Raw genomic sequence first — 114,266 nt, forward strand, 5'->3', positions numbered from 1 at the left:
TCGCTGATCCGCCTCAGCACCGGATTGCCTTTTCCACGCCGCGACGACGCCAGCGCGTCCGCAAAGCTCGGTTGCCCCACCTGCCGATATGCCATTCCCATCCCCTCCAATCCGTCTAGGGAATCGCAGATTCGCGAATAATGCAAAGCTCTCGCTTGCGGGAGAGGTCGGCGCGAAGCGCCGGGTGAGGGCTTTCTCCTCTGGGGGGTTCTCGCTTGTGGAGACACCCTCTCCCCAGCCCTCCCCCGCAAGCGGGGGAGGGAGCGCAGCTACGTTGGAGTTGCAGCTTGCTCTCACAGCTCTAGCCTTGCTCGCCGGCTTTCGGTTTCCGCAGCAGATATGTGCCGTGCATCGGTGCATGGTAATCGGCCGAGACCAGCGTGAAGCCGACGTCGGTCAGCATCCGCTCCATCACCCAGCCGAAGGTGGAATATTCGTCGCGCATGTGCGTCACAACGCCCTCGCGCGAGAAATCGTGATTCTTGATCTGGAAGTCGGCCCATTGCTCGACGTCACGCTCGACGGCGTCAGGCATCGACGCGTAGACGATATCGCGCAAGTAAAAGCTCGCGCCCGGCTTCAGCGCGCGATAGATCCGCGACATCGCCACCGCCTTCCAGAAATCCGGCAGATGGTGCAGCGTGAACTCGCTGACGATCAGGTCATAGGACTCCGGCCGGTAGGCGAAGCTGAGCAGGCCGGCGGACTGGGTGCGAACCGGCGCCTTGCGGTCGCGGGCGTAGATCTCGGCGAGCGCCAGCATCGCCGGCGAGATGTCGATGGCGTCGACCTCGGCGCCCATCAGCGCGGCTTCCGTGGCGAGCACGCCGTTGCCGCAGCCGATATCGGCGATGCGCCAGCCGCGCTGCACACCGAGCATCTTCAGCGCGGCGCGCGCCCGCAGATCGGCATCGTCATGGTTGTCGTAGATCGACGCCACCGCGGGCTCGATCCCCATCCGGTTCCGCTCGTTATAGTACCAGTCGCGCGCCAGCATGGCTCACATCCCTTCAGGCCCACGGCCGATCGCGGCAACGCCGGTGCGCGACACCTCGACAAGGCCGAGCGGGCGCATCAAATCGATAAATTGATTGATCTTGTCGGTATTGCCTGTGATCTCGAACACAAAGCTCTCGGTGGTGGCGTCGATCACCCGGGCACGGAACGCGTCCGCCAGCCTGAGCGCCTCGACGCGGTGCTCGCCCTGTCCCCGCACCTTCACCATCGCCAGCTCGCGCTCGATCGAGCGCTTGGTCTGGGTCATGTCAACGACGCGGTAGACCGGGATCATGCGGTCGAGCTGGTGCTTGATCTGCTCGATCACCATCGGCGTGCCCGTGGTGACGATGGTGATGCGCGACAGATGCTTCTGGGCCTCGGTCTCCGAGACCGTGAGGCTCTCGATGTTGTAGCCACGCCCCGAGAACAGGCCGATGACGCGCGCGAGCACGCCCGGCTCGTTCTGCACGAGCACCGCGAGCGTATGCGTCTCGTTGGGATCGTGACGGTCCTCGATGAAATAGGCGGATGCGGGCTGGTTCATGTCGTCCCCTCTTGTCTCTCCGTCACGCCATCGCTGGCGCATCCGTCCCGGCCCAACGGCGGAACAGATCGAAATCAATGTTGCCCCCGGACAGCACGAGACCGACGCGCTTGCCCTTCAGCTTGCTCTTCTCTTGCAGCGCGGCGGCGAGCGCAGCTGCACCCGCGCCTTCGGCGAGATTGTGGGTGTCTGTCCAATAGGCACGGATCGCGGCGGCGACCTCGTCGTCGGTGACCTCTACGATGCGCGAGGCGCCCTTGCGAATGAGCGCGAACGCATCCTCGTCAGGGATACGCGTCGCCATGCCATCGGCGCGCGTGTTGCTGGTCTCGGTCGTCACGATCTTGCCGGCCGCGAATGACAGCGCGTAGGAAGGCGCTTCCGTCGACTGCACGCCGACGATCTCGGTCTTCAGGCCGAGCAGGTCGCGCGCCATGATGCAGCCGCAGATGCCGGAGCCCTGCCCAATCGGCACGTAGAGGATGTCGAGATCGGGCGCGGACCTGAACAACTCGAGCGCGTAGGTGGCGACGCCGAGCACGAGATCGGGATGGAACGACGGCACCATGTGCAGGCCGGTAAACTGGGCGCGCCGCTGGGCCTCTTCGGCCGCCGCCTGAAAGTCCTCGCCGTGCTCGACCAGCTCAGCGCCAAAGGCCCTCATCGCGCGGTTCTTCTCGACCGAGTTGCCGCGCGGCACATAGATCACCGCGGGCACGCCGTGGCGCCCCGCGGCAAAGGCCAGGCTCTGACCGTGGTTGCCGCGCGTCGCCGAGATGATGCCTGATGTGTTCGGCCGCTCGCGCTTCAGCCGTTCGAGATAGACGAGCCCGCCGCGCACCTTGAAGGCGCCGATCGGCGTGTGGTTCTCGTGCTTGACCACGACCTCGGTGCCGAGGCGCTCGGCGAGCAGCGGCCAGGCATGCGCCGGCGTTGCCGGCACCGCCTGCCCCACGATCGCATGTGCGCGCTCGAGCTCTCCGAGATCAAACATAGAGGCGCCCCTCGATCCGCGCGGACGGTGAGCTCCCTCGCCCCGCCCTTCGCGAGAAGAGGGTGGGGGTGAGGGGCTGCTTCCGCACAGACGGTGACAGTGAGACTCGCGATGGCTCTCCCTCACCCGGATTGCGCTCGCGCGCAATCCGGCCTCTCCCCGCGAGCGGGGAGAGGCAAAGGAAGATTGTTCGTCGCTGTTGTGCCATCCCACTCACACCAGCGCCTTGCCGGCGGCGAACGCCTTGGCCGTCGCTTCGTCGTTGGCCTGCTCCGGCAGCAGCATCTCGTTATGCGCCTTGCCGGAGGGGATCATCGGGAAGCAGTTTTCGAGTGCCGCGACGCGGCAGTCGAACAGCACCGGGCGCTTGACCGAGATCATCTCCTTGATGGCGCCATCGAGATCGCCCGGCTTGTGCACCTGGAGGCCAACGGCGCCATAGGCTTCGGCGAGCTTGACGAAGTCCGGCAGCGCTTCGGAGTAGGAATGCGACAGGCGGTTGCCATGCAGCAGCTGCTGCCACTGGCGCACCATGCCCATGTACTGGTTGTTGAGGATGAAGATCTTGATCGGCAGCTCGTACTGCACCGCCGTCGACATCTCCTGCATGGTCATCTGCACCGAGGCGTCGCCCGCAATGTCGATCACGAGGCTGTCTGGATGCGCCACCTGCACGCCGACCGCGGCCGGCAGGCCGTAGCCCATGGTGCCGAGCCCGCCCGACGTCATCCAGCGATGCGGCTCCTCGAAGCCGTAGAACTGCGCCGCCCACATCTGATGCTGGCCGACCTCGGTCGTGATGTACGTGTCCTTGCCGCGCGTCGCCTCGAACAGGCTCTGGATCGCGTGCTGCGGCAGGATGACGTCGTTGCTCTTCTTGTAGTAGAGCGAGTTGCGGGCGCGCCATTGCGCGATCTGCTGCCACCACGACTTGATGTCGGGCTTCTTCGCCTCCGACTTGAACACCTGGAGGATGTCGCCGAGGACGTTGCCGCAATCGCCGATGATCGGCACGTCGACCCGGATGTTCTTGTTGATCGAGGACGGATCGATGTCGATGTGGATCTTCTTCGAGCCGGGCGAGAATGCATCGACGCGGCCGGTGATGCGGTCGTCGAAGCGCGCGCCGACGCACAGCATGACGTCGCAGTCATGCATGGTCATGTTGGCCTCGTAGGTGCCGTGCATGCCGAGCATGCCGAGCCAGTTCTTGCCCGAGGCCGGATAGGCGCCGAGGCCCATCAGCGTGGAGGTGATCGGAAAACCGGTGACCTCGACCAGCTCGCGCAAGAGGTTGGTCGCCTCCGGGCCGGAATTGATCACGCCGCCGCCGCTGTAGATCACGGGACGCTTGGCGTTCGCGAGCAGCGAGACGGCCTTGCGGATCTGCGTCGCATCGCCCTTCACGCGCGGCGCGTAGGAGCGGTGCACGTCGGACTTGCGCGGCGGATGATAGGTGCCGGTCGCGAACTGCACGTCCTTGGGCACGTCGACCAGCACCGGGCCCGGCCGGCCCGAAGTCGCGACATAGAAGGCTTCGTGCAGCACTTTCGCTAGATCGTTGACGTCGCGCACCAGCCAATTGTGCTTGGTGCAGGGGCGCGTGATGCCGACGGTGTCGCATTCCTGGAAGGCATCGTTGCCGATCAGATGCGTCGGCACCTGGCCGGAGATGCAGACCAGCGGAATGGAGTCCATCAGCGCGTCGGTCAGCGGCGTCACCATGTTGGTGGCGCCGGGACCGGAGGTCACCAGCGCAACACCCGGCTTGCCGGTCGAACGCGCATAGCCCTCGGCGGCATGGCCCGCGCCCTGCTCGTGGCGGACCAGGATGTGCTGAACCTGGCTCTGCTGGAAGATTTCGTCATAGATCGGAAGCACCGCGCCGCCGGGATAGCCGAAAATGTCGGTCACGCCATGATCGATGAGCGCACGGACGATCATTGCGGCGCCGGTCATCTGGTTCGGATCGTGGCTCTTGTCGCTCATTGGCTTGCTCCGGATGCGCTGTTGTTAGCGGCTTCATTCGTGTCGGGTTCGGGAAATAAAAAAGGCCCCGAAGAGGGCCCGCGCACACCGCCTGTCTTGTGGATGGCAGCTAGCCACCCCCGGCGGTGTGCCTGGGTACGACGGCGATAAGGAGGATGGTAATAATGTTACGCATGGCAGGCGCTCGGCTTCCCAAAGGTTGCGCGAAACATAGCGGCCAAACCTTGGATGTCAAGGCAATGCGGCCGTTCCCGCGCGATTTCGGCAGTGTAGCGGTGTTCCCCGGGTTCGGCGAGAGGTAAATTCGGGAACCCGGGGCACAAAAGCGTGTCAGCCAGGGTCCTCAGTTGCGCTCACGATCGCGGCCAGCCACCCCCTCGCCTCGTCCGGCCTCATCCATTCGAAGTCCGGCAATTGGTGCCGGAACCAGGTGAACTGGCGCTTGGCATAATGGCGGGTATCGGCGCGGCCGATTCCGGCGGCCTCCTCCAGGCTCAGCTCGCCCCGCAGATGCCGGATCAAGGCCGGCACGCCATGGGCTTTCATCGCCGGCAGCAGCGGATCGAGGTGTCTGGCGGCGAGCCGCTCGACTTCCCTCAGCGCACCGGCACCCAGCATGGCATCGAAGCGGGCATCGATGCGGGCATACAGCTCGTCGCGCTCGGGGGCGAGAAACACCGCGCGAAAACTGTCCTTGGGCAGCAGCGGTGGCTGCCCCTCCCGGTGCCAGTCGAGCAGCGACCGCCCGGTTGCCTCCATCACCTCGAGTGCGCGCGCAATCCGGGTGCGGTCGCGCAGGTTCAATCGCTCGGCCGCGCGCGGATCGCGGCGCGCGAGTTCCGCGTGCAGCGCCTCGACGCCGTTCCGTTCCAACCGCGCGCGTACATCGTCGCGCACCTCGGCAGGGATCGGCGGCACCACGGAGAGGCCGGCCGTCAGCGCCTTGAAATAGAGCCCGGTGCCGCCGATGAAGATCGGCAGACGTCCCAGAGCCCTTGCTTCATCGAGCGCCCTCGCTGCGTCACTTACCCAGGCACCAGCCGAGAAGTTCACGGCAGCATCGACATGGCCATAGAGACGATGCGGCACGAGCGCCTCATCCGCCGCTGTCGGCCGCGCCGTGATAATGCGGAGGTCGCGGTAGACCTGCATGGAATCGGCATTGATGACGACACCGCCGGTGGCGAGCGCAAGCTCGAGCGCCAGCGCCGACTTGCCGCTGGCGGTCGGGCCTGCGATAAGCACGGCCTTGCTCGAATGCCCCTCGCTCACGAAAACCTCAAATGTCCCTCGTTGCCACGCTGATCTGCAACCCCGACAATCCCGCGCTCGACTCGACCATCGTCGACGGCGCCCGCGCCGTGCTGCCTCAGGCAGCTCCCGCGCACTGGCTGTTCGACGGGGTTGCGGTCGACATTCCCTTCGGCGCCGACAGTAACCTCGAAGGCGACCGCCACGCCATCGAGCGGCGGCTCCGCGAGCTCCGGGGCGACCTGCCGATCGACATCGTCGTGCAGCCAGTCGGCTTCCGGCGCAAGAAGCTTTTTCTCGCCGACATGGATTCCACCATGATCGGCCAGGAATGCATCGACGAGCTCGCCGATTTCGTCGGGGTGAAGGCGCATGTCGCTGCCATCACCGAGCGTGCGATGCGCGGCGAGATCGAGTTCGAGCCGGCGCTGCGCGAGCGCGTCGCGCTGCTCAAGGACCTGCCCGCGAGCGCGGTCGACGAGGTGCTGGCCAAGCGCATCACGCTGACGCCGGGCGGACGTGAACTGGTGGCGACCATGCGCGCCCACGGTGCCTACACCTGCCTCGTCTCCGGCGGCTTCACGCTGTTCACGCGTGCGGTCGCCGCCAAGCTCGGCTTCCAGGAGAACCGCGCCAACGAGCTCGTCGTGCGCGACGGCAAGTTCACCGGCGAGGTGAAGGAGCCGATCCTCGGCCGCGCCGCGAAGCTGGCGACGCTGGTGGATCTGATGGAGTCGTTCGATCTCGACGACATCGACTCGGTCGTGGTTGGCGACGGCGCCAATGATCTCGGGATGATCCAGGCGGCGGGGCTGGGTGTGGCCTATCACGCCAAGCCGGCCGTTGCGGCCGCCGCAGCAGCGCGGATCGACCACGGCGATCTCACCGCGTTGCTCTATGCGCAGGGGTATCGGCGCGACGAGTTCGTGGAGACGTAGCTTCCTCTCCGTCATTCCGGGGCGATGCGAAGCATCGAACCCGGAATCTCGAGATTCCGGGTCTGGTGCTTGCGCACCATCCCGGAATGACAGTGACTCCTACTGCACGCTCAGCGCCACAAACCGCAGCTCGCCATCGGCATTCGACACCAGCAGCAGCACCGACTTCTTGCCGTCCTTCTTGAGCTGGTCGACCCGCTTCTGGATGTCGGCACCGCTGGAGACGGCTTCCTGCGCCACCTCGACGATGACATCACCGGCGGACAGGCGCTTCTCGGCGGCGTCCGAATTGGCATCGACGTTGGTGACGACCACGCCCTTGACGCTGTCCTTGATCTTGTAGCGCGTGCGCAGATCCTTGTTCAGCGTTGCGAGATCAAGGCCGAGCGCCTTCTGCGTCACCGGCTTCTCCGGCGCCGGCTCCTCGGTCTTCACCGCAGCCTGCACCTTTTCCGGATCCTGCAGGCGGCCCAGCGTGACCTTCTTGGTTTCTTCCTGGCCCTTGCGGATGATGACGACGTCGACCTCCTTGCCGACCGCCGTATCGGCGACGACGCGAGACAGGTCCTTCGGGTCCTTGACGTCCTTGCCGTCGAACTTGACGACGACATCGCCGGGCTCGATGCCAGCGGGCTTGGCCGGGCCTTTGTCGTCGACGCCGGCGACCAGCGCACCGCGCGCGGGCTTGATGTTGAGACTCTCGGCGATCTCGTCGGTGACGCTCTGGATACGCACGCCAAGCCAGCCGCGGCGCAGCTCGCCGAACTGGCGGAGCTGGTCGACGACGCCCACCACCGTCTTCGACGGCACGGCGAAGCCGATGCCGATGGAGCCGCCGGAGGGGGAGATGATCAGCGTGTTGACGCCGATGACGTCGCCGTCGAGGTTGAACAACGGACCGCCGGAATTGCCGCGGTTGATGGAGGCGTCGGTCTGGATGTAGCTGTCGTATGGCCCGGAGGAGATGTCGCGGTTCTTGGCCGAGACGATGCCGGCGGTCACCGTGCCCCCGAGGCTGAAGGGGTTTCCGATCGCGACCACCCAGTCGCCGAGGCGCAGCTTGTCGGAGTCGCCGAACTTCACCGCGACCAGCGGCTTCGGCGGCTTGATCTTGAGCACGGCGAGATCGGTCTTCTTGTCGACGCCGACCAGCTCGGCCTTGATCTTGGTGCCGTCGTTGAGGATGACGTGGATCTCGTCGGCATCCGCAATGACGTGGTTGTTGGTGACAACGACGCCTGATGTGTCGATGATGAAGCCGCTTCCGAGCGAGTTGGTCTTGCGCGGCGGATTGTTGTCGCCGCGCTCGCCGCCCTTGCTGCCGCCACCGGGGCCCCGGCGGTTCTTGAAGAAGTCGTCGAAGAACTCCTCGAACGGCGAGCCGGGCGGCAGTTGCGGCATGGTGTTGCTGCCGCCGCCCTTGGCGTCGACGGTCTGCGAGGTCGAGATGTTCACGACCGCGTCGATCACCTTTTCGGCGACGTCGGCGATGCCATCCGGTCCGCGCGCATGAGCCGGCGTGCCGAACGCGCTGAAAGCAACGACGGCGAGCGCGGCCAGCCCAATTCGCACACCAAGTCGCACGCAACGGCGCGAGCGGGACGGGGCAGTGGTGGCAGCGGTCATTGTGATCTCCAGACAAAGGGATTCGGCGCCAGACTGCGCTCGAACGGGGGCACGGCGCAAGCGCGGAGCTTAACGGGCCTCAAGAGCCCGATAATAGGGCGAAAACCAGTCCGGCGCCTTCACTTTGGCGTTGGCCTGATACTTAAATCGGGCGCCGCATAACCCAGATCAGGACCAGGCCGGCCACGGCCGAGCCGATCCCGACCGCCCGCAGGATGTTGTCCGGCGTGGCGATGGCGCTCTTCATGGCTTTGCGCATCCAGTTGGGACTGGCCGCGAACATCAAGCCTTCCAGCACGAACAGGATGCCTAGGCCGATGAGGAAGTCGGCGAACGCAATGGACCTCATCGGAATGGAACCTCCCGTTATGCTGTTCTTGTCTGGGCAAAGGGCGGCCAGACCGGCCGCCCTTGTCTAGCTTACGGCTTCGCCGGCGTCTCGGTTGCCATCTTGCCGGACGGGTTACCGAAGTACCGGAAGAAATCCGAGTCCGGCCGCAGCAGGAAGCGGGTGTCGCTCGCACGCAGCCCGTTCTCATAGGCCGTCATAGAGCGGTAGAAGGCGAAGAAGTCGGCGTCCTTGCCGTAGGCCTCCGCAAACAGGCGGTTGCGCTCGGCATCGCCCGCGCCGCGGGTCTGCTCAGCCTGCGAATTGGCTTCCGCGATGATGACGGTCGCCTCGCGGTCGGCCTTGGACTTGATCTCCTGAGCCTTCTGTCCACCCTGCGCGCGGAACTCGGCCGCCTCGCGCTCACGCTCGGTCTTCATGCGCTGGTAGACCGCCTGGCTGTTCTGCTCCGGCAGGTCGGCGCGGCGGATCCGGACGTCGACGACCTGAATGCCGTAACCATCGGCCTCGCGGTCGAGCTGGTCGCGGATCCGCAGCATCAGCTTCTCGCGGTCGTCACGCACCACGTTGATGAAGGTGACCTCGCCGAGAACGCGGCGCAGCGCCGCGTTGAGGAGCGTGGTGAGCTGGATGTTGGCGGCCTGGATCGAGCCGACGCTCTGATAGAAGCGCAGCGCGTCCTTGATGCGGTAGCGCGCGAAGGCATCGACCACGAGCCGCTTCTGGTCGGATGCGATCGCTTCCTGCGACGGATTCTCCAGGTCGAGGATCCGCTTGTCGATGTTGATCACCGAATTCCACGGCGCCTTGAAGTGCATGCCGGGCGCGGTGACGACGTCGACGGGCCGGCCGAACTGGAGCACGATCGTCTGCTCGGTCTGCTGCACCGTGAACAGCGACATGTAGGCCACGATCAGGACCAGGAGCAGCCCGAGCAGCGTGACAAAACCTGTAACCGGAGACCTCATCGGCTGCCTCCGCTCGACTGCGGACCGGTCATAGGCGTCCGCTTGGGCGCGAGTTCGGGAAGCGGCAGATAGGGCACGACGCCTTGGCCTGAGGGGCCGCCGTCATAGACGAGCTTGTCGGCGCCGCCGAGCACGCGCTCCATCGTCTCCAGATAAATCCGTTCTCGCGTCACGTCGGGCGCCTTCTTGTATTCGTCGTACACTTTCAGGAAGCGCGCGCTCTGGCCCTTGGCCTCCGCGACCGCCTGCTCCTTGTAACCTTCGGCGTCCTGCAGGATCTTGGCCGCACGTCCACGCGCCTGCGGTACCACCTGGTTGGCGTAGGTCTGCGCTTCGTTCTGCAGCTGCTCGAGATTGGCGCGCGCAGCCTGCACGTCGCGGAAGGCGTCGATCACTTGCGCCGGCGGATCGACCTTCTGCATCTGCACCTGGGTGATCTGAATGCCCGCTCCGTAGCTGTCCAGCGTCTTCTGGATCAGCTCCTGCACGCCCTGTTCGGTGACATTGCGCGCCCCGGTCAGGATCGGCTGGATCTGCGAGCGGCCAATCACCTCGCGCATCGCGCTCTCGGCGACTGCCTTCACGGTGCCTTCCGGATTCTGGATGTTGAAGAGGAAGTCGCCGACGCCGTCCGGCTTGATGCGCCAGAGCACGGTGAAGTCGACGTCGACGATGTTTTCGTCGCCTGTCAGCATCAGGCTCTCTTCCGGGACGTCACGGATGGAGCGGCCGCGACGCGCCGGATCTTCGATCAGCGTCATGCCGATGGAGATGGTGTTGACGCGCAGCGCCTTGGGCAGCAGCACTGTCTCAATCGGATAAGGCAGATGATAGTTCAGGCCCGGCTGCACGGTGCGGACATGCTTGCCGAAGCGCAGCACGACGCCGAGCTCTTCGGACTGCACGCGGAAGAAGCCCGACAGCAGCCAGAATGCAACGATCAGCAGGATGATCAGCGTGATGCCGAGACCGGAGAAATAGCCACCCGGCATGATCTGCTGGAGGCGGTCCTGGCCGCGCCGCAGAAGATCCTCCAGATCCGGCGGCCTCGGCCCGACCGGTTGCGGGCCTGAGCCCCATGGTCCCTTTGGACCCGAGCCCCATGGGCCACCGCCCTGATTCTTCCACGGCATTCGACGCTCTCCTCGGCAGGGTGGAATTGCCCCCGCCCGCTTTGTCCGGTCCGGCTTTATAGGGGACAGGCAGGTCCCTTACAACGCAGCCTGGGCCATCTTCCGAGCTATGCTTGGGCACGAAAAAGTCAATGTAAACATTGACGAATGCGGTTAATGGCGGGGGCGCCGACGATATGTCACATAGGAGAAGTCGGCGCTGTCGTCGGGGCCGGCAGGATGGCGGATGCGTTCAACCTCGTCCCATTCCGCCTTGTCGATGTCGAAATGCGTGTCGCCTTGGGGGCGCGCGTGCACTTCGGTGATCTCGAGACGGTCGGCGCGACCGAGCCATTGCCGGAAGATCTCGGCGCCGCCGATCACCGCGACCTCAGTGACCGAACGCCGCAGGGCATCGCCACGCGCAACCGCGTCCGCATCCACCGCCGACGTGGTGACGATGGCACCTGCGGCGCGATAGGCCGCATCGCGCGTGATCACGATGTTGGTGCGGCCCGGCAGGGGACGGCGGGGCAGGGATTCGAAGGTCTTGCGGCCCATGATCACCGGCTTGCCGATCGTCAGCGCCTTGAAGCGCGCCATGTCGGACTTCAATCGCCACGGCATCGCATTGCCCGCGCCGATGACGCCGTTCTCCGCGATCGCGACGACGAAGACGATCTCCATCAGGCCGAGCTCCCGGCAAGTCGCGTCAGCGCAGGCCCGGTGACGCGGCACAGCGTCCAGTCGTCCATCATGATCGCGCCGAGCGATTTGTAGAACGCGATCGACGGTGCGTTCCAGTCCAGCACGGCCCATTGCAGGCGCGACCAGCCGTTCTCGACGCATTCCCTGGCGAGATACACCAGCAGCGCCTTGCCGAGGCCCCTGCCCCGATGCGACGGCCGCACGTAGAGATCTTCGAGATAGATGCCATGGCGGCCGCTGAAGGTGGAGAAATTCGCAAACCACACCGCGAAGCCGACCGGCTCGCCGTTCCACTCCGCGATCGCGCAATAGAGCTGCGGCCTCTCGCCGAACAGCGCATCGGCGATGTCAGCCTCGGTCGCCTCGACCTCGTGCGAAAGCTTTTCGTACTCGGCGAGCTCGCGAATGAAGGACAGAACGAGCCCGGCTTCTCCAGGCTGCGCACGGCGGACGTTGAGCGACATAGGGCGCTAGACCGCGACTTCCGCCTTGATGTGCGGATGCGGATCGTAGCCGACGAGCTCGAAGTCTTTGTAGCGGAAGGAGAAGATGTCCTTCACCTCAGGATTGATCCGCATCACCGGCAGCGCGCGCGGCGCGCGGGTGAGCTGGAGCCGCGCCTGCTCCAGATGGTTGGAGTAGAGATGAGTGTCGCCGAGCGAGTGCACGAAGTCGCCGGGCTTCAGGCCTGTGACCTGCGCGACCATCATGGTGAGCAGCGCGTAGGAGGCGATGTTGAAGGGCACGCCGAGAAAGACGTCGGCCGAGCGCTGATAGAGCTGGCACGACAGTTTGCCGTTCGCGACATAGAACTGGAACAGGAGGTGGCAGGGCGGCAGCGCCATCTTCTCGACGTCGGCCGGATTCCAGGCGGTGACGATCAGCCGGCGGGAATCGGGAGTGCGCTTGATCATGTCGATGACATTGGCGATCTGGTCGATGCTGCGCCCGTCGGCCGTGGGCCAGGAGCGCCATTGATGGCCGTACACCGGGCCGAGATCACCATTGGCATCCGCCCATTCGTCCCAAATGGTGACGCCGTTGTCGCGCAGATATTTGATGTTGGTGTCGCCCTTCAGGAACCAGAGCAGCTCGTGCACGATCGCCTTCAGCGGCAGCCGCTTGGTAGTCAGCATCGGGAAGCCGGCGGACAGATTGAAGCGCATCTGGTGGCCGAACACCGAGAGCGTGCCGGTGCCGGTCCGGTCGGTCTTCTCGGCGCCGTCTGAAAGAATCCGCTCGAGCAGGTCCTGATACTGGTGCATGTGCCAAAAACCTTAAGAAGACGGCAGCCTTTGGGGAGGCGGCGAACTTAACGGCCACCCCCGTGCTGCGACAGCGGCGATTCGCTGCTCCCATCGATTATACCCGGAAAAATGAGTGTCCCCGGCACAAACGACAAGGGCGGAACTGACGTCCCGCCCCTTCTGCCTATCAGCTTGATTGCATTGCCTAAGTCGCCGGCTTGAGCACCGGGGTCCACTTCCCGATCTCGTTCTTGACCAGGGTGGCCAGCGATTCCGGCGTCCGGTCGGCTGGGCCCGGAATGACGCTGCCGAGCTCGAGCAGGCGCTTGCGCACGGTCTCATCATCGAGCGCCTTGACGGCCGCTGCGTTCAGGGTCGCCACGATCGCAGGCGAGGTTCCCTTCGGGGCGAATATCGCGTTCCAGGCCTGGGCCTGGAACTTCGGCAAGCCGGCTTCCGCCGTCGTCGGCACGTTCGGCAGCGACGGATTGCGCTCCGGTGTTGCGATCGCATAGGCCTTGATCGTGCCGGCGTTGATCTGCGGCACGGCGTTGACGATCTGGTCACACATGTAATCGACCTGGCCCGCCACCAGCGCGTTCATCGCGGGGCCCGTGCCGTTGAAGGGCACGCCGACCGGCTTGATGTCGAGGATCGAGTGCAGGAGCTCGCAGGAGACGTGCGAGACCGAGCCGACGCCGGCATGCGCGGCATTCACCTTCTCGGCGTTCGCCTTCACATATGCGACGAACTCCGTCAGGTCTTTCGGTGGAAAGTCCTTGCGCGCGAGGATCAGGATCGGCGTACCCGCGAGCAGCGCGATCGGCTCGAAGTCCTTCTCGGGATGATATGCGAGCTTCGCATAGAGCGGCACCGATGCCGCATGCGTGCCCATGTGGCCGGTGATCAGCGTATAGCCGTCATTGGCCGCGCGCGCGGCGCGCGTGGTTGCGGTGGTGCCGCCGGCACCGACGACGTTCTCGATGATGATGCTTTGTCCCAGCGTCTGCGCCATGTGTGCGGTGACGATGCGCGCGACCACGTCGGTCGGGCCGCCGGCCGCAAACGGCACGATCATGGTGACGCTGCGCGTCGGATAGGTCTGCGCCTCAGCCGGCGCGATGAAGCTGCCCAGCGACGCGAGCGCTACGGCACATGCGCCCGTGAGCGCGCGAATGAAGGTCATGTCGATCCCCTTGGACACAAACAAAATGCCGGCCCAAAGGCCGGCATTTTCATTTCACGAAGCCGTCACACAAGTCGATTCGACTTCCGAATGCGGCGCGCCGACGCAGGGCGCGGCGCCGACGCAGGGCGCGGGCGACCTCAGTTCTCGGACTCGGTGAACACCTCGTCGCGCTTGGCGCGCAGCACCGGTAGCACCGTAAGGACAAGCAGGCTCGCCGCGACCGCAAGCAGCACCGCCGACAACGGACGCGTCAGGAACACGCTCCAGTCGCCGCGCGAGATCAGTAGCGCCCGACGCAGGTTCTCTTCCATCAGCGGTCCGAGCACCATGCCGAGCAGCAGCGGTGCCGGCTCGAAATCGTGCTTGATCAGCCAGTAGCCGACGAGGCCGAACACACCGGCGAGGATGACGTCGACCGGCGCGTTGTTCACCGAATAGATGCCGATCGCGCAGAAGATCACGATCGAGGGGAACATCAGCCGGTACGGCACGCGCAAGAGCCGCACCCAGATTCCGACCAGCGGCAGGTTGATGATGATCAGCATCAGATTGCCAATCCACATCGAGGCGATCATGCCCCAGACGAGATCCGGCTGCTTCTGCATCACCTGCGGACCAGGCACGATGCCATGGATGGTCATCGCACCTACCATCAGCGCCATCACCGCGTTCGGCGGGATGCCGAGGGTGAGCAGCGGGATGAACGAGGTCTGGGCCGCGGCATTGTTGGCACTCTCCGGCCCCGCCACGCCCTCGATCGCGCCGCGGCCGAACCGCGACGGATTCCTGGCGAGCTTCTTCTCGAGCGTATAGGCAGCGAACGACGCGATCACCGCGCCGCCGCCGGGCAGAATGCCGAGGATCGAGCCGAGCACGGTGCCGCGAAGGATCGGCGGCGTCGAGTCGGCGAGGTCCTTCCTGGTCGGCATCAGGCCGGTGATCTTCTGCTGCACGAGATCGCGGTTCATCTCGGCGCCATGGTCGAGATTGCGGATGATCTCGGCGAAACCGAACACGCCCATCGCCACCGTCGCGAAGCCGAGGCCGTCGGCGAGCTCCGGAATGTTGAAGGCCATGCGCGAGGCGCCGGTCTCGATGTCCGAGCCGACCATCGACAGCAAAAGGCCGAACACGATCATCGCGATCGCCTTCAGCACCGAGCCCTTGGCGAGCACGACCGCGAAGATCAGGCCGAGCACCATCAGCGAGAAATACTCGGCCGGGCCGAAGGCCAGCGCGAGTTTCGTGAGCGGCGCGCCGAGGATGGCAATCAAGACGGTCGCGACGCAGCCGGCGAAGAACGAGCCGATCGCGGCGATCGCCAGCGCCGGGCCGGCGCGGCCCTGCTTGGCCATCTGGTGACCGTCGATGGCGGTAACGACCGACGTCGCCTCACCGGGTATGTTGACCAGGATCGACGTGGTCGAGCCGCCATATTGGGCACCGTAATAAATGCCGGCGAGCATGATCAGCGCGCCGACCGGCGGCAGTCCGAACGTGATCGGCAGCAGCATCGCGACGGTCGCGATGGTGCCGATGCCCGGGAGAACGCCGACCAGCGTGCCGACGAGGGCGCCGATCAGGCACATCAGAAGGTTGATCGGGGAGAGCGCGACGGCGAAGCCGTGAGCGAGGTTGGCAAAGATATCCATCACGCCCTCACTGGTTCAGGAAACGCGGAAACATCGGCATCGGCAGCCCGAGCACGTAGGGGAACAGGATCGCGCAGCCGAGCGTCAGGCAGGCGCCGACGATGGCGGCCTCCAGCCAGCGCGTCTCGTGCGAGCCCGTCGCCGCGATCATGAAGCTGGCGAATGCCGTCACCACGAGGCCGAGCGGCCGGATCGCCAGCGCGAAGAAGAGGATCGCCGCCATCACGAACAGCGGTCCGCGCCAGGAATAATGGGCGAGCGCCGCTCCCTCCGTTATGAGGCCCGTCAGTGCGATGCCGGCAGACAGGGCAACCAGGAGCCCACCGAACATACGCGGCGCAGTGCCCGCGCCGAAGGAGAAGCCCCGCATGCCCTGCAAGTCGCTCCCTGCCCACAGCGCGAACAGGGCAACCGCCATCAGGACGACGCCTCCGACATAGTCCTGCGCCGACCGGATGGTCATGAACAGCGTGAGGATCGCCACCACGAGCAGCGGGTACGAATAGATCAGCGCGAGCAGCACCTCGGACGATGCCTTCTTGGTGCCTCCACCGAACGAACCGAATATGGCACTGGGCGCGCCGGCGAGCAGCGCCGTCGCGTGACTGGTGACGACCGCCGCCGGGCCGCGGCCGCTGCCCCAGCCGAAGATCGTTCCGATCGACCAGATCAATTCGAAAATCTGCGGCGCAATCGCCAGCAGACAAAAGCCGAGCGCCACCTGGGTGTTTCGGGTGGCTGTCGCTGAGTGGCCCATCGTGTCGGCCATGCCTGTCTCCTCCGCGACCCGTAAGTCACGAGCACTGTTGTTCTAAATCGGCTGGAAAGGGATCCCCCGCCCGGACCACTGCCTAGCGATTTTCATCACACAATGCCAGCAAAACCCAACACGCCTCCGGCGGGGAGGAGCGATCTGGTGCATCTCGGGCACCGCCGCCGCGGCTCCGCCGACGGCGAACAGCGACATCAGAGCGAAGGTGGAGATCAGCGCCGAGATCGGGCTGTGGCCGGTCATGCTGCTACTTTCCGCCGCAGGAAAAAAGCGGCGCCGATGCTGACTGGGATCGCGACCAGGACCCACCGAAACCGGCGAGCCGAAGACCAGAAACAGCGCGACCAGGCCGGGCGGCGCGGTGGCGAGAACCGGCTGTTGGAGCGCCGGTGCTGAATCCGAGGACATGTCAGGAGTTTAGAATAAGGGTGGCCGCCGCGGCCAAAACGGTCCGGAACCTATCCAAAGGGAACCACAGGATCGCGCTTCCAACCCTCTGTTTTTTGGGAGCTTTGCCCCCTATATTGGGGGTGCCGGTTCGCCGGCTATGGAAATAAACGGTCGTCGCAATAAACCATTCGGACCCGGGGGCGGTACCCGGCGCCTCCACCAAAGCCCACCATCGGGCAAGCCTGAAGCTGAGCTTTGGCGGGGGCGAAATAGGATCGACGAGGGCGTAAAGGGCGTACTTTTTCCCGGTATTGTTCCGCCGTTATCGGGCTACTGCAATAGTTGCCAACGACAACTTTGCTCCGGTTGCTCAGGCTGCGTAACGCAGTTTGAAAGACCATCTTAAAGTCCTAGCGGGTTAAGCTCCGCTAGGCGGGGTTCGGAGGCACCTGGCAACAGAAGCCTCCACTTTAACTCTTTGATTTCTTCCCGGGCGGGGACTCCTGCTCACCCGTCAGGCGCGGTACTATTGCGGCTTGGCGAGTCGGGCCGGCAGGGTCCGGCTTCGGGGATGCAACAGGACCACCATGGCGACCGATCATATCCGATACGATGTGCTGGCCCGCGATGCGCTGCGCGGCGTGCTGCGGAAGGTGCTGACCGATGCCGCGGCCCATGGCTTGCCGGGCGAGCACCATTTCTTCATCACCTTCGTATCGAAGGCCGAGGGCGTGAAGCTGTCGCCGCGGCTGCTGGCGCAATATCCGGACGAGATGACGATCATCCTCCAGCACCAGTTCTGGGACCTGACCGTGCTCGAGGACCGCTTCGAGGTCGGCCTGTCCTTTGGCGGCATTCCGGAGCGGCTGGTGGTGCCGTTCAGCGCCATCAAGAGTTTCCTCGATCCGTCCGTGAAATTCGGCCTCCAATTCGATACGTCCGATGTCGCTGAAGTGACGCCCGAGAATTTGCCGGCTGCGCCCGCGCCATCGGCCGTATCGGTCCCGGCACCTGCCACGGAAAAGGCAGAAGCTGCCGATGAACCGCCCCCACCGAGCCAGGGCGGCGCCGAAGTCGTACGGCTCGATCGTTTCCGGAAGAAATGATTAGGTTGGGCCCGAGCCCGTCGCACACGGCCAAACTGCCTATATAGAGAAGCACATGAAAAGGCCGTGCGGCGTTTCGCGCGGCGGAATGGATGTGCTCATGGCCAAAGCTTCCCGCTCGAAGACCGCCCGCCCCGCAGCCCGCACCGAGACCGACAGCTTTGGTCCCATCGAGGTCCCAGCCGACCGCTATTGGGGAGCCCAGACCGAGCGGTCGCGGCAGAATTTTCGCATTGGCACCGATCGCATGCCGATCTCGCTGGTGCATGCGCTCGGCATCGTCAAGCTCGCCGCCGCGCAGTCCAATCTCGAGCTCGGCCTGCTCGACCAGCGCCGTGCCAATGCCATCATCCGCGCCGCGCGCGAGGTGATCGAGGGCAAGCTGGACGACCATTTTCCGCTTGTCGTGTGGCAGACCGGCTCGGGCACGCAGAGCAACATGAACCTCAACGAGGTGATCGCCAACCGCGCCAATGAGCTGCTCGGCGGCGAGCTCGGCGCCAAGAAGCCGGTGCATCCCAACGACCAAGTCAACATGAGCCAGTCGTCGAACGACTCGTTTCCGACCGCGATGCACATCGCGGCGGCAAGCCGCATCAATGCCGATCTCGTCCCTGCCCTCGGCGAGTTGCTGCGCGCGCTGCGCAAGAAGGAGAAGGAGTTTTCGAAGATCGTGAAGATCGGCCGCACCCATACCCAGGATGCGACGCCGCTGACGCTGGGTCAGGAATTTTCCGGCTATGCCGCGCAGGTCGAAAGCGGCATCGCCCGCCTCAAGGTCGCGGTGAAGGACCTCTATCCGCTGGCGCAGGGCGGCACCGCGGTCGGCACCGGCCTCAACTCGAAGCCGCGCTTTGCAAAGCTGTTCGCCGAGCACGTTGCCGGAATCACCAAGCTCCCCTTCACCAGCGCCGCCAACAAATTCGAGGCACTGGCCTCGAACGACGCCTATGTGCTGGCGCACGGCGCCATCAATTCGGTCGCGACCGGCCTGTTCAAGATCGCCAATGACATCCGCCTGCTCGGATCGGGCCCCCGCTCGGGGCTCGGCGAATTGATCCTGCCGGAGAACGAGCCCGGCTCCTCGATCATGCCGGGCAAGGTCAATCCGACCCAATGCGAGGCGATGACCATGGTGTGCTGCCAGGTATTCGGCAATCACACCGCCATCACCGTCGCCGGCAGCCAGGGCCATTTCGAGCTCAACGTCTACAAGCCCGTGCTGGCCTACAACATGCTGCACTCGATCCGCCTGCTCGCGGATGCCGCCCGCTCCTTCACCGAGCATTGCGTCAGCGGCATCCGCGCCGACGAAAAGCGCATCAAGGAACTGATGGAGCGCTCCCTGATGCTGGTGACGGCGCTGGCCCCGAAGATCGGCTACGACAACGCTGCCAAGGTGGCCAAGACGGCGCATGCCAACGGCACCACGCTGAAGGAGGAGGCGCTGCGGCTCGGCTTCGTCTCGGCCGAGGAGTTCGACCGGCTGGTACGCCCCGAGAAGATGACCAGCCCGGGATAATTCCGAATTCCGATAGTCATCCGTAATGATACGGACGCTCGGCGCCCAAAAATATGCGGCTTTGCGGGCGGGATTTGATTACCGTCAATGTTGCGGTGGGGCGGCGTGTTACGCAGCCCCCTCTGCCCTCGAGCGGCGAAATCATCCTTTCATACCCCAAGGGGCCGATTGACGAGGACGAGCGAATGGCGATCAAGTCTTGTAGGGCGCAACGCGGCACCCTGTTTCTGAATGTTTCATCCTGCCTGAAGAGGAGCGGATGATGGAGACGCGGCATGGGGAACGTCATCAACCTGAATCGTTTCAGGAAGCGCGCCGAGCGGGAAGCCTCGGCGAAGCAGGCGGACGCCAACCGGGCGAAATTCGGGCGCACGAAGGCGGAACGGTCGGCGGAGGAGAAGCGGGCGGACCAGGCCAAGGAACATCTGGACCAGCACCGGATCGATCGCGAGGAGCAGCCATGAAGTCGCCGGTCGTGAAACGGTCGATCGTCGTCGCCGGTCACAAGACCAGCGTCAGCCTGGAAGAGGCGTTCTGGAACGGCATGAAGGAAATCTCCGGCCTGCGCAACATGACGTTGTCCGAGCTGGTCGGCGAGATCGACAACAACCGGCAGCAGGGCAATCTGTCGTCGGCGATCCGTCTCTTCGTCCTGGACTACTTCAAGAGCCGCGCCATGGCCGCCCAGCCGGACAAGGTCCCGGCCCAATAGCCACCGGGCGCCCTCGACGGAGCCCCGGCCCCTGCACTTTAAAATCACTCTAAGGTGCAGCTTCGACGGGCGCGTGCGCTTGACCTCAATGCCCTGCGTTGAAAATACAGGGCATGACCGACACCACTGACACGCGTTCGCACATGCCGCTGGGTCTGGCCCAGCGTGGCTATACCGGCGTCATCCAGCACCTTGCCGCCAAACAGGCGGGCTCGGCGCTCTCGGACGTCGAGCTCGAGAGCCGCCTGATCGAACTCGGCTTCGTCGAGGGCGCCCGGGTCGAGATCTTGCATGAGGGGCTGGTCGGGCGCGACCCGATCGCGGTGCGGGTCGACAACATCACCATCGCGGTGCGCCGTCGCGAAGCCATGGCCATCATCGTCGCCTAGATCGCGACGGGACGCCTCATTAAAGCTGTTTGCCGGGCCCTTGATCACATGGAATTACCCCTGCTGCATCTCGCCCTGGTGGGCACGCCAAACAGCGGCAAGACCTCGCTGTTCAACGCCCTGACCGGCAGCCGGCAGAAGGTCGCGAACTATCCCGGCGTCACCGTCGAGCGCAAGGAAGGCTTCTTCGTCACTCCCATGGGGCGCCAGGTCTCGGTGGTCGACCTGCCCGGCACCTACTCGCTGCGCGGCCGCAGCCCGGACGAGGAGATCACCCGCGACTTCGTGCTCGGCAAGGCCACCGGCGAGACGGTGCCCGATCTCGTGCTGTGCGTCGCCGATTCCACCAATCTGCGCCTGACCATCCGCCTGCTGCTCGAGCTCAAGCGCACCGGACGGCCGATGATCCTCGTGCTCAACATGTTCGACATCGCGAGCCGCCGCGGCATCACCGTCGACGTCGAGCGGCTCGCCAAGGAGCTCGGCGTGCCCGTGGTCACCTCGATCGCGGTGCGCAAGGGCGGCACGGCCGACCTGCTGGCGCTGACCGACGAGATCTCGGCCAAGCTTGCCACTGAGCCACAGGAGAACAGCTGGCGCGCGCTCAGCGTCAGCGAATTGCGCGCGACCCAGCGCGAGGCCGACCGCATCATCGCCGACTGCGTCAGCCTGCCTGCCAGCCCCGACACCTGGACCGCGCGGATCGACGCCGTGGTGCTGCATCCGGTCGGCGGCCTCATCGTGCTCACGCTGATCCTGTTCGTGATGTTCCAGGCGGTGTTCGCCTGGGCGCAGCCGGCGATGGAGCTGCTGAAGTCGGGCTTCGATGCGCTCGGCGAGCTGGTGCAGGCCACCCTGCCCGAAGGCTTGCTACAAAGCTTCCTGCAGAACGGCGTGATCTCCGGCGTCGGCAGTGTCATCGTGTTCCTGCCCCAGATCATCCTCATCTTCCTGTTCATCCTGCTCCTGGAAGATTTCGGCTACATGGCCCGCGCCGCGTTCCTGATGGACCGGATCATGGGCGGCGCAGGGCTGCACGGCCGCGCCTTCATTCCGCTCTTGTCGAGCTTTGCCTGCGCCATTCCCGGCATCATGGCGACGCGCGTGATTGACAACAAGCGCGACCGGCTGACCACGATCCTGATCGCGCCGCTGATGACCTGCTCGGCGCGCATTCCGGTCTACACGCTGATCATCTCCGCCTTTATCCCCGCGAAGGACGTCTGGGGCTTCATCAACCTCCAGGGCCTCGTGATGTTCGGCCTCTACGCCACCGGCATCGTCAGCGCGCTTGCCGTCTCCTTCGTGATCAAGTTCTTCATGATCCGCGACTATACGCCGGCGCCGTTCATGCTGGAGCTGCCGGACTACAAGATGCCGCGGCTGAAATCGATCGCGATCGGCATCTACACCCGCGCCAAGATGTTCTTGCAGCGCGCCGGCACCACGATCTTCTCGATGATGGTGCTGATCTGGTTCCTGGCCTCGTTCCCGCAGCCGCCGGCAGGCAGCACCGAGCCCGCCATCGATTTCAGCCTGGCGGCGATGATCGGTAAGGCGCTCGCGCCGCTGCTCGCGCCGGTTGGGTTCAACTGGCAGATCGCGGTCGCGCTGATCCCCGGCATGGCGGCCCGCGAGGTCGCGGTTGCAGCCCTCGGCACCGTCTATGCGATCGAAGGCGGCAAGGAAGCGGCCGAGCAGATCGGCCAGGTGCTGGCGACGAAATGGTCGCTCGCGACCGCGCTGTCGATGCTGGCCTGGTACATCTTCGCCCCGCAATGCGCCTCCACGCTCGCCGTGATCCGGCGCGAGACCGGAAGCTGGGGATGGATGGGCGTGACCTTCACCTACATGCTGGTGCTGGCTTATGCGGCGAGCCTCCTGACGTACAACGTCGCGGTCGCGCTGGGCGCGGGATAGCGCCCTCTCAAAACGAAAACTGCGAAAACAACCCCATGCACAGTAGGCGGGGGCTGTGAAATCAATCGGTTACGGATTATCCTAAGCCCGCTTGCTCCGTCGGGCAAAACAGTGGCATCATGGCATCGTCGAGGATGGGCAAGGCTCATGCCTTGGCGGACACCGGATTGGTTCCCAGCGGAAGGATTCTGGATTGCTTCGCTTCGCTCGCAATGAGGGTGTTGATGCGGTCGTGAGGGACGAGCCCTACCTGAAATATCCCAGCACGAGATCCACGTCCGCGCTGCGCGCCACCGTGCCGTTCAGCTCGGCGTCGATGACGCGGCGACAGGCTTCGATCGCCGCTTGGTCGCCGAGGTCGTTGGCGGCTTCCAGCACGAGCCAGGCGGCGTCGACCGATGCCTTTTCCGGCGCACCGCCGCCGAGATCGGCGGCGGGGGCCTTGTTGATCTTCTTGCGAACGGCGGTGCCGAATTGAGGCAACATTGCAGACACTCCCCTCTCCTCAGTGGACCTGAAGCTCGGGCTGACGGCCCGCCTCGGCGCCCGCGCCGGTCTTGCGCGACTGGTAGAACTTCAAGATGCTGCGCGAGGTCTCGATCTTGAGCCGGCCGAACTCGCGCTCATTGTCCTGGAGGTCGCGCGCGGTGATCAGATGATCCTTGGCGCCGAGAAACAGGAGCGACATCGTCGTGTCCCAGGAGAAGTCGAGCGCCTTGCACAAGACCAGCAGCATCTCGCGATTGCGGTCCATCAGCGCGCGCTCGATTACGTCGACAGGCAGTGACGACAGCAGCGACAGGCCGATCTGCACCTCGTCGAAGCGGTGCTGGCGCGCATAGTTCGAGATGGAGTCCTGATTGAGGTTGCCCTGCCGGTACTGCGTCGTGACCACGCGCTTGGCGACGAAATAGCTGCGCGAGGACGGACCGAACTTGGACTGGAGATCGCCGGTGACCTCGGTCACCGAGCTCTGGATCTGCGCCATCATCTCGGGCCGCTCGGTCTCGAGGCGGCGGCGGACGTCTTCCGAGGCCTTCGAGATCAGCTGCTGGAAGATGTGGCGCGGCACGTCCTTGCGCAGGCCGAGCTTTTCAGCGAGAATCGAATCGCCCTCGGCACGGCGAACCATGTGCAACAGGCCCGAGCCCGAGAAGCGCGCGCCCTCGTTCTTGGCAACCGACGTCACGACCTCTTGGTTGCCGCGCTTGACCAGCACGTCGGTCACGGCTTCGCCGAGCGACTGGCGCTGGGAAATCGCAAGCAGATGCGCCTGGCCCTTGGTCATGGCGCTCTCGACCAGCATCTTTTCGTCGATACGGGTGGAGTCGCGCAGCACGGGGCCTGCGACCTCGATCTCATCGTCGAGGGCGAGCTTTTCGATGACGTTGAGCGGGGCGTGATCGCACGCCGACATGACTTCAGAGAGCTGCGCGCGCGCAGCAACCTCGATCTCGTCGGCGAGCCTGCCGATGACCTCGCCGAACATGCTGATCTCATCGTCGCTGTAGCGGCCGGTGATCAGAATATCGGTCGCATGCCACAAGGCCTTCGCCCTGCTTTCGTCGGTGCCGCGCGCGATCGCGTCGTCCAGATCCTGTAGAAGCGATTTCGCCCCGTTCATCTCGATCACCCCAGTTCTTGGTAGCCCTTTGGCGAACCATCCCGCGCCGCTCGCGGCGGGACGCCAAATTCCTCTGGGAACCGACACTAGAGATGAAACGCGAGAATTCAGTAAAATCGGCAAATCAGTTTTGCCGACGAAAATTCATTCAAATGCGAAGGAATGCGTTAACGGGCTGGCAAGGTGCTGCGGACGGCTCACCTCTCCCGCTTGCAAGCGGGAGAGGCGTAGGCCGCCTTCGGCGGCCGTCCCCTCAAAAAAGACGCCGAGGCAAAGCCTCGGCTATGGCGAAGCGCCGGGTGAGGGCTCTCTCCTCTTGGTGACTATCCCGTTGCGGAGACACCCCCCAACCCTCTCCCGCAAGCGGGAGAGGGAGCGCACCTCTCGCACAGCTCTCAATTGGCGCCAACCAAGCCGTTCACGGATTCTGCGGCGTCAGCACCAGCGGCGGCTTTGGCCTGGGCTTGGGAGGCGGCGGACCCGGGGCAGGCTTCACGTCGATCGGCGGCGGCAGGGGCGCGAGTTGCTGGCTCGCCAGCGGTGGGCTCGGCGCGGCGGGCGCGGCTTGCGGAGCCTTCGGGGTCGGCGCCACCTTAGGCTTTGCCGGCGCGCGGCGCGGATCCTGGCCCGGCAGCGGCACATTGGCGGGCGCCTGCTCGGGCGCAGCATCCGGAGAGACCAGCGTCGGCAGCGCGGCCGTTGCCGGCGGCGGCTCGCCGCGCTCGATGGCATCGAGCCGCCGCGTCTCGCGATCGATCGTGCGCACCGCGAGCCATGACGACAGCGGCGCGAGGTCGATGGTGCGGCTCAGCTTGTCGGGGGGGCCTGCCGCGAACAGCTGGATCTCCGGCGGGGCACCGGAGAGCCCGGTCATGATCGGCGTCAGGCTGGCGCGGATGTCGGCCTGGTCGGCGGGAATGTCGTAGCCGCCGGAGACGATGGCGCGGGCGTTCTTGGCTTCCAGCGGTGTTGCGCCGACCCGCAGGCGGCCGTCGCGGATCGTGAACGGGATCTGCGCTGAGGGCACCGCAATGCGACCCGCCGACAGCGCAGGCTCGACGAGCTGCCGCAGCCGGTTGTCGTCATTGACCTGGCCGCCGTCGCTGGCGCGGATGGCGATCTCGAACGCGCGGGGATTAAGGCCGGCGATCTCGGCGGATTCGAGCGTCACCGTGCCGTTGCCGGCGAGCGCACCGGTCAAGGCCGCGACGCTGCGGCCCTGGCTTGTCAGCGCCATCTGCACCGAGGCGCGGCCCTTGGGCAGCGCGAGGTCGCGATAGCGCAGCACTGTCGCATCGACATTGCTGAGCTCGATGCGCGCATTCAACGCAAGACCGCCCGCGCCATTGCGCGCGTCAACGCTCGCAGACATCTCGCCGCCCCCGACGCCGCTCTTGAGCGCATCGAGCGCGAGCGACTGCCCGTCACTCCGGAGCGTGCCGCCGAAGGGGCGCAGCTCGATTCCGCCAGGCAACGTTCCGCGCAAGGCCTGGAAGGCAATGCGACCGCGCCAGCTGTTGACGAGTCCTGCAGTGAGCGGCTCGCTCGCATCGCGTCCCGCCGCGCCGATCGCCATCGCGAGCGCGGGCCCAAGGTCGAGCGTATCGAGGCCCACCTCGCCGTCGACGCTCTTCTCCTGATCGAGCGTGACCGCGAGACGCCCGCGCAGATGCGAACCGGCCGCGCTGCCGTCGAGATCGTTGAAGGTCAGGCGGTTGCCGGAGAGCGTGAGGCGCGAGGACAGGCTGACGCTCTGCGCGGACTTGTCGGCCGGGCTGGTCCCGAACAGCGGCGCGAAATTGACGTTGCGCACGCGCAGATTCACGCTGCCTTTGGGCTCCGACAGTTCGGCGCTGCCCTGCGCATCTGCGTCCAGCCCGCCGCCGCTGATCTTCGCGTTCAATTGCAGTGGCCGCCGCCAGGCGCCGCTCAAGCGGCCTTCGAACTGCGAAGCGCCCTCGCCTGCGGCCACCACACGATCGAGCCCGAGCAGGGCCAGCAAGGTGCCGGCCTGCGGTGTCGACAATTTGGAGTCCAGCGTGAAGTCGCTGCTCTGCAATTTGTCGAGATCGATGCCATTGACGGCTGCCACCGGCGTCTGCGCGGCCAGCGTCGCATTGGCCTTGAGCTGCGGCGCGTCGAGATCGAGCACGGCGCGGGCATTGCTGCGATCGGCATGCTCGGCGTTCTTGTCGAGGCTGAGATCGAGCTTGAGACGGGTCGCGCCGGGCAATGACGGGAGGGCATCGAAGCGCGCGCGCACCGCGGGCGCGAACGGCTCGATCAGCGCGGTGAGCTCACGCAGCGAATTGGCCGAGGATTTCAGCGCGAGCTTGCCGGTGGCCTTGGTGCGGTCGAAGCTGCCGCTCGCCTCCGTGGTCACGCCGCTGGCCTGGCCGAAGCGCAACTGCTCCAGGGACAGCGATGCGGGGCTGTAAGCGAGTTTGGCCGCGAACGGCCGCAGCTCCTGGCCGGCGGAGATGGCGCGGCCGATATCGAGCGAGAGCTTTGCTTCCTCCGGCCATTCGCCCTGCGGCCCGGCCAGCGCGCGCACGAAGCTCGCGGCGGCATCGAGGTCGAGACGGTCGGCCCTGAGGTCCGCATCGATCCGCGAGCCCTTGCTCGCGCCTGCTCGCACGAAGGCGATGCGGCCCTCCACCGCGCCGCCTTCGATGTCGGCCTTCAGCCTGTCGATGGCGAGATGATTGGCAGCGATCGTCACGTCGCCGGCGAGGCGCAGCGGCCGCGTGCTGCGGCGGTTGATCTCGCTGCGGCCCTGCAGCCAGGCGACCAGCGTGTCGGGGTCTGAGGACTCGACGCTGAGACGGCCGCTGAAACTGTCGGCGCCGGGAGCCGCGCCATTGAGCGAGAGCTGCGTCATGCCAGGTGCGCGCAGCTCGAGCCGCCGGAAGGTCCAGGACCTGCCGTCAGTCGCGAGCTCGGTCGCGATGTTCTGGAGCGGTCGGCCACCGAGCATGATCTGATCGGCATTGAACTCGATCTGCGCCGGGATCGGCACCTGCGGGATCGCCGCCAGCCCTGCGCGTAGCGCCGGCATGACGCGCTGCGGATCAGCATCGTCCTTGGCGGTCAGCCTGTCGGCATCGACCTGCCGCGCCGACAGCACCGCGCGCAGCAGCGGCGAGGCGCCGAACCTGAGGTCTCCGACGCCGCCGAGCTTCAGCGCGGTGTCCTCCGTGCCGAAGCTCGCATCGATCTGATCGAATTTCGCGCCAGCCGGATCGGCCTTGAACCTGGTCGCGAGCTTCCAGGGCGTGGGCCCCGCCTCGCCCGCCTTCTTGGTCGCAGGCACGGCGAGCGTCAGCGCGCCGTCGAATTTCGGCTGGCGATTGTCGAATGCGAGCACGCCTTCGAGATCGGCGAGGAAGGCGCGCTCGCCGGGATCGATGTTGAGGTGGAGGCGGGTCGCGCTGCCGTCGGCGCTCGGGCCGGAGGAGATGCGGAACGGGTAGCGCACTCCGCTAGCGGTGAAACTGCCGTCGCCGCGCATCGAGCCTGCGAGCGAGCGCACGTCGCCGGAGAAGGCGATGTCGCTCAACTCCAGCGTCGAGCGGCTGGCGGCATCGTGCAAGGCGATGCGGCCGCTGAGGTTCAGCCGCTCGATGGCGAGGGACGCCAGATTGAAGGTGCCGCTCGCGCTGGAGGGCAAATCGACCCGCCCGCGCGCATCGAGGCCAACATCGACCGCCATGCCGCCTAGCGTGAGCTCGGTGGCGCGCCATTCGCCGCGCATCAGGGAGCCCAGGCTGAACTCGACGTCGAGCTTGTCGGCGCGCAGGCGGCCGAGATCGTTGTTGCTGCCGAAGGTGACCCGGCGCAGCCGCAGCGTCGGCGTCGGTAACAGCCGCGCATCGAGCTCGCCCGCCACCCGCACCGGCACGCCGATGATCTTGCTAGCCTCCGCCTCGAACTGGGGCCTGAACTGGTTCCAGTCGATGTAGTAAGGCCCGACCAGCGCGGCCAGCAGCGCAATGATGAAGGCAATCGCCAATCCGAGCAGCGTCGTCTGCACGGGTCTCCCCTCGGCCAAACCGGCCCGGGCCGAACCTGAGGGCCTCAGGCGCGCCGGAACAGCCCCTTATATAGGGGGAAGTGTGGCGAAGTCACAGCGACTGTTGCGCGCGGAGGTTAACGGGAAAGACCCTCATGGTGAGGAGGCGCGGAGCGCCGTCTCGAACCATCGAGGCCCGGCTGTCGCCCGCAACCATCCTTCGAGACGCCCGCTCCGCGGTCTCCTCAGGATGAGGAGCTGCGCTCGCGATGCCAACTCCTACCAGCTCGCCGGCAGCCGCTTCAGCCCGCGCAGCACGAAGGTCGGCCGCCATTCCGGGTTTGCGACGTCGTCGATGCGCAAGTCCGGCAGCCGCCGTAACAGCGTAGCGATGGCGATCTCGGCCTCGATGCGCGCCAATTGGGCCCCCAGGCAGAAATGGATGCCGCCGCCGAACGACAGCGGCTTGACGTTCGCCCGGGTGACGTCCAGCCGGTCGGGCCGATCAGGGTAGACCGCGGGGTCGCGGTTGGCCGAGCCGAGCAGGCACAGCACGGTCTCGCCCTTGGGAATTTTCACGCCGCCGAGATCGTCGATCTCCTCCAGCGTGACGCGCCCGGTCATCTGCACCGAGGAATCGTAGCGCAGGAATTCCTCGATCGCGCCCACCATCAGCTCGGGCCGCGCCTTGAGCAGCGCAAGCTGGTCCGGATTGCGGTGGAGCGCGAGCAGGCCGTTGCCGATCAGGTTGACGGTGGTCTCATGGCCGGCCCCGAACAAGAGGATGATGTTGGCGGTCAGCTCCTCATTGGTGAGCTTGTGGCCGTCCTCCTCGGCCTGCACCAGCTGGGTGATGAGGTCGTCCCCGGGACTACGGCGGCGCAGCTCGAACAATTGCTGGAAATACATCTGCGCCATCAGGTTGCGGGCGTTGCTTTGTCTGATCTCCTCTGGAGACAGGGGCACAGGGTCGAGCAGCCGCCCGCCATCGCGCGAGCTCTTGTAGAACACCTCGCGATGCTCCTCGGGGATGCCGAGCATGTCGCAGATGATGGTGACAGGCAGGCGGAAGGCGAAATCCTCGATCAGGTCCATGTGGCCGCGATCAATCACGGCATCGATCGTCTGGTCGACGATCTCCTGGATCCGCGGCCGCATGTCCTCGACGCGGCGGGCGGTGAAGGCCTTCACCACGAGGCCGCGCAGGCGGGTGTGGTCCGGCGGATCGGCTTGCAGCATCCAGTGGCTCATGCTGCGAAACACCGGCTCGTTCATGATCTCGGGACCGTAGCGCCGCGTGGTGCGCTCGACGAAGTCCTTGCCGAAGCGCTTGTCGCGCATCACGAGGCTCACCTCGACATGACGGCTGGTGACGAACTGGCCGAACGGCGTCACATGGATCGGATCGAGAGTGCGCAACCGTTCATAGTGCGGATAGGGATCGCGGATGAAATCCGGCGAGAGCGGGTTGAACAGCGGTCCGCCAACGGGTTGCGCTTGCTCGTTCATGGTGACCTCGGATCGGTTGCCGCATGACACGAATACGCAAGGCTGCCCCAATCGCCTGGCGTAACCATTCCCCGAAATAATCAACTCGATACATTGTTGTATTGAGTTGCAGTTTGCCCTAACTTGGGCCGATGTCAAGGGTGAGAACCAGACCGACCAGGGACGACACGCGCGACAAACTGTTCGAGGCGGCCGCGCGCGTGTTCGAACAGGACGGCATCGGCGGCGCCAGCATCGAGGCGATCGCGGCGGCGGCGGGCTTTACCCGCGGTGCGTTCTATTCGAACTTTGGGAGCAAGGACGAATTGATCATCGCCATGCTCGAGGACCATGTCGAGCAGTCGATCCGGCGCAATCTCGACATCCTCGCGCAGCACGACAATCTCGACGATTTCATCGCGGCGCTGAAGACGATGGATCACAGCCGGCAGGATCCGCTGGGACGCTCGCCCCTGCTCCACATGGAGATGATCCTGTTCGTCGCGCGCGCCGAGACGCGCCGGCCCGAGCTGGCCAAACGCCTGCGTGCGCGGCGCAAGCTGGTCGCCGACATCATCGAGGCGACGTTGAAGAGCAACGGCAAGAACAGCTCGCTGAACCCGCCCTGGATCGCCTCCATCGTGCTCGCGCTGGAGGACGGCTTTCGCCTGCACCGGCTGATCGATCCGGAGACGACGCCGGCCGACAGTTTCCTGCGCGCGATCAAGGATCTCAGACGCAGGACGGGGCTGGCCTCCGCCTAGCAAGCGAGCTGCGAGATTTGTCGCAGGATCGGACAAGGCAGGTCCGCTTTGGGAAAGACGCTTCGATCCGCGCTGCGCGACAAGCAACCCCCATCGTTCGAATCCAGGGTTCGGTCCTGCCAGAGTTCCCGAGCGGCGCAGCCACGCCGATGTCCCTTGTCGAGGCCCTGAGGGCGGTTGCCGGTCTTCCGCCAACGGCGCGGGCGAGCTTTTGCCGGGGCCGATGCGTTCGCGGCACCTACGCCCCCTCGGATCAGGCCAAGGAGATCACCAAGTCCCGCAGCTTCACCATGCCCTCCCGGGTGCTGGCGCGCTTCTCGGCGGAATGCGACAGCCCGAACGCGGTCGACACGCACGGGTGCTCGCTGCGCGGCTTCAGCTTCCGGCTCGGCAGCGGCCTTCACCGCTCCGAGATTCTCACCCAGAGCGCCCCGGTTCATTTCGCCAGAACGCCCGACCAGATGCTGGCTTTCCTGCAAGCGCGCATGCCGGGACCGGACGGCAAGCCGGACGTTGCGCAAGTCGCGACATTCTCCGCCGCCAATCCCGAAACGCTGCGTCAGGCAAGCTACCTTGCGGCAAATCCACCACCTGCAAGCCTTGCCTGCACGACCTATTGGGGCGTGCACGCCTTTCCCGCAACGAACGCAAAGGGAGAGACACGGTTCATCAAGTTCAAGGTGGTGCCGGTCGGCCCAGAACGCAGGCCGGCCGAGGACGCGGCCACGGCCACCGGCTTGTTGCGCGATCTCGAGTCCCGGATTGCGGCGCGCGATGTCAGGTTCAGCGTGATGGCGCTGCTGGACCGTCCCGGCGACCCCGTCATGGACGTGACCAACCGCTGGCCCGATGAGGATGGGCACGACGCGGTGCGCCTCGGAACGATCGTGATAACAGGATTCGATTCAAACGAAGCATGCGACGCGGCCGTGTTCAATCCAGCCAATCTTGCCGAAGGCATCGGCCATCCGCCGGACGAGATATTCGCGGCGCGGCGCGCCGCTTACGCCATCTCCCAGACCAGGCGACGCTGAGCGGAAAGCTCAGGTTTCGCTGTCCAGCACGCCCTGCGCCTCACGGCGCCACATTCCCGGGCTGATGCCGACCACCGAGGAGAACACCCGGGTGAAGTGGCTTTGATTGGCGAACCCGGCCGATATCGCAATCTCCGCCAGCGACAGCTCGCGCACCGTCATCAATTGCTTGGCCGTGTCCACGCGCTGGCGCAGCAACCATTGGTGCGGCGGCAGGCCGGTGGAGACGCGAAATGCGCGCGAAAAATGACTGAGGGAGAGATCGAACTCGGCTGCGATCTTCTCCAGCGAAAGCTTGCCGCGGAGATCGGACTCCAGCCTTTCGCAAGCCCGCCTCACCTGCCAGGGAGCAAGGCCGCCGCGCGCCGGCTCGGCGGCGCGCCGCAATCCGCCGTAGGTCGTCGCGACATGTGCGGTGAGCGCGAGCATCATGTGGTCGATGAAGAGCTGGTTGGCCTCTTCAGGCTGCCGCAACGCTGCCAGGAACGATGCGCCGAGATGGCGGATCGTCACATCGTCATGGCCGACGCCGGGCTGATAGGCGAGTTCACCGATGCGCGGCGCGCCGCTTTGTCTCGCCATGTCGTCCAACGCCGAACGGGGCAGATGGAAGAACAGGGAATGGAAGGGCTTGTCGATCACGTAGCGCGGATCGCGTTTCAGATCGTACAGATAAGTGGCGCCGGCATGGATATCGCTCTTGACCACGCATCGGCCGCGCTCCCAGCACTCGCAATCGGCGAAATCGCGGAATTTGAGGCTGACGAGATAGGCGTCCTCCGACGGCATCGACTCGGAAAGACGCGTGATGGGATGATCATCCCGGGTTTCGGTGACGGCGAGCTCGGCGCTGCGCAGCGAACGCGTGACCAGCGTTGGCGGCGCATCCTTCAAATGCAAAAATCGTTCGAGCTTCTGCGCGAAGGCGCCCGCCTGTGTCATGGGAGTGCATCTCGTATGTGCGGAGACTGGGGAGCGGAGGCGCCACCGCCAAATCACGTGCCATTATCCGACATCGGCAAACGACGGTCCAGACTTGCGCTTTGGAACGGCAGCCGTGTGACTCCTCGCCGCATCCATTGTCACAGAACGTTTTCACAAGAGATTTCAACGGATTTTGAGTCCGCTCGCGCGATCTCCGCTCAATGCCTCGACAACTCGTCGCTCGCGCATCGTGCGATTGTGAAAGCATGCGCCTCCGCGGAGCATTGCGCCTGCACCCATCTCCGCATCATGCTGAGCGACAGGAGCGATCCATGCCTCGGCGTCGCCTCGGCTCCCTCATTGCCCGCTCGGTGTCGGCTCCTCGCTACTTCTTCTTTGCGGGTCCGAAGTCCGGCTGCCAGACTGCTTCCTTGCGGGACGGGGCCGCGGCAATCACCTTGGCTTTGTCCTTCTTCGGCTTCTTGGCTTCGCGGTTGCCGCGTTGCTGGCCTTTAGCCATCTCGCTCTCCTTTGCTGGTTTGAGCTCGTCGAATTCATTCGGTTGCAGGACCCGGCCGCGCGGGGTGCAGACCCTGACGTCCATGTAGCCCTCGCGCAGCAGTTTTTCCGCAAGGCGTAGCGCGACCGTCGCAGTTCCGCGGCCGAGATTGGAGCTGCCGTATTCGTTGGTCCCGCTGACCAGATACTGCACGCGTGTTGTCCTAGCCATTGAGGACCGCGGCTCCGCATATGAGAAGCAGAAGAAACAGCGGAACGATCACCGGCGGCACGATCCATTCCGAAATGCGAACACGCGACATCGAACGCTCCTGCGCAGCCTTCGGCGGGAGCACACGTGCCCTCAGTCACCGGTCGAAGCCGTCGAGACGCGCGGTGATGGCAACGAGCCTACGCCCGCGCCGAACCAATAGCGAGCGCTAAGTGCCTCTTGCCGTCGCATCGCGACATTATCGTTTGCCGCCACGGAGACGATAGTGCTGGCTATTGCCGTGCCAAAGGCGCATGCTCGCAGCAGCCGGCACCGGTTGGGGCTTCACTTGCGAAAGGCAGGCGTGCATGACCATCCGCTCGCGGCGAAAATCCGTCTCGTTCAGGCAATACGTTCCGCATGAACTTTGTCGATCTTGCGAATGCGCAAGCTGCAGACGCGAGCATCGCCGATGACTGACCAGCCGGTCGATCTCGACAAGCACCGTGGCATGGCCGCACAAAAGGCCACCGACCTGCGCCGCGCGCTGGCCGAGGTCGAGGCCCATGTCCGAGAGCTGCGCGAGCGCGAGGCCGATCTCGAACATCGCATGATGACGGTGCCCGCTGCGTCCTGGCCGGAAGCCGCGGTGAAGGCGCGCCATCTGCTCAACCTCTATGCTGCGAGCCTGCCGGCCGAGGACACGCGCCACCGCGCGCTTGTGTCGGCGCTGTTCGACGATTTCGTCCGGCTGTCCGGGGACGGCTGAAGCGAGCGAGCTGCACTCTCAAAACGTGCATGCTCGGCGCGAGCCGGGAAGCGGGCGCGCGGTCAATGATTGGATGGCGCGAACTCGCCGAGAAGCGAACACGTAACGGAGTGAGCCATGACCCTGACCAGCGGCCGCTTTATTGGCCACGAATACGACCGGATGATCGTCCGGTTCTCGATGCATGACGGCGCCAGGGAGATTCCTTGCGCGATCTCGACCTCCGCGATGGACGATCTCGAGCAGGGCCCGCGAGTGAAGCCGGAGCAGCGGGAGGCCCAATTCGCCCGTCTACGGGATCGCATCGAAGCATGCGCCGCGAGCAAGTATCGCGCCACGGAGTTCGAAGGCACGCCGCCGGGCATCGTGCTCCGAGGCATCGATTTCAGGTAATCCGGACGTAGATCGTTTCTACTCCGCTCGTGCTTTGATCTCCGGCAAGGGCGGCTTGCGCTCGAAAGGCTTCTTTTTCGGTGGCGCGGGCAGCAATCCCTCCCTGATCGCCTGCTTCCGGGCGAGCTTGCGGGCGCGGCGAATGGCCTCGGATTTCTCGCGGGTCTTTCTCTCGGACGGCTTTTCGTAGGACCGGCGCTGCTTCATTTCCCGGAAGACGCCCTCGCGCTGCATCTTCTTCTTGAGAACGCGGAGCGCCTGCTCAACATTGTTGTCTCTGACGAGTACGTGCAATTGATCCTCCTGGCTCGGGCTGCGAATGCGAGACGTCCTGCAGGGCAGCCAATTGCGCAGGAGCTTCATTGCGATTGTTGAGGATAGCAGCGGCGACATTCGTCGCGGCTTCGGACGAGCCGATCTGCTTTGTCACAGCGAGCAGCTTGGTGACGTCAACGTGACCACTGTCGCGCAGCGCTGTCAATCGATAACGTCCTGCTTGCAGGTCGACGGATGCACGCAAAGCGCCTCGATCGGAACAGAAGAACTGTCTCGCGGAAAACAAACTGGCTTCGCTCCTTGCAAAACCGTGAAATTCATATATATTGGACTCGTTCGATTAGCCGCTGTGCCTTGTTGAATGCGCCCGCGGGCTCCTTTTCCAAAGACATCGACGAAGTTGAAGGTAACCGCGTGATTGTCGCGCGGGATGCGCTTGCGCGCTTTGGAGAAGAAAATGACGACAGGTACAGTCAAGTGGTTCAATGGCCAAAAGGGCTTCGGTTTCATTCAGCCGAGCGACGGCGGCAACGATGTGTTCGTTCACATCAGCGCCGTTGAAAGAGCTGGTCTCACCGGTCTCGGAGAGGGCCAAAAGGTCAATTTCGAGATCAAGACCGATAAGATGCGAGGCAAAGTCAGCGCTGAGAACCTCTCGCTGGCTTGATATCGTGGCGCCGTTTCACGGATGTACTGAAACGGTTGCTTTGCCCGCTCGATCCCGGGATTGAGCGGGTTTAGCCGTTGCGGATCCGGGTGAACGATGAGCACCAAGAAACCGGCAGAGCCGTCACCCGAAAGCATTGCGCGTTCCGATCGCAAGCGCCTGGCCGCTGAAGAGGGAGCGCGGGCATTGGCAGAGGTCGAAAGACAAGCCATCGAGGTTCGCAAGAACATGGCGCGGCTCCGGGAGGTACGCGAGGCGAGGGAAGCGGCTGATGAAGCTGTTCGAGCAGCTTTGCCAGCGCCTCCGCTCAAGAAGCGTTCAAGGAAGCCGGCGCGATAGTCGTCTTCGAGGCCGCCGGCAAAATCTGAAGTGCCGATCACATGCCGGAGAGTGCAGATCGTGCCTAGAATCAAGCCAGACCACGGAACCATCACCTTCTTTCTCGCGTCGGGCGCAAATCGGCAAATGTGCCGGCTTGCCACGACCTTCAACACGCAGAAGCAGGCCTTCAGCTATCTCCAGAAGCATCGAACGGAGTTCGAGCGTATGGCGCGAGCGCGTCTGGCCTCAGGCGAGCTCGAGGACGGCATTGTCGTGCTTTCGATGCTCTAGTCAGTGCGGACACGTGAGCGAGAGCACGTTTGGCGGTCTCAATCTGCCCGTTGAACTGTTTCGTAGACGAATGTCGCTCTCAAGACGGGGCCGCTCGCATCCCGAACGTTGATGGCGACGCCATCGCAGCTGGCGAGCGGCTCGAGCTGTTTGGCAATGTCGGCAAGAGACAGCGCCGCCTCGATCTCCGCGGCCCGCCGGCTGGCCAAATCCAGACCTTCTTCGTCTAAGACGAGCGCTTCACCATCCCAGATGTCAAAGTAGAATTGCGACACTAGGTCTTCCTCTCGGACTGGCTTCGTCGTTCAGCCTCCCTCGCCAGCCGTTCAGCCTTCAGTCGCTCCCGATTTGCGTGGAAAGCCTGTTCTGCTTTCTCGTAATCGGTCGGGGGCTTCGTCGCGGTCTGCTTGAAGAGCTTGTTCGCCTCCTTCGCTGCATGCGATTGGGAATGCCGTCTCATTGCTCGTCCTCCTGTCGACAGCCTGCCGCTCGGACGGTGGCGCTGCTTTCCGGTTTACGGGCCCATGCAGTTTGCAAACAGGACATGGCGCGGGGCCGCTCCGGCGGACGCCGAAGACCAAACCGCCGGTCGCCGATGCGTTCCTATCGGCCGGGAATATCGCTCAAAGGCGGCTACGCCGACCGCTTCACCGCAGCCCGCCCGCGGAAGCCAGGTCGAGCCGCCCCGGCATCGTTCTCGCCTGCTCGGCGCAGTGCTCGATCAGTCAGCGCTCGAAAGCTACGGGCGCGAGCGCAGGCGCGTCGCAGGCAATGCAGTGCGTCGGGAACTCACTGCGCAGTTCGGCGCTGGAGCTCGTGCAGCCGGCCAGCCACGGCCCGCACCTTGCCAGGCGCTGCCTGCCAGATCGCGAGCGCCGACAATCCGCTCACGACCATTGCGACGGCGAAAGCCAGCGTGTAGTCGCCGGCGCGATCATAGAGCAAGCCGGTTACCCACGGTCCGGCCGCACCACCCGCCAGCGCCGCCAGCATGATCGTGCCGAAGATGCTGCCCTGGTGCCTGCCCTGGAAAATCTCGAACACCACCGCGCCCATGATCGAGGTGAGGCCGTAGCCGAGCGCGCCTTGCGTGAACACCATGAGATAGACCAGCCAGAACGAAGATTGATACTTCAGCGCGATGAGCGCAGCGAAGCAGACGACAAAACCTGCGCAGCTGATCGCCCAGACCCATTCCCGGCCAATGCGGTCGGAGACATGGCCGAGCACGATCTGGCCGGGAATGCCGAGCAGGCTGACGATGCCGAGTGCGCACACCGCAACGCTGGGGCTGAAGCCAATGTCGAGCAGGAATTTGGTCTGGTGCACCTGCACCGCGTACCAAATGTAAAGGCCGCAGAAATAGCCCAGCGCGATCCACCAGAACCGCGCGGTCGCGATGGCGCGTTGCAGCGTCCATTCGGTGCCGGCCCAGGCGGGATCGACGATGTTGGAGACGGATTTTGCGGCGCCTGCGACCGGGGCGGCATCGCCGTCCGGCTGCAGGCCGATGTCCTCGGGGCGCTTGCGCAGCAACAGATTGATCGGCGCAAGCACGATCAGGACCAGCAGGCCCATCGCGGTGCAGGCGGTGCGCCAGCCGGTCTGTTCGATCATGTGCTGCACCCATGGCAGCAGCGTCACCGAGCCGATGCCGACGCCGGCGAAGGCGATACCGATGGCGAAGCCGCGCTTGCGGAGGAACCAGTTCGGCAGGAACAGCGACTGGCCGGAATAGCCGAGACAGACGCTGCCGGCGCCGACCATGACGCCGATGGTGACATAGAGGTGCCAGGGCGCGCTGGTCAGCGGTGCCAGCAGCAGCCCGCCGCCCATCAGCACGACACCGAGCTCCATCACGGCGCGCGGGCCGGCGCGATCCATCAGGCGGCCGATCAGCGGGCTGACCACGCCCGACACCACGAAGCCGAAGGAGAAGGCGCCCGCAGTGACACCGCGCTCCCAGCCGAACTCGGAGATGATGGGCGGAAAGAACAATGAAAAGGCGGTGCGCGCGTTGACGCCGATGGCCATGGTGACGAAGGTCACGGCGACCACGACCCAGCCGTAGAAGAACGGAAGCCGCATGGTGTGCTTATTTCATCCCTGGACGGTCCTTCGGACCATCCGGGGATGCTCTGGTCAAGCGCTTTTCGCGCATGCCCCTTAGGCGCGCTCAGGCGGCGTCGAGCTCTGAGGATTTGACCGGCACGTCGAACAGGATCCGCTCGATCGGCTGCGGCCGCCCGAACAGATAGCCTTGCGCAAAATTGACGCCGAGCGCCTTCAGCCGCTCGAATTCCTCGCGGGTCTCGACGCCCTCGGCTGTGACCGACATGTCCAGCCCGCGCGCCAGCGTCACGATCGAGGAGATGATGGCGGATGAGCGCGGTTGATGCGTGAGGTTGCGGATGAACGACTTGTCGATCTTGATCTTGTCGAACGGGAACGCGGTGAGATAGCTGAGCGACGAATAGCCGGTGCCGAAATCGTCGAGCGCAAGCTCGATGCCGAGGTGCTTCAGCCGCTCCATGAAGGCGTGATTCTCGCTGCCGCGCTCCAGCAGCACGGATTCGGTGATCTCGATCTCCAGCCGCTGCGGCGGCAGGCCGGAATCGGCGAGCGCCGCGCAGATCATTTCGAACAGCTCGGCTTCCTTGAACTGGATCGGCGACAAATTGACGGCGACCATGAGATCGGAAGGCCAGCCGGCGGCGTCCGCGCAGGCGCGCCGCAGCACGAATTCGCCGAGCGGCACGATCAGCCCGGTCCCCTCCGCGAGCGCGATGAACTGGTCCGGCGGGATCAGTCCGCGCGTCGGATGTCGCCAGCGCACCAACGCCTCGAAGCCGCGTCGTGCGCCGCTGAGGGCATCGACGAACGGCTGGTAGTGCACCTCCAGCTGGCAGCGCGCGATGGCGTCGCGCAGATCTCCTTCCAGCGTGTTGCGGGCCTCCAGCTCGGCCGACATCGCCTCGTCGTAGATGGTGAAGCAGTTGCGGCCGGCCGATTTCGAACGATAGAGCGCCAGATCCGCCTTCTTCAGGAGCTGCTCCTGGTCGCTGCCGTGATCCGGCGCGATCGCGATGCCGATGCTGGTGCCGATCTCGACGCGGTGCCCGGGCAGCAGGAACGGTTCGCTCACGAGCTTGGCGATCCGCGCCGCCAACTCGGTCGAGCAGGCGCGCTGATCCTCGCCGGCTTCCTGGATGATGGCGAACTCGTCGCCGCCGAGCCGCGCCAGCACGTGGTTCGCGCGCACAGCGGACTTCAGCCGCTGCGCCACCTGGCACAGCAGCGCATCGCCGGCTGCATGACCAAGGGAGTCGTTGACGTTCTTGAAGCGGTCGAGGTCGAGCATCAGGATCGAGAAGGGCAGGCCCCTCACGCTCAACTGGCTGTTCATCTCGTCGAGCCGCGTGAGGAAGAAGGCGCGGTTCGGCAATCCGGTGAGGATGTCGGTCTGGGCAAGCTCCAGCACCCGCCGGTTCGCCAGCGACAGCCGCCGCGAATTGCGGCTTGCGAGCATCAGATAGGTCGACAGTGACAGCGTCAGCAGCATGCCGACGGTGAGGACCGCGACGGCGCGATCGTAAGGCGTCGCCAGCGGGCCGCCGGCGGTAGGAGCCGCCCGCACCTGCCAATCAGTGTCCCCGATCCTGAGACTGCCCGACCAGTGCACGGCCCGTGCGATGTCGCGCATCGACTGCTGCGCCGTGGCGGCCGCCGAATAATCTGGCAGCATTTCCTCCAGGCTGACGATCTGCGCCGTGAAGGGCGGGAAGACGTTCATGCTGACCGCGGGGCTTGCTCCGGTGGTCACGCGAATGGACTGGATCAGCAGCGGCAGGTCGAAGATGCCGACCACGAAGCCGGTGAGATTGCGGCGCCGATCCGCGATCTCCTCGCGCGAGGTTCCCTTGGCGTAGACGGGAATGGCGACGAGGACGTCGGGCGACCGGCCGCCCTCCTTCGGCTCGAACAGGCGCGTGCGAATGGCCGCGACGCGATCGTTGTCGCGCGCGCGCTCCAGCACCGCCCGCCGCTCCGGAACTGTCGTGTAGTCCATGCCATAGACCGACGAGGTCTTCGGCTGAGTCGAGTAGAACACCGGAAAATATTCGTCGCTCTGCGGCGCGGTGACGAAATCCTCGCCCTGGAGCGACTTGATGCGATAGCTGGAAACGCCGTCCCTGATCACGGCGGTCTCGTATTCTGCGCGCTCCTTGCGGCTGACGCGCGGCAACCAGGCAATGCGCAGCATGCCGGGATGGCGCTCGAACAGGCGGGCGCTGAAGGTCTCGAATTCGCTGCGGGTGACTTCGTCGTTGGTCGACTCGAACAGCGTGCGCAACGCGAGAAGCCTCGAGATGTACTCGTTCATGCCGTTCTGCATGACGATGGCCCGGGTCTCGGCGACGTTCTCGAACTCGATCCTGTTGACGCGATCTTCCCATCGCGCCACGGCGGCAGCGCCCATGATCGAGAACAGTAGGCCGACGCCGACCGCGACGAGCGCAGGGCGATAGAGCCCGAGCAGCGGCGCGGCACGCCACCATCCGCCTCTACGCTTCCGATCCTGATCGTTCTGATCGCGACCGCCCATCTCGAAGCCGCCGTCCCTATCCCCACGAGCCGAACCTCTGGTTGAGGTGCCGGCGCCGCTATCGGAACAAGACTGCGGTTAAGAACTGCACAATTTCGGAACCCGACCGTTTTGCAATGCGGAAATTAGTTAACGAAGTCTGCGAACGAGCCAGCATTGTGGACACAAGTTACCGGTTTTACCCGGAGTATTACGGGCCTTCGACACAGTGCCGCTTAGCGAGCTGTTCAGGCTCGCGAGGGTACGTTGCTTGAAATTTCTTCCAACGATCCGGCAAAACATCCCGATGTATCGATTTCGAGCAGCGAGCTCCGTCGTCCTGACCATCGTGCTCCTGGCCGCGACCACGCTCGCGGCGAGGAGCGAGGAGGCCGGCGTCAGCGAGGATGCGATCCTGTTCGGCCAGGCCGCCGCGCTGGAAGGCCCCTCCTCCGCGCTCGGACAGCGTATGCGGCAAGGCATCGTCGCGGCGTTCACCGAGATCAACGCCAAGGGCGGCGTCCACGGCCGCAAGCTCCAGCTCATCAGCCGCGACGACGGCTACGATCCCGACCGTTCCGTGGTGCAGACGCTGCGCCTGATCGAGGACGACAAGGTGTTCGCGCTGATCGGCGCGGTGGGCACGCCGACCGCCATGGCGACGATTCCGATCACCAGTGCCAAGAACATTCCTTTCATCGGCCCCTTCAGCGGCGCCGAGTTCCTGCGCGACCTCGAACTTCCGAACGTCGTCAACATCCGCGCGAGCTACGGCGCGGAGGCGGAGGCCTGGATCAAGCATCTCACCGAGGATCGCAAGTTCACCCGCATCGGCATCTTCTACCAGGACGATTCCTTCGGCCGCGACGGTCTCCTTGGCGTGAAGCGCGCGCTCGCCAGGCGCGGCCTCGAGCTCGCCGCCGAAGGCACCTTGAACGCAACACCCGCGCGGTGGCCGCGGCCTGGCGGGTGATCAAACGCGCCGAACCAGAGGCCATCGTGATGGTCGGGACCTACGGGCCCTGTGCGGAGTTCATCAAGCTCGCGCACCGCGGCGGCTTCTATCCGACCTTCGTCAACGTCTCCTTCGTCGGCGCCAATGCACTCGCCACCGAACTCGGCCCTGAGGGCGAAGGCGTCATCGTCTCGCAGGTCGTGCCGTTTCCATGGGATCGCTCGCTCAAGCTCGTCGCCGACTACCAGGCGGCGCAGCAGGCGTTCGACCCGACGCTGACACCGGACTTCGTGTCGCTCGAAGGCTATCTCTCCGGCCGCCTCACCGCCGCGGCGCTGGAAAAGGCAGGACCGCAACCGACGCGCGCGAGCCTCCTTCGCGCCATCAACGAGATCGGCCGCTTCGACATCAGCGGCAGCATCGTCACGGTCGGCCTGCGCACGATCGACACGCCGCCGAAGGTGTTCTTGACGATGATCCAGAAGGACGGAACGTTCAAGGCGGTGGACCGGCTGTAGGGTCCCTTCACGGCCGGCGCGTCCAGCGGTCGGCATTGACGGCGCCTTGCGGGACCTCGCCCCGCACGATCGCTTCGACCTGGCGTACCGTTTCCAGCGACTGATATTCGATCGCCTGCGGCGTCAGGCCGCCGACATGCGGCGTGGCGATGACGTTGGGGAGTTTCGCCAGCTCCGGCGTCGGCATCTGGTCGGGTGCGCGGCCGACATCCATCGCCGCGCCCGCGATGCGGCCCTCGCGCAGCGCACGTGCCAGCGCGGCCTCGTCGACGAGATTGCCGCGCGAGAGATTGATGAAGACGGCATGTTTCTGCATGCGCGCCAGCGCCGCCTCTCCGATCAGGTTTTCAGTCTGCTCGTTGGCGATGGCGAGGCAGACGACATAGTCCGATGCGACGAGCAGCTCGTCGAGGCCGACTTGCCGGATCGCAGCATCGCTGACGGTCGCGAACGGATCGGCGACCAGCACCTCCATGCGCAGCACCTTTGCGATCTCGGCGAGATAGCGCCCGATGCTGCCATAGCCGATGATGCCGATCCGGCTGCCGGCGAGTTGGCGGCCCATCCGCGCCTCGGGCTTTCGCCCCGCCTGGTAATCCGCAGTGGTCCGCGACACGCCGCGGAAGAGATCGACCATGAACCCGAGCGCGAGCTCGGCCACCGCCTGCACGAAGCCGGGCCCGGCGCGGGTCACGAGCACGCCGGCTTGCGAGGCCGCATCCACATTTACGTTGCGGATGTCGACGGCGCAGCGGACGAAGGCCCGCAGACGCGGCAATTGCGCAAAGATCTCGCCGCGGCCTTCGGTCATGCGATCGGCGACGATGATGTCGACGTCTTTGGCGGCGCGCACGAGGCCGGCTGCATCCAGCGGGTCATCGCCCTCGTGCAGGATCACCTCGGCGGCCGCGCGCAGGCCGTTCAGGCTATGATCGCCGTAATAGTTGCGCCGCATCTCCGGGGTGTGCGCGAGCAGAACCTTCACGACAAGACTCCTTCAGTAACCGAATGCCCGCGGCAGCGCGGTGGAAAGCCACGGCACGAACGCGATGACGAGCAGGCAGAGGAACAGCAAGCCGAGATAGGCCATGATCGGCTTCACCGTCTGCTCGATCGGCACGTTGCCGATCAGGCAGGCGCCGTAGAGCCCGAGCCCGAGCGGCGGCGCGAACAGGCCGATGCCCATGGCAATGACGAGCACCACGCCGAAATGCAGGGGATCGATTCCGAGCTGCACGGCAACCGGCAACAGCAGCGGCCCGAAGATGATCAGCGCCGCGGCGCCTTCCAGCACCGAGCCCATCACGATCAGCACGGCGATCGCGAGCAGGATGAAGAGCCAGACGCCCGAGGTCTTGGACAATCCGAGCATGAAGTCGCCGACCGCATGCGGCACCTGCTGCAAGGTCAACGTGAACGCCAGCGACTGCGCGGCAGCGACGATGAACAGCACGAGGCCGGCGCGCGTCGCCGCCTGGACGAAACTGTGCGCGGCCGATTTGAAGCCGAGCTCGCGGAACACCACGCTGCCGACGACGAGCGCATAGGCCACGGCGAACGCCGAGATCTCGGTCGCGGTGGCAAAGCCGGTCTTGAAGCCGAAGAAGATCATGAAGATCAGGCCGAACGAGGCGATCGCACCGCTCCACAGACCCGACACCGGCATTTGCGGCTCGACATCCTCCGCCTCCGCCGGCCGCTTGCCGAAGATGATGGACACCGCGATCAGCACCAGCGCCATCAGCGCCGACGGCAAAAGACCCGCGACGAACAGGCCACCGATCGACAGGTTCGCGACGAAGCCAAGGATGATCAAATTGATGCAGGGCGGAATGGTCTCCGCCATCACCGCGGAGGCTGCGAGCAGCGCCACCGCGCCGCCCGGATTCTGCCTGGAGCGGCGTGCGGCCGGAATCAGCACGGAGCCGACCGCGGCGACGTCGGCCATCTTCGAGCCTGATATGCCCGAGAACAGCACCATGGAAGCGACCATCACCACATTGAGGCCGCCGCGCATACGCCCTACCGCGCGCTGCAGCAGCTCGATCAGCCGCACCGACATGCCGTTGGCTTCCATGAGATAGCCGACGAGGATGAAGAAGGGGATCGCAAGCAGGACGAAATTGTCGATGCCGCGCGCCATCTGCTGGGCGAAGATCACACCGGGCAGCGCGCCTTCCACCCAGATGAAGATCAGCGCGGCGAGCGCCAGCGCAAAGCCGATCGGCAGCCCGCCGAACAGCGTGGCGAAGAAGCCGATCAGCATAAAGGTGCCCGCCGACGGCACGGAGGATGGCGACAGATAATCCCAGGCAAGATAGAGGCCGGTCACGAGGATGACCGCAAAGAGGCCCCTGACGATATCAGGGAACGGCCGCGCGCAGAGATGGTCGATCGCGAACACCGTCATGAACAGCGCGCCGATGCCCATGGGGTAGAAGGTCAACTCCAGCGGCAGGCCGGAGCCGGTGGTCTGGCCCGCCGTCAGCGCCCCCAGCTTGATCGCGTGATAAGCAACATAGCCCGAGATCAGTACGACCAGCAGTGCGCTTGCGGCGTCGACCAGCGTGCGCAGCCGCAGCGGCAGCAGATCGCGGAAGAAGGACACGCCGACATTCTCGCCGCGCGCGAGCGCGCTGGCCGCACCAAAAAAGGCCGAGCCGACCATCAATCCGCGTGCGACGTCGTCGGACCATTCGACCGGCGCGTTGAAGAAGAAGCGCAGCAGCACGGAGGCGCACACCACCACGAGATCGGCGGCCAGCAGAATGGCCGCGATCGCGTCGCTGACGCGAAGCAGCAGGGTGATGCTTCCGTGGCGGCCGCCCGAGAGGGGCAGGACGGCTGACATTGCCACGTCAGATTTGGTCATCTCAGGCTTGCGTCGCGCGGATGATGTCGATGACGGGCTTGGATTCCGGCCGCGCCTTGATGAAATTCTCGGTCTGCGGTGCGACGCGCTTCTGGAAGGCTTCGCGGTCGCATTCGGCGACCGTCACGCCTTTCTCGGTCAAGGCCGCCAGGGCCTCCTTCTCGACGGCAAGGCCATGGGCACGCGTGTCGACCGCGGCCTTCTTGGCGGCATCGAGGAAGCCTTCGCGCAGCTTCGGGTCCATGCGGTTGTAGGTCATGTCGCTGAAATAGATCGCGAGCGGCGAGAAATTGTGCTGCGTCAGCGCATAGGATTTCGAAGTCTCGAAGAACTTGCTGGCGAGGATCGTCGGCGGATCGTGCTCGAGACCATCGAGCACGCCGGCCTGGAGCGCCGTGTAGATCTCGCCGAACGCGAGCGGCGTTGCAGCCGCGCCCATCAGGCGCAGGCATTCCGTGATCACCGGATTTGGCAGCGTCCTGATCTTGAGCCCGGCGAGATCCTCCGGCGTCTTCACCGGCTTCTTCGCCAGCACGCTGCGCGAGCCGAAATTATAGGCCCAGGCGATGATGCGGATGTTGCCGCCCTTGAGCAGGGCGTCCTCGATCGGTTTGGCGGCACCGGCGTCGAACGCCTTGGTCTGCTGCGGGAAGCTCGAGAACAGGAAGCCGAGGTCGAAGGTGCCAACCAGCGGCACCAGATTGGCCGAGATCGACGAGCCCGACACCATGAGATCGATGACCCCGAGCTTCACCGAATTGATGACGTCGATTTCCTGGCCGAGCTGGTTGTCGGGGAAGAAAGCGACCTCTACTTGCTCGCCCAGCCCGTTCGCCTTCAGGTTCTTGACGAGATTGTCATAGTAGACGCGGCCGTTGGCGTATTTGGGATCGTTCGGCAGCGAGGAGGAGCATTTCAGCTTCAGTGTGGCAGCTTCGGCGCGGCCGATGATCGCAGGAGAGAGCACGAGGCCGGCGGTGACCGCCGCTGATGACTTGATCAACGCGCGACGGTCCACGGGCACGATGGTCATGGTGCGATCTCTCCCTGATTCTTCTTGTTCGCCGCGGTCGTTGCGTGCGGCCTGTTGCGCGGACTGTATGGCCAAAGCGACGGCACAGGCAAGGTAGCCCACTGCCGTCGCAGAGTGTCGCGACGCGCATACCGGCCGTCCGCAAGCGCGGCGAAACGACCGTTATTCCCGGAGATTTGCCCCGAGGATCGGCCTGCGGCCCGATCTGCGCAAAGAACGCCGTCGCCCATTGTCATGGATCAATCCAATTGGAGCATGGATCAATGCGCAGTTGACATGGATGATGCCTGACCGATGCCTCGAGCTCCGGCAGACGGAATGCCCCATTTTGCCGCGGCTCCTGCGTGATCCAGCGCACAGACGGCCTCATGGTGCAGATGTAGAAAAAGTGACATCATCGCGCGCATTGCCGATGGAGGTGACATCATGCGCCGTCCAATCCTTTGCAATTTGTTGCTTGCGTCCGGTCTTCTCGCACTCACCCAATTGACGACGCCAACGGAGGCCGCCGCGGAAGCGCGGCTTGCACTGGTGATCGGCCAATCGGCCTATCGCACCGTGCCGGAGCTGCCCAACGCCGCCAACGACGCCAAGGGCATGACCGAGCTGCTCGGCAGTGCCGGCTTCACCGTCACCACGGCGGCCAACCTGGTGCAGACCGAGATGCGCGCGGCGATCTCGGATTTCGCCGGCAAGGTCAGCGCCAGCGGCGCCGACACCGTCGCGCTGGTGTTCTATGCCGGCCACGGCCTGCAGATCGACGGCGAGAACTATCTGGTGCCTGTCGATCTCGATCCCAAGCGCGAGGCCGACATTCCGCTCCAGGGCGTGCGGCTGAACGATCTGCTCAACACGCTCGGCGCGCTGCCGACGCGGGCGCGCATCTTCATGCTCGATGCCTGCCGCAACAATCCGTTCCCCGCACTCAGCGGCGCCGGCCACGGCCTTGCGATCGTCGACACCAAGGCCGGCGCGCCCGGCTCCTTCATCTCCTATTCGACCTCGCCCGGCGCCGAGGCCGAAGACGGCAACGGCATCGACAGCCCCTACACGACCGCCGCGCTGACCATCGCCAAGCAGCCCAATCTGCCGATCGAGGAAGTCTTCAAGCGCATCCGCGTCGCCGTGGCGCAATCGACCGACGGGCGGCAGATCCCCTGGGAGAGCTCGTCACTGACCACCGACTTCAAGTTCTTCGGCGAAAGCAGCGGCAGTCAGGCTGCTATTCCCGGCGCATCCGCGATGGCGCTCGCCAGCGGCACGCGCAGCGTCGCGGACTGGCGCAAGGATTTGCAAGGCAAGGATGCCAAGGCCGCCTACGAGCTCGTGATAGCGGATGATACCGTCGAAGCCTATCAGGCCTATATCGAGCTCTACGCGCAAGCTTCCTACACGCCACGCCTGCGCACGGTGCTGGAGCGCCGGCGCCAGATGCTGGCCTGGGAGCGCGCGGTCGCCATCAACACCCGCGCCTCGTTCGAGGCTTATCTGGCGAACTGGGACAACAGCGATCTCGCGGCAACCGCGCGCCGGCTGCTGCTGCGCGTGCAGAACCGCAACTACGCCGTGCCCGTGGCCGCCGCGGCGACGCCCGTCGCGGTCGCGATGGCGCCGACCTGCCCGTGCTCGGCGCCCGCGACACCGGCAACGCCGGTCAACCCGTCGGTCCCGCCCGTCATCAAGAAGCGCGTCGACGAGACCCCGCCGAAGCGCAAGGTGGTCGAGACGCCGCCCAAACGAAGACCGCCATCTGACCAAGTCGTCTACGAGCGCGCGCCGCCGCCGGATCGCGGCCCCCCGCCCGAGGCTGTCATGCAAGGCATCGGCATCGGTGTTGGCATCGGCCTCGGCGTGGGAATGGGCGGCCGCGGCGGAGACCATTATCGCGGCGACTACCGCAGATACTGAGCCTTGTCCGTCACAAGCACGGCATCCGCGCTCGCGCCAACCGCGCGAGCGCGGATTTACTGCGACAGGGCCGGGTAGTCCCGGAGCACGGCTTCGCGTATCCAGCCTGCCTGGATTGCACGCGACAATATCTGCGCGGTCTTGATGTCCTCAGCCTTCATGCAGAGATCGACGATGCGGCGCACCGCATCGTCGCGCATCAGATCGTCGGCGATCTTCATCGCGATCTCCATCGCGACGCGGGCCGCCCGTTCATAGCGCTCGCGCTCGCGCTTGCCGGCCCGCGTGGTACCTTCGACATTTTCGGCGCTCGCCCGCGCTGCCTGGCAGATGTTGCGGATCCGATCGGCCGCCTCGATGTCGCCGATCGGCCCCTGGATCGGCTCATCCCAGATGTCTGCCGGCTCTCGCCTTGCAAACCACTTCATTGCCCCACCCGTGGTCTTGGATTGCGCAGCGCGTTCAGGACATCCGGCGCGGCCCGATCGCCTCGAACTGCGCCTTCTGCTCGTCGTTCAGCGTTGCATAGAAATCATCGAGCGCCGCGCGCACCGACTTGATCCCGTCCAGCATCACGTCGAGTCGCTTACGGATCGCGGCCATGCGCGCCGGCGGTGTCATCACCTCATTGGGCTCGCAGGCCGCCTTGAGCGATGCGCTGACTTTGGCGCTGGTGTCCTGCAGCACCTGAAGCGCCGCGCGCTGGGTGTCGCTCGGACGAAGCCTCTCTTCGATCGTGGCGCCGGGCCAGTCGAACGCGGCGGACGCGCTGCAATTCTGCACCGACGATCCGCTCGCATTGTTCGATGCCGTGGCACGACGCTGATCGTCGGCCAGCGCGTTGAAACGTGCCTTCTGCTCGTCCGTCAGTGAACCATAGAAGGTGTCGAGCGCGGGCTGGACCAGATCGACCGCCTTCTCCATCGCCTCGACACGCTGCTGCATGGCCGCGAGCCGGCCGGGCGCCGTCGCTGCAGCCTGGGTCGGACAGGATGTGCGGATCAGCGCTGCCGCGTCGATCGAGGCGTTGCCGAGCGCATCGAGCGCGGCGCCTTGCGCATCCGTCGGCTGCACCGCGGCTGCAATCTGATCGATCGGCAGACCGACGATGGCACGGCGGTCGCTGCCGCAGAGCTGATCGAGCGGCGCGCTGCGCGCCCGCCGTCGTCCCTGCGGCTGCTGCGGCAGATAGGCTGATAGGCGATCATAACCATAGGGGCCGAAAATGCCGGCATAGATGTCCGGATAGCCGTAGCCCCAGAACCCGAGCCCATCGCCCCAGATCGTGTAGTCGTAGAGATCATTGTAGGCGAACGGCCAGAACAGCGGCCCGACCCAGCCATAGCCGCCGCCCGCATGCTGCCACCATCCGCTGCTTGCGCCGCTCCAGCCGGCGAGTGCGGCTGCGGCCGCAAGCTGCGCGCGAGCCGCCGGATTGCTGATCAGCCGGCCGTTCCGGAATGCGCTGGCGTTCAGCGCATTGCGGAAGTTCGCCGGCCGGATCGCGGCATTGCGGATCTGACCGAAGTTCGGGCCGCCACGTCGGGCGCCGGCTGTGAACCGCATCCCGCGATGATGCCCGCCGCCGTGCGCATGCCCGCCGCCGTGCCCATGGAAATGCCCGCCGCCGTGATGACCACCACCGTGCCCGCCTCCATGGCCACCGCCATGGCCGCCGCCATGTCCGCCCTTGGCCAGCGCCGCACCCGCCAGCATGCAGGCAAAGGCCACCGCGGCAATTCCAATGACCGGTCGCACCATCACACCCTCCCGCGCACAGCCCTGCCATTGAGGCATCGGAACTTGGCGGGAATTGGAACCGGCAAGATTACCTAAAGTTCCCGATCCCTGGGCGCAGGCCTTAGACCTCCGGCACGATCTTGCTGGGGTTGAAGATGTTGAGCGGATCGAGCGCCTTCTTCAGCGCCCGCATCGCATCGAGCGCTTCGGGGCCGAGCTCGGCCTTGAGATATTTCTGCTTGCCCTGGCCGATGCCGTGCTCGCCGGTGCAGGTGCCGTCCATCGCCTGGGCGCGCTCGACCAGGCGATGCATGAACTCCTCGCCGCGCGCCATCTCGGCGGCATCGTTGGTGTCGCAGACCAGCGAGCAGTGGAAATTGCCGTCGCCGACATGACCGACGATCGGCGACAGCAGGTTGAGGCGCTTGAGATCCTCCTCGGTCTCGCTGACACAATCGGCGAGCCGCGAGATCGGCACGCAGACGTCGGTTGCGACCACGCCGATGCTGTCGCCGGGCCGCAGCGCCTTCACTGACCAGTATGCGTCGTGCCGCGCCTGCCACAGTTTTGTGCGGTCCTCCGGCTTGGTGGTCCAGGAGAAGTCGCCGCCGCCGCACTCCTTTGCGATCTCGCCGAACGCCTTGGACTGCTCGGCGACCTCGATCTCGCTGCCGTGGAATTCCAGCAAAAGCAGCGGCGTCTCCGGCAGAGTCAGCTTCGAGTACGCGTTGCAGGCCTTCACCTGTGCGGCATTGAGCAGCTCGATGCGCGCCACGGGGATGCCGGTCTGGATCGCCAGGATGACGGCCTGACAGGCCCCGTGCACGGTCTCGAACGACACCGCGCCCGCCGCGATGGTCTCGGGAATGCCGCGCAGGCGAATGGTCAGCTCGGAGATGATGCCGAGCGTGCCCTCGGCGCCGACGAAGAGATGCGTGAGGTCATAGCCCGCAGCGGATTTCTTCGCGCGCGTGCCTGTGGTGATGATCTCGCCGTCGCCCCGCACCACCTTCAGCGCGAGCACGCTGTCGCGCATGGTGCCGTAGCGCACCGCATTGGTGCCGGAGGCGCGGGTCGAGGCCATGCCGCCGAGCGAAGCATCCGCGCCGGGATCGATCGGGAAGAACAATCCCTGGTCGCGCAGATGCTCGTTCAGCGCCTTGCGGGTGACGCCGGGCTGGATCACGCAGTCGAGATCCTCGGCATGCACCGCGAGCACCTTGTTCATGTCGCGCAGGTCGATCGAGATGCCGCCGGCGGGCGCGTTGACCTGGCCTTCCAGCGAGGTGCCGGTGCCGAAGGCGATGACGGGCACGCGGTTCTTGGCGCAGATCCGCACCACGTCCTGGATGTCGGCGGTCTCCTGCGCCATCACCACGCCATCCGGCGGCTGGTTGACGATCCACGTAGTGGTATGGCCGTGCTGCTCGCGGACGGCCTGCGAGGTGATGAGGCGGTTGCCGAAGCGTGCGGCAAGCTGCTCCAGCGCGCTCGCGAGGGCTTTCGGCTCCGGCCGCGGCGGATTATTGGTGATGGTCGTACCCACGGACATTCCTCCCGACAGAAGAACCGTGGCAAAGGACATAAAACCGGTCAAGTCAAGCGACCGGACGCATAGCTTGGGAAGGAAACATGCCGGAGACCGCCGCCTCAGCACCCAAAGCCGAGCCGTTCCGCGCCTCGATCATGCAGATCGAACCGCAATGGATCGACTATAACGGCCACCTCAACATGGCCTATTACAACGTGATGTTCGACCGCGCGATCGACCAGCTCTGGCTCGAGCTCGGGATGGGGCCGGCCTACATGAAGGAGCGAGGCGGCTCGAGCTTCACCGCCGAATGCCACGTCCGGTACTTGCGCGAGATCCACCTCGGCGATCCCGTGCAGATCTTCGTCTGGCTGCTGGAGGCCGACGACAAGCGGCTGCACACATTCGAGGAGATGCGGCACGCAAGCGAGGGCTGGCTGTCGGCAACGTCCGAGAACATGTCGCTGCACATGGACATGACCGCGCGGCGCGTCGCGCCGTTTCCGCCTGATATAAGCGAACGTATCGCTGCGGTCGCCAAGGCCCACCGCGCCATGGCGCGACCCGAGGGCATCGGCCGAAGCGTGGCGATGCCCTCGAAGCGGTAGGTTCAGGCGTGGGGCATCGTAACCGCGGTCTGAGCGCGCGCCTCGTCCTTCGAGACGACCGCTTCGCGGTCTCCTCAGGATGAGGCTAAGCAGCATCTGCGCCCGTCAAAACTGCTGCCGCACACTCCGCCCTCATCCTGAGGGCCCGCCGGAGGCGGGCGTCTCGAAGGATGGGCCGCAGGGAAGCACCTATATTCTGTTGCGGCGTGCCAATCCGACCACGGCCGAGACCAGGAACAGCACGACCGCGATGAAGAAGATGATCTTGGCGATCTCGATCGAAGCGCCGGCGATGCCGCCGAAGCCCAGGATGCCGGCGATCAGTGCGATAACCAGAAACGTCACAACCCAGCCAAGCATGGTCAAATCCTCGTCTTGATGTCTGCGTCGACGCGGCTGGCCGCGCCACCTGCCTGACAATCTCGACGCCGGAACGATAGTTCCGGCTCGCGCTGGAGCGAAATTCGCGGCCCTTGCTGGAACAAATCCGCCTGCCGCGCACGTGGAAAACCTGTCCCGGCGCCCCCATATAGGCACCAATCCCTGTTAAGAAGGCTCCCTCCCGTCACCCCGCGGTGCCATCGTGGGGCCCATGATTCGCATGACCGAGCCGAGCAAGATCACAGCCGTACCCGACCACCAGCCCCCAGCCGGCGGCATCGCCGCGCGTGCGCGCGCCTCGGTGGGCCCGAAATACCTCTCCGGGCTCAATCCGGAGCAGCGCGAGGCGGTGGAGACGCTGGATGGGCCGGTTCTCGTGCTCGCCGGCGCCGGCACCGGCAAGACGCGCGTCTTGACCACGCGCATCGCCCATATCCTGAGCCAGGGCCGCGCCCGCCCCGCCGAGATCCTGTCGGTGACCTTCACCAACAAGGCCGCGCGCGAGATGAAGCACCGGCTCGGTCAGATGCTCGGCCACGCGGTCGAGGGCATGCCGTGGCTCGGCACCTTCCACTCCATCGGCGGCCGCATCCTGCGCGTCCATGCCGAACTGGCCCAGCTCAAGTCGAACTTCACCGTGCTCGATGTCGACGACCAGGTCCGGCTGCTCAAGCAGCTGCTCCAGGCCGAGAACATCGACGACAAGCGCTGGCCAGCACGCATGCTGGCCGGCCTGATCGACGGCTGGAAGAACCGCGGTCTGATGCCGTCGCAGGTGCCGTCGGGCGAGGCCGCGATGTTTGCCAACGGCAAAGGCGGCAAGCTCTATGCGAGCTACCAGGAGCGGCTGAAGATCCTGAACGCGGCCGACTTCGGTGATCTCCTGCTGGAGAACATCCGCATCTTCCGCGAGCACCCTGACATTCTCAGGCAGTACCAGCAGCGCTTCAAGTTCATCCTGGTCGACGAGTACCAGGACACCAACGTCGCGCAATATTTGTGGCTGAGGCTCTTGTCGCAGGCGCCGGCGGCAACCAAGGCCGTCATTCCAGGGCAGCTCGAAGAGCCGAACCCGGAATCCAGAGATGAGTCCTCAGCTCGGGATTCCGGGTTCGATGCTGCGCATCGCCCCGGAATGACGGAGCGGGCGGCGCTGGCGGCTGCCCCTGCGGCCCCCACCAAAAACATCTGCTGCGTCGGCGACGACGACCAGTCGATCTATGGCTGGCGCGGCGCCGAGGTCGACAACATCCTGCGCTTCGAGCACGATTTCCCCGGTGCCAAGGTGATCCGCCTGGAGCGCAACTACCGCTCCACCGGCCACATCCTCGCCGCCGCCTCGCATCTGATCGCACACAATGAAGGCCGGCTCGGCAAGACGCTGCGCACCGAGGACCAGGACGGCGAGAAGGTCACGGTCACGGGCTCCTGGGATTCGGAAGAGGAAGCGCGCGGCATCGGCGAGGAAATCGAGCAGCTGCAGCGCCAGGGCGAGAAGCTCAACGAGATCGCCATCCTGGTACGCGCCTCCTACCAGATGCGCGAGTTCGAAGACCGTTTCGTCACGCTCGGCCTGCCCTACCGCGTCATCGGCGGCCCGCGCTTCTACGAGCGCGCCGAGATCCGCGACGCGCTGGCCTATTTGCGCGTCATCAATTCGCCGGCGGACGATCTCGCCTTCGAGCGTATCGTCAATACGCCGAAACGCGGGCTTGGCGACGCCACCGTGCAGATGCTGCACGACCACGCCCGCAAGCGTCGCATCCCCTTGTTCGAGGCGGCGCGCGCGGTGGTCGAGACCGACGAGCTGAAGCCGAAGGCGCGCGGCTCGCTGCGCGACCTCATCGCGCAGTTCGAGCGCTGGCGCGCCCAGTGCGAGGTCACCGCGCACACCGACCTGGCCCAGATCGTGCTCGATGAGAGCGGCTATACCGAGATGTGGCAGAAGGACCGCTCGGCGGACGCCGCCGGCCGGCTGGAGAACCTGAAAGAGCTCGTGCGCTCGATGGAGGAGTTCGAGAACCTGCAAGGATTCCTGGAGCACATCTCGCTGGTGATGGACCGCGAGGGCGGCGCCGAGGACGACGCGGTGTCGCTGATGACGCTGCATTCGGCCAAGGGGCTCGAATTCGACAACGTGTTCCTGCCGGGTTGGGAGGAAGGCCTGTTCCCGAGCCAGCGCACGCTGGACGAACAGGGCCGCGCTGGCCTGGAAGAAGAGCGCCGGCTCGGCCATGTCGGCCTGACACGCGCCCGACGCCGCGCAAAGATCTATTTTGCGACCAACCGGCGGATCCATGGCACCTGGTCGACCACGATCCCGTCGCGCTTCCTCGATGAATTGCCGGCGGCCAATGTCGAGATCACGGAATCCAAGGGCGGCTCGGCCTGGGGCGGCAGCGGCGGCTACGGCGCCTCGCGCTTCGACGACATGGAGGCGTTCGGCTCCAGCTATTCGACGCCGGGCTGGCAGCGCGCGCAGGCCAACCGAAATCGTGGCGGCGGCAGGAGCGGCGGCTTCGAGGAAGAAGCCGCGACGTTCTCATCCTCCTCATCGGCCGGCCCCGATTTCGGCAGCTTCTCCTCGCGCCGCCGCGGGCCCCTGACGATCGAGGGCGAGCTGGTGGCCAAATCGACCGGCACCACCTCGGAATTCGCGCTGTCCGACCGCGTCTTCCATCAGAAGTTCGGCTATGGCCGCGTCACCAAGATCGACGGCAACAAGCTCACCATCGCCTTCGACAAGGCCGGCGAGAAGAAGGTGGTGGACAGTTTTGTGCAGCGGGCGTGAGGCCCGATATGGCTCAGTACGTTGCCATCATCGAGGGCGCCGGCCCGGACGAGGCCGTCGGCTTGTGGTTTCCCGATCTGCCGGGTTGCATTTCCGGCGGCGACGATTTCGACGAGGCCCTGGAGAATGCGCCCGAGGCGCTCGCGCTCTATGCGCAGGAGCTGATCGCGGACGGTCGCCAGCTTCCGCCGCCACGGACATTGGACCAGCTCAAGGCCGACCCTGATGTGGCCGACGACCTCAGGAACCATACTGTCGCCCTGATCGACTGGCCGCCTCTCACTGAGGCCGAGTGAGGACTGTTCGCCGCACCTGTCGAACTCTCGACAGTTCTCGCCCGAACGCCCCTTGACCACCGCGAACTTCCCCGTATCAGATAAACCCATGGTCCGGGGCTCCATCACACTGATCGTGCTTGCATTGGGGATGCCGTCGCTTGCGGCGGCGGAGACCATGAGCTTTGGCGATTCGATCGGGAAGCTTGCGGCGAGCTGCGGCGCGGAAATCGTCGCCAATTGCCGCGGCGTCAACCCGGACTCGACCCGGCTGAAGGAGTGCCTGTCGCGCAACCGCGACGTGCTCTCCCCGCAATGCGCGAGCGACTATCTCGGCGTCTTCGACGCCATCCAGAAGCGCGTCGCCGCCCGTGTCACAGTGGCGAACGCCTGCCAGCGCGAGATCGTCAAGGTCTGCGGCGGCTCGACCAAGGAGACCAGCAAGTCGGTCCCCTGCCTGGTCTCGACGCCCAAGGGCATCAGCAACAACTGCCTGAAGGCCGTCGACGACGCGGGGTATCGCTGATGCGCGCGAAGGGTCTCGCCACCGCCGGACTAGGCATTGCGCTGGGCTTCGTCCTGCTCGCGGGCGCCGCCGGCGCGCAGACGGCGGCGCCGACCCGCGACGACATCGTCGGCAAGCTGAACCAGTTCGAGCAGGCCGCCGAGGTCGATCTGCCGGCGCTGAAGCAGCAGGTGATGGAGCGCGCCAAGACCAGGATCAAGAACGATCCGGGACCGGTGAACCGGCCGCTGATCGCGCCGGAACTTGCCAAGCTGCCGGCCTTCAATGCGCAGATCCAGTTCGACGCCGATACGCCGATCATCCAGCCGGCGTCCTACCAGAGCGTCGGCCGCATCGCGGACGCGTTGGTTCATTCCTCGCTGCTGCCCTACACCTTCCTGATCGTCGGCCACGTCGAATCCAATTCGAAGACGCGCGAGGCCAATGCAATCCTGAGCCAGCGCCGGGCAGATGCGATCCGCGACGTGCTGGTGAACACCTTCAAGATCTCGACCAAGCGGCTGCATCCGATCGGCCTCGGCGAGGAGCAGCTTCTCGACCGAGCCAAGCCGACCTCCGCCGTCAACGGCCAGTTGCAGATCCTGACCTATGCCAAGCTGCCGGAGGAGACGCCGCATCCGGCTGCGGCACCTGCGCCTGCGGCGAAAAAACCCGCCAAGAAGCGCTGAGCGGACGCGGCTTCGCGGCTGACGGAACCCTTTGAAGTGATAGCAATTTTGTGGCCTGTCCCGGGCGCGCCAAGACGGTTTCACGCGACAAAAGCGCCGGTTTGTGCACCGCCCGGTCCAGTGCTATAGCCTCTGTTCGCCCTTCCCGACCCTGTGCCGCATGAGACCGAAATGGGTGGCTTTTTTCAGCGCCAACTTGCCGTGTACGTCGAGTACCATCGCGATCCCCGGAATACGGCGATGCATGTGGTTGGCATTCTGCTGCTGTTCACGGGCGCTGTAATGCCGCTGACGCTGGTCAAGCTTCCGCTTGTCGGATTCGATGTCAGTCTTGCGGTGATCCTGGCGCTGCCGGTGCTGGTTTACTGGCTGCTGCTCGACGCGGCGCTCGGGCTCGGCATTCTGGCCGTTTCTGTCGTGCTGTTTTTGGTTGCGACGACCATTGCGGCGCAAGTCAGCACCGCGACGATGTGGGCGATCTTTGCCACGCTGGTGGTGCTCGGCCTCGCCGCGCAGGCCATCGGCCACAAGGTTTTTGAGGGGCGCGAGGCCTCGCTGTTCACCTTTCCCTCGCACCTTTTGCTTGGACCGATGTTCGTGATGGCAAAATTATTCATTGCATTGGGCTTCCGTCGCGACCTTGCCGCGATTCTGGGGCCTCTTCCGACCAACTCCCTTTCAACCCGATAGCTTCCAGAAGCGAAACAGCAAACCTTCTTCATGGCTCTCGTCCTGGTTACCGGTGGCAGTGGCTTCATCGGACATCACCTCGTAGAAGCACTCCGCACCCGTGGGCAGCGGGTCCGTGTTCTCGATGTCCGTACGCCGACCGCGGCGAACGCGGACGTCGAGCACGTCCACGGCTCGGTGCTGGACGGCGCCGCAGTCGATGCTGCGATCGCCGGTGTCGATCAGGTCTATCACCTCGCCGGCCTGCCCGGCATGTGGGTCGCCAACAAGCAGGACTTCCACGACGTCAATTGCCGCGGCACCGAAATCGTGCTGGCGGCGGCAATGAAGCGCGGCGTGTCGCGCTTCCTGCACTGCTCGACCGAATCGATCCTGTTCCCCTATTGCGACCTCAACGGCGTTCCCGCCGAGGAGGCGCTGCAGCCAGCCGACGCGATGCCCGGCGCCTATACGCGATCGAAATCGCTCGCCGAGCATCATGCCGCCAAGGCGGCGGCTGCAGGCTTCCCGCTCGTGATCGGCACGCCGACCATGCCGATCGGCGCTGCCGACCACAATCTGACGCCGCCGACCGCGATGCTCTGGTACTTCCTGCAGAAGAAGGTGCAGCCGCATCTCAACTTCCTGGTCAATCTCGTCGATGTCCGCGACGTCGCCACGGGCCTCGTGCTGACCATGGAACGCGGGCGCCTCGGCCAGCGCTACATTCTCGGCGGCGACTGCGTCCCGCTCGGCAACATCCTGCGCATGATGTCGGCGATGAGCGGCCGCCGGCAGTTTCCGGTCGTCGTGCCCGGAAAGATCGCCGAGCTCTCCGCCATCATGCTCGAATACATCGCCGATCATGTCACCCGCCGGCCGCCCAACGGCACCGCCGAGGGCGTGCGCATCGCGCTCGCCGCGAGCGACCTATCGATCGGCAAGGCGCGCACCGAGCTCGGCTATTCGCCGCGTCCGATCGAGCCGGTCTTGCGCGAAACCATCACCCATCTGCTCGCCCGCAATGGCCAGCAGCCCTCCGGCGCCATCGAGCATCACGCGCTCTCCTCGCGCGCGGGCTGAAGCCGCCGCCTAACGCAAAGAACCTTCATGTCCTTCGATTTCAGCAAGCTTCTCTCTGTCGCCTGGGGTGGCTGGACCACGACCTGGCCGACCGAACTTCTGGCTCTGCTCTGGCTTGCCTTTCTCGCCAGCTGGGTCGGCGCCTCGTTCTGGCAGGGGCGGACCAAGAAGCAGGTCATGACGCTGGAGTCGCAGCGCTATCGGCTGCCGATCCTGGTCGGCGGCATCCTGTACACGCCGTGGGTTGCGGAGATCCTCGGCTGGAAGCCGCTCTGGGTACTCGGCAACACAGGCATCGCCGTCGCGGCGGTCCTCTCGGCCGCTGGCATTGCCTTCGCCTGGTGGGGTCGGCTGCATCTCGGCAAATTCTGGTCCAACACCATCACCCACAAGGAAGACCATCGCGTCATCGACACCGGTCCCTACGGCATCGTGCGCCACCCCATCTACACGGGGCTGATCTTCGGCATGCTGGTGACCGGGGTTGCGATCGGCTTGGTGACGACGATCCTCGGTGCCATCCTGATCTCGCTCGGCATGTGGCAGAAGGGCCGGATGGAAGAGGTGTTCCTGTCGAAAGAGCTCGGCGAGGACGCCTACGGCGCCTATTGCCGCCGTGTTCCGATGATCATTCCGTTCACGTCGCCGCGGTGAGCGTCTTCGCTTTCTCGGCGTAACACTCCTGTTGGTCCCGTCATCCTGAGGTGCGAAGTTCGCGATGCTCATGCATCCCGAACCGAGCCTCGAAGGATGCACGGCCGCGATGCAGCCGGGCCGTCCATCCTTCGAGGCCTCAGCTACGCTCCGGCACCTCAGGATGACGGGGCGAGAGTTGGAACGCTAGCGTCACAAGGAACCGCCTCTCCCCATATCCGTTACCCCTCGACACCTGCACGACCCGCAGAGCATCGAGCCATGTCGGACGCCTACGATTATTTTCGCGCGCACGCGATTGCCGCAATCCGCAAGGCGCGAGCATTGCCGCGCGGCCCGATGCGGCAGAAGCAGCGCACGGTGGCGCGGGTCTATCATCTCCTGTCCAGGGAGGCCGCGCTGGCGCCGAATATCCATCACTTGGATGATTTTCGCGCGGCCCGGCGGCTAGAGCGGCAGGTCGGCCGCTGATCTTCTCTTCATGCAAATTTGAGCGGCTGCCATTCCACGGGAATAGGCCCCGGCGGCGTGCCGCACAGGTTGACGTGTGCTCCGTCAGCCAGTTGGATGCGCGCGCAAACAGGGGCTTCTCATGACCTTTTCCAGTATGTTCGCGCAATTCGTCGCATTCATCGGCGGCATCGCGCTGCAATGGCGCAAGCTGTCGGGCAGCGAGCCCGCGCCGGCATGGGGAGAGAAGCCGGCCATTCCCGAAGCCAAGCCGCAAGGCGCGATCCCGACGCTGAAGATGCCGAGCGCGCGCGGCTGGCGCGAGGGGCAGAAGCCGACGGTCGCGCCAGGGCTCAAGGTCAACGCGTTCGCGAGCGGCCTCGACCATCCGCGCTGGATCGAGGTGCTGCCCAATGGCGACGTGCTGATCGCGGAAGCAACGCAGATCGCAGGTCCCCCGCGCACCGTGTTCCACTACGCGATGCAGGCGACGATGCGGCGCGCCGCGGCGCTCGGCGTGTCCGCCAACCGCATCACGCTTTTGCGCGACAAGGACGGCGACGGCGTCGCCGAAGTGCGCGGCGCGTTCATGGAGAATCTCAGCCAGCCCTTCGGCATGGCGCTGGTCGGCGACACCTTTTACGTCGGCAACACCGACGGCGTGATGGCGTTTCCTTATGTCGCCAATGCCGACCGCATCACCGCGCCGGGCAAGCGGCTCACCACCTTCAAGCCGGGCGGACACTGGACACGCAGCCTGCTCGCCAGCCCCGATGGCAAGAAGCTCTATGCCGGCGTCGGTTCGCTCAGCAACATCGCCGAGATGGGCATGGAGGTCGAGGAAGGCCGCGCCGCGATTTACGAACTCGACCTCGTCGCCGGCACGCATCGCATTTTCGGCGCCGGCCTGCGCAATCCGGTTGGCCTTGCCTGGGAGCCGAACACGGGCGTGCTCTGGACCGTCGTCAACGAGCGCGATGGCCTCGGCGACGAGACGCCGCCGGATTATCTCACCTCGGTGCGCGACGGCGGCTTCTACGGCTGGCCCTATTGCTATTGGGGCAAGACCGTCGACGACCGCGTGCCGCAGGACCCGGCAATGGTCGCCAAGGCGCTTCAACCGGACTACGCGCTCGGCGGACACACCGCCTCGCTCGGCCTGTGTTGGATGCCCGCAGGCACCCTGCCCGGCTTCGGCGACGGCATGGTGATCGGCCAGCACGGCTCCTGGAATCGAAGCAAGCTGTCGGGCTACAAGCTGGTGTTCGTCCCATTCGAGAACGGCAAGCCGTCCGGCCCCGGTCGCGACATCCTGTCTGGCTTCCTGTCGCCGGACGAGAAGGAATCCTACGGCCGTCCGGTCGGCGTCGTGATCGGCCCCGACAAGAAGTCGCTGCTGATGGCCGACGACGTCGGCAACGTGATCTGGCGCGTCACCGGCGCGTAAAGCGAAATTTGTTCAGGCCGGATCGGTCGCCGCGGGCACGGTCACCTCTCCCGCTTGCGGGAGAGGTCGGCGCAACGCGCCGGGTGAGGGTTCTTTCCTCTAGGGGAGTGCCCCATCGTAGAGACACCCTCTCCCGCAAGCGGGAGAGGGTGCGCACCGCCGTCCAGGCCAATTGAGTCTCAACCCATCACGTCCCCACGCACAGCGTGGCGCGCTGCTTGCGCAGCAGCGCGATCACCGAGAGTGCCGTGATCAGCCCGGTCTTGGGATTCTCGGACGGGATGTTCTCGATGCCCATCGAGAAGCGCGCCGAATCCGCCTCGACCTCGATGCGGTGAACGTTGCGCGTTACGGTGGGATCGGCCCAAACCTGGATCTGGGTGCGATCGGGCCCGATCCCGGCCAGCGACAGCGCAACGGCGACATTGACGTTCGCGGGAAAGCCTTTCGCCGCTTCGCGCGCGCTGCCCTCGAACAGTTTTAGCGGCTCGCGCAGATTGGCGATGTCGATGTTGTTCTGGACGATGAACGGCGCGCCCTTCAGCCCGTCGATCGGCTTGCGCGTCACCATCTTCACGGAATGGACGGTGCCGATCGCGGCGGCATTGACGGCGTCGAGCCCGATCAGCGCGCCGGTCGGCACCAGGATGCGGCCGCCATTGGCGCAGGCGAGATCGACCAGATCGAAATTGTCGAGCAGGCCGCCGACGCTGACCACGACCGCCGACTTGCCCCGCTTCACCGCGGGCTCGACGATCGCGCGCAGCTGGCTGCTCGGCGCACACTCGACGACGATGTCGGCGGCATCACCAAGCTGGCCGATCGGCAGGATTTGCGGCGGGTGGCGCAGGCCGGCCAGAAAGGCCTGATGCTTTGTGGGATCGCGCACCGCGATCGCCGACAGCGTCAGCCCTTCGATGCCCTGGTCGAGCGCAGTCGCGATCTTGGTGCCGATCGAGCCCAGCCCGGCGATGGCCACCCGCAATTCACCCGACGCATTCTGTTCAGTCATCGCATCCACCTTCTCTCCAGCTTAGGTCATAGCCGCTCAAGCCTCTCGCGCATAGCTGCGCAGGCGCGCTTCGAGCACCGCCAGCATGGCGTCACGCGCCGGATCGCGCGAGCCGCGCAGCCAGGCTGCGGCGAGCGGCAGCCGGCCGACCGGGCCGCTCTGCTTCGGCCGAAGCGGCACGAAGCGCACGCCCGAGACCGCCATCCGCGTGGTCCAGCGCGGCACGATCGCGACTCCGAGCTTCGTTGCCACCAGATTGATGATGGTCTGCTTCTCGTCGGCAACGTGCACGATGCGCGGTGTCAGGCCGGCCTGTTCGAACAGTTTTACCGTGAGGTCGTGGCTGTGCGGCCGCGAGCGGCGGCCCGGCACCAGCATCGCCTCGTCGGCGATATCCGCCAGCGTGATCGCTTTGCGCCCGGCCAGCGCGTGCCGCCGCGGGAACGCCACGATCGCACTCTCCTGGAGCAGGTCGCGGAATTCAAGCCGCTTGTCCGGCCGGTCCGGCGGACGGACGAAGGCGAGATCGAGCGCGCCGGTCAGAATTTTGGGCAAGAGCCGGACGGTCTTGTCTTCGAGGAGCTGCACGGCGATGTCAGGATGCCTGACGCGAAAGTCGCGCAGCAGCGGCGGCAGCAATCCCGCAGCCGCGCTGTCGATGGCGCCGACCCGGAGCCGCCGCGCGGCCCCCGCGCGCGAGCGGTTGCGCAGATTGTTCTCGACCGCCTCGACCTTGGCGAGGATGGCGCGGGCATCGCGCAGCAGCGTGGTGCCGTCCTCGGTCAGCGACACCGCGCGCGTGGTTCGCGCGAACAGACGCGTGCCGAGATCCTCCTCCAGCAGCCTGATCTGGCGCCCGAGCGCGGAGGGCAGCATCTGGAGTTGCTGCGCCGCGCGGCCGAAATGCAGCTGCTCGGCCGCCGCCACGAAGCATCGGAGCTGATGCAATTCCATCTGCCGTCCTCATCGTCATGCCCGGGCTTGCCCCGGGCACCCACGTTCTCCGTGCCGCGGGGCAAGGCGTGGATGGCCGGGTCAAGCCCGGCCATGACGTCGTGGCGGCGTTCCGAGGATTATATCATTTTTTTGTATAAACCAGCGCCAATTGAGTTCATCTCCTTCCCCCGCCTAGGCTCGCTGCCGCACAACGAAAAACCGGGAGGCCAGGGTGGCGAGCAAGATTCAGACGCGCGTGCTGCGCAAGATCACCTTGCGCATCGTTCCCTTCATCATGCTGCTGTACTTCGTGGCTTTCATCGACCGCGTCAACATCGGCTTCGCCTCGCTGACGATGAACAAGGACATCGGCCTGTCGCCGGTGGTCTACGGCTTCGGCGCCGGCATCTTCTTCTGGGGCTATTTCCTGTTCGAAGTACCCTCCAACGTTATCCTGCACAGGATCGGCGCCAGGATCTGGATCGCGCGGGTGATGATCACCTGGGGCCTGGTCTCGGCCGCCATGGCCTTCGTACAAGGGCCGACCAGCTTCTACATCCTGCGCTTCCTGCTCGGTGTCGCCGAGGCCGGCTTCTTTCCCGGCATCATCCTCTATCTCTCCTACTGGTTCCCGTCTCGGCAGCGCGCGGCGGTGACCGCGCTGTTCATGGCGGCCGCGCCGCTCTCGACCGTGCTGGGCTCGCCGATCTCCGGCGCGCTGCTGGAGATGGACGGCATGCTCGGCTTCAAGGGCTGGCAATGGCTGTTCGTGCTCGAGGCGTTGCCGGCCGTGCTGCTTGGCTTCGTCGTGCTGGGCTTTCTGACCGACCGCCCCGAGAAGGCGAGATGGCTCACTGATGACGAGCGGCGCTGGCTAGTCGAGACCATGAACGTGGAGACCACCAGCAAGGCTGCCACCGCCAGCCACAGCATCTGGCGCGGGCTTGCCGATCCGCGCGTGCTGGCGCTGTCGCTGATCTATTTCGGTACCTCGGCCGGGCTCTACACGCTCGGCGTCTGGGCACCGCAGATCATCAAGCAGTTCGGCCTGTCCTCGCTCCAGGTCGGCTTCCTCAATGCGCTGCCGGCAACCGCCGCGGTGGTCGCCATGATCCTGTGGGCGCGGCATTCGGACCGCACCGGCGAACGCACCTGGCACGTCGTGTGGGCCTGCCTGATCGCCGCGGCCGGGCTCGCTTATGCCGGGCTCGCGGTCGGCGTCGTCGCCGTGCTGGTCGCGCTGACGCTCGTCAACATCGGCATCTCCTCGGCCAAGCCGCCGCTGTGGAGCATGCCGACGCTGTTCCTGTCCGGCCCCGCGGCCGCAGCCGGGATCGCCACCATCAACTCGATCGGCAATCTCGGCGGCTTCGCAGGTCCCGCCATGATCGGCTGGATCAAGGACCAGACCGGCAGCTTTGTCGGCGGACTCTATTTCGTCAGCGGCCTGCTCGTTCTCTCCGCAGCCCTCACTTTGCTATTGTCGCGCGCAAAAACCGCGCCCGTCGAACCCGTACCGCAATCCCACTGATCTCTCAAACGGAGCCTTCCCATGCGCACCCATTCGATCGCAGCCATTCCCGCCGACGGCATCGGCCCCGAGGTGATCTCGGCCGGCGTCCGTGTGCTGGAGGCACTGGCCAAGCGCAGCGGCGATCTCGCCTTCAACGTGAAGACGTTCGACTGGGGCTCGGACTATTACAAGAAGCACGGCGTGATGATGCCGGCGGATGGTCTTGCTGAGCTGAAGAAGTTCGACGCGATCTATTTCGGCGCGGTCGGCGCCCCTGATGTGCCCGACCATATCACGCTGTGGGGCCTGCGGCTGCCGATCTGCCAGGGCTTTGACCAATACGCCAATGTGCGGCCGACCAAGATCCTGCCGGGCGTTGCCTCGCCGCTGCGCAATGTCGGCGTCGGCGATCTCGACTGGGTGATCGTGCGCGAGAATTCGGAAGGCGAATATGCCGGCATGGGCGGCCGCGCCCATAAGGGCCTGCCGGAGGAGGTCGGCACCGAAGTTGCCGTCTTCACCCGCGTCGGCGTCACCCGCATCATGCGCTACGCATTCCAGCTCGCGCAGTCGCGCCCGCGCAAGCTGCTGACCGTCGTGACCAAGTCGAATGCGCAGCGCCACGGCATGGTGATGTGGGACGAGATCGCCGCGGAGGTCGCGACCGAATTCCCCGACGTCACCTGGGACAAGATGCTGGTCGACGCCATGACCGTGCGCATGACGCTGTATCCGAAGAGCCTCGACACCATCGTTGCGACCAATCTGCACGCCGATATCCTTTCCGATCTCGCCGGCGCGCTGGCGGGAAGCCTTGGCGTCGCGCCGACCGGCAACATCGATCCGCAGCGGCGCTTCCCCTCGATGTTCGAGCCGATCCACGGCTCGGCCTTCGACATCACCGGCAAGGGCATCGCCAACCCGGTCGCGACGTTCTGGACCGGTGCGCAGATGCTCGAGCATCTCGGCGAGAAGGATGCGGCCTCAAGGCTGATGGCGGCCGTCGAGCGCGTCTGCGCGGCGGGCGTGCTGACGCCAGACGTTGGCGGCAAGGCGACGACGAAGGACGTGACGGATGCCGTGATCGACGCGATTCACGGGTCGAATGTGTAGCTGGTTAGGCAACACCGGCGCGGCGACGGACTCGCGGAGGCTCCCCTCACCCGGAATTTGCTCTCGCAAATTCCGGCCTCTCCCCGCACGCAGGGCGAAGAGCCCCTACTTCCGCGAAGTCGCCGGAACCGCCGGCGGTGTCGCCATCGCGGCTGCCGGCTCGGGCGGGGTCAGATGACGCGGGACGATGATGGTCTGGCCCGGGGTGAGCTGCGCGTTCTCGGGCAATGAATTGCTCTGCGCGAGCGTCCACAGCGGCACGCGGTTGGCGGCCGCGATGCTCTCCATGGTGTCGCCGCGGCGCACCGGCACCCGCACGCCGCTGTCCCACAATTCGACCAGCGTATCCGCAGGCACGAGGTAGCGCAGCGGCACGGCATCGGCCTGGATTTGCGGTGGAATGCGCGGGAGCTGCGTCACCATCTCGACGATCTGGCGGTGGATGTCGTCCGATTTCTCGATGTTGATGTGGCTGACGCGCGCGTTTTCCTTGAGGTCGTAGCTGGCGTAATGGCCGCGAAAGCCTGATGCGGCCACAACATCGCCGCCGCCGAGCACGCTGTCGGACAGGAAGATGTTGATGAAACGCTCGACATTGAGCGGCACGTCGCCGGTCGCATGTGCAGGATCGATGGCGATGACGAGGCTGATCGGGATGTTCTCCTTGGCAGCCATCTCCGAGATGACGATCGAGCACAGCCCGCCCATGGAGTGGCCGATCAGCACGATCGGCGCTGCCTTCTCCTTGTAGCTGGCGATGACGCGGTTGCCGATCAGCCGGCACAGGGTGAATTCATAGACGTCGGCCGAGAAGCCGGCCTGTGTCAGCTTCTCGCCGAGCCGGTCCATGCCGGTCGAGAAGATCGGGCCCATGGCGCCGCGAAACAGGTAGACCTTCGGCGGCGGCAATGGCTCGAATGGCGGGGGCGGCGGCGCGGCAGGGACGGCCGCGGCGGTCTTGGACTTGGGCGGAGAGGCAGCGGCCATGCCGCTGCTCAAGGCAAGCAGCATGAGTGCTGCCAGCGCGACTAGTCGCCTCGAATGAATCATCAGTCCAGCAGTCCCACCACGGGAGACAATGGCCTCCCCTGATGGGCTTAGTGACCACCGATTGGGTGGATTTTGGGGCACGGGAACCGGCTGGCTCCCCTCCGAAAACCCGTCCTGCCGCGCATCCACGGGGTCTTGCGACGATCGACCTCAGGCCGGCCTCGAGAATGACTAAAGCGGCAGCATCCGGTTCAAGAGGTCGAGCAGGGTGCGCTGCTCGGCCTCGGTGAGCGGGGCCAGCATCTTCCGATTATACGGTTCCGTCAGCCTTGCCCCCTCCTCAATGAGCTTTGCCCCCTTCGTCGTGAGCATCAGCTCGACCGCGCGGCGATCGGATTTCGAGCGGTTGCGCTTGATGAAGCCGGACGATTCGAGCTCGTTCAGGATCTTGATCAGGTTCGGCAGGCGCAGCCGGAGCAGGCTGGCAAGGCTGCTGGGGGGAACGCCCGGATTGTCGCGAATGACGGCGAAGATCGCATAGGTCGCCGGCGTCAGGCCCAAGGCGGCGAACTCCTCGTAAAAGCCTTCGAAGAACTTCAGCTGCGCGAGGCGCAGCATGAAGCCGGGCGTGCGTTGCAGCGCGCGCAGGTCCAGCGAACTTTCCGGCTGCGATGCGGACCTTGCTCCGGGTCTGACGGTTTTCGAGCTCATGTTCCTCAATCCGCGGCCAAAAGTCGGGCCGAATTGACACTCTCAAATATAGCTATAAAATATAGCTATTATTCAGCGGCACCAAGACCGCCCATCGGAGGGACACAATGAACCGCAAATTCCTGCATAAATTTATGCATGCTGGCGGCGGCGCTGACGGCGGCGCCGACGTTCGCGCAGAACGTGGTGAAGATCGGCATCCTGAACGACCAGTCCGGTCCGTTCGCCAGCTATCAGGGCATCGGCTCGGTCGTCGCCGCAAAAATGGCCGTCGAGGATTATGGTGGAAAGGCCGCCGGCAAGCCGGTCGAGGTCGTCGCGGCCGACCATCAGAACAAGACCGATATCGGAATCGGCATCGCCCGGCGCTGGTACGAGAACGAGAGCGTCGACGCGATCTTCGACATCCCGAACTCGTCGATCGCGCTCGCGGTGGCCGGCATGAGCGCCGAGAAGAACAAGGTCTTCGTCGGATCCGGCGCCGGCACGGTGCTGCTGACGGGCGAGAAATGCACGCCGAACACCGTGCACTGGACCTACGACACCTATGCTTACGGGCACGGCCTCGGCAAGGCGATCGTGCAGCAGGGCGGCAAGAAGTGGTTCTTCATCACCGCCGACTACGCCTTCGGTCACGATCTGGAAAAACAGGCCGCGGAAGCCGTGAAAGCGTCCGGCGGCGAGGTGCTCGGCAGCGTGCGGCATCCGCTGGGAACGGCCGATTACGCCTCGTTCCTGCTCCAGGCCCAGGCGTCAGGCGCGACCGTCATCGGCTTCGCCAATGCCGGGGACGACACCATCACCTCGATGAAGCAGGCCGCCGAGTTCGGGCTGACCAAGGATCACAAGCTGGTCGGGTTGATCCTGGGCATGAACGGACTGCCCGCGCTCGGCCTGAAGTTTGCGCAAGGCGCGCAGATCATGAACCCGTTCTACTGGGATTTGAACGACGGCACACGTGCGTTCGCCAAACGCTTCGCTGAACGCATGCCCTCGAAGGCCTATCCGAACGACATGCAGGCCGGCGTCTATGCCTCGGTCATTCACTACCTCAAGGCCGTCGACAAGGCCGGTAGCGCCAGGGACGGCAAGGCCGTGGTCGCGACGATGAAGGCGATGCCGACTGACGATCCGCTGTTCGGCAAGGGCTACATTCGCAAGGACGGACGCAAGATCCATCCGCTCTACCTGCTTCAGGTCAAGGCGCCGGAGGAATCGACCTCCGCCTGGGATCTGCTGAAGGTCGTCGCCACCATCAAGGGCGAGGACGCATTCCGCGCCGAGAGCGAAGGCCAGTGCCCGCCTAGCAAGCAATAGAGGCGGAGCTGACCATGAGCGGCATTGCATCCAGCCCGGTCGATCCGTTTGCGCCTGACTTCCTGCTGGACCCTTATCCTGCCTATGCGGCGCTGCGCGCACTCGGGCCTGTGTTCGAATTGGAGCGTTACGGCGTGTGGGCGATGGCCGGCTATGCCGAGGTCGAGCCGGCGCTGAAAGACTGGAAGACGCTCATCAGCGGCGAAGGCGTCGGCCTCCACGGCATGAACCCGGCGCTGCCAAAGCCGCTGACGCTACAGATCGATCCGCCTGACCATGACAAGGGCCGCAGGGTGCTCGGCCGCACGCTGTCTCCGGGCGTCGCAAGGAAGCTGCGCGAGACGTTCCAGCGCGAGGCGGAGACGAAGGTCTCGGAGCTGATCGACAAAGGCACGTTCGATGCAGTGAGCGATCTTGCGGAAGCGTTTCCGATGAAGGTGTTTCCCGACGCGATCGGCATCCGCCCGGACGGCCGCGAGAAGCTGCTCGCCTGGAGCACGTTCGTGTTCAACAGCTTCGGCCCGGAGAACGAGATACTCGCGGCCTCACGGAAGGAAGGTCTCGCGGCGCAGAGCTGGATCATGGAATGCTGCGCGCGCGATGCGCTGCGGCCCGACAGCCTCGGCATGATGATCTACCAGGCGGCCGATGAGGGCGAGATCACCGAGCACGAGGCAACGCATCTGGTGCGGCCGTTCCTGACCGCCGGGATCGACACCACCGTCAACGGCATCGGCAACACCCTGCTCGCGCTCGCCACGCATCCGGATGAATACCGCAAGCTGCACCACAAGCCGGAGCTGGCACGCAATGCGTTCGAGGAAGGCCTGCGCTACGATTCACCGGTGCAGACGTTCTTTCGCACCACCTCGCGCGACGTCGAGATCGGCGGTGGCGTGATCCCCGCCCACCGCAAGGTGCTGTTGTTCATGGCCTCCGCCAACCGCGATCCCGCGCGCTGGGCCAAGCCGGACCGGTTCGAGGTGGAGCGGGTTGCGACCGGGCATGTCGGCTTCGGCGCAGGCATCCACGCCTGCGTCGGTCAGATGATCGCGCGCCTGGAAGGCGAACTGATCCTCAGCGAGCTCGCAAGGCGCGTGAAGACCATCGAGCTCACGGCTCAGCCGAAACGCAGGCTCAACAATTCCCTGCGCGGCCTGGAGAGCATGCCGGTGCGTGTGACGGCGGCTTGAGCTCGATCGGCGGTGGGTGTTCACCTCTCCTTATGGGAGAGGTGAATTCTCGGCTCGCATCGCTTCAGCCAAGAGACATATCGCTTTTGGCTGTATCAGGAGACGAGTGTCGTCGCCGTCAGTTCCTCGCCGGAGCCGCGGCCGCCGCAGCGCGTGCGGGCCGCGGTGCGCCGGGTTCGGCAACGGGAGCCGCCGGTGCACGCGAGCGCATGATCGCGGCGTCGATCTCGGCGATGACGCGGCGCTGGATCGCCTCGTTCTTGTCGATCGAGATATGGCCGACGCCGGTGCCGCGGACGTCGACATTGTCGAGCTTGCCACGGAAGCCCGCCGCGGCCCGCACCGGCTCGCCGGGACCGTCGCCGATATAGATGTTGATGTAGCGTTCCGCGCCGGTCGAGAGCTTGGTCTTGAACACGGAGTCGAGGCCGATCGCGAGCTTCACGGGCACGCCGAGCTGGTTGAGCTTGGCGATCATGTCCGGCAGCGCGGTCGCGCCGGAGGAATGGCCAACCAGGATGATGGTTTTGAGGCGGCCAGCCTTGTAGGCGGTCGCCGCTTCATCCGCGAGTGAGGACCAGGAGACGAAGTTGGCGACGGTCACCGGGATGCCTTGCGCCTGGAGCCGAGCGCCGATCGTGTCGAGCCCGAGCGAGAAGATGTTGAGCACGCCACGGAGCAGGTAGACATGCGTGGTCGCCGCGGCCTGGCTCGGCGCGGCCGTGGCGGTGGTCGGGCTGATGGCAACAGCTGACAGCAGGAGCAGGCCTACCGCCCACATACGAAGGGCGGACAACTGGCTGGCGCCGGCGGTGTGACGGCCGTTCGGTCTCATCGATGTTTTCCCTGGAGACAATACGCTTCGCGATTGGCCGGAATCGTAGCCATGGCCCGCTCGCAGACGCAACAAAGAGCCGCGTGAGCGACAATCTTAGCCGCGAGCCGTGACCATCGCGCAACACTTGCCCGAAACATGCCACTGAAGTGCCTGTTTTGAGACCATTTTTCTCCGGGGAATTGCGGGCCGACAACAGCGTTCCTATTTCAGGGCTCCGCCGACCTGCCTTCCCGGATGGGTCCGGCCTTCCCCAGCAGCCCCCCAGCCATCATGTCCTCCATCATCTCCGTCGCCAATCTGTCGAAGACCTATGGGTCCGGCTTTAAGGCGCTCAAGAACGTCAATCTCGACATCAAGCGCGGCGAAATCTTCGCGCTGCTCGGCCCGAACGGTGCGGGCAAGACCACGCTGATCTCGATCATCTGCGGTATCGCCAACCCGAGCGAAGGCAAGGTTCTGGTCGGTGGCGAGGACATCCAGACCTCCTACCGCAAGGCGCGCTCGCTGATCGGCCTCGTGCCACAGGAATTGCACACCGACGCCTTCGAGAGCGTGTGGGCGACCGTGAGCTTCTCCCGCGGCTTGTTCGGCAAGCCGAAGAATCCCGATCACATCGAGAAGGTGCTCAAGGACCTCTCGCTGTGGGACAAGAAGGACAACAAGATCATCACGCTCTCGGGCGGCATGAAGCGCCGCGTAATGATCGCCAAAGCGCTGTCGCACGAGCCGCAGATCCTGTTCCTGGACGAGCCCACCGCCGGCGTCGATGTCGAGCTGCGCAAGGGCATGTGGGAAGTCGTGCGCGGCCTGCAGCAATCCGGCGTCACCATCATCCTCACCACGCATTACATCGAGGAGGCCGAGGAGATGGCCGACCGCATCGGCGTCATCAACAAGGGCGAGATCGTGCTGGTCGAAGACAAGACGACCTTGATGCAGAAGCTCGGCAAGAAACGGCTGACACTGCATTTGCAGGGCAAGATCGCCTCGCTGCCGGACAGCCTCGCGCACTACGAGCTCGAGCTCTGCGATGCCGGCGCCACGCTGGTCTACGACTACGACACCAAGGGCGAGCGCACCGGCATCACCAGCCTGCTCGGCGATCTCCGCACCGCGGGCATCCGCTTCAACGATCTCGACACGACGCAATCGTCGCTCGAGGACATCTTCGTCGACCTCGTGAGGACGTCATGAATCACCGCGCCATCCGTGCCATCTATCTGTTCGAAATGGCGCGCACCTGGCGCACGCTGCTGCAAAGCATCGTCTCGCCTGTGGTCTCCACCTCGCTCTATTTCGTGGTGTTCGGCGCCGCGATCGGCTCGCGCATCAGCCAGGTCGAGGGCGTCAGCTACGGCACCTTCATCGTGCCGGGCCTGATCATGCTCTCGGTGCTGACGCAGAGCATCGCCAACGCCTCGTTCGGCATCTACTTCCCGAAATTCACCGGCACGATCTACGAGATCCTGTCGGCGCCGATTTCTTACTTCGAGATCGTGCTCGGCTATGTCGGGGCCGCCGCGACCAAGTCGATCATCTTGGGCCTGATCATCCTGGCGACGGCCGGGCTGTTCGTGCCGCTGCATATCCACCATCCGGTCTGGATGCTGGCCTTCCTGGTGCTGACGGCGGTGACGTTCAGCCTATTCGGCTTCATCATCGGCATCTGGGCCGACGGCTTCGAGAAGCTGCAGATGATCCCGATGCTGGTGGTGACGCCGCTGACCTTCCTCGGCGGCAGCTTCTATTCCATCGACATGCTGCCGGCGGGCTGGCGCACGGTCGCGCTGCTCAATCCGGTCGTCTATCTGATCTCGGGCTTCCGCTGGAGTTTTTACGAGATCGCCGACGTCAGCGTGTCCGTCAGCATCGGCATGACGCTGGCGTTCCTGGTGATCTGCCTGGTCGTGATCTGGTGGATTTTCCGCACGGGGTATCGGCTGAAGAATTGATCTGTCATTCCGGGGCACGCGAAAGCGCGAGCTATGATGCGCAATTGCGCATCATAGAATCCATTCATCCACTGCCTCTGCCGCCTGATGGATTCCGGGCTCGCGCTTCGCGCGCCCCGGAATGACGACTGTGGACTCACCTGTAGCAGTGAAAGCGATGATAGCCGTCGTAATATCCGCGGCAGCGGTGACGATAGTGACGGTGGGGAATGCCGAGCACACCCTCGACTGCGCCGACGGCCCCTCCGACTCCGGCGCCGACGACGCCGCCTACCGCGCCGCCCACGGGTCCGGCGATGCGGTTGCCTTCATAAGAGCCTTCCTGCGCCCCGCGCACGATGCCCTGGGCATGACTTGCTTGCGGCAGCGACAACAGCGCCAGCAGGATGGCGAAGGCGGCGAACAGCAGGCGGATAGACAGACTGGCCGGCAATGGCGCGGCGGCGAGACGGACTTTGTTCATCTAGGTCCCCGGGGGCAGGAAAGGGGCAAACGACGGCAGGCACATCACCTGTCGAGAATGGCCATCATCAACGCGCCGCGCGGCGGAATGGTTGCGCCTTTGTGACGAATTGTCGCGTTGTGAACGCGCCTCCGCTCGCGAAAATGTCAGCGTCGCCGTGGCCTTCGCGGCACAAAGCGCCCTTGCTTACATCAGACGTCGCGTTAACGATGGGCCGGCAGCACGCTGGAACGAAAGCCGGATTGCAGGCATATTGCACGCCGGGGACGGTGAGCCGCAGCGCCTAGCGTGAACAGGCCGGAGGCCAGGATTCAAATGCGTTTCCAGATGCGTTCGTTTTTCATTGCTTTCACCTCATTTCTGCTCTTCGGCGCGGGCACCGCGCAGGCCAAGGTCGAGATCACCATCGACAAGGACAATCAGCAGATGACCGTCGCGGTGGACGGCGTCGCGCGCTATCACTGGCCGGTGTCGACAGGCATCCCCTCGCGCGAAACACCGAACGGCGCGTTCCGCGCCTTCCGCATGGAGGAGGATCACTTCTCCAAGGAATTCGACGACGCGCCGATGCCGCATTCGATCTTCTTCACCAAGGTCGGGCACGCTATCCACGGCACCGACTCGGTCAGCCGGCTCGGCTCACCGGCCTCGCATGGCTGCGTGCGGCTGTCGCGGCAGAACGCCTCGACGCTCTATGCGCTGGTGCAGCAGCAGGGCGTGCTCAACACCACGGTGACGCTGACCGGCTCGGCGCAGGTGGCGCTGGCGCGCAATCCGCGCGGCCGCAATGCCGTGGCCCGCGCACCGCAGCCGGCTGAAGAGCAATACGCGACCACAGGCGATCCCGTGAACCTGACGCCGCCGGCGCAGCCCGCGCGCCGCTACATGCCGCAGGACGACAACTACATCTATCCGGCCGACGGCAGCGACACCGGCGCGCGCTATCCCGCGCCGCGCTCGGCGAGCCGCCCGCTCTACGACGCGCAGGTCTATCAGCAGCAGCCGCAGCCATATTACAATCAGGGCTACGGCCAGCAGGGCTATTACTATCAGCCGCAGCCCCGGCAGTATTATCAGCCGCGCGGCTATTACTATCAGAACTGACGCGATCGCCATTAACAGCCCTCGCCGGCCGAGGCACCATGCCGTCATGTGCCAGGACCATTCTGACTGTGCTCTGGGTTCTGATCGCGGGACGGGCCATGGGAGCTGATGTGGCCTTCGACCTCGAGGCGCATCGCGGCGGGCGGGCGCTGTTGCCGGAAAACACCCTGCCCGCCTTCGCCAATACGCTGTCGATAGGCGTGGACACGCTGGAGCTCGACGTCGGCGTGACCGCCGATGGCGACGCCATCGTCTCGCATGAGCGCGCGCTCAATCCGGATCTCGCACGCAGGTCCGATGGGGTCTACATCACTTCGCCCGGCACGCCTTTCGTCAAATTGCGGCTCGACGAGGTCAGGAGCTATGACGTCGGCCAGATCCGGCCGGACAGCGCCTACGCGAAACAATTCCGACCAGCGTGCGGTGCCGGGGACGCGCATTCCCACCTTGCGCGAGCTGTTTGCGCTGGTGCGCAAGTCCGGCAACACGTAGGTGCGCCTCAACATCGAGACCAAGATCGATCCGAACCATCCAGATGAAGCGCCAGATCCGCAGGCCTTCGTCGCGAAGCTGCTCGGGGTGATCGAGGCCGAAGGATTTTCCGATCGCGTCATGGTCCAGTCGTTCGACTGGCGAGCCCTGCAGCTCGTCCAGCGGCAGGCGCCGAACATCCCAACCGTGTACCTGACGCTCCAGCGCGGCTCAGGCCAGACGATGGCGCTCGACAAGGCGACGAACTGGACTGCCGGCTTCAATCCGGCCGATCACGGCGGCTCGCTGCCGCGGACGGTCAAGGCTGCGGGCGGCGCGATCTGGTCGCCTTATTTCGGCGATGTGACCGCAGCGCTCGTCTCGGAGGCTCACGCGCTCGGCCTGCGCGTCGTGGTGTGGACGGTCAACAAGCGAGACGACATGACGCGGATCATCGAGTTCGGCGTCGATGGGATCATTTCGGACAGGCCGGACTTGCTGCGGCAGGTTGCCGGCGAGAAGGGGATCGCGTTGCCCGCGGGGACGCCGGTGGCGCCGTAAACCCATATCTCGTGTCCCGGACCCGGCGCCGCATGAAATGACGCGACGCAGAGCCGGGACCCAGAGTTCTGGGCCCCGGCTCTGCAGCGCACCGCTGAAGAAGCGCTGCGCTGCGTCCGGGGCACCGCACCCGCTCGTGCCGTAACGCCTCTATTCCCCATCCCGCAAACGCCGATACAGCGCGCCCAGGATATTCGAATAGTCGTCGGTCCAGACCCGTACCCTGTCATCGGCTTCGGTCTGCTCCCATTGCTTGGAGGACGCGAGCTTGCCGACATCTTCCTCCTCCCGCGCGGAGATGACGACGTCGGTCGAGAAGATGTAGTCGGAGTCGCGCCCGGAATCCTCGTTGAAGACCCAGCTCTTGAGATCGTTGGCATCGGCAATGCCGACCACGACGGTCTCGAGATCCAGATGCCGATTGGAGACGTGCATCACCACGGCGCCGTGCGGCGCGAGCTTGTCCTTGTAGATCTTCATCGCCTCTTCGGTCGCAAGGTGGATCGGGATCGCATCGGATGAGTAGGCGTCGACGATGATGAGATCATAGGCGCCATCGGGTTCCTTGGCGAAAGTGAGGCGCGCATCGCCGATCACGGGCTTCATGTCCGGCATGCAGCTCGAGATGTAGCGGAAATTCCTGGGGTCACGCGCCGCGTCGACCATGGACTGATCGATCTCGAAGAAGGTCCAGCTCTCGCCTCGCTCGGCAGCGCAGGCGAGCGTGCCCGAGCCGACCCCGATCGCGGCGACCTTGAGCGGCGCGCCCTTGCGCTCGCGGATCGCGCTGACAGCCTGACCGATGCCGCCGTCCCTGTGATAGTAGGTGATCGGCTCGGGCCGGCCTGCGACCGGCGTGCCGTCATTGTTGCGGAAGCGCTCGGCGCCATGAATGGTGGTGCCGTGCATCAGCACATGGAAATAGCCGCCCGGCGTCACCACGATCTTGTGCACGCCGAAGAAGCTGCGCACCGTCGTGACGCGGCCCTCGTCTGCGGGATAAACCCGGATCAACGCCAGTGCGAGCGCGACGGTGGCAAAGATCTTCCAGCGACCGGCATTGAGGATCAGCGCGAGCAGCGCGGCGAGCACGCCGACGGCGCCGGCGACCCAGACGCGATGATCCTCGAACCAGGTCGGGAGGTCCCCCGTCGTGTACGACGGCGCGACGAGCGCTACCGCGAGCGCGGCGAGCGCCAGCCAGTACCATTTGACGACGCCCGCCAGCCGCTCGTTCGCGGACGGACGGCACAGCGCGGCGAGCGCGATCAGGATCGGATATTCGGCGATCCATGTGAAGGTGAAGGGCGCAACGAGCCCTGCGAACAGGCCGCCGACCATGCCGCCAAACGACAGCGCGACATAGAAGCCGGTGAGATATTTTGCGGCCGGCCGGGTCCGCGCCAGTTCGCCGTGACAGGCGATGGCAATGACGAAGAAGCACAGTTGGTGTCCGCCGAGCGTGAGCAGCAGGTTCTGCTCGCCGCCAAAGGCCAGCAGCACGACGACGCCCGCGATCGCGACCGGCTGGAGCATCAGCATCCATTTGTGCGGCAATAACGGCCGCGACTGGAACACCACGACCCAGGTCAAAAGGTACAGCGACAGCGGCAGCACCCACAGCAGCGGCGCCGCCGCGACGTCGGTCGAAATGTGCGCGGTCACCGCGATGAGCAGGCCCGACGGCACTGCGGCGAGGAAGATCCAGCGCAGCCGCGTCAGCAGGCTGGGCGCGGGCGCATTCACGTCGTCGGTCCGCGCGTCGGCCACCGCCAGCTTCGGCGAACGCAACAACAGCACGGCGCAGGCGCCGATGAGAAGGATCAACAGGCCATAGCCGCCGGTCCAAAACCAGTTCTGCATCTGCAGCGTGAACATCGGCTCGAGCAGGAACGGATAGGACAACAGCGCGAGGAAGCTGCCGATGTTGGAGGAGGCATAGAGGAAATAGGGATCGTGGGCAGCGGGATGGCCGGTGCGGACGAACCAGGCCTGCAGCAGCGGATTGTTGGCCGCGAGCGCGAAGAACGGCAGCCCGATCGAGACCACGAACAGGCCGAGCAGCCAGAATGCATAGCCCGAAGCGGGCGGCTCGCCATAGGCGGTGGCGATGCCGAGCGGCAGCGCGGCGAAGGCCGCGATCAGCAGCGCCAGATGGACCGCTACCGGAACGATCCGGTTCCTCGCCTGCATCAACAGATGCGCGTAGGCATAGCCGGCCAGCAGCGAGGACTGGAAGAACACCATGGCCACCGACCACACCGCAGGCGAGCCGCCGAGCCGCGGCAGCACCATCTTCGTGAACAACGGCTGCACCGAGAACAGCAGCAGCGCGCTGACGAAGATCGCCGCGGTGTAGACCGTCAGCAGCATCCGGTTGCGCGAAAGAGACGACTGCTCCGTGGCGGCGGGTTGCACGATCGAATCCATGGAAGCTCCGGCAAACAGTCCCGGCGGGCGCCGGACGCGCGCAATGGAGCACAAGGCACCTGAACCGGCAATAAAGGGTGTCGTGATGTTGCAGCGGAAAATGCTTGATGTAGAGATGTCGTTCCGGGGCGCCTCGGAGAGGCGAACCCGGAACCTCGAGATTCCGGGTTCGATGCTGCGCATCGCCCCGGAATGACGCCAGGGAAATCATGAGCGAAACCGACGTCGTCATCATCGGCGCTGGCCATAACGGCCTTACCTGCGCGGCCTATCTCGCGATGGCGGGCCTGCGGGTGCGGGTGGTCGAGCGTCGCAAGGTGGTCGGCGGCGCCGCGGTCACGGAGGAGTTTCATCCGGGATACCGCAATTCGGTCGCGGCTTACACCGTGAGCCTGCTCAATCCGCAGGTGATCCGCGACCTCAAGCTCGCCGAGCAGGGCCTGCGGATCGTCGAGCGGCGCGCGCAGAATTTTCTGCCCGCGCCGGATGGAAGCTATCTCCTCACCGGCGAGGGGCGGACGAAAGCGTCGGTCGCGCGGCTCAGCGCGCATGATGCGGAGGCGCTCGATGGGTTCTCGCACGAGCTGGAAGACATCGCCGACGTGCTCAGGCAGTTCGTGCTGCGCGCGCCCCCGAACCTGGTCGACGGATTTGGCACGAACGCGATCCGCGAGGCCGTGAACGCGCTCCAGAGCGCCAATATTCTGCGCGGCCTCACGCTGGAACAGAGCCGCAGCCTGCTCGATCTCTTCACCCGTTCGGCCGGCGAAATGCTGGACGAACGTTTCGAACATGATCTGGTCAAGGCGCTGTTCGGCTTCGACGCCATCGTCGGGAACTATGCCAGTCCATACGCCGCCGGCTCGGCCTATGTGATGCTGCATCACGCCTTCGGCGAGGTGAACGGCAAGAAGGGCGTCTGGGGCCACGCCATCGGCGGCATGGGCGCGATCACGCAGGCGATGGCGCGCGCGGCACGCGACCGCGGCGTCGTGATCGAAACGGATGCCGGCGTCCGTGAGGTCATCGTCGAGCGCGACCGCGCCGTCGGGGTCGTGCTGGAGAACGGCTCAGCCATCCGCGCAAAGTATGTTGCGGCCAACGTCAATCCAAAGCTGCTCTACACGCGACTGATCGCGGCCGATGCTCTGCCTGCGAACTTCCTCGCTCGCATCCGGCACTGGAAGAACGGCTCCGGCACCTTCCGCATGAACGTGGCGCTGGACCGTCTGCCCTCCTTCACGGCGCTGCCGGGCGAAGGCGATCATCTCTCCTCCGGCATCATCCTCGCGCCGAGCCTCGACTATATGGACCGCGCCTATCTCGATGCGCGGGCGCAGGGCTGGAGCCGTGAGCCCGTGGTCGAGATGCTGATCCCCTCGACGCTGGACGACACGCTGGCGCCCGCCGGCAAGCACGTCGCGAGCCTGTTCTGCCAGCACGTCGCGCCGGAGCTTCCCGATGGAAGATCGTGGGACGACCATCGCGAGGAGGTCGCCGATCTCATGATCGCGACGGTGGACAAGTACGCGCCGGGTTTTGCGGCGAGCGTGCTCGGCCGTCAGATCCTGTCCCCGCTCGATCTCGAACGGCAATTCGGTCTGCTCGGAGGCGACATCTTCCACGGCGCGCTGACGTTGAACCAGCTGTTCTCGGCGCGGCCGATGCTGGGCCACGCCGATTATCGCGGGCCGTTGAGGGGCCTCTACCACTGTGGCTCCGGCGCCCATCCCGGCGGCGGCGTCACCGGGGCCCCCGGTCACAACGCGGCGCAGGTGATCCTGCGGGATCACCGGTCGCTGTTCGGAAGCCGTGGATAGGTCTGTGGATTGTCTGTGGAGAGACTGTCGAAAGGTCTGTGGTCGGGCAGAGGAAGCCTGGCCACGACCATCGGGGTGATCCTGGGGAAAGTCAGTGGAAAATCGTAGGGACAATTGCGGGAAAAACGGGTGGATAGGGTCCCGGCAAGCAGGCGGACAAGCTGTGAAGATCGCGAGAGAACACACGTGCCAAAACGACCTCGCCCGCCAGGGAAATCCCCCAGCGGGCGGTGATCAGGAACAGCCTCTGAAGAAAAATAGCCCCGCTGGGAAATGCAGGCGGAAATTACTTCAAGGAGGTGCTAATCGACGTGAACTTCTCGTTCATGGTGGTGCCCAGGCCGTTCACCACGGTGATGATCGCCAGGGCGATGCCCGCGGCAATCAGACCGTACTCGATCGCCGTTGCACCGGACTCGTCCGACCAGAACTTCTGAACCATGCGCTTCAAGACTCGCCTCCGTTTCAATTCCAAGCTGTGCTGCGTTGCTTCAACATCCGGAAATGTACGGTAGACAAGCTGCAGGCGAGTTAACCCGCAGTCGCAACTTATCCGGAAAATTGGCACCAAAAGCTCCAAAAATTGAGATCAACGGAACCCTGAATGCAGCCTTCCCCCACCCATCGCGCCAGCTTTTCGATCGGCAGCGAGGCCGACGCCAGGCGTGTCGTCGACGTGCTCACCGAGGTGTTTTTCGATGGCGATGCCGCGGTCGCCGCGTTCGAGCGGCCGGACGGACAATGGGACGTGACGCTCCATTTCGCCGAGGCGCCGGATCAGGCATGGCTGCGCGAACTCGTTGCAACTTCAGCAGGAAAGGAGATCGCCGCGACGCTCGCCTTCGACACGATCGAGGCCAAGGACTGGGTCAAGGCCAGCCTGGAGGATCTCGTCCCGGTCCCGGCCGGGCGCTTCGTCGTGCACGGCAGCCACGACCGTGACCGTGTGGCGCCAAACAAGCTCGCCATCGAGATCGAGGCGGCGCTGGCCTTCGGCACCGGTCACCACGGCACGACGCGCGGCTGTTTACTTCTGCTTGACCATGTCCTGAAGAGTTCCCCGCCGCGCAACGTGCTCGACCTCGGTACCGGGACCGGCGTGCTCGCGATCGCAGCCGCAAAGGCGTTGCAGCGCGCAGTGCTGGCCTCCGACATCGATCCGCCCTCGGTGCGGGTGGCGGCTGAGAACGCCGCACTCAATGAAGTTGGCAACCATGTGCGGGTGATCCGCGCCACCGGCTTTGCCGCACCGGATTTTGCCCGCGCGGGCCCGTTCGACCTGGTGCTCGCCAACATCCTTGCCAATCCGTTACGACAGCTGGCGAGCCCGATGGCGCGGCACCTCGCGCCTGGCGCCCACGTCATCCTCTCCGGCCTGCTGACGCACCAAGCCCCCGCCGTGATAGCCGCCTACCGCGCCCGCGGCCTCGTGCCCTTGCGGCACCTCAGGATCGAGGGCTGGAGCAGCTTGTTGCTGAGGAAGCTTTCGCAGGGTGGGTTAGCGTCAGCGTAACCCACCTCTCTCGCGCGGCGACGAAAGTGGTGGGTTACGCCTAGCGGACTGCGCTTTGCGCAGCCGCAAGGCTACCACCCTACGATCTAGACGCCACCCTATTCCGCCGGCTTGTCGTCCCGGGGCACGACGCGATCGTCCCGCAACGTCCGCCGCGCGCGGCGCTCGGCGAAACGGTCGATCATCTGGCTGATGAGGCCGCGCGGCTTCTTCGGTGCTGCCGCAGTCGGGGCGCGGCGCACCGGCGGCGAAATCTTCTCAAACGTGAACGCTGGCATCGTGTGTCCCCTCGGCGTTGAGATGAACCACCTGCTCGAATTTCCCTGTTATCCGGACGAAGCGCAACTGCCGCATCCTTTACTCCACTCAATTCGAATGGAACTATTTCAAGCACAGTCCATGCCAGATGCGACGCAAATGCGTCTAGATTGCGGACCGATGCCCATGATCCTAGAGTGATCCACATGTTCGAAGCGCACTTCCAGACATTCGAGGAGCCGGAGGCCGGCGTCGCATTGACGGCGCGGCTGGCGGCACTTCGCGAAGAACTTGCCCGTCGCAAACTGACCGGCTTCGTCGTTCCGCGCGCCGATCAGCAGCAGAACGAATATGTGCCGCCATCGGAAGAGCGGCTGGCCTGGCTGACCGGCTTTACGGGCTCGGCGGGAATGGCGGTGGTGCTGACGCAGGAAGCCGCGGTGTTCGTCGACGGCCGCTACACGCTTCAGGCCGCCAAGCAGGTCGACGCCAAGGCCTGGGTGGTGGAATCGCTGATCGACCCGCCGCCGGAGAGCTGGGTGGCGGAGCATCTGAAAGCCGGTGACCGCCTTGGATTTGATCCGTGGCTGCACACTTTTTCGGCAGCCGAACGCCTATCCGCCGCCTGCGCCAAGGCCGGCGCCAAGCTGGTCGCCGTCGACAACAATCCGATCGACGCGATCTGGCAGGACCGGCCGCAGCCGCCGCTCGCCCCCGTCGCCCTGCACAGCCTTCAGCATGCCGGCGTCGCTGAAGCCGAGAAGCTGACGCAGATCAGGACCGAGATCGCCAAGCTGGGCACCGATGCGCTGGTGCTGTCGGACAGCCACGCGGTGGCCTGGACCTTCAACATCCGCGGCGCCGATGTCGCCCATACGCCGCTGCCGCTGTCCTACGCGCTGGTGCCGAAGGACGGCCGGCCCACCATCTTCATCGACCACCGCAAGCTCTCCAATCTGACGCGCGACCATCTCGAGCAGTCCGCCGACGTGCGCGAGCCCGATGCGATGGCACCGACGCTGATGGCGCTGGCCAAAAGCGGTGCGGCGATCGCGCTCGACAACGCCACCGCGGCCGACGCCCTCAGCCGGCTGATCGCGGGCGCCGGTGGCAAGCCGGTGCGCGGCAGCGATCCGGTTGCTCTGCTCAAAGCGGTCAAGAACGCGACCGAGATCAGTGGCACCAAAACGGCCCATGTGCGCGACGCCGCAGCGCTGGCGCGCTTCCTCGCATGGATCGACCGCGAGGCGCCAAGCGGCAAGCTCACCGAGATCGACGCGGTCGAGGCGCTGGAGACGTTTCGCCGCGACACCGGCGCGCTCAAGGACGTGTCGTTCCCGACCATATCAGGCACCGGTCCGAACGGCGCCATCGTGCACTACCGCGTCACCCGCAAGAGCAACCGGCGGATCGCGCCTGGCGATCTCCTGCTGATCGATTCCGGCGCGCAATATGAGGACGGCACCACCGATGTCACGCGCACCATGGCAGTGGGCGAGCCGACGGATGAGATGCGCGACCGCTTCACCCGCGTGCTGCGCGGACACATCGCGATTGCGCGCGCGATCTTCCCCGACGGCACCACGGGCGCGCAACTCGACACGCTGGCGCGGCAATATCTCTGGTCGGCCGGCCTTGACTTCGAGCACGGCACCGGCCACGGCGTCGGCAGCTATCTCTCGGTGCACGAAGGGCCGGCGCGGATCTCCAAGCTCGGCACCACGCCGCTGAAGCGCGGCATGATCCTCTCCAACGAGCCCGGCTACTACAAGACCGACGGTTTCGGCATCCGCATCGAGAACCTCGAGCTGGTGGTCGCGGCCGACATCAAGGGCGCCGAGAAGCCGATGAACGCGTTCGAGACGCTGACCTTGGCGCCGATCGACCGCCGGCTGATCGAGGTGGCGATGCTGAGCCGCGACGAGCTCGACTGGCTGAACGCGTATCATGCGCGCGTGAGAGACGAAGTGCGGCCGGCGCTGGACGAGGCGACCAAGGCCTGGCTCGACCAGGCGACGGCGGAGCTGAAGGTGTAGGCTCGTGGTTGCGCATAGCGCTACGCGATTTGCGCAACGCTGCTTCCCCACCACAGGTGTCATGCCCCGCGAAGGCGGGGCATCCAGTATTCCAGAGACAGCAAACGCATGCGGAGAAGCCGCGGCGTACTGGATTCCCCGCTTTCGCGGGGAATGACATCGCATTTGTGGAGCGAGACGCGCGTCCAATCGGTCGCCATCGTGCTCTCATCATAACCATCCCGGAATCCGTATAGCCGCATTCCGAAACGCCGATATCCGTCTTGTGCGGCCACGCTACAGTCGATTCGAATTCTAGCGAGATCGACACGCATGCACGGCATGATCAGTAAGCCGCCGGGAGCGGCCACCAACATCGCGACATCGCGCGTGGTGTTGCTGCTGCTGGTCGTCATGACCGGCATCGCGCCGATCTCGCTCTACATGCTGGTTCCGGCGCTGCCGGTGCTGGCGACGAATTTCGGCAGCGACATCTCGATCGCGCAGATGACGGTGTCGCTCTACATGGTCGGCATCGCGCTGTCGCAGCTGATCATGGGTCCGCTATCGGACCGGTTCGGCCGGCGTCCGGTGCTGCTCGGCGGACTGGCGCTGATGGTGGCGGCCAGCGTCGCCTGCATCTTCGCGCAAAACCTGCCGCAGCTGATCGCAGCACGCTTCTTCCAGGCGCTGGGCGGCGCCGCCGGCATGGTGGTGAGCCGCGCCATCATCCGCGACATCTATGAGCGCGATCGCGTCGCCTCGATGATCAGCCTCGTGGTCGCGGCGCTGATGATCGGGCAGATGATCTCGCCGCTCACAGGCGGCCTGATCGAGACTGCATTCGGCTGGCGCGCGATCTTCTACGCCATCACGATCGGTGCGATCATTGTCGCCGTCGGCATTGCGGTGGCGCTGCCCGAGACGCGCCGCAGCCGCGCCGCCGGCAGCGGCTTCCGCGGCGACGTCGGCATGCTGATCCGCAATCGCGCCTTCGTCGGCTATGTGATGTGCCAGGTGCTGGCCTCGCAGATCATCTTCACCTTCGCAGGCGGCGGCCCATACATCGTGGTGACGCAGATGGGCCGCAGCAGCGCCGAATACGGCGCGTGGTTCGCGACCTCGGGCTTTGCGTTTCTCGTCGGCAATCTGCTCTGCGTGCGCTTTGCGCCGCGGCATTCGCTGGAGAAGCTGATCTGGTTCGGGCTCGCCCTGCAGCTCTGCGGCAGCGTTGCGAACTTGCTGTGGAGCTTGATCGGCTGGAACGAAGCCCCAGCCTGGCTGTTCGGCACGCAGATGATCGTGATGGCCGGCAATGCCTTCGTGATGGCGAATTCCGCCGCCGGCGCGATCAGCATCCGCCCGGAGGCGGCCGGCACCGCCTCAGGCGCGATGGGCTTCCTCCAGCAAGGCATTGGCGCGCTGATGTCGCAATTCGGCGCCTATCTCGGCGGCCACTCCGCCACGACACTGCCACTCACCGCCGCGGTGCTGGCGATCTCGCTGCTCTGCGCCTGCGTGATGATGTTCGTCGTGCCGCGGCGGGAGGTGGTGGTGAGCGAAGCGCTGATCGGGCAGGCGGAAGAGGAAGAGAGGGGGATGATGTGAGGAGCGGTGTGCGCGCCCCTCAACCTCGCTGTCACGCCCCGGCTTGACCGGGGCATCCAGTACGCCGCAGCCTCTCCGTATCCTCACGCTGTCTCTGGAATACTGGATCGCCCGGTCAAGCCGGGCGATGACAGCGGAGCGGGTGGCGCCAGTGTGCCCCTCACTCCCCGATCAGCTTCAGCCACTCGTCCTCGGTCAGCACCTTGACGCCGTGCTTGTTGGCGTCCGCGAGCTTCGAGCCCGCGCCGGGGCCGGCGACCACCAGATCGGTCTTCTTCGACACTGAGCCCGACACTTTCGCACCCAGCCGCTCCGCGGTCGCCTTGGCTTCATCCCGCGTCATCTTCTCCAGCGAGCCCGTGAACACCACGGTCTTGCCGGCGACGGCCGAATTGCTCTTCGGCTTCTCGGCGTCGATGATCTCGACCTCCTTGGTCAGCCGCTCGACGATGCCGCGGTTGTGGCTCTCGCCGAAATAATCGGCGATGCTCTTGATCACGGTGTCGCCGATCTGGTCGAGCGCATCCATGTCCGCGATCGCCTCCTCGTCGCCGTGAGCAACCTTGAGGCAGGCATCATGGAAGGCGTTCCACGAGCCGTAGCCGCGCGCTAGCGCCAGCGCCGTGGTCTCGCCGACATGGCGCATGCCGAGCGCATAGATGAAGCGCTCCAGCGCGATTTTTCGCCGGTTCTGGATGGCGCCGAACAGGTTGCGCACCGAGGTCGCGCCGTAGCCCTCGATCTCCTCGAGCTTGAGCTTCGCGTTGCGCCTCTCCAGCGTGAAGATGTCGGCGGGCTCCCTCACCCACCCTTCGTCGAAGAAGTGCTGGAGCTGCTTCTCGCCAAGGCCGTCGATGTCGAAGGCCCGCCGCGACACGAACAATTTGAGGTGCTCGATCTTCTGATAGGGACAGGCGAACTCGCCGGTACAGCGGGCGCGCGAGCCCTCCTCGCCCGTCGCCGTCTCCTCGCGCACGACATCGGTGTGCAGCGGACACGGGCACTTCTTCGGGAAGTGGAATTCCTTGGCAGTCTTCGGCCGCTTGTCGAGGACGACGTCGACCACCTGCGGGATGACGTCGCCGGCACGCTGGATCACGACGGTGTCGCCGATCCTGATGTCGCGCCCCTCGCGCAGCACCTCGCCCTTGTTGCCGATGCCTTTGATGTAGTCCTCGTTGTGCAGCGTGACGTTCTGCACGATCACGCCGCCGACGCCGACCGGCTCGAGCTTGCCGACCGGCGTGAACGAGCCGGTGCGCCCAACCTGGATCTCGATGTCGCGCAGCACCGTCATGGCACGCTCGGCCGGGAATTTGTGCGCAATGCCCCAGCGCGGCGTGCGAGAGACGAAGCCAAGCCGCTCCTGCCAGCCGATGCGATCGACCTTGTAGACGACACCGTCGATGTCGTAGTCGAGCCGTGCGCGCTGCTCCTCGATCGCATGATGAAACGCGAGCAGCTCCTCGACGGAGTGACAGAGCTTGGTCAGCGGATTGGTCTTGAAGCCGCAGCGCTCGAACCAGCCGATCATGCCGCTCTGCGTATCCTCCGGCATCGCGCTCATCTGCCCCCAGGCATAGGCGAAGAAGCCGAGGGGACGCGAGGCGGTGATGGTCGGGTCCTTCTGCCGGAGCGAGCCCGCCGCCGAATTGCGCGGATTGGCGAAGATGGTGCCGCCTTCCACCTTCTGCCGCTCGTTGAGCGCGAGGAACGCCTTCTTGGTCATGTAGACTTCGCCGCGCACCTCGCAGATGTCGGGGACGTTGCGGCCCTTCAGCTTCTGCGGCACGTCTTCGAGCGTGCGGATGTTGGCGGTGACGTCCTCCCCGACCGCACCGTCGCCGCGCGTCGCGGCGGTGACGAGCTCGCCGCCCTCGTAGCGCAGCGACATCGAAAGGCCGTCGATCTTCGGCTCGGCAGAGAAATTGACCTTGTCGTCGTCGAGCTTCAGGAACCGCACGATGCGGCCGACGAAGTCGCGCACGTCCTCTTCCGCAAAGGCGTTTTCGAGCGACAGCATGGGAAGGGCATGCCGGACCTTCTTGAAGCGGCCTGACGGCGCGGCGCCGACCTTCTGCGACGGCGACTCTGCGCTGACGAATTCAGGAAAGCGATTTTCGATCGCGTTGAGGCGCTGACGCAGGGCGTCGTACTCGGCATCGGTGATGGTGGGCGCGTCCTCCTGATAGTAGCGCTCGTTGTGCCCCTCGATCTCGAGCGCGAGCCGCATATGCTCGACCTTGGCCTGCGCCTTGGTGAGGTCGGCGATGTCGCGAAGCGGTGTTGCTTTGGATTTTGCTGCTCTGGCCATTATACTTAAGATTGCGATCGTCGTTCCGGGATGGTCCGAAGGACCAGACCCGGAACCTCGAGATTCCAGGTCGCACTTCGTGCGCCCCGGAATGACGGTTGGGAGGGGCTGGTGGCGTATTACGTCCATATTCTAGCAAGCCGGCGAGATGGGGCAATCTCGTCGGCATCACCAACGATCTCGTGCGTCGCGTCTATGAACATCGAATCAAGGCCGTGCCCGGCTTCACGACGAAGTACAACATCACGCGGCTTGTTTGGTTCGAGATTTAGGATGATCCAGTCTCGGCGATATCGCGAGAGAAAGAGCTGAAGAAATGGAAGCGGGCTTGGAAAATCCAGCTGATTGAGAAGAGCAATCCAAACTGGGACGATCTGTACGAGTCGATCTGCAATTGAGAACGTGATTCCGGGATGGTCCGAAGGACCAGACCCGGAATCTCGAGATTCCGGGTTCGATGCTCTGCATCGCCCCGGAATGACGGTGGAGGCCTAAGCCGTGGCCGACTTCAGCAATCTCTCCGCGGCCGCCCTCGCCTCGGCGGTGATCTCGGCGCCGGCGAGCATCCGGGCGATCTCCTCGCGGCGGTGATCGGCGGCGAGCGCATTGACGCGGGTGGCGACGCGCTTGCCCTTGTCGAGGGCGTCCTTGGAGATGAGCAGGTGCTGGTCGGCGCGGGCGGCGACCTGCGGGGCGTGGGTCACGGCCATGACCTGGACCTTGCCGGCAAGCCGCGCCAGGCGCCCGCCGATGGCGTCGGCAACCGCACCGCCGACGCCGGTATCGATTTCGTCGAACACGAGCGTCGGCGCCGAGCCGCGGTCGGACAGCACGACCTTGAGCGCCAGGAGGAAGCGCGACAACTCGCCGCCGGAGGCGACCTTCATCAGCGGACCCGGCTTGGTGCCCGGATTGGTCTGCACCCAGAACTCGACGCGATCGAAGCCTTGCGGTCCCGGCGCGGCCTCGTCGGTCTCGACCTGGGTCATGAACCTGGCGCGTTCGAGCTTGAGCGGCGCGAGCTCGGCATTGACCGCCTTGTTGAGCTTCTCCGCCGATTTCTGCCGCGCCAGTGACAGCTTCTTGGCGGCGGCGGCATAGCGGCTATCTGCCTCGATCGCGGCCTGCTCCAGCTTCTTGAGACGCGAGGCGCCGGCATCGATCAGGACGACGTCGGCGGCATATTTGGCGGCCAGCGCGGCGAGGCCATCGACCGGCGTCGAATATTTGCGAGACGCCGCACGCAAAGCAAAAAGCCGTTCCTCGATGCGTTCGAGCTCGGCCGGATCGAAATCGGTTGCGGCCAGCGCCGCCAGCAGATGCTGATCGGCTTCCTCCAGCGCGTTGATCGCAGCGTCGATCGCCTTCACCGCAGGCTCGACCAGCGCCGGCGAGTTGACGCCGCGGCGCTCCAGCCGACGCACCGCCGCCGAGAGCGCGGCGACCGGCGAATGATTGCCGCCGACCGCCTCCTGCGCCTCGCGCAGGTCCGAGGCGACCTTCTCGCCTTGCATCATGGTGGTGCGCCGCGAGGCCAGCGCGGTCTCCTCGCCGTCCTTGGGCGCGAGCTGCTTCAGCTCGTCGGAGGCGTGGCGCAGATAATCGGCCTCGCGGGCGGCATGCTCCATGGCGGCGCGATGTTGCTCCAGCGCGGTGTTGGCGGTGCGGCGCTCGTCCCAGAGCGATTCGACCGCCGCGACGTCTTTTTCAAGGCCGGCAAAGGCATCGAGCAGGCGGCGGTGTGTGGCGGCGTCGACCAGCGCGCGCTCGTCGTGCTGGCCGTGGATCTCGACCAGGGCGGCGCCGACTGCCTTCAGCGTCTGCACGCTGATCGACTGGTCGTTGATGAAGGCGCGGGTGCGGCCGTCGGCGAGCTGCACGCGGCGGAGAATCATCTCCCCGGTGTCGTCGAGGCCGTTCTCGGCCAGAATCTTGGTCGCAGGATGATTCTTCGGGACATCGAACACGGCGGTGACCTGCCCCTGCTCCGCGCCGTGGCGCACGAGGCCGGCGTCGCCGCGGCCGCCGAGCGCCAGTGCAAAGGCATCGAGCAGGATGGATTTGCCCGCACCGGTCTCGCCGGTCAAAACCGCAAGTCCGGTGGCGAATTCGATATCGAGCCGTTCGATCAGGACGATGTCACGGATCGACAGACGCGCCAGCATGGAACCCCAAAACTTCCTAGCCGAGGCCCATCTTCTTGAAGGTCCGGCTGATCCAGGACCCCTGATTCTCGCTCGGCTCGAGACCGCCGGATTTTACAAGATTATAGGCGTCCTTGTACCAGCGGCTGTCAGGAAAATTGTGCCCAAGCACGGCCGCCGCGGTCTGCGCCTCGCCGACGATGCCGATCGCCATATAGGCTTCGGTCAGCCGGAACAGCGCCTCCTCGACATGGCGGGTGGTCTGGTACTGGGTGACGACGGTCTTGTAACGGTTGATCGCGGCCGTGTAGTCACGCTTCTGGGCGTAGTAGCGGCCGACATTCATTTCCTTGCCGGCGAGCTGGTCGCGCGCGCCCTCGATCTTGGCCTTGGCCGAAGTCGCATATTCGGAAGTCGGATATTTGCGCACCACCTCTTCCAGCGCGGCGATCGCCTTTTCGGTGCGGGCCTGGTCGCGGCTGATGTCGGGAATCTGGTCGTAATGGGAGGCGGCAATCAGGTATTGCGCATAGGCCGCGTCCGGGCTGCCGGGATGCAGCGTGACGTAGCGGGTGGCGGCGCCGATACAGCCGTCATAGTCGCCGCCCTGGTAGGACGCATAGGCCGACATCAGCAGCGATTTACGGGCCCAGTCGGAATAAGGATGCTGGCGGTCGACCTCTTCGAACTTCTTGTTCGCCGCCTTCATGTCCTTCTTCTCGTTCATGAGGTACAGGCCCTCATTATAGATCTTGTCGGCGGGCTCCTCGACGAAGGTGTCGTCTTTGGCGGTGAACTTGTCCCAGAGCGAGCCGGTGCCGCAGCCGGCGAGCGGTAGCGCGAGCATGATGAAAGTGACAGCCTGAAGCAGCCCACGGGCTCGCGACGAGACCGAGAAAAATCCGCGCGTCATACGCTGTGCCGACATGAGTTTAAGCCCTGACGCCCTATGATGCGGTGTCCGCCAGCCCACGAACCCCATCATGGGCGCGAAATGGTGCCGTGGTGCCTGCCATGCGACCACGCCGATGTATCCAAAAACGATCGTTAAGCACCGGATAGGCATGCATTCCGCCCGGATTAAGGCGAACCTGCCGCAATGCTAGCCGATCATGGTTACCAGGAGTTTCCCGGGGAAGCCGCCAACCAAACGGCGACAGGTCTCTTCAGGACACATCCGGTCCGAATGCCGCGGCGATCCGGCCACCGACGATGCCGCGGCCGACTTCGCCCACGGGACGCGTGGTGCGGCGGGCAGCCTCGCCCTCGACCACCCGCCAGGCGGTCCGGTCGGCGAGCAGCGCGGTCAGAACTGCGTGGTTGAGCTTGTGGCCGCCACGCACCGAACGATAGGCGCCGAGCAGCGGCAGGCCGGCCAGCGAGAGGTCGCCGATCACATCCAGTACCTTGTGGCGGGCACATTCATCGGCGTAGCGCAGGCCCTCGGTATTGAGCAGCCGCTCGTCGTCGAACACGACGGTGTTGTCGAAGGAGGCGCCGAGGGCATAGCCCGCGCTCCAGAGCCGAGCGACATCGCACATCAGGCCGAAAGTCCGGGCCCGGCCGACTTCGCGGCGGAAACCTTCCGGGTTGAGGTCGAAGGCGTAGCTCTGCTGGCCGATGACGGGATTGGCGAAGTCGATCTCGACCTCGACGCGGAACCCGGTAGCATGGGGCCTGATCTCGCCGAAGGAGTCGCCGATCTTGACCGAGATCGGCTTCAAAACCTGAATGAAACGGCGCTGCGCCGGTTGGGTGACGATGCCGGCCTGGTCGATTGCCGCAATAAAGGCCGCGGCGCTGCCGTCCATGATCGGTACTTCGGGACCATCGATCTCGATTGTGGCGTTGTCGACGCCCATGCCCCGCAGTGCAGCAAGCACGTGCTCGGCGGTGGACACCAGCGGGCCATCATGATCGCCGAGAACAGTGGCGAATTCGGTCGCGATCACCTGCTCGGCGGTCGCCTGCACTTCGCGGTCACTTCCCTCAAGTCCGGTGCGGACAAAAATAAAACCCGCGTCGACAGGCGCAGGCCCAAGCGTGATAGTGACGGGAAGACCGGAATGAACGCCTACGCCTGCCACCGAGGCTTGCGCACGAAGCGTTGTTTGCCGGCTAAATTTCATCAGGAACCCGCCCCACTACGACCCACTGCGACTTATACGAGACCCACCTGGCCGGCCAGTGCCGACGTCCCGCGAATCCGTATCCCCAAGTCACGGCAAACCATAGTCACTGCCCCAAACAGCGCCAACTCACGCTTTTTTACCGATTGTTACCCCAAACCTGCCGTATTCGCGCCAAGGCTTAACCAAATTGCGCCGAGGTTCGAGGCCGCTACCGGCAGTTTTACTGAACCCCCGAATGTGTAATTAATGATTTAAAATCAGTTGCTTGGCGGCGCCATCCGGGTATGCACCGGACAAAAGGAAAGGTCCCGGCAAGCTTGTTGCCGGGACCTTTTTTCGTCTGCCTTGTTGTAACAATCCTCAGGTCGCCTGCCGCCGCAGGAAGGCCGGGATATCAAGATGGTCGTCACCCTGTGGCGCCGGCGCAACAGGCGCGGGGCGGCCATGCATGTCCAGGCCCTGCGGCGCGGGACGGCGGGCATACTCAGATACCGGCTCATTGGATGCGATCTGCTGCGCCACGGTCTTCTGCGGCCGGCGCTCAGGCAGCGGCGGCATCGCGGGACCGGAGGTCCGGGCCGCGACCGGCGGCTCACTTTCCTCGTCCCGACGGCCGAGGCCGACATTGGCGAGGCGTTGCAGCAGCGACAGGCGGGTCTTCTGCGGGGTCTCTTCTTCAACCTCGCCGCGGGCCTGACGAATCTCGGCCTGGGCCGGCATCGGCAGCTCGTCGATGCGCGGCATCCGCGGCGCGCGGGCCGGACGCTCTGCCTGCGGCGGGATGAAGGTTTCGGGCGTCATCGGCTCCTGCATCGCGACCGGGGCCATGTCCGGCTCTGGGAACAGGGTCGGCTTCTGCGCGATCGGACGCACGGTGACGTCGCCATAGGTCTGCGGCGCGGGCGCCTGCGGGGCTTCAGCAACCGCAGCGGCGATGGCGGCGAGCGCAGCACGCTCGACGTTCGGACGGGGCGCGGCAGCAGCCGGAGCCGGCGCGCCGACCGGGGTCTGGGCTTCCAGCTTCTGGGCGCGTTCGGCCAGACGCTGGTTGTCGGCACGGAGCCGCGCGGTGAGGTCGGCGAGACGGGTCTCGGCAGCGGCGGCCGGTGCGGCGGCCTGCTGCACCTGCGGGGCCGGGTTTGCGACGGGAGCGGAGGTCGCCTGGCTGTTGCGGGCGATCGCGGCCTGCTCGATGCCGGTGGCGACCACCGAGACGCGGATCAGGCCGTCGAGCGCCTCGTCGAAGGTCGCGCCGACGATGATGTTGGCGTCCTGGTCGACCTCCTCGCGGATGCGGGTCGCGGCCTCGTCGACCTCGAACAGCGTGAGGTCCTTACCGCCGGTGATGGAGATGAGGAGGCCCTTGGCGCCCTTCATCGAGCTGTCGTCGATCAGCGGGTTGGCGATCGCGGCTTCAGCGGCGGTCAACGCGCGCTTGTCGCCGGAGGCTTCGCCGGTGCCCATCATCGCCTTGCCCATCTCGCGCATGACGGCGCGGACGTCGGCGAAATCGAGGTTGATCAAGCCTTCCTTGACCATCAGGTCGGTGATGCAGGCGACGCCCGAGTAGAGCACCTGGTCGGCCATCGCGAAGGCGTCGGCGAAGGTGGTCTTTTCGTTGGCGACCCGGAACAGGTTCTGGTTCGGGATGATCAGGAGCGTATCCACGACCTTGTGCAGCTCGGCGATGCCGGCTTCAGCGGTGCGCATGCGGCGGCCGCCTTCGAAGTGGAACGGCTTGGTCACGACGCCGACGGTGAGGATGCCCATGTCGCGCGCGGTCTTGGCGATCACGGGCGCTGCACCGGTGCCGGTGCCGCCGCCCATGCCGGCGGTGACGAACACCATGTTGGCACCCGAGAGATGATCGCGCAGCTCGTCGATCACCTCCTCCGCCGCCGCCGCGCCGACGTTCGGCTGCGAACCTGCGCCGAGGCCTTGCGTGACCGCCGTGCCCATCTGCACGATGCGCTGCGCCTTCGACATCGTCAGCGCCTGCGCGTCGGTGTTGGCGACCACGAAGTCGACGCCCTGCAGGCCCGCCGTGATCATGTTGTTGACGGCGTTGCCACCGGCGCCGCCGACGCCGAACACGGTGATCCGGGGCTTCAGTTCGTGAATATCAGGAACATTGATGCTGATGGTCATGGTTGCCTCTCGATCACGCGCGCGTGGGTTCGCCCCGGCCGGCGGCCGCGGGAGTTGGTGAAAATGGGAGATTGCGGAAAGCAGTCATCAGAAGCCCTCGCGTAGCCATCGTCCGACCTTTCCGAAATATCCGCCGGTCCCTGTCTTGACCTGCTGCCGCGTATGCCGCGGTTCGACATGTTCGAGGTGAACATATTGCGGGTAGACGAGAAGTCCGGTCGGCACCGCGAACGCGGCGTTCTTCGCCTCGTTGGGCAGCCGGCCGAAACCGAGCGGACGGCCGACCCGCACGGGCCGGCCGAGAATCTGGGTGCCGAGCTCGACGAGACCGGTCAGCTGCGAGGCGCCGCCCGAAAGCACGACGCGGCCGTTGGGCTCTGAGGCGAAGGGCGAATCCTTCAGCTTGTCCCGAACCATTTCGAAGACTTCCTCGGCACGGTGCTTGACGATGTTCGCGATGGTGGCGCGGGAGACGATCTGCGGCAGATCCTGCTCGTCACCGGCTGTCGGCACAGACATCAGCTCACGCGAGTCCGATCCGCCGGTGATGACGGTCCCGTATAACGTCTTGATTCGCTCGGCATCGGCAATGGTCGCCGAGAGTCCGCGCGCAAGATCCATCGTGATGTGTTGCCCGCCGACCGCAAAACCCGCCGCATGCACGAAGCGGCCGCCTGAATAAACGGCAATCGTGGTGGTGCCGGCGCCCATCTCGACGACAGCGGCGCCGAGATCCGCCTCGTCGTCGGTCAGCACCGACAAGCCGGCGACATAGGGGCTCGCCGCCATGGCTTCGACATTGATGTGGCAGCGTTCCACCGCGAGCATCAGGTTCCGCGCCACGGTGGCGTCACAGGTGACGACGTTCATGTCGACGCCGAACTGGTGCGCGACCATGCCGCGGGGATCGCGAATGCCCTTGACGCCGTCGAGCGTGTAGCCGACCGGCAGCGCGTGCAGCACGGTGCGGCCTTCGCCGGTGGCGTGGCGCATGCCGGTGGAGGTGACGCGGCTGACATCGGCCGGCGTCACGGCGCCGCCGCGGATGTCGGCGGCGGCCTCGACCAGCTGACCGGCCGGCCGGCCGCCGGAGACCGACAGCAGCACCGACTCGACCCGCACCTTGGCCATCTTCTCCGCAAGCCCGACGGCCTGGCGCACCGCCTGCTCGCATTCGCCGAGATCGATCACCGCGCCGGCCTTCATGCCGCGCGACTGGATCTGGCTGTAGCCGATCAATTCCACCGCGTGGGTGCGGCCGCGCAACGCTTCGCTCGGCGGCGACGGCTTCAGCCGCGCGATCATGCAGGCGATCTTGCTGGTGCCGATATCGAGGCAGGCGACGATGCCGCCGCGCTTGTGCGGCATCGGGCGCGTCTTCGGCGTCTGGGTGCGATCGAGACCGGTCATGCGGAATCCCCGGCCTTCTTTTTCTTCTTGTCCTTGAACTGCTCCTCACGCGCCTTGGCGGCATCCTCGGAGAGCTGCACCACCAGCCGATCGGGCAGGCGCATGTCGACGGCGACGATATCGCGGGAGAACAGCCTGTCTTCTTTGTCGAGCTTGGACAGCATCGCGAGCGCGTTGCCGACGTCCTGCTCGGGCAGGCGGATGTCGAGGCCGTCCTTGAGCCTCAGGTTCCAGCGCCGCTCGCCGACATAGATCGCGGCTTTGGTGATCGAATTGACCTGCGGATAGCGCGCCAGGAGCGCCAGGAAATCGCGCGCCTGCGTATCGGCGCCCTTGCCGACCACCAGCGGCAGCATCAGGAAGCGGCGCGAGACATAGGGCTCGAGCACGGCGCCGTCATCGGCGATGACCGAAAGACGGCCGGCCTCCTGCCACAGCGCGAACGCCTTACGCTCGGTGAGCTCGATCATGAGCTGGCCCGGATAGAGCTTCAGCACGGTCGCATCCGCGATCCAGGGATTGGCCTTGAGCTTGTCGCGCACCGCGTCGGCGTCGAGGAACAGCAGCGAAGAACGGCCGCTGACGCCGCCGATCGCGAGGATCTCGTCCTGCGTCAACTGCTTGCGGCCGTTGATCACGACGGAGGTGATGCGGAAGCCGGCTGAATTGGCGAGCGCATTGCGGGCATCGCTGACCGCGGTGATGAAATCCTGGAGATGGCCGCCCTTGACGATGCCGAAGCCGCAGCTTCCGATCAGCAGCAGCACGGTCATGCTGATACCGACCCGGCGCGGCAGATAGCGTTCGACCAGCGCAACCACGCGCGGCGGCGGCTCGCGCTCGACGACGGCCTTGGTCTTGGCTTTGGCTTTGGCCTTGTCCTTGGCGGCAGCGCGCGCCTCAGCGTGCTTGTCCTGCACCCACTCGCGCAAAAGCACGACCGCTCCGATCGCGGCCGCCTTCAGGTCGGCTTGGGGCCTCAGCGATCTCAGAAGCGATCGGGTGAGGCTTCCTGCTCCATCCATTGCACGAGCTCGTCAACAGTTTGCCCGCGACATCGCGCGGATCCTGGCGAACATGACGTCTCGAACCTGCCGGGCCGGGTGCTGGTCTTCAGCAGAAGAAAACCTCTCCCCTTCAAAGCGTTCGCTGGAGGTGACATCACCCGCGACAGCTCACGCGCCGGCAGCCAAAGCGCCATATGCGCCGCCAGCGTTAACCTTCGGACGTCCTGGTAAACAAAAGGTAAAATTCGTTAACGACTTGCGCATTTTGCCCCGCTCTGTGAGGCATTTATGCCGCGATGTCCGGCATTTTACCGGTTTTAGGCGCCAAACCGGGCCGTTTCGGCGCTCCGGCCGTTAACCAGTCCTAATTATTTCCGCACGCCCTGCCCGGCGAGCTCCACCAGGCCGCGCAGGAAGTCGACGAATGCGATGCCCTCGGCCTTAAGCGCCTTGGGGTAGAGCGAGGACTTGGTCAGCCCGGGCAGCGTGTTGGTCTCGAGATAGACGAGGCCCTTGTCCGAGACGATGAAGTCCGACCGGGAATAGCCGGTGCAGGACATCGCGCGATGCGCCAGCATCGCCTGCTCCTTCAGCGCGGCAGTGATCTCGGGTGCGAAGCGGCCGGGGCAGATCTCCTGGGTCGACTTCAGCAGGTATTTTGCGGCGTAGTCGAAATTGCCCTCGCCCGGAATGATCTCGATCGGCGGCAGCGAGATGATCGAGCCATCGGTGCGCTCCAGCACGCCGCAGGTCGCCTCGACGCCGGCGATATAGGGCTCGATCACGTACTCTTCATGCTTCGCCGCATTGCGGACGGCGACCAGGTCCTGCTTGGCGTTCACGAAGATCAGGCCGTAGCTCGACCCATCCCGGGCCGGCTTCGCGATCAACCGGCCGTATTCGGCGAAGGCTTCGTCGATGTCATCAAGCGCAACGTTCGCCGGCGGCGTCACGCCGCCGAGCGTGGCAAACCGCTTGGCCGCGATCTTGTCGAAGGCAAGATGCGAGGACGCCGAGCCCGAGCCGGTGAAGGGCACGCCGCGCGCCTCGCACATCACCTGCAATTCGCCATTCTCCGCACGTCCGCCATGCAGGCCGAGCACCAGCACGCGGTCGTCGGCCTTGGCCTGGTCGAGCGCCTCTTCCAGCGGAATGCCACGCGTACCGGGCTTGAACTCGTCCTCGAACGGACGGGCGTGCTCGAGCAGTTGCTTGGACTGCACGACGTGCACCTTGTCCTCGATGTCCCACCACCACAGGTCAGCCTCGGGCAAGGCCTGATGCAGTGCCTGCGCCGAGGCAACTGAGACGAGACGCTCCCGGTTGGAGCCGCCGAAGAGGATTGTGATGCGCATTCGTGTCCTCATATTTAGTCATTCCGGGGCGCGTGAAGCGCGAACCCGGAATCTCGAGATTCCGGGTTCGATGGTAACGCATCGCCCCGGAATGACTGTTAAATCGGAATCCCGATCCGCTTGATTTCCCAGTGTAGCTCAATTCCGGAATTCGCCTTCACGCGTTCGCGCACGGTCTCGCCCAGCGTCTCGATATCGCGCGCGGTGGCATCGCCCGTGTTGATCAGGAAGTTGCAATGCATCTCCGAGACCTGCGCGCCGCCGACGCGCAGGCCGCGGCAGCCGGCGGCATCCACCAGCTTCCAGGCGGAGTGGCCCGGCGGGTTCTTGAAGGTCGAACCGCCGGTCTTCTCGCGGATCGGCTGCGCGGTCTCGCGATGCGTCTGCACCTCCGCCATACGCGCGCGGATCGCCTCCGCATCGCTGATCTCGCCGCGAAAGCGGGCGGAGGTGAAGATGATGGAGGGATCGACGCCGCTGTTGCGGTAAACGAACTTCATGTCGGCGTTGGAGAAGAGATGCTTCGTGCCGTCGCGCCCCACACCCCTCGCCTCGATCAACACATCCTTGGTCTCACCGCCATTGGCACCCGCATTCATGCGCAGCGCGCCGCCGATCGTGCCGGGAATGCCGAAATAGAATTCGAGCCCGCCGATATTGGCGGACGCCGCCACTTCCGCCACGCGCTTGTCGAGCGTGGCAGCGCCGGCGGTGACGATGTCGCCGCTCGCGGTGGCCTCGCCGAAGGCGCGCGGCGCAAGGCGGATCACCACGCCGGCAATGCCGCCGTCGCGCACGATCAGGTTGGAGCCGACGCCGACGACGTAGACCGGAATGTCGGAGGCAAGATGGGCGAGGAAATAAGCGAGATCGTCCTCATCCGCCGGCGTGAACAGCACCTGCGCGGGCCCGCCGACACGAAACCAGGTGAGCTCGGCGAGCGACTGGTTGGCGAGCAGCCGGCCGCGCAGCTCCGGCATCGCGGCTTTGAGAGAGGGGGTGATGTCGGGGAAGCTCACGACTTCACCCCAGCACCTTCAACTGGTCCGGCAAAGCATACGCCCATTGCGTGATGTTGCCGGCGCCCAGGCAGACGACGAGATCGCCGGACTTCGCCAGTCCCTTGACGATGCCGGCGAGCTCCGTCGCTGCCGGCAGCGGGATCACCTCGCGATGACCATGCGCGCGCAGGCCCGCAACGAAATGATCGCGGTCGATGCCGTCGATCGGCGCTTCGCCGGCGGCATAGACGTCGGCAACAACAACCGCGTCCGCATCGTTGAAGCAGGTGCAGAACTCCTCGAACAGCGATTGCAGGCGGGTGTAGCGATGCGGCTGCACCACGGCGATCACCTTGCCGGTGTAGGAATCGCGCGCCGCCTTCAGCACCGCCGCGATCTCCACGGGGTGATGGCCGTAATCGTCGATCACGGTGACGCCGTTCCATTCGCCGGTCTTGGTGAAGCGGCGCTTGACGCCGCCGAAGCCTGCAAGGGCACTGCGGATCTTGTCGTCGGAAACGCCAAGCGTGTGCGCGACCGCGATCGCGGCCGTCGCGTTCGATGCGTTGTGCCGGCCCGGCATCGGCAGCGCGAGGTCGGCGATCTCGTGCACAGCCCCACTCTTGCGGTCGCGGATCACGACCTTGAATTTCGAGCCGCCGCCGCCCGCAGTGAGATCGACCAGCCGCGCATCGGCCTGCGGATTCTCGCCATAGGTGATGATGCGGCGGTCTTCGATCCTGCCGACGAGGCTCTGCACCACGGGATGATCGATGCACATCACGGCAAAGCCGTAGAACGGCAGGTTCTCGACGAAATGACGGAAGGCGTCCTGCACCGCCTCGAAGGTCTTGAAGTGGTCGAGATGCTCGGGGTCGACATTGGTGACGATCGCGACATCGGTCGGCAGCTTCAGGAACGTGCCGTCGCTCTCATCGGCCTCCACCACCATCCAGTCGCCGGCCCCGAGCCGCGCGTTGGAGCCGTAGGCATTGATGATGCCGCCGTTGATGACGGTGGGATCGAGCCCGCCGGCATCGAGCAGCGTCGCGACCATCGTGGTCGTCGTGGTCTTGCCGTGCGTGCCGGCGATGGCGACGCAGCTCTTCAGCCGCATCAGCTCGGCCAGCATCTCGGCGCGGCGCACCACGGGAATGCGTTTCTCGCGCGCCGCCATCAATTCCGGATTGTCGCGCTTGATCGCGGAGGACACGACCACGACCTCGGCACCGTCGATATTCTCGGCCTTGTGGCCGACCGAGACTTTCGCGCCCTTCTTGCGCAGACGGTCGAGATTGTAATTGTCGGCGGCGTCGGAGCCCTGCACGGCGTAGCCGAGATTGACCAGCACCTCGGCGATGCCGCTCATGCCGATCCCGCCGATCCCGACGAAGTGGATAGGTCCGATCTCGCGCGGCAGTCTCATGGTCTATCCTGTCGTTCCGTCGTCATGCCCGGGCATAAGCGCGAAGCGCGTCTTTGCGCAAGGCGTCCCGGGCATCCACGAATCCTTACCACTTCTTGCAAGACGTCGATGGCCGGGACAAGCCCGGCCATGACGAGTAACAGGTCAAAATCGGCCCTTTCTCGTCATTCCGGGGCGCCCGAAGGGCGAACCCGGAATCTCGAGATTCCGGATCGCGCCGCCGCGCGCCCCGTCCGGAATGACGACTGCTAAAGTCCCGCGACCTTAACCACCAGATCCGCCAGCCGCTGGGCGGCATCGAGCCGCCCTGCCCCCTTCGCGGCGGCGGCCATGGCGGCAAGGCGTGCCGGTTCAGCTGCGAAAGCGGAGATTTCGGCGGCGAGACGATCGGAGGTGAACTCGGTCTGCGGGATGCGGATGGCGCCGTCGACCTTGGCCAGCACGCCGGCGTTGGCGAACTGGTCCTGGTCGATCGAGCCCGGCAGCGGCACCAGGATCGAGGGCCGGCCGATCGCGGCAAGCTCGGCGACGGTGCCGGCGCCGGAGCGCGACACCACCAGATGATTGGAGGCGAGCCGCGCCGGCAAGTCGGTGAAGAACGGCGCGAGCTCAAACTTGATCTTGAGCTTGCCGTACACTGCACGTACTCGCGCCATGTCTTCTTCGCGCACCTGCTGGGTGAGGACGAGGCGGCTCCACAGCGCAGGCTCGAGCCGCTCGATCGCGCCCGGCACGATGTCGGCCATGATGCGCGCGCCCTGGCTGCCGCCGACGACCAGCAGGCGCAGCGGACCGTTCGTTTCCGGCGCGGTGTATTGCACGGCAGCCGCCGCGAGGATCGCCGGACGCATCGGCGTGCCGACAGTCGTGGTTTTGCCTGCCAGCGCCGGATCGCGATCGAGCACGCCGGGCAAGGACGTCGCGATGGCGCGGACGCGGCTCGACAGGAACCGGTTGGCGCGGCCGAGCACGGCGTTGGCGTCGTGGATGATGCTAGGCACGCCGGCGAATTTCGCAGCGACAAGGGGGGGCAGCGTCGGATAGCCGCCGAAGCCGACGACGGCGACCGGCTTCAATCGCTTGATCAGGCCAAAGGCGGAGAGCGTGCCGGCGGCGAGCGTGAGGCCGGCATAGGCGAGCTGGAATGGATTGCGCCCGCGCGCGGTCTCGCTTCTGACGACGTCGATCATGTCCTTGCTGAACAGCCCGCTATAGCGCAGCGCGCGCTCGTCGGTGACGAGGCGGACGCGAAAGCCGCGCCGGATCAATTCGACGCCGAGCGCCTCGGCCGGGAACAGATGGCCGCCGGTGCCGCCCGCGGCGAGAAGAATCAAGGGGGACGTGTCCATGGTGAGGGAGTTTTACAGTGTCTCCTCCGTCATTGCGAGCGCAGCGAAGCAATCCAGACTGTGCCCGCGGAGGGATTCTGGGTTGCTTCGCTGCGCTCGCAATGACGAAGAACTACGCGTAACTGCGCATCGCCTCGGCGTGGCCGCTCGCTTCGACCTCGGTGCGCGGACGCAGCCGCGTCAGCGCCAGCATCATGCCGACGCCATAGGCGAGCGAGACGATCGAGGAGCCGCCATAGGAGATGAACGGCAGCGTCATGCCCTTGGCGGGGATGAGCTGCAGGTTCACCGACATGTTGATCGCGGCCTGCACGCCGAACAGGATCGCTAGGCCGGACGCCGCAAAGCGCGAGAACATGTCCTCGTTGGCATAGGCGCGCGACAGCGTGCGGATGACGACGAAGGCGAACAGCGCCAGCATGGCCAGGCACAGGATGATGCCGAACTCCTCGGCGGCGACCGCGAACACGAAGTCGGTGTGGCTGTCCGGCAGGCTGCGTTTTGCAATGCCTTCGCCGGGACCGAGCCCGAACCAGCCGCCGTTATAGAAGGCTTCCATGGCGGTATCGACCTGGAAGGTGTCGCCTGAAGCCGGATTCATGAAGCGCTTGATACGGCCGGCGACATGCGGAACGAACAAATAGGCGCTGAACAGGCCCGCAGCAGCGGCGCCCGCAAGACCGAACACCCAGATCATGCGCATCCCTGCGATGAAGAACAGCGAGCCCCACACCATCAGGATCAGCATGGTCTGGCCGAAATCCGGCTCCATCACCAGCAGCGAGACCAGCATCAACAGCAGCACCAGCGCCATCGAGGTTGCCGGCATCTCCGGCCGCTTGGTCGATTCCGCGAACAGCCAGGCCGCGATGACAACGAAGGACGGCTTTGCGATTTCGGAGGCCTGGATGTTGACGCCGAGCAGCGTGATCCAGCGCCGCGAGCCCTTCACCTCGGGGCCGATCGCGAGCGTGAGCACGATCAGAACGATGCTGACGGTGAAGATGATCAACGCCGAGCGGCGAATCGAGCGCGGCGACAGGAAGGACACCCCGAGCAGCACCAGGCAGGACGGGAGGAGGAACATCACGTGGCGGCTGAAGAAATGGAAGGGATCAAGCCCGATGCGGGTCGCAACCGGCGGGCTCGCCGCCAGCGACAGGATCACGCCGGTCAGCATCAGCGCCAAAATGGCGCCCATCAGCGGCTTGTCGACGGTCCACCACCACTCGGAAAAGGGGGTGCGTTCTTCACGGGAGAGCATGGGCGGGCCGCTTTCGGACGGAGGTCCGTCCATTGGTCGCCGAGGTTGGTTACCGGGGGGTTAATGAAGTGCGGATGTTTCGAGATGATCTCGGCTGCCGCCGCAAAACACACCGTCATGCCCCGGCTTGATCGGGGCATCCAATACGCCGCGGCCCGTCGGCTCAAGCACGGTCGCTGGAATACTGGATCGCCTGATCAAGTCGGGCGATGACAGCGGGGATGGTGGAGACGGGATGCCTCACACCACCGGCTTCACACACGGCAGCGCCTGCACCAGCTCGCGGAACCTGGTGCCGCGGATCTCGAAATTGCGGTACTGGTCGAAGGAGGCGCAGGCCGGCGACAGCAGCACGACGGCATCTGCGAGGCCTGAGGCCGCCGCATCGCGCGCGGCGTGCTCGACGGCGACGTCGAGCGTCTGGCTGATCTCGTGCGCCACCTGCGTGCCCAGCGTTCCCGAAAACTCCTGTGCGGCCTCGCCGATCAGATAGGCCTTGCGGATGCGCGGGAAGAAGCCGGTCAGGCTGGTAATGCCGCCCGCCTTCGGCTTGCCGCCGGCGATCCAGAAGATATCGGCGAAGGATGACAGCGCATGCGCGGTGGCATCCGCGTTGGTGCCCTTGGAGTCGTTGACGAACAGCACGTTGCCGCGGCGGCCGACCTGCTCCATGCGGTGCGCAAGGCCGGGAAAGCTGCGCAGGCCGTTCTGCAGCACGTCCAAGCCGATGCCCATCGCGAGCGCGGCTGCCGCCGCGCAGGCCGCGTTCTGGGCATTGTGCAGGCCGCGCAACGAGCCGATGCCGCCGAGGGCTGCGACCTCGCTCTTCGCGCCGCCCGAGGCGCGCACGATATTGCCATGCTCGACATAGATGCCGGTCGCCAGCGGATTCTTGACGGAGATCCGCACCACGTTCCTGCCGGCGCGATCGAGCCGGTCGGCGATATCGCGGCAAAGACCGTCGTCGACGCCGACGATCGCAGTGCCGCCTTCTTGCACGGCCCCGACGAGGCGCTCCTTCACCGCGGCGTAGTGCCCGAGCGTGCCGTGGCGGTCGATGTGGTCCTCGCTGACATTGAGCAGGATGCCGACGGAGGGATCGAGCGAGGGCGTGAGATCGATCTGGTAGGACGACATCTCGATGACGTGGACGCGGCCCATGCGCGGCGGCTCCAGCGACAGGATCGCGGTGCCGATATTGCCGCCCATCTGGGTGTCGTAGCCGGCGACCTTGGTCAGATGCGCGATCAGTGCCGTCGTGGTCGATTTGCCGTTGGTGCCGGTGATGGCGACGAACGGCGCATCCGGCGCGTGCCGCCGCCGCTCGCGGCAGAACAGCTCGATGTCGCCAATCACCTCGACGCCCGCTTCGCGCGCCTTCAGCACGCTCCAATGCGGCACCGGATGGGTCAGCGGTACGCCGGGCGCGAGCACGAGGGCTGCGAAATTCGCCCAGGACACGTTGCGCAAATCCGCAGTGACGAAACCGGCCTGCGCGGCCTTGGCGACGTTCTCGGCATTGTCGTCGGCCGCGACCACCTCGGCGCCGCCGGCTTTCAGCGCGTGGCAGGAGGCGAGCCCCGACCCGCCGAGGCCGAACACCGCGACCGTCTTGCCGGCGAAGGACGTGACCGGGATCATAATGACTTCATCTCCGTCGTTCCGGGGCTCGCAGAGCGAGAACCCGGAACCTCGAGATTCCGGATCGCCGCTTCGCGCCGTCCGGAATGACGATTCTGGAACACCATCATCACCGCAGCTTCAGCGTCGACAGGCCGGCGAGCGCCAGCATCACCGAGATGATCCAGAAGCGGATCACGATCTGCGGCTCGGTCCAGCCGAGCTGCTCGAAATGGTGATGGATCGGTGCCATGCGGAAGATGCGCTTGCCCGTGAGCTTGAACGACACCACCTGCACGATGACGGAGACCGCCTCCAGCACGAACAGGCCGCCGATCACCGCGAGCACGATCTCGTGCTTCACCGCGACCGCGATGGCACCGAGCATGCCGCCGAGCGCGAGCGAGCCGGTGTCGCCCATGAAGATCGAGGCCGGCGGCGCATTGAACCAGAGGAAGCCGAGGCCGGCACCCAGCAGCGCGCCGCAGAGCACCGCGAGCTCGCCGGTCCCTGCGACATATTTGATCTGGAGATATTCGGCGAACACGGCGTTGCCGGCGAGATAGGCGATCATCGCAAAGCTCGCGGTCGCGATCATCACGGGCACGATGGCGAGGCCGTCGAGACCGTCGGTGAGGTTCACGGCGTTGCCGGCGCCGACGATGACGAAGGCGCCGAAGACGACGAAGAACCAGCCGAAATGCAGCACTGTGTCCTTGAGGAAGGGAATCGTCAGCGCGGTCGACGCGGGATCGCGGTTCAGCCGTACCAGCGCGTAGCAGGCCACCAGCGCGATCACCGCCTCGATCAGCAGGCGAAGCTTGCTGCCGAACCCGGTCGTGGTCTGCTTGGTCACCTTGAGGTAATCGTCGTAGAAGCCGACGAAGCCGAAGCCGAGCGTCACCGCCAGCACGATCCAGACGTAGGGGTTGAGCGGATTGGCCCACAGCACCGTGCCGACCGTGAGCCCGGACAGGATCATCAGCCCGCCCATGGTGGGCGTGCCCTTCTTGGCGAGATGTGATTGCGGACCGTCGGTGCGGATCGGCTGGCCCTTGCCCTGACGGATGCGCAAGTGGTCGATGATCCAGGGCCCGAACAGGAACACGAACAGTGCGCCGGTGACGACGGCGCCGCCGGTGCGGAAGGTGATGTAGCGGAAGACGTTCAGGAAGGTGCGAATCGCACCGAAGCCCGGAAATGTGTTGGAGAGCTCGATCAGCCAGTAAAACATTCAGACGGTCCTATGGCGCCTTTGCACACGTGCCCTTGGCCTTGTTCCTGGCCTTTATCTTGGCCTCAACGTGCCTCACGCGCATTCGCTGGTCTTCATCATCGGGTCGGACGCGACCTCAGGGGAGACGGACGGCCTCGTGCCGCAAAAGTGGGATTCGGGAACAGCGCCTTCCAAGCAGTTTACGCCTTTGCCTGCAAGGCGGCCACCAGGCCCGGCACAAACTTGTTGACCCAGAACATCTTCTTGCTGCCCTTGACAACCACGACGTCGCCTGCCTTCAGCAGGCTCGCAACCTCGCTCGGCTTCAGCGTAGCGGGATCGTCGTGCCAGCCGAGGCCCTTTCCGGCCGGGAGCACATCGTAGAGGTGGCGCATCAGAGCGCCGACACAGTAGACCCCGTCGATCCCGTCCAGATGCTTGACGAGCGCGGTGTGGTAGTCTGGTGCATCATCGCCGAGCTCCAGCATGTCGCCGAGCACCGCAATGCGGCGGCCGCCGGTCATGTTGCGCGCCTGCAGGCTCTGCAGCGCGGCAGCAACGCTGGCCGGATTGCCGTTGAAACTGTCGTCGATCACGGTGACACCGCCGATCGACTGCTCGACGCCGCGGCCGCTCATGATGCCAACCCGATCGAGCTTGATCGCGAGCGTCGCCGGATCGAGATTGGCCGCACGGATCGCGGCCAGCGCGGCCAGCGCATTTTGCACGCGATGCGGCGCACCCGGCGTCAGGCTGAAGGCGAGCTCCTTCTTGCCGATCATGGCCACGATCTGCCAGCTCTCGCCATGCGGCGCGTGCGCGACCTCATGCACCTCGGCATGCTCGCCGAAGCGCACGACCTTGCCTTTCCATTCCGAGGCCTTGAGTCCAGCGGGCAGCACCAGCACCCCGTCCTCGGGCAAGCCGAGCGCAATCGACACCTTCTCGCGCCTGATGGCCTCGAGCGAGCCGAGCTTCTCCAGATGCACGGGCTGGACGTTGACGACGAGCGCCACCGTCGGCCGCGTCAACTCGCTGAGCCGCGCGATCTCGCCTCGCTGGTTCATGCCCATCTCGACGACCCAGAGGCTGGCGTCGGGCCGCGCATTGCACAGCGTCAGCGGCACGCCCCAGAAATTGTTGAAGCTCGAGGGGCTCGCATAGGCGTTCGGATAGGCTGCCAAAAATTCCTTGGTGCTGGTCTTGCCCGCGCTGCCGGTGAGCCCGATCACCGGACCGTTGAAGCGCGCGCGTGCGGCGCGTGCGAGACCCCAGAGGCCGTCGATCAGCGTATCCTTGACGACGATCTGCGGAATGCGCACGCCCGCGATCTCGTGCGGCACGATCATCGCGACCGCGCCTGCGGCTTCCGCCTTGTCCGCGAAGTCCCAGCCGTCGCGCGCGCTGGCGAAAGCGGAGACGAAGCCGCCGCTCGGCGTGCCGCTGAGCGCGACGAACAGGCTGCCCGGCTTCACCAGGCGGCTGTCCTGGGTGACGAAGTCGATTGCCGTGTCCGGGAATGATCCGGCAACACCAAGCGCACGCGCGACCTCGGCAACCGTCCATATTGGCGCGCTCATGCAACCCTCGACGCTAATGCGGCCGCAACCGCCTCGTGATCACTGAAGGGCAGCACCTCGCCGCCGACGATCTGTCCGGTCTCATGCCCCTTGCCGGCGATGAGCAGCGCATCGCCGTCTTCCAGCTCATCGATCGCCGCGCGGATCGCAGCGGCGCGGTCGCCGATCTCGCGAGCGCCTTTGGCGGTGGCGAGGATCGCGGCGCGGATCGCTTCCGGCCTCTCGCTGCGCGGATTGTCGTCGGTGATGATGACTCCGTCGGCGTTCTCGGCCGCGATCTCGCCCATGATCGGACGCTTGCCGGCATCGCGGTCGCCGCCGGCGCCGAACACGACGACCAGCCTGCGCTTGGCATAGGGGCGCAGCGCCTGCAGCGCTTTCGCCAGCGCGTCGGGCTTGTGGGCATAGTCGACGAAGATCGGCGCACCGTTGCGCTCGCCCACACGTTCGAGCCGGCCCTTGGCGCCTTCGAGATGCTCGAGGCTTGCGAACACGCCTTCGGCATCGCTGCCGGTGCCGATGGCAAGGCTGGCCGAGACCAGCGCATTCTCGATCTGGAATTCGCCGACCAGCGGCAATCGGATCGCGTAAGTCTTGCCGCGATGTTCGACGGTGAGCTTCTGCGCAAAACCTTCGACCACGGCCTCGGTGACGCGGATGCCCTCGCCTGCGCCATCGCCGTTGCGGCCGACGGCCATGACGCGCAGGCCGCGCGCCTTCGCTGCGTCGATCGCCTCCGCCGAGCAATCGTGATCGGCCGAGATCACTGCGGCTCCACCCGGCGGCACCAGCTCGCGGAACAGGCGGAGCTTTGCCGCGAGATAATGCGCAACGGTCGGATGGTAATCCATGTGGTCGCGCGAGAGATTGGTGAAGCCGCCGGCAGAGACGCGCACGCCATCGAGGCGGTACTGGTCGAGCCCATGCGAAGACGCCTCGAAGGCGAGATGCGTGACGCCTTCGCGCGCGATCTCATCGAGCTGCCGGTGCAGCGCGATCGGATCCGGCGTCGTCAGCGAGCCGTAGACCGTGCGTTTCGGCGAAACGAGACCGATGGTTCCGATGCTGGCCGAGGCATGCCCGAGCCGCTCCCAGATCTGGCGCGTGAAGGCGGCAACCGAGGTCTTGCCGCTGGTGCCGGTCACCGCGGCGATCGTCGCGGGCTGCGCCGGGAAAAATCTTGCCGCGGCCAATGCCAGCGCGCGGCGCGGATTGGCGACGGCGATGAACGGCACGTTGCAGGTCGCCGGTGCGTGGTCGCCGACGACGGCCACCGCGCCCACGGCAACCGCAGCATCGATGAAGCGGGCGCCGTCAGTCTTGCTGCCCGCGAGCGCGAAGAAGAGATCGCCCGGCTTAACCACGCGGCTGTCGAGCGCAACGCCGCTCACGTCGAGCGCCGCAACGGCGGGCTCGATCGCGGCATCATTGCCCAGAACATCCTGACCTAAGAGGTCGCGCAGCTTCATGGTCTTCCAGTCGACATGCCCTGCCAGAAAGCCGAATCCTTAGGGGATATCCCGACTCAGCACCGGCGATGGCCCACCCGGTTGATTACTGGGTTGTCCTGGATGCTGCAAGAATAAGGCGCTCGGACGGCGGCAGGTCGAACCGGGGCTCGACGCCCAGAAGCGGCGCGATCCGCTCGATCACCTTGCCGCCGGTCGGCACCGCGTTCCAGCCGGAGGTGATGAAACCCTTCGTCTCGGAAATCGCCTGAGGCTCGTCCAGCATGATCAGGATCTGATATTTCGGATCGTCGCAGGGCATGACGGCGGTGAACGAGTTGAGCACGCGCTTCTTGGCATAACGGCCGTTGATCACCTTTTCGGACGTGCCGGTCTTGCCGCCGACGTAGTAGCCCTTGATGTCCGCGGTCTTGGCGGTACCGATTTCGGCATTGAGCCGCATCAGGAACCGCATCTTGTCGCTGGTCTCCGGCTTGATGACGCGCTTGGCCATGGCCATAGCCTCGGATTCGCTGCGCTTCATGAATGTCGGCGGAATCAGATAGCCGCCGTTCACCAGCGCGTTGATGCCCATCACCGCCTGCAGTGGTGCCACCGACATGCCCTGGCCGAACGCGATGGTAACCGTGTTCAGCTCACCCCAGCGGCGCGGGATCAGCGGCGCCGCGCTCTCCGGCAATTCGGTGCGCAGCCGCGTCAACTGGCCCATCTTGGCGAGGAAGGCCTTGTGCGCCTCGACGCCCTGGCCGAGCGCGATCCGGGCCGCGCCGATGTTGGAGGAGTAGGTGAACACTTCCTTGGTGTTGATGAAACGCCCGAGCGGATGGCTGTCGTGGATGGTGAACTTGCCGTAGTGCAGGTTTCCGCGCGCATCCCACGACGAGTTCAAATTGATCTTGCCGGAATCGAGCGCCATCGCCAGCGTGAACGCCTTGAAGGTCGAGCCCATCTCGTAGACGCCGGTGGTCAGGCGGTTGATGCGGTCGGGGTCGTGCGCTTCCTTCGGATTGTTGGGATCGAAGTCCGGCAGCGAGACCATCGCCACGATCTCGCCGGTCTTGACGTTGGAGACGATGCCGGAAGCGGCCTTGGCGTGGAACTTGTCCTTGGCCTTCAAGAGCTCGTCGCGCAGCGCATGCTCGACGCGCAGATCGACCGAGAGCTCGATCGGCTTTTGCAGACGGTCGGTGGCAAAGCCGGCGCGGTGGAGATCGGCGAGCCCTTGATTGTCGAGCCACTTCTCCAGGCCTGCGATGCCCTGGTTGTCGATGTTGACGAGACCGATGAGGTGGGCGACCTCGTTGCCGGTCGGATAGACGCGCTTGTTCTCGCGCAAGAAGCCGATGCCGGGAATGCCGAGCTTGTGAATGGCCTGCTGCTGCGCCGGCGTGACCTCGCGCTTGAGCCAGGCGAAGCCCTTGCGCGACTTCAGGCGCTCGCGCACCTCGGCCTCGTCGAGGTCGGGAATGGTCGCGGTCAAGAGCTCGATCGCCTCGTCCTTGTCGATGATGCGGCGCGGCTCGCCGAACAGGCTCGCCGCCTTGACGTCGGTCGCAAGGATCGCGCCGTTGCGATCGACGATATCGGGCCGCGCGGTCGCAACCACCTCCTGCGCCGCAGCGCGGCGCGCGCTGTGGGCGTCGGCCCCGATCGCAAACATCACGAGCCGGCCGCCGATCAGGGCGTAGACCGAAGCGAAGGCGAGCATGGCAAGGCCGACGCGCGCGCGCGCCTTTGCGGCGCGATCGACATTGCGCCCGTAGAGCAGGCTTCGGATCAGCCGCTGCCGCCAGGGTTCGGTTGGTGTGGGCTTGGCCGGAGTCGGGGCGCTCATTGCTTGTCCTCGGGCTGAGGTACCGAACCCGTCACCGTGTCAGGGTCGCTCGCGGCTTCGATGGTCTTGAGCATGGCCCCGATCGGATCGGGCTCGCCCGGCCTGAACATCCGCGGCGGACGCTCCGGCAGGTTCTTCAGCGAATCATATTGCGTGCCGTTGACCGGCTTCAGCGACAGATGCCGGTCGGACAGGCCTTGCAGGCGCAAGGGCGCATCGAGCTTGGCCCATTCGGCGCGCAGCGAGGCGATCGCATCGCGCTGTTCGCGGATCTCCGCATGCAGCCGCAGCACTTTCTCGGTGCGCGCCGTGGAGTCCATCTTGATCCGGTAGACATAGGCCGCTGCGAAGATCAGCGCACCGATGACGAGAAGGTGGATGATGCGCATGCGCTAGCCGCCCCTCATCACGTCGGAGAGCTTTGGCCAGGGCGATGCCTCATCGGTCTCATGCGCCGCCGCCGAGGTGCGCTCGGCGGCGCGCAGCTTTGCCGAGCGCGCGCGCGGATTATGCGCAACTTCGTCCTCACCGGCGACGACCGGCCGCCGCGTCAGCAGCTGGAAGCTCGGCGCGACCTGGGCGACTTCCGGCAGATGCCGCGAACCGCCGCCCGTCTTGGACCGCTCGGAGAGGAAATTCTTGACGATGCGGTCTTCCAGCGAATGGAACGAGACGACGACGAGGCGGCCGCCGGGCTTGAGCACGCGCTCGGCCGCAGCGAGCGCCGTCTGGAGTTCCTCGAGCTCTTCGTTGACGAAGATGCGCAGCGCCTGGAACGTCCGCGTCGCCGGGTGAATGTCCCCGGGCTTTGATCGCACCACCCTGCCGACGAGATCGGCGAGCGCGCGCGTGGTGGTGAACGAGGTTTCCTGCCGGTCCGCCACGATGGCGCGGGCGATGCGGCGCGAATGCCGCTCCTCGCCGAAGAGATAGATGATGTCGGCAAGATCGCTTTCCGAGGCGCGCGCGACGACGTCCGCCGCAGTCGGGCCTGTCTGCCCCATCCGCATGTCGAGCGGACCGTCGAGGCGGAAGGAGAAGCCGCGGCCGGCCTGGTCGAGCTGCATCGAGGACACGCCGACATCCATCACGACGCCGTCAACGCCATCGACGCCTTGCGCCGCGCAGACCTCGGCAAGGTTGGAGAAGCGGTCCTCGACCAGCGTCAGCCGACCCGCGGAGCGTTCGACCAGCTCGGCGCCGCCGGCAATCGCGGTGCGGTCGCGATCAATGGCGATGAGCCGGGTTCCCGGCACCTCCAGGATCGCGCGGCTATAGCCGCCGGCACCAAAAGTGGCATCGACGTAAACGCCGCCCTCGCGCGGGGCGAGATGCGCGATGGCCTCACGGCCGAGAACGGGGATATGCGGAGCCGAGCTCATGCGCGACGCCTGCCGACCGCCCAGCCTGACATCCAAGCGAGATCGGGGTCGAACAAGCCCATAACGCCTCGAATCATTGCGCGTCGCGGCGGTTCCACGACAATGCCCCTGTCCAGCATGGTTACCGAGTCCAGTCGTCCCGGGCCACAAACCCAGTGTTCCCAGTGGAATTTGTCGGGCAGCCATGGGATTTCGAGCCAAAATACGCTTTGGCCGCCTCCGGACGCGGGTCGGCTCTTCATCCCTCAGTAACGGCCCTTAGCGTTAAGAAAGCGTTGCTCGGCTCGTGACAAGTGGAAAAGGTGACGAGGGGGTGATGCTTCATCCACACACATCGCCAAAATGCATCCGTTAACCGCGCGGCGCGATTGCGCGCGATGGAGCGTAAAGGAATAGTAAAGAGAAGGGCTTGCTCCACTCTCCGTCCGCTTGAGTTGTTTATGCCGTCCGGTTCGTCCACGCCGTCTGGATCTGATTCGAAGCGTCACCGTGTTCTCCCGGTTCCCAAGACCGTGGCGAGCCTGCGGACGTTCGAGCCCGATTCCTCGATCGTGTCGGACATCATTCCCTCGCCCAATTATGGCGAGCGCAGCAAGGGACGGCAGCCGGACATGATCGTGCTGCACTACACCGGCATGCCCGATGTCGAGGGCGCGCTGGCGCGCCTCTGCACGGCCGGCACCGAAGTCTCGGCGCATTATGTCGTGCTGGACGACGGCCGCATCGTGCAATGCGTGCCCGAGGCCAAGCGCGCCTGGCACGCGGGCGTCTCCTCCTGGGCCGGCGAGGACGACATCAACTCCTGCTCGATCGGCATTGAGATCGTCAATCGCGGCCATGACTGGGGCTATCCCGAGTTTCCACTGCGCCAGATCGCCGCCGTGATCGCGCTGTGCCGCGGCATCATGCTCCGCCGCAAGGTGCCGGCGCACCGGGTCCTCGGCCATTCCGACGTCGCGCCCGCCCGCAAGAAGGACCCCGGCGAAAAGTTTCCGTGGCATTCGCTGGCCAATTCCGGCGTCGGCCACTGGGTGACGCCCGCACCGATCGTTCGAGGCGAGACCCTGATGCTCGGCACCATCAGCGACGCGGTGCTGAGCATGCAGCAGGCGCTCGCAAGGTACGGTTATGGCGTGCCCCTGAACGGCAAATACGACGCTGCGACGATGGAGGTCGTCACCGCCTTCCAGCGCCATTTCCGTCCGGCACGGCTCGATGGTGTCGCGGATCATTCGACGCTGTCGACATTGCAGGCACTGCTGGCAAGCTTGCCCGCGGAAGGAACGACGGTGGCGTCGAAGTGACGGCGTAGCCGTAGGCGCGTCATTGCTCACTTCCGTGCCCCGGCTCTGCAGCGCACGAGAGCCCTTACCCCATCTCCCTCACCCTCCGCGCATAGAGCCTCCGCAGCGGCTCCAGCTGCGTCGCCTCTGTCGCGGCACGATACGCCTCGCGCGCCTCCTTCGTCCTGCCGAGCCGCCGCAACAAATCCGCGCGCACCGCGGGCAACAGCTCATAGCCGCGAAGCCCGCCGCGCGCGGTGATCGCATCGACGAGATCGAGCGCTCGTGCCGGCCCATCGACCATCGATATCGCCGCGGCTTGGTTGAGCTCGATCACCGGCGAAGGGCTGATGCGCAAGAGCACTTGGTAGAGCCCGGCAATTTGCGGCCAATCGGTCTCCTCGAAGCTCGGCGCACGCGCATGCAGCGCAGCGATCGCAGCCTGTACCGCATAGGGTCGCGGCCGGGCTGGCACGCGCAGCGCATCGTCGACCAGACGCAGGCCCTCGTCGATCTGCGCGCGATCCCACAGCGAGCGGTCCTGCTCTTCGAGCAGCACGATGTCGCCGGCCGGCGTCTCGCGCCCGGCGCGGCGCGCGTCGTGCAGCAGCATCAAGGCCAGCAGACCCTTGATGCCTGCGCGGTCGGGCATCAAGCGGTCCAGCAAGCGGCCAAGGCGGATGGCCTCGACGGCGAGATCGGGCCGCATCAGGTCCGTGCCCTCGGTCGCGACATAGCCCTCGGTGAAGACCAGATAGATCACGGCGAGCACGCCATCGAGCCGCGGCGCCAGCGCCTCGCGCTCCGGCACCTCGTAGGGGATGCCGGCAAGCCTGATCTTCTGCTTGGCGCGGACGAGCCGCTGTGCCATCGCCTCCTCACTAACGAGAAAGGCGCGCGCGACCTGCGCCGTCGACAGCCCGCAGACGGTGCGCAGTGTCAGCGCGACCTGGACCTCGGGCGCGAACGCGGGATGGCAGCAGGTGAAGATCAGCCGCAGCATGTCGTCGTCGAGCGTTGCCGGCGGTTCGTCGGCGGCTTGTGCGTTGAGCTCGAGCTCATGCACTAGCTCGCGCTGCTTGCCGCGGAAGACGGCCTGGCGGCGGATACGGTCGATCGCCTTGTGCTTGGCGACATTGACCAGCCAAGCGCGTGGACTGTCAGGGACCTCACACGCCGGCCAGCGCTCGAGCGCGACGGCAAAAGCATCCTGGAGCGCGTCCTCGGCGAGATCGAAATCGCCGATGAGGCGGATCAGCGTGGCCAGCGCCCGCCCCGCCTCGTCGCGGAAGATTTTGTCGATCTCGCTCGGGGTCATTGGATGATGCTTTGCACGTCATTCCGGGGCGTGCGCAGCACGAACCCGGAATCTCGAGGTTCTCTGGTGCGCAATTGCGCACCATAGTTCGGCCCTTCGGGCCGCCCCGGAACGACAGTGCTCACTTCTCATACACCCAGATCGGCCGCACCTCGATCGAGCCGATGCGCGCGCTGGGAATCCGCGCCGCGATCTCGATCGCCGCGTTCAGATCCTTCGCCTCGACCAAGTAGTAACCGCCGAGTTGCTCGCGTGTTTCCGCGAACGGACCATCGGTCGTCAGCGTCTTGCCCTCGCGCACACGCACTGTGGTCGCAGTGGTGGTCGGCTGCAAGCGGTCGCCGGCCTTGAAGTTGCCGCTCTGGATGATGGATTGCGTGAAGGCCTGGTATTCGGCCAACATCTTCTGGCTGGTCGCCGCGTCGTTCTTCGCGTACTCGACCTCATTCTGGTAGATCATCAGCAGATATTGCATGGCTTCACTCCTGTTGTTCGGCTCGCTCGCCGACAGCCAGTCGAACGGGGCACGCACCAAACGACATCTTCAGGATAAATTATTTCGGGCGGACCGTGCGTCGCGATATCGGCTTGACGGAACCGTCATAAATGCCCATGCGTAGTCCCGTCAGTCGGCTGGACGGCCGCTCCGGCAGGTGCCGAAAGGCCGCCGGGGAGGAAAGTCCGGGCTCCCTTGACATGCGGTGCCGGATAACGTCCGGCGGGGGCAACCCCAGGGAAAGTGCCACAGAGAACGAACCGCCCGCCGTCGCCCCTAACGGGGCTTTGGCGCGGCAAGCCCGCGGGCCTGCCGTGCCGTAGCAGCGCAAGCTGCGTAGGCAGGTAAGGGTGAAAA

General features: G+C 65.3%; 100 protein-coding genes, 2 other RNA genes and 4 pseudogenes (1 of these 106 running past the window's edge). 42 read left to right on the forward strand and 64 right to left on the reverse strand.

The genetic code is table 11. From position 1 onward, the window contains the following. Positions 1-301 precede the first annotated feature (301 nt). The 5 genes from YU9_RS0108915 to miaA all read right to left on the reverse strand — a co-directional run bounded on the left by YU9_RS0108915 (position 302) and on the right by miaA (position 5,798). On the reverse strand, positions 302-997 hold the full coding sequence (locus YU9_RS0108915) for a class I SAM-dependent methyltransferase (RefSeq protein ID WP_018640840.1): 696 nt from the start codon (positions 995-997) through the stop codon (positions 302-304). Between the two features lie 3 nt (positions 998-1,000). Continuing rightward, the gene (gene ilvN, locus YU9_RS0108920) at positions 1,001-1,543 is read right to left on the reverse strand and encodes an acetolactate synthase small subunit (RefSeq protein ID WP_027572493.1); all 543 of its coding nucleotides are present in this window, start codon (positions 1,541-1,543) and stop codon (positions 1,001-1,003) included. 22 nt (positions 1,544-1,565) lie between these two features. Beyond that, positions 1,566-2,537, reverse strand: a complete 972-nt coding sequence (locus YU9_RS0108925) for a threonine dehydratase (protein WP_027572494.1) — start codon at positions 2,535-2,537, stop codon at positions 1,566-1,568. Between the two features lie 213 nt (positions 2,538-2,750). Next, positions 2,751-4,526: an acetolactate synthase 3 large subunit gene (locus YU9_RS0108930; RefSeq protein ID WP_027572495.1), complete on the reverse strand. Its 1,776-nt coding sequence runs from the start codon at positions 4,524-4,526 to the stop codon at positions 2,751-2,753. A gap of 330 nt (positions 4,527-4,856) precedes the next feature. Then, positions 4,857-5,798, reverse strand: a complete 942-nt coding sequence (gene miaA, locus YU9_RS0108935; RefSeq protein WP_027572496.1) for a tRNA (adenosine(37)-N6)-dimethylallyltransferase MiaA — start codon at positions 5,796-5,798, stop codon at positions 4,857-4,859. An 11-nt stretch (positions 5,799-5,809) separates the two neighbouring features. Between miaA and serB the strand changes: the two genes are divergently transcribed. Then, complete coding sequence (gene serB, locus YU9_RS0108940) at positions 5,810-6,715, forward strand: phosphoserine phosphatase SerB (protein ID WP_027572497.1); 906 nt, start codon at positions 5,810-5,812, stop codon at positions 6,713-6,715. Between the two features lie 99 nt (positions 6,716-6,814). Here the strand turns inward: serB and YU9_RS0108945 are convergent, their stop codons facing one another. The 11 genes and pseudogenes from YU9_RS0108945 to YU9_RS45565 all read right to left on the reverse strand — a co-directional run. Then, positions 6,815-8,341, reverse strand: a complete 1,527-nt coding sequence (locus YU9_RS0108945; protein ID WP_027572498.1) for a Do family serine endopeptidase — start codon at positions 8,339-8,341, stop codon at positions 6,815-6,817. A 142-nt stretch (positions 8,342-8,483) separates the two neighbouring features. Continuing rightward, the gene (locus YU9_RS0108950) at positions 8,484-8,690 is read right to left on the reverse strand and encodes a DUF2065 domain-containing protein (protein WP_025038031.1); all 207 of its coding nucleotides are present in this window, start codon (positions 8,688-8,690) and stop codon (positions 8,484-8,486) included. A 71-nt stretch (positions 8,691-8,761) separates the two neighbouring features. Beyond that, positions 8,762-9,658: a protease modulator HflC gene (gene hflC, locus YU9_RS0108955; RefSeq protein WP_027572499.1), complete on the reverse strand. Its 897-nt coding sequence runs from the start codon at positions 9,656-9,658 to the stop codon at positions 8,762-8,764. Further along, entirely contained in the window at positions 9,655-10,791 is a 1,137-nt protein-coding gene (hflK, locus tag YU9_RS0108960; protein WP_027572500.1) for an FtsH protease activity modulator HflK, read from the reverse strand. The genes hflC and hflK overlap by 4 nt, the downstream gene beginning before the upstream one ends. Positions 10,792-10,944: 153 nt before the next feature. Beyond that, entirely contained in the window at positions 10,945-11,457 is a 513-nt protein-coding gene (locus YU9_RS0108965) for a dihydrofolate reductase (protein WP_027572501.1), read from the reverse strand. Beyond that, entirely contained in the window at positions 11,457-11,942 is a 486-nt protein-coding gene (locus tag YU9_RS0108970; protein ID WP_027572502.1) for a GNAT family N-acetyltransferase, read from the reverse strand. Before YU9_RS0108970 ends, YU9_RS0108965 begins: the two co-directional genes overlap by 1 nt. Before the next feature lie 6 nt (positions 11,943-11,948). Continuing rightward, positions 11,949-12,743: a thymidylate synthase gene (locus YU9_RS0108975; protein ID WP_027572503.1), complete on the reverse strand. Its 795-nt coding sequence runs from the start codon at positions 12,741-12,743 to the stop codon at positions 11,949-11,951. Positions 12,744-12,930: 187 nt separating this feature from the next. Next, the gene (locus tag YU9_RS0108980) at positions 12,931-13,911 is read right to left on the reverse strand and encodes a tripartite tricarboxylate transporter substrate binding protein BugD (protein ID WP_027572504.1); all 981 of its coding nucleotides are present in this window, start codon (positions 13,909-13,911) and stop codon (positions 12,931-12,933) included. A 140-nt stretch (positions 13,912-14,051) separates the two neighbouring features. Continuing rightward, entirely contained in the window at positions 14,052-15,566 is a 1,515-nt protein-coding gene (locus YU9_RS0108985) for a tripartite tricarboxylate transporter permease (protein ID WP_027572505.1), read from the reverse strand. A gap of 7 nt (positions 15,567-15,573) precedes the next feature. Continuing rightward, a complete protein-coding gene (locus YU9_RS0108990) occupies positions 15,574-16,335 on the reverse strand; it encodes a tripartite tricarboxylate transporter TctB family protein (RefSeq protein ID WP_027572506.1) in 762 nt (253 codons plus the stop codon). A gap of 138 nt (positions 16,336-16,473) precedes the next feature. Then, positions 16,474-16,581 (reverse strand): annotated as a pseudogene (locus YU9_RS45565) (chromate transporter); the annotation flags it as partial. A gap of 250 nt (positions 16,582-16,831) precedes the next feature. On the opposite strand from YU9_RS45565, the gene ssrA reads away from it, so the two are divergent. From ssrA to YU9_RS0109025, 7 genes are all read left to right on the forward strand, one after another. Beyond that, positions 16,832-17,198: a transfer-messenger RNA gene (ssrA, locus tag YU9_RS45070) on the forward strand. Positions 17,199-17,315: 117 nt separating this feature from the next. Beyond that, the gene (locus tag YU9_RS0109000; protein WP_027572508.1) at positions 17,316-17,834 is read left to right on the forward strand and encodes an SspB family protein; all 519 of its coding nucleotides are present in this window, start codon (positions 17,316-17,318) and stop codon (positions 17,832-17,834) included. Positions 17,835-17,922: 88 nt separating this feature from the next. Then, positions 17,923-19,356 carry a class II fumarate hydratase gene (gene fumC, locus YU9_RS0109005; protein ID WP_027572509.1) on the forward strand — a complete coding sequence of 478 codons (1,434 nt, stop codon included), beginning with the start codon at positions 17,923-17,925 and terminating at the stop codon, positions 19,354-19,356. Between the two features lie 275 nt (positions 19,357-19,631). Next, positions 19,632-19,820, forward strand: a complete 189-nt coding sequence (locus YU9_RS0109010; RefSeq protein ID WP_027572510.1) for a DUF4169 family protein — start codon at positions 19,632-19,634, stop codon at positions 19,818-19,820. Further along, complete coding sequence (locus tag YU9_RS0109015; protein ID WP_025038043.1) at positions 19,817-20,068, forward strand: ribbon-helix-helix domain-containing protein; 252 nt, start codon at positions 19,817-19,819, stop codon at positions 20,066-20,068. The genes YU9_RS0109010 and YU9_RS0109015 overlap by 4 nt, the downstream gene beginning before the upstream one ends. A 113-nt stretch (positions 20,069-20,181) precedes the next feature. Continuing rightward, entirely contained in the window at positions 20,182-20,457 is a 276-nt protein-coding gene (locus tag YU9_RS0109020) for a FeoA family protein (protein WP_027572511.1), read from the forward strand. A 48-nt stretch (positions 20,458-20,505) separates the two neighbouring features. Then, positions 20,506-22,377 carry a ferrous iron transporter B gene (locus YU9_RS0109025; protein WP_027572512.1) on the forward strand — a complete coding sequence of 624 codons (1,872 nt, stop codon included), beginning with the start codon at positions 20,506-20,508 and terminating at the stop codon, positions 22,375-22,377. Positions 22,378-22,623: 246 nt separating this feature from the next. On the opposite strand, the gene YU9_RS0109030 is transcribed toward YU9_RS0109025, so the two are convergent. From YU9_RS0109030 to YU9_RS0109045, 4 genes are all read right to left on the reverse strand, one after another. Beyond that, positions 22,624-22,863 carry a hypothetical protein gene (locus tag YU9_RS0109030; protein ID WP_027572513.1) on the reverse strand — a complete coding sequence of 80 codons (240 nt, stop codon included), beginning with the start codon at positions 22,861-22,863 and terminating at the stop codon, positions 22,624-22,626. Positions 22,864-22,882: 19 nt separating this feature from the next. Beyond that, a complete protein-coding gene (locus YU9_RS0109035; RefSeq protein WP_027572514.1) occupies positions 22,883-24,001 on the reverse strand; it encodes a DUF2336 domain-containing protein in 1,119 nt (372 codons plus the stop codon). Between the two features lie 418 nt (positions 24,002-24,419). After that, positions 24,420-28,034 carry an AsmA-like C-terminal region-containing protein gene (locus tag YU9_RS0109040; RefSeq protein WP_027572515.1) on the reverse strand — a complete coding sequence of 1,205 codons (3,615 nt, stop codon included), beginning with the start codon at positions 28,032-28,034 and terminating at the stop codon, positions 24,420-24,422. A 258-nt stretch (positions 28,035-28,292) separates the two neighbouring features. Beyond that, entirely contained in the window at positions 28,293-29,522 is a 1,230-nt protein-coding gene (locus YU9_RS0109045) for a cytochrome P450 (RefSeq protein ID WP_027572516.1), read from the reverse strand. A gap of 131 nt (positions 29,523-29,653) precedes the next feature. On the opposite strand from YU9_RS0109045, the gene YU9_RS0109050 reads away from it, so the two are divergent. Together YU9_RS0109050 and YU9_RS0109055 are read left to right on the forward strand one after the other, a co-directional pair. Beyond that, on the forward strand, positions 29,654-30,265 hold the full coding sequence (locus YU9_RS0109050; RefSeq protein WP_027572517.1) for a TetR/AcrR family transcriptional regulator: 612 nt from the start codon (positions 29,654-29,656) through the stop codon (positions 30,263-30,265). 116 nt (positions 30,266-30,381) lie between these two features. Then, on the forward strand, positions 30,382-31,299 hold the full coding sequence (locus YU9_RS0109055; RefSeq protein WP_027572518.1) for a catalase: 918 nt from the start codon (positions 30,382-30,384) through the stop codon (positions 31,297-31,299). Positions 31,300-31,308: 9 nt separating this feature from the next. Here YU9_RS0109055 and YU9_RS0109060 read toward each other — a convergent pair whose 3' ends face one another. Continuing rightward, positions 31,309-32,241, reverse strand: a complete 933-nt coding sequence (locus YU9_RS0109060) for an AraC family transcriptional regulator (RefSeq protein WP_027572519.1) — start codon at positions 32,239-32,241, stop codon at positions 31,309-31,311. Between the two features lie 367 nt (positions 32,242-32,608). Then, positions 32,609-32,953 carry a hypothetical protein gene (locus YU9_RS45075; RefSeq protein ID WP_156951773.1) on the reverse strand — a complete coding sequence of 115 codons (345 nt, stop codon included), beginning with the start codon at positions 32,951-32,953 and terminating at the stop codon, positions 32,609-32,611. 451 nt (positions 32,954-33,404) lie between these two features. Here YU9_RS45075 and YU9_RS0109080 point away from each other — a divergent pair, with 451 nt between their 5' ends. Beyond that, on the forward strand, positions 33,405-33,701 hold the full coding sequence (locus YU9_RS0109080; RefSeq protein ID WP_027572520.1) for a hypothetical protein: 297 nt from the start codon (positions 33,405-33,407) through the stop codon (positions 33,699-33,701). 117 nt (positions 33,702-33,818) lie between these two features. Further along, positions 33,819-34,094: a DUF1488 domain-containing protein gene (locus YU9_RS0109085; RefSeq protein WP_027572521.1), complete on the forward strand. Its 276-nt coding sequence runs from the start codon at positions 33,819-33,821 to the stop codon at positions 34,092-34,094. 18 nt (positions 34,095-34,112) lie between these two features. On the opposite strand, the gene rpsU is transcribed toward YU9_RS0109085, so the two are convergent. Both rpsU and YU9_RS47535 read right to left on the reverse strand, forming a co-directional pair. After that, positions 34,113-34,388 (reverse strand): 30S ribosomal protein S21, encoded by a 276-nt coding sequence (gene rpsU, locus YU9_RS0109090; protein WP_027572522.1) that lies wholly within the window; start codon positions 34,386-34,388, stop codon positions 34,113-34,115. Then, positions 34,357-34,614, reverse strand: coding sequence for a hypothetical protein (locus YU9_RS47535; protein WP_198028219.1), 258 nt, complete (start codon positions 34,612-34,614; stop codon positions 34,357-34,359). The genes rpsU and YU9_RS47535 overlap by 32 nt, the downstream gene beginning before the upstream one ends. Before the next feature lie 213 nt (positions 34,615-34,827). Between YU9_RS47535 and YU9_RS0109095 the strand changes: the two genes are divergently transcribed. From YU9_RS0109095 to YU9_RS0109100, 3 genes are all read left to right on the forward strand, one after another. Next, complete coding sequence (locus tag YU9_RS0109095) at positions 34,828-35,037, forward strand: cold-shock protein (protein WP_027572523.1); 210 nt, start codon at positions 34,828-34,830, stop codon at positions 35,035-35,037. Positions 35,038-35,133: 96 nt separating this feature from the next. Continuing rightward, complete coding sequence (locus YU9_RS49800; protein ID WP_084298931.1) at positions 35,134-35,376, forward strand: transcriptional regulator; 243 nt, start codon at positions 35,134-35,136, stop codon at positions 35,374-35,376. A gap of 51 nt (positions 35,377-35,427) precedes the next feature. Next, the gene (locus tag YU9_RS0109100; RefSeq protein ID WP_027572524.1) at positions 35,428-35,649 is read left to right on the forward strand and encodes a hypothetical protein; all 222 of its coding nucleotides are present in this window, start codon (positions 35,428-35,430) and stop codon (positions 35,647-35,649) included. Positions 35,650-35,687: 38 nt separating this feature from the next. Here YU9_RS0109100 and YU9_RS0109105 read toward each other — a convergent pair whose 3' ends face one another. The 3 genes from YU9_RS0109105 to YU9_RS0109115 form a co-directional block, all read right to left on the reverse strand. Beyond that, complete coding sequence (locus YU9_RS0109105; RefSeq protein ID WP_027572525.1) at positions 35,688-35,924, reverse strand: hypothetical protein; 237 nt, start codon at positions 35,922-35,924, stop codon at positions 35,688-35,690. A 514-nt stretch (positions 35,925-36,438) separates the two neighbouring features. Further along, the gene (locus tag YU9_RS0109110) at positions 36,439-37,737 is read right to left on the reverse strand and encodes an MFS transporter (protein ID WP_027572526.1); all 1,299 of its coding nucleotides are present in this window, start codon (positions 37,735-37,737) and stop codon (positions 36,439-36,441) included. Positions 37,738-37,825: 88 nt separating this feature from the next. After that, complete coding sequence (locus YU9_RS0109115) at positions 37,826-40,255, reverse strand: EAL domain-containing protein (RefSeq protein WP_027572527.1); 2,430 nt, start codon at positions 40,253-40,255, stop codon at positions 37,826-37,828. Between the two features lie 286 nt (positions 40,256-40,541). Here YU9_RS0109115 and YU9_RS41190 point away from each other — a divergent pair. Further along, positions 40,542-41,707: pseudogene (locus tag YU9_RS41190) on the forward strand (ABC transporter substrate-binding protein). A 7-nt stretch (positions 41,708-41,714) separates the two neighbouring features. On the opposite strand, the gene YU9_RS0109125 reads toward YU9_RS41190, so the two are convergent. The 3 genes from YU9_RS0109125 to YU9_RS0109135 are packed head-to-tail and all read right to left on the reverse strand — an operon-like array spanning position 41,715 to position 45,612. Beyond that, entirely contained in the window at positions 41,715-42,692 is a 978-nt protein-coding gene (locus tag YU9_RS0109125; protein ID WP_027572528.1) for a hydroxyacid dehydrogenase, read from the reverse strand. Between the two features lie 12 nt (positions 42,693-42,704). Continuing rightward, positions 42,705-44,558, reverse strand: a complete 1,854-nt coding sequence (locus YU9_RS0109130; RefSeq protein ID WP_027572529.1) for a TRAP transporter large permease subunit — start codon at positions 44,556-44,558, stop codon at positions 42,705-42,707. 22 nt (positions 44,559-44,580) lie between these two features. Continuing rightward, positions 44,581-45,612 (reverse strand): TRAP transporter substrate-binding protein, encoded by a 1,032-nt coding sequence (locus YU9_RS0109135; protein ID WP_027572530.1) that lies wholly within the window; start codon positions 45,610-45,612, stop codon positions 44,581-44,583. Between the two features lie 426 nt (positions 45,613-46,038). Between YU9_RS0109135 and YU9_RS0109140 the strand changes: the two genes are divergently transcribed. Further along, positions 46,039-47,520: a caspase family protein gene (locus tag YU9_RS0109140; RefSeq protein ID WP_027572531.1), complete on the forward strand. Its 1,482-nt coding sequence runs from the start codon at positions 46,039-46,041 to the stop codon at positions 47,518-47,520. Positions 47,521-47,576: 56 nt separating this feature from the next. On the opposite strand, the gene YU9_RS0109145 is transcribed toward YU9_RS0109140, so the two are convergent. The 3 genes from YU9_RS0109145 to YU9_RS0109155 all read right to left on the reverse strand — a co-directional run bounded on the left by YU9_RS0109145 (position 47,577) and on the right by YU9_RS0109155 (position 50,806). After that, positions 47,577-47,948 carry a hypothetical protein gene (locus tag YU9_RS0109145; RefSeq protein WP_027572532.1) on the reverse strand — a complete coding sequence of 124 codons (372 nt, stop codon included), beginning with the start codon at positions 47,946-47,948 and terminating at the stop codon, positions 47,577-47,579. 34 nt (positions 47,949-47,982) lie between these two features. Then, positions 47,983-49,281 carry a Spy/CpxP family protein refolding chaperone gene (locus YU9_RS0109150; protein ID WP_027572533.1) on the reverse strand — a complete coding sequence of 433 codons (1,299 nt, stop codon included), beginning with the start codon at positions 49,279-49,281 and terminating at the stop codon, positions 47,983-47,985. Between the two features lie 100 nt (positions 49,282-49,381). After that, the gene (locus YU9_RS0109155) at positions 49,382-50,806 is read right to left on the reverse strand and encodes an FAD-binding oxidoreductase (RefSeq protein ID WP_027572534.1); all 1,425 of its coding nucleotides are present in this window, start codon (positions 50,804-50,806) and stop codon (positions 49,382-49,384) included. An 86-nt stretch (positions 50,807-50,892) separates the two neighbouring features. Here YU9_RS0109155 and YU9_RS0109160 point away from each other — a divergent pair, with 86 nt between their 5' ends. Then, positions 50,893-51,399, forward strand: a complete 507-nt coding sequence (locus YU9_RS0109160; protein ID WP_027572535.1) for a thioesterase family protein — start codon at positions 50,893-50,895, stop codon at positions 51,397-51,399. Between the two features lie 189 nt (positions 51,400-51,588). On the opposite strand, the gene YU9_RS0109165 is transcribed toward YU9_RS0109160, so the two are convergent. Next, positions 51,589-51,759, reverse strand: a complete 171-nt coding sequence (locus YU9_RS0109165) for a DUF1328 domain-containing protein (protein WP_027572536.1) — start codon at positions 51,757-51,759, stop codon at positions 51,589-51,591. A gap of 232 nt (positions 51,760-51,991) precedes the next feature. On the opposite strand from YU9_RS0109165, the gene YU9_RS0109170 reads away from it, so the two are divergent. From YU9_RS0109170 to YU9_RS0109210, 9 genes are all read left to right on the forward strand, one after another. Next, positions 51,992-54,571 (forward strand): ATP-dependent helicase, encoded by a 2,580-nt coding sequence (locus tag YU9_RS0109170; protein WP_027572537.1) that lies wholly within the window; start codon positions 51,992-51,994, stop codon positions 54,569-54,571. 8 nt (positions 54,572-54,579) lie between these two features. Then, positions 54,580-54,867, forward strand: a complete 288-nt coding sequence (locus YU9_RS0109175; protein WP_027572538.1) for a type II toxin-antitoxin system HicB family antitoxin — start codon at positions 54,580-54,582, stop codon at positions 54,865-54,867. 88 nt (positions 54,868-54,955) lie between these two features. Further along, the gene (locus YU9_RS0109180; protein ID WP_027572539.1) at positions 54,956-55,372 is read left to right on the forward strand and encodes a hypothetical protein; all 417 of its coding nucleotides are present in this window, start codon (positions 54,956-54,958) and stop codon (positions 55,370-55,372) included. Further along, complete coding sequence (locus YU9_RS0109185) at positions 55,372-56,040, forward strand: OmpA family protein (protein WP_027572540.1); 669 nt, start codon at positions 55,372-55,374, stop codon at positions 56,038-56,040. Before YU9_RS0109180 ends, YU9_RS0109185 begins: the two co-directional genes overlap by 1 nt. Before the next feature lie 171 nt (positions 56,041-56,211). Beyond that, positions 56,212-56,730 carry a DUF962 domain-containing protein gene (locus YU9_RS0109190; RefSeq protein WP_027572541.1) on the forward strand — a complete coding sequence of 173 codons (519 nt, stop codon included), beginning with the start codon at positions 56,212-56,214 and terminating at the stop codon, positions 56,728-56,730. A 30-nt stretch (positions 56,731-56,760) separates the two neighbouring features. Beyond that, positions 56,761-57,792, forward strand: coding sequence for an NAD-dependent epimerase/dehydratase family protein (locus YU9_RS0109195; RefSeq protein WP_027572542.1), 1,032 nt, complete (start codon positions 56,761-56,763; stop codon positions 57,790-57,792). A gap of 27 nt (positions 57,793-57,819) precedes the next feature. Continuing rightward, entirely contained in the window at positions 57,820-58,446 is a 627-nt protein-coding gene (locus YU9_RS0109200) for an isoprenylcysteine carboxylmethyltransferase family protein (RefSeq protein WP_027572543.1), read from the forward strand. A gap of 261 nt (positions 58,447-58,707) precedes the next feature. Then, positions 58,708-58,917 (forward strand): hypothetical protein, encoded by a 210-nt coding sequence (locus YU9_RS0109205; protein WP_027572544.1) that lies wholly within the window; start codon positions 58,708-58,710, stop codon positions 58,915-58,917. Between the two features lie 121 nt (positions 58,918-59,038). Further along, positions 59,039-60,343: a sorbosone dehydrogenase family protein gene (locus YU9_RS0109210; protein ID WP_027572545.1), complete on the forward strand. Its 1,305-nt coding sequence runs from the start codon at positions 59,039-59,041 to the stop codon at positions 60,341-60,343. 187 nt (positions 60,344-60,530) lie between these two features. Here YU9_RS0109210 and YU9_RS0109215 read toward each other — a convergent pair whose 3' ends face one another. Together YU9_RS0109215 and YU9_RS0109220 are read right to left on the reverse strand one after the other, a co-directional pair. Next, the gene (locus YU9_RS0109215) at positions 60,531-61,355 is read right to left on the reverse strand and encodes an aspartate dehydrogenase (RefSeq protein ID WP_027572546.1); all 825 of its coding nucleotides are present in this window, start codon (positions 61,353-61,355) and stop codon (positions 60,531-60,533) included. Between the two features lie 36 nt (positions 61,356-61,391). Further along, positions 61,392-62,309 carry a LysR family transcriptional regulator gene (locus tag YU9_RS0109220; protein WP_027572547.1) on the reverse strand — a complete coding sequence of 306 codons (918 nt, stop codon included), beginning with the start codon at positions 62,307-62,309 and terminating at the stop codon, positions 61,392-61,394. A 214-nt stretch (positions 62,310-62,523) separates the two neighbouring features. Between YU9_RS0109220 and YU9_RS0109225 the strand changes: the two genes are divergently transcribed. Both YU9_RS0109225 and YU9_RS0109230 read left to right on the forward strand, forming a co-directional pair. Then, positions 62,524-63,822, forward strand: coding sequence for an MFS transporter (locus YU9_RS0109225; RefSeq protein WP_027572548.1), 1,299 nt, complete (start codon positions 62,524-62,526; stop codon positions 63,820-63,822). A gap of 21 nt (positions 63,823-63,843) precedes the next feature. Beyond that, complete coding sequence (locus YU9_RS0109230) at positions 63,844-64,917, forward strand: tartrate dehydrogenase (protein WP_027572549.1); 1,074 nt, start codon at positions 63,844-63,846, stop codon at positions 64,915-64,917. A 105-nt stretch (positions 64,918-65,022) separates the two neighbouring features. Here YU9_RS0109230 and YU9_RS0109235 read toward each other — a convergent pair whose 3' ends face one another. Beyond that, positions 65,023-65,967, reverse strand: a complete 945-nt coding sequence (locus tag YU9_RS0109235) for a LysM peptidoglycan-binding domain-containing protein (protein ID WP_027572550.1) — start codon at positions 65,965-65,967, stop codon at positions 65,023-65,025. A 171-nt stretch (positions 65,968-66,138) separates the two neighbouring features. Continuing rightward, entirely contained in the window at positions 66,139-66,618 is a 480-nt protein-coding gene (locus tag YU9_RS0109240) for a MarR family winged helix-turn-helix transcriptional regulator (RefSeq protein WP_027572551.1), read from the reverse strand. Positions 66,619-66,756: 138 nt separating this feature from the next. On the opposite strand from YU9_RS0109240, the gene YU9_RS0109245 reads away from it, so the two are divergent. Then, positions 66,757-67,935, forward strand: coding sequence for an ABC transporter substrate-binding protein (locus YU9_RS0109245; RefSeq protein WP_027572552.1), 1,179 nt, complete (start codon positions 66,757-66,759; stop codon positions 67,933-67,935). 14 nt (positions 67,936-67,949) lie between these two features. Further along, positions 67,950-69,128 carry a cytochrome P450 gene (locus YU9_RS0109250; RefSeq protein ID WP_027572553.1) on the forward strand — a complete coding sequence of 393 codons (1,179 nt, stop codon included), beginning with the start codon at positions 67,950-67,952 and terminating at the stop codon, positions 69,126-69,128. Between the two features lie 118 nt (positions 69,129-69,246). Here the strand turns inward: YU9_RS0109250 and YU9_RS0109255 are convergent, their stop codons facing one another. After that, positions 69,247-69,963: a hypothetical protein gene (locus YU9_RS0109255; protein WP_027572554.1), complete on the reverse strand. Its 717-nt coding sequence runs from the start codon at positions 69,961-69,963 to the stop codon at positions 69,247-69,249. 273 nt (positions 69,964-70,236) lie between these two features. Between YU9_RS0109255 and YU9_RS0109260 the strand changes: the two genes are divergently transcribed. Together YU9_RS0109260 and YU9_RS0109265 are read left to right on the forward strand one after the other, a co-directional pair. Further along, positions 70,237-71,160 carry an ABC transporter ATP-binding protein gene (locus YU9_RS0109260; protein ID WP_027572555.1) on the forward strand — a complete coding sequence of 308 codons (924 nt, stop codon included), beginning with the start codon at positions 70,237-70,239 and terminating at the stop codon, positions 71,158-71,160. Further along, positions 71,157-71,918, forward strand: a complete 762-nt coding sequence (locus YU9_RS0109265; RefSeq protein WP_027572556.1) for an ABC transporter permease — start codon at positions 71,157-71,159, stop codon at positions 71,916-71,918. Before YU9_RS0109260 ends, YU9_RS0109265 begins: the two co-directional genes overlap by 4 nt. 136 nt (positions 71,919-72,054) lie before the next feature. Here the strand turns inward: YU9_RS0109265 and YU9_RS0109270 are convergent, their stop codons facing one another. Continuing rightward, positions 72,055-72,381 carry a hypothetical protein gene (locus YU9_RS0109270; RefSeq protein WP_027572557.1) on the reverse strand — a complete coding sequence of 109 codons (327 nt, stop codon included), beginning with the start codon at positions 72,379-72,381 and terminating at the stop codon, positions 72,055-72,057. Positions 72,382-72,708: 327 nt separating this feature from the next. Here YU9_RS0109270 and YU9_RS0109275 point away from each other — a divergent pair, with 327 nt between their 5' ends. Together YU9_RS0109275 and YU9_RS41195 are read left to right on the forward strand one after the other, a co-directional pair. After that, the gene (locus YU9_RS0109275; protein ID WP_036017207.1) at positions 72,709-73,485 is read left to right on the forward strand and encodes a L,D-transpeptidase; all 777 of its coding nucleotides are present in this window, start codon (positions 72,709-72,711) and stop codon (positions 73,483-73,485) included. A gap of 38 nt (positions 73,486-73,523) precedes the next feature. After that, a pseudogene (locus YU9_RS41195) lies at positions 73,524-74,517 on the forward strand (glycerophosphodiester phosphodiesterase). A gap of 150 nt (positions 74,518-74,667) precedes the next feature. Here the strand turns inward: YU9_RS41195 and YU9_RS0109285 are convergent. Next, the gene (locus tag YU9_RS0109285; RefSeq protein WP_027572559.1) at positions 74,668-76,947 is read right to left on the reverse strand and encodes a spermidine synthase; all 2,280 of its coding nucleotides are present in this window, start codon (positions 76,945-76,947) and stop codon (positions 74,668-74,670) included. A 209-nt stretch (positions 76,948-77,156) separates the two neighbouring features. On the opposite strand from YU9_RS0109285, the gene YU9_RS0109295 reads away from it, so the two are divergent. After that, positions 77,157-78,767 (forward strand): NAD(P)/FAD-dependent oxidoreductase, encoded by a 1,611-nt coding sequence (locus YU9_RS0109295; RefSeq protein ID WP_027572560.1) that lies wholly within the window; start codon positions 77,157-77,159, stop codon positions 78,765-78,767. 286 nt (positions 78,768-79,053) lie between these two features. Here YU9_RS0109295 and YU9_RS0109300 read toward each other — a convergent pair whose 3' ends face one another. Continuing rightward, complete coding sequence (locus YU9_RS0109300; RefSeq protein ID WP_124160098.1) at positions 79,054-79,209, reverse strand: Flp family type IVb pilin; 156 nt, start codon at positions 79,207-79,209, stop codon at positions 79,054-79,056. A gap of 162 nt (positions 79,210-79,371) precedes the next feature. Here YU9_RS0109300 and YU9_RS0109305 point away from each other — a divergent pair, with 162 nt between their 5' ends. Further along, positions 79,372-80,280, forward strand: coding sequence for a 50S ribosomal protein L11 methyltransferase (locus YU9_RS0109305; RefSeq protein ID WP_027572562.1), 909 nt, complete (start codon positions 79,372-79,374; stop codon positions 80,278-80,280). A 98-nt stretch (positions 80,281-80,378) separates the two neighbouring features. Here YU9_RS0109305 and YU9_RS0109310 read toward each other — a convergent pair whose 3' ends face one another. After that, the gene (locus YU9_RS0109310) at positions 80,379-80,558 is read right to left on the reverse strand and encodes a hypothetical protein (RefSeq protein WP_027572563.1); all 180 of its coding nucleotides are present in this window, start codon (positions 80,556-80,558) and stop codon (positions 80,379-80,381) included. A gap of 186 nt (positions 80,559-80,744) precedes the next feature. On the opposite strand from YU9_RS0109310, the gene YU9_RS0109315 reads away from it, so the two are divergent. Both YU9_RS0109315 and YU9_RS0109320 read left to right on the forward strand, forming a co-directional pair. After that, positions 80,745-82,574, forward strand: coding sequence for an aminopeptidase P family protein (locus YU9_RS0109315; RefSeq protein WP_027572564.1), 1,830 nt, complete (start codon positions 80,745-80,747; stop codon positions 82,572-82,574). Positions 82,575-82,886: 312 nt separating this feature from the next. Next, complete coding sequence (locus YU9_RS0109320) at positions 82,887-84,161, forward strand: multidrug effflux MFS transporter (RefSeq protein ID WP_027572565.1); 1,275 nt, start codon at positions 82,887-82,889, stop codon at positions 84,159-84,161. 160 nt (positions 84,162-84,321) lie between these two features. Here the strand turns inward: YU9_RS0109320 and ligA are convergent, their stop codons facing one another. Continuing rightward, a complete protein-coding gene (ligA, locus tag YU9_RS0109325) occupies positions 84,322-86,475 on the reverse strand; it encodes an NAD-dependent DNA ligase LigA (protein ID WP_027572566.1) in 2,154 nt (717 codons plus the stop codon). A gap of 111 nt (positions 86,476-86,586) precedes the next feature. Here ligA and YU9_RS41205 point away from each other — a divergent pair. Next, positions 86,587-86,873 (forward strand): annotated as a pseudogene (locus tag YU9_RS41205) (GIY-YIG nuclease family protein). Positions 86,874-86,966: 93 nt separating this feature from the next. On the opposite strand, the gene recN reads toward YU9_RS41205, so the two are convergent. The 18 genes from recN to rsmH form a co-directional block, all read right to left on the reverse strand. Next, positions 86,967-88,640: a DNA repair protein RecN gene (gene recN, locus YU9_RS0109335; protein ID WP_027572567.1), complete on the reverse strand. Its 1,674-nt coding sequence runs from the start codon at positions 88,638-88,640 to the stop codon at positions 86,967-86,969. A 16-nt stretch (positions 88,641-88,656) separates the two neighbouring features. Beyond that, positions 88,657-89,547, reverse strand: coding sequence for an outer membrane protein assembly factor BamD (locus YU9_RS0109340; RefSeq protein ID WP_027572568.1), 891 nt, complete (start codon positions 89,545-89,547; stop codon positions 88,657-88,659). A gap of 238 nt (positions 89,548-89,785) precedes the next feature. Continuing rightward, positions 89,786-90,748 (reverse strand): UDP-3-O-acyl-N-acetylglucosamine deacetylase, encoded by a 963-nt coding sequence (gene lpxC, locus YU9_RS0109345; RefSeq protein WP_027572569.1) that lies wholly within the window; start codon positions 90,746-90,748, stop codon positions 89,786-89,788. A 363-nt stretch (positions 90,749-91,111) separates the two neighbouring features. Next, complete coding sequence (ftsZ, locus tag YU9_RS0109350) at positions 91,112-92,899, reverse strand: cell division protein FtsZ (RefSeq protein ID WP_027572570.1); 1,788 nt, start codon at positions 92,897-92,899, stop codon at positions 91,112-91,114. An 87-nt stretch (positions 92,900-92,986) separates the two neighbouring features. Beyond that, entirely contained in the window at positions 92,987-94,309 is a 1,323-nt protein-coding gene (ftsA, locus tag YU9_RS0109355; RefSeq protein ID WP_027572571.1) for a cell division protein FtsA, read from the reverse strand. After that, entirely contained in the window at positions 94,306-95,334 is a 1,029-nt protein-coding gene (locus YU9_RS0109360; protein ID WP_027572572.1) for a cell division protein FtsQ/DivIB, read from the reverse strand. The genes ftsA and YU9_RS0109360 overlap by 4 nt, the downstream gene beginning before the upstream one ends. Before the next feature lie 350 nt (positions 95,335-95,684). After that, positions 95,685-96,671 carry a D-alanine--D-alanine ligase gene (locus YU9_RS0109365; protein WP_027572573.1) on the reverse strand — a complete coding sequence of 329 codons (987 nt, stop codon included), beginning with the start codon at positions 96,669-96,671 and terminating at the stop codon, positions 95,685-95,687. A 98-nt stretch (positions 96,672-96,769) separates the two neighbouring features. Next, positions 96,770-97,690: a UDP-N-acetylmuramate dehydrogenase gene (murB, locus tag YU9_RS0109370; RefSeq protein ID WP_027572574.1), complete on the reverse strand. Its 921-nt coding sequence runs from the start codon at positions 97,688-97,690 to the stop codon at positions 96,770-96,772. A gap of 4 nt (positions 97,691-97,694) precedes the next feature. Further along, positions 97,695-99,098: a UDP-N-acetylmuramate--L-alanine ligase gene (gene murC / locus YU9_RS0109375; RefSeq protein WP_027572575.1), complete on the reverse strand. Its 1,404-nt coding sequence runs from the start codon at positions 99,096-99,098 to the stop codon at positions 97,695-97,697. Between the two features lie 248 nt (positions 99,099-99,346). Beyond that, the gene (gene murG / locus YU9_RS0109380) at positions 99,347-100,447 is read right to left on the reverse strand and encodes an undecaprenyldiphospho-muramoylpentapeptide beta-N-acetylglucosaminyltransferase (RefSeq protein WP_027572576.1); all 1,101 of its coding nucleotides are present in this window, start codon (positions 100,445-100,447) and stop codon (positions 99,347-99,349) included. 112 nt (positions 100,448-100,559) lie between these two features. Beyond that, on the reverse strand, positions 100,560-101,711 hold the full coding sequence (gene ftsW / locus YU9_RS0109385; RefSeq protein WP_027572577.1) for a putative lipid II flippase FtsW: 1,152 nt from the start codon (positions 101,709-101,711) through the stop codon (positions 100,560-100,562). A 240-nt stretch (positions 101,712-101,951) separates the two neighbouring features. Beyond that, complete coding sequence (gene murD, locus YU9_RS0109390) at positions 101,952-103,352, reverse strand: UDP-N-acetylmuramoyl-L-alanine--D-glutamate ligase (protein WP_027572578.1); 1,401 nt, start codon at positions 103,350-103,352, stop codon at positions 101,952-101,954. A gap of 109 nt (positions 103,353-103,461) precedes the next feature. Beyond that, positions 103,462-104,565 carry a phospho-N-acetylmuramoyl-pentapeptide-transferase gene (mraY, locus tag YU9_RS0109395; RefSeq protein WP_027572579.1) on the reverse strand — a complete coding sequence of 368 codons (1,104 nt, stop codon included), beginning with the start codon at positions 104,563-104,565 and terminating at the stop codon, positions 103,462-103,464. Positions 104,566-104,747: 182 nt separating this feature from the next. Then, positions 104,748-106,127 (reverse strand): UDP-N-acetylmuramoyl-tripeptide--D-alanyl-D-alanine ligase, encoded by a 1,380-nt coding sequence (murF, locus tag YU9_RS0109400; RefSeq protein WP_027572580.1) that lies wholly within the window; start codon positions 106,125-106,127, stop codon positions 104,748-104,750. Beyond that, a complete protein-coding gene (locus YU9_RS0109405; protein ID WP_027572581.1) occupies positions 106,124-107,596 on the reverse strand; it encodes a UDP-N-acetylmuramoyl-L-alanyl-D-glutamate--2,6-diaminopimelate ligase in 1,473 nt (490 codons plus the stop codon). Before YU9_RS0109405 ends, murF begins: the two co-directional genes overlap by 4 nt. Positions 107,597-107,681: 85 nt before the next feature. Further along, positions 107,682-109,430: a penicillin-binding protein 2 gene (locus tag YU9_RS0109410; RefSeq protein ID WP_027572582.1), complete on the reverse strand. Its 1,749-nt coding sequence runs from the start codon at positions 109,428-109,430 to the stop codon at positions 107,682-107,684. Next, complete coding sequence (locus YU9_RS0109415) at positions 109,427-109,819, reverse strand: hypothetical protein (RefSeq protein ID WP_027572583.1); 393 nt, start codon at positions 109,817-109,819, stop codon at positions 109,427-109,429. Before YU9_RS0109415 ends, YU9_RS0109410 begins: the two co-directional genes overlap by 4 nt. A gap of 3 nt (positions 109,820-109,822) precedes the next feature. Further along, on the reverse strand, positions 109,823-110,812 hold the full coding sequence (gene rsmH / locus YU9_RS0109420) for a 16S rRNA (cytosine(1402)-N(4))-methyltransferase RsmH (protein ID WP_027572584.1): 990 nt from the start codon (positions 110,810-110,812) through the stop codon (positions 109,823-109,825). A 440-nt stretch (positions 110,813-111,252) separates the two neighbouring features. On the opposite strand from rsmH, the gene YU9_RS0109425 reads away from it, so the two are divergent. After that, positions 111,253-112,116, forward strand: coding sequence for an N-acetylmuramoyl-L-alanine amidase (locus tag YU9_RS0109425; protein WP_027572585.1), 864 nt, complete (start codon positions 111,253-111,255; stop codon positions 112,114-112,116). Positions 112,117-112,180: 64 nt separating this feature from the next. Here the strand turns inward: YU9_RS0109425 and YU9_RS0109430 are convergent, their stop codons facing one another. Beyond that, positions 112,181-113,413 carry an RNA polymerase sigma factor gene (locus YU9_RS0109430; RefSeq protein ID WP_027572586.1) on the reverse strand — a complete coding sequence of 411 codons (1,233 nt, stop codon included), beginning with the start codon at positions 113,411-113,413 and terminating at the stop codon, positions 112,181-112,183. Between the two features lie 121 nt (positions 113,414-113,534). Then, positions 113,535-113,888, reverse strand: coding sequence for a YciI family protein (locus YU9_RS0109435; protein WP_027572587.1), 354 nt, complete (start codon positions 113,886-113,888; stop codon positions 113,535-113,537). Positions 113,889-114,038: 150 nt separating this feature from the next. Between YU9_RS0109435 and rnpB the strand changes: the two genes are divergently transcribed. After that, positions 114,039-114,266, forward strand: an RNA gene (rnpB, locus tag YU9_RS44565) — RNase P RNA component class A; it runs 254 nt beyond the window's last position.

Origin of the sequence: Bradyrhizobium sp. WSM1743 (assembly GCF_000473065.1) — a bacterium.
Taxonomy (GTDB): domain Bacteria; phylum Pseudomonadota; class Alphaproteobacteria; order Rhizobiales; family Xanthobacteraceae; genus Bradyrhizobium.

Excerpts from the sequence above, each read along its gene's own strand:
- YU9_RS0108915 (WP_018640840.1), bottom strand. The coding sequence starts at position 997 with ATGCTGGCGCGCGACTGGTACTATAACGAGCGGAACCGGATGGGGATC.
- ilvN (WP_027572493.1), bottom strand. The coding sequence starts at position 1,543 with ATGAACCAGCCCGCATCCGCCTATTTCATCGAGGACCGTCACGATCCC.
- YU9_RS0108925 (WP_027572494.1), bottom strand. The coding sequence starts at position 2,537 with ATGTTTGATCTCGGAGAGCTCGAGCGCGCACATGCGATCGTGGGGCAG.
- YU9_RS0108930 (WP_027572495.1), bottom strand. The coding sequence starts at position 4,526 with ATGAGCGACAAGAGCCACGATCCGAACCAGATGACCGGCGCCGCAATG.
- serB (WP_027572497.1), top strand. The coding sequence starts at position 5,810 with ATGTCCCTCGTTGCCACGCTGATCTGCAACCCCGACAATCCCGCGCTC.
- YU9_RS0108945 (WP_027572498.1), bottom strand. The coding sequence starts at position 8,341 with ATGACCGCTGCCACCACTGCCCCGTCCCGCTCGCGCCGTTGCGTGCGA.
- YU9_RS0108950 (WP_025038031.1), bottom strand. The coding sequence starts at position 8,690 with ATGAGGTCCATTGCGTTCGCCGACTTCCTCATCGGCCTAGGCATCCTG.
- hflC (WP_027572499.1), bottom strand. The coding sequence starts at position 9,658 with ATGAGGTCTCCGGTTACAGGTTTTGTCACGCTGCTCGGGCTGCTCCTG.
- hflK (WP_027572500.1), bottom strand. The coding sequence starts at position 10,791 with ATGCCGTGGAAGAATCAGGGCGGTGGCCCATGGGGCTCGGGTCCAAAG.
- YU9_RS0108965 (WP_027572501.1), bottom strand. The coding sequence starts at position 11,457 with ATGGAGATCGTCTTCGTCGTCGCGATCGCGGAGAACGGCGTCATCGGC.
- YU9_RS0108970 (WP_027572502.1), bottom strand. The coding sequence starts at position 11,942 with ATGTCGCTCAACGTCCGCCGTGCGCAGCCTGGAGAAGCCGGGCTCGTT.
- YU9_RS0108975 (WP_027572503.1), bottom strand. The coding sequence starts at position 12,743 with ATGCACCAGTATCAGGACCTGCTCGAGCGGATTCTTTCAGACGGCGCC.
- YU9_RS0108980 (WP_027572504.1), bottom strand. The coding sequence starts at position 13,911 with ATGACCTTCATTCGCGCGCTCACGGGCGCATGTGCCGTAGCGCTCGCG.
- YU9_RS0108985 (WP_027572505.1), bottom strand. The coding sequence starts at position 15,566 with ATGGATATCTTTGCCAACCTCGCTCACGGCTTCGCCGTCGCGCTCTCC.
- YU9_RS0108990 (WP_027572506.1), bottom strand. The coding sequence starts at position 16,335 with ATGGCCGACACGATGGGCCACTCAGCGACAGCCACCCGAAACACCCAG.
- YU9_RS0109000 (WP_027572508.1), top strand. The coding sequence starts at position 17,316 with ATGGCGACCGATCATATCCGATACGATGTGCTGGCCCGCGATGCGCTG.
- fumC (WP_027572509.1), top strand. The coding sequence starts at position 17,923 with ATGGATGTGCTCATGGCCAAAGCTTCCCGCTCGAAGACCGCCCGCCCC.
- YU9_RS0109010 (WP_027572510.1), top strand. The coding sequence starts at position 19,632 with ATGGGGAACGTCATCAACCTGAATCGTTTCAGGAAGCGCGCCGAGCGG.
- YU9_RS0109015 (WP_025038043.1), top strand. The coding sequence starts at position 19,817 with ATGAAGTCGCCGGTCGTGAAACGGTCGATCGTCGTCGCCGGTCACAAG.
- YU9_RS0109020 (WP_027572511.1), top strand. The coding sequence starts at position 20,182 with ATGACCGACACCACTGACACGCGTTCGCACATGCCGCTGGGTCTGGCC.
- YU9_RS0109025 (WP_027572512.1), top strand. The coding sequence starts at position 20,506 with ATGGAATTACCCCTGCTGCATCTCGCCCTGGTGGGCACGCCAAACAGC.
- YU9_RS0109030 (WP_027572513.1), bottom strand. The coding sequence starts at position 22,863 with ATGTTGCCTCAATTCGGCACCGCCGTTCGCAAGAAGATCAACAAGGCC.
- YU9_RS0109035 (WP_027572514.1), bottom strand. The coding sequence starts at position 24,001 with ATGAACGGGGCGAAATCGCTTCTACAGGATCTGGACGACGCGATCGCG.
- YU9_RS0109045 (WP_027572516.1), bottom strand. The coding sequence starts at position 29,522 with ATGAACGAGCAAGCGCAACCCGTTGGCGGACCGCTGTTCAACCCGCTC.
- YU9_RS0109050 (WP_027572517.1), top strand. The coding sequence starts at position 29,654 with ATGTCAAGGGTGAGAACCAGACCGACCAGGGACGACACGCGCGACAAA.
- YU9_RS0109060 (WP_027572519.1), bottom strand. The coding sequence starts at position 32,241 with ATGACACAGGCGGGCGCCTTCGCGCAGAAGCTCGAACGATTTTTGCAT.
- YU9_RS45075 (WP_156951773.1), bottom strand. The coding sequence starts at position 32,953 with ATGGCTAGGACAACACGCGTGCAGTATCTGGTCAGCGGGACCAACGAA.
- YU9_RS0109080 (WP_027572520.1), top strand. The coding sequence starts at position 33,405 with ATGACTGACCAGCCGGTCGATCTCGACAAGCACCGTGGCATGGCCGCA.
- YU9_RS0109085 (WP_027572521.1), top strand. The coding sequence starts at position 33,819 with ATGACCCTGACCAGCGGCCGCTTTATTGGCCACGAATACGACCGGATG.
- YU9_RS0109095 (WP_027572523.1), top strand. The coding sequence starts at position 34,828 with ATGACGACAGGTACAGTCAAGTGGTTCAATGGCCAAAAGGGCTTCGGT.
- YU9_RS49800 (WP_084298931.1), top strand. The coding sequence starts at position 35,134 with ATGAGCACCAAGAAACCGGCAGAGCCGTCACCCGAAAGCATTGCGCGT.
- YU9_RS0109110 (WP_027572526.1), bottom strand. The coding sequence starts at position 37,737 with ATGCGGCTTCCGTTCTTCTACGGCTGGGTCGTGGTCGCCGTGACCTTC.
- YU9_RS0109115 (WP_027572527.1), bottom strand. The coding sequence starts at position 40,255 with ATGGGCGGTCGCGATCAGAACGATCAGGATCGGAAGCGTAGAGGCGGA.
- YU9_RS0109130 (WP_027572529.1), bottom strand. The coding sequence starts at position 44,558 with ATGTCAGCCGTCCTGCCCCTCTCGGGCGGCCGCCACGGAAGCATCACC.
- YU9_RS0109135 (WP_027572530.1), bottom strand. The coding sequence starts at position 45,612 with ATGACCATCGTGCCCGTGGACCGTCGCGCGTTGATCAAGTCATCAGCG.
- YU9_RS0109140 (WP_027572531.1), top strand. The coding sequence starts at position 46,039 with ATGCGCCGTCCAATCCTTTGCAATTTGTTGCTTGCGTCCGGTCTTCTC.
- YU9_RS0109145 (WP_027572532.1), bottom strand. The coding sequence starts at position 47,948 with ATGAAGTGGTTTGCAAGGCGAGAGCCGGCAGACATCTGGGATGAGCCG.
- YU9_RS0109150 (WP_027572533.1), bottom strand. The coding sequence starts at position 49,281 with ATGGTGCGACCGGTCATTGGAATTGCCGCGGTGGCCTTTGCCTGCATG.
- YU9_RS0109160 (WP_027572535.1), top strand. The coding sequence starts at position 50,893 with ATGCCGGAGACCGCCGCCTCAGCACCCAAAGCCGAGCCGTTCCGCGCC.
- YU9_RS0109165 (WP_027572536.1), bottom strand. The coding sequence starts at position 51,759 with ATGCTTGGCTGGGTTGTGACGTTTCTGGTTATCGCACTGATCGCCGGC.
- YU9_RS0109170 (WP_027572537.1), top strand. The coding sequence starts at position 51,992 with ATGATTCGCATGACCGAGCCGAGCAAGATCACAGCCGTACCCGACCAC.
- YU9_RS0109175 (WP_027572538.1), top strand. The coding sequence starts at position 54,580 with ATGGCTCAGTACGTTGCCATCATCGAGGGCGCCGGCCCGGACGAGGCC.
- YU9_RS0109180 (WP_027572539.1), top strand. The coding sequence starts at position 54,956 with ATGGTCCGGGGCTCCATCACACTGATCGTGCTTGCATTGGGGATGCCG.
- YU9_RS0109185 (WP_027572540.1), top strand. The coding sequence starts at position 55,372 with ATGCGCGCGAAGGGTCTCGCCACCGCCGGACTAGGCATTGCGCTGGGC.
- YU9_RS0109190 (WP_027572541.1), top strand. The coding sequence starts at position 56,212 with ATGGGTGGCTTTTTTCAGCGCCAACTTGCCGTGTACGTCGAGTACCAT.
- YU9_RS0109195 (WP_027572542.1), top strand. The coding sequence starts at position 56,761 with ATGGCTCTCGTCCTGGTTACCGGTGGCAGTGGCTTCATCGGACATCAC.
- YU9_RS0109200 (WP_027572543.1), top strand. The coding sequence starts at position 57,820 with ATGTCCTTCGATTTCAGCAAGCTTCTCTCTGTCGCCTGGGGTGGCTGG.
- YU9_RS0109205 (WP_027572544.1), top strand. The coding sequence starts at position 58,708 with ATGTCGGACGCCTACGATTATTTTCGCGCGCACGCGATTGCCGCAATC.
- YU9_RS0109210 (WP_027572545.1), top strand. The coding sequence starts at position 59,039 with ATGACCTTTTCCAGTATGTTCGCGCAATTCGTCGCATTCATCGGCGGC.
- YU9_RS0109215 (WP_027572546.1), bottom strand. The coding sequence starts at position 61,355 with ATGACTGAACAGAATGCGTCGGGTGAATTGCGGGTGGCCATCGCCGGG.
- YU9_RS0109220 (WP_027572547.1), bottom strand. The coding sequence starts at position 62,309 with ATGGAATTGCATCAGCTCCGATGCTTCGTGGCGGCGGCCGAGCAGCTG.
- YU9_RS0109230 (WP_027572549.1), top strand. The coding sequence starts at position 63,844 with ATGCGCACCCATTCGATCGCAGCCATTCCCGCCGACGGCATCGGCCCC.
- YU9_RS0109235 (WP_027572550.1), bottom strand. The coding sequence starts at position 65,967 with ATGATTCATTCGAGGCGACTAGTCGCGCTGGCAGCACTCATGCTGCTT.
- YU9_RS0109240 (WP_027572551.1), bottom strand. The coding sequence starts at position 66,618 with ATGAGCTCGAAAACCGTCAGACCCGGAGCAAGGTCCGCATCGCAGCCG.
- YU9_RS0109245 (WP_027572552.1), top strand. The coding sequence starts at position 66,757 with ATGCTGGCGGCGGCGCTGACGGCGGCGCCGACGTTCGCGCAGAACGTG.
- YU9_RS0109250 (WP_027572553.1), top strand. The coding sequence starts at position 67,950 with ATGAGCGGCATTGCATCCAGCCCGGTCGATCCGTTTGCGCCTGACTTC.
- YU9_RS0109255 (WP_027572554.1), bottom strand. The coding sequence starts at position 69,963 with ATGAGACCGAACGGCCGTCACACCGCCGGCGCCAGCCAGTTGTCCGCC.
- YU9_RS0109260 (WP_027572555.1), top strand. The coding sequence starts at position 70,237 with ATGTCCTCCATCATCTCCGTCGCCAATCTGTCGAAGACCTATGGGTCC.
- YU9_RS0109265 (WP_027572556.1), top strand. The coding sequence starts at position 71,157 with ATGAATCACCGCGCCATCCGTGCCATCTATCTGTTCGAAATGGCGCGC.
- YU9_RS0109270 (WP_027572557.1), bottom strand. The coding sequence starts at position 72,381 with ATGAACAAAGTCCGTCTCGCCGCCGCGCCATTGCCGGCCAGTCTGTCT.
- YU9_RS0109275 (WP_036017207.1), top strand. The coding sequence starts at position 72,709 with ATGCGTTCGTTTTTCATTGCTTTCACCTCATTTCTGCTCTTCGGCGCG.
- YU9_RS0109285 (WP_027572559.1), bottom strand. The coding sequence starts at position 76,947 with ATGGATTCGATCGTGCAACCCGCCGCCACGGAGCAGTCGTCTCTTTCG.
- YU9_RS0109295 (WP_027572560.1), top strand. The coding sequence starts at position 77,157 with ATGAGCGAAACCGACGTCGTCATCATCGGCGCTGGCCATAACGGCCTT.
- YU9_RS0109300 (WP_124160098.1), bottom strand. The coding sequence starts at position 79,209 with ATGGTTCAGAAGTTCTGGTCGGACGAGTCCGGTGCAACGGCGATCGAG.
- YU9_RS0109305 (WP_027572562.1), top strand. The coding sequence starts at position 79,372 with ATGCAGCCTTCCCCCACCCATCGCGCCAGCTTTTCGATCGGCAGCGAG.
- YU9_RS0109310 (WP_027572563.1), bottom strand. The coding sequence starts at position 80,558 with ATGCCAGCGTTCACGTTTGAGAAGATTTCGCCGCCGGTGCGCCGCGCC.
- YU9_RS0109315 (WP_027572564.1), top strand. The coding sequence starts at position 80,745 with ATGTTCGAAGCGCACTTCCAGACATTCGAGGAGCCGGAGGCCGGCGTC.
- YU9_RS0109320 (WP_027572565.1), top strand. The coding sequence starts at position 82,887 with ATGCACGGCATGATCAGTAAGCCGCCGGGAGCGGCCACCAACATCGCG.
- ligA (WP_027572566.1), bottom strand. The coding sequence starts at position 86,475 with ATGGCCAGAGCAGCAAAATCCAAAGCAACACCGCTTCGCGACATCGCC.
- recN (WP_027572567.1), bottom strand. The coding sequence starts at position 88,640 with ATGCTGGCGCGTCTGTCGATCCGTGACATCGTCCTGATCGAACGGCTC.
- YU9_RS0109340 (WP_027572568.1), bottom strand. The coding sequence starts at position 89,547 with ATGTCGGCACAGCGTATGACGCGCGGATTTTTCTCGGTCTCGTCGCGA.
- lpxC (WP_027572569.1), bottom strand. The coding sequence starts at position 90,748 with ATGAAATTTAGCCGGCAAACAACGCTTCGTGCGCAAGCCTCGGTGGCA.
- ftsZ (WP_027572570.1), bottom strand. The coding sequence starts at position 92,899 with ATGACCATCAGCATCAATGTTCCTGATATTCACGAACTGAAGCCCCGG.
- ftsA (WP_027572571.1), bottom strand. The coding sequence starts at position 94,309 with ATGACCGGTCTCGATCGCACCCAGACGCCGAAGACGCGCCCGATGCCG.
- YU9_RS0109360 (WP_027572572.1), bottom strand. The coding sequence starts at position 95,334 with ATGGATGGAGCAGGAAGCCTCACCCGATCGCTTCTGAGATCGCTGAGG.
- YU9_RS0109365 (WP_027572573.1), bottom strand. The coding sequence starts at position 96,671 with ATGCGCATCACAATCCTCTTCGGCGGCTCCAACCGGGAGCGTCTCGTC.
- murC (WP_027572575.1), bottom strand. The coding sequence starts at position 99,098 with ATGAGACTGCCGCGCGAGATCGGACCTATCCACTTCGTCGGGATCGGC.
- murG (WP_027572576.1), bottom strand. The coding sequence starts at position 100,447 with ATGGACACGTCCCCCTTGATTCTTCTCGCCGCGGGCGGCACCGGCGGC.
- ftsW (WP_027572577.1), bottom strand. The coding sequence starts at position 101,711 with ATGCTCTCCCGTGAAGAACGCACCCCCTTTTCCGAGTGGTGGTGGACC.
- murD (WP_027572578.1), bottom strand. The coding sequence starts at position 103,352 with ATGATCCCGGTCACGTCCTTCGCCGGCAAGACGGTCGCGGTGTTCGGC.
- mraY (WP_027572579.1), bottom strand. The coding sequence starts at position 104,565 with ATGTTTTACTGGCTGATCGAGCTCTCCAACACATTTCCGGGCTTCGGT.
- murF (WP_027572580.1), bottom strand. The coding sequence starts at position 106,127 with ATGAGCGCGCCAATATGGACGGTTGCCGAGGTCGCGCGTGCGCTTGGT.
- YU9_RS0109405 (WP_027572581.1), bottom strand. The coding sequence starts at position 107,596 with ATGAAGCTGCGCGACCTCTTAGGTCAGGATGTTCTGGGCAATGATGCC.
- YU9_RS0109410 (WP_027572582.1), bottom strand. The coding sequence starts at position 109,430 with ATGAGCGCCCCGACTCCGGCCAAGCCCACACCAACCGAACCCTGGCGG.
- YU9_RS0109415 (WP_027572583.1), bottom strand. The coding sequence starts at position 109,819 with ATGCGCATCATCCACCTTCTCGTCATCGGTGCGCTGATCTTCGCAGCG.
- rsmH (WP_027572584.1), bottom strand. The coding sequence starts at position 110,812 with ATGAGCTCGGCTCCGCATATCCCCGTTCTCGGCCGTGAGGCCATCGCG.
- YU9_RS0109425 (WP_027572585.1), top strand. The coding sequence starts at position 111,253 with ATGCCGTCCGGTTCGTCCACGCCGTCTGGATCTGATTCGAAGCGTCAC.
- YU9_RS0109430 (WP_027572586.1), bottom strand. The coding sequence starts at position 113,413 with ATGACCCCGAGCGAGATCGACAAAATCTTCCGCGACGAGGCGGGGCGG.
- YU9_RS0109435 (WP_027572587.1), bottom strand. The coding sequence starts at position 113,888 with ATGCAATATCTGCTGATGATCTACCAGAATGAGGTCGAGTACGCGAAG.